Source organism: Microbispora sp. ATCC PTA-5024 (assembly GCF_000511135.2).
GTDB lineage: Bacteria > Actinomycetota > Actinomycetes > Streptosporangiales > Streptosporangiaceae > Microbispora > Microbispora corallina.
The window spans coordinates 1,254,858-1,355,085 of record NZ_KI866523.1; the positions used below are offsets into that span (position 1 = coordinate 1,254,858).

102 protein-coding genes and 1 pseudogene are annotated in these 100,228 nt (G+C 72.5%); 65 read left to right on the forward strand and 38 right to left on the reverse strand.

What is annotated here, in order from left to right; translation table 11 throughout:
• Window positions 1-121: 121 nt before the first annotated feature.
• The 4 genes from MPTA5024_RS41000 (at window position 122) to MPTA5024_RS18310 (ending at window position 2,548) form a co-directional block, all read left to right on the forward strand.
• Window positions 122-274 carry a DUF4177 domain-containing protein gene (locus MPTA5024_RS41000; RefSeq protein WP_157099537.1) on the forward strand — a complete coding sequence of 51 codons (153 nt, stop codon included), beginning with the start codon at window positions 122-124 and terminating at the stop codon, window positions 272-274.
• Window positions 274-735: a RidA family protein gene (locus MPTA5024_RS18300; RefSeq protein WP_036325245.1), complete on the forward strand. Its 462-nt coding sequence runs from the start codon at window positions 274-276 to the stop codon at window positions 733-735. The genes MPTA5024_RS41000 and MPTA5024_RS18300 overlap by 1 nt, the downstream gene beginning before the upstream one ends.
• A 161-nt stretch (window positions 736-896) precedes the next feature.
• Window positions 897-1,760, forward strand: coding sequence for an NUDIX hydrolase (locus MPTA5024_RS18305; RefSeq protein ID WP_051458320.1), 864 nt, complete (start codon window positions 897-899; stop codon window positions 1,758-1,760).
• On the forward strand, window positions 1,757-2,548 hold the full coding sequence (locus MPTA5024_RS18310; RefSeq protein ID WP_036325246.1) for an MBL fold metallo-hydrolase: 792 nt from the start codon (window positions 1,757-1,759) through the stop codon (window positions 2,546-2,548). The genes MPTA5024_RS18305 and MPTA5024_RS18310 overlap by 4 nt, the downstream gene beginning before the upstream one ends.
• On the opposite strand, the gene MPTA5024_RS18315 is transcribed toward MPTA5024_RS18310, so the two are convergent.
• Window positions 2,545-3,225, reverse strand: a complete 681-nt coding sequence (locus MPTA5024_RS18315; RefSeq protein WP_036325247.1) for a Crp/Fnr family transcriptional regulator — start codon at window positions 3,223-3,225, stop codon at window positions 2,545-2,547. The genes MPTA5024_RS18310 and MPTA5024_RS18315 overlap by 4 nt on opposite strands.
• Window positions 3,226-3,557: 332 nt before the next feature.
• Between MPTA5024_RS18315 and nth the strand changes: the two genes are divergently transcribed.
• Window positions 3,558-4,298 carry an endonuclease III gene (nth, locus tag MPTA5024_RS18320; protein ID WP_036325248.1) on the forward strand — a complete coding sequence of 247 codons (741 nt, stop codon included), beginning with the start codon at window positions 3,558-3,560 and terminating at the stop codon, window positions 4,296-4,298.
• Window positions 4,299-4,369: 71 nt separating this feature from the next.
• Window positions 4,370-5,017, forward strand: a complete 648-nt coding sequence (locus tag MPTA5024_RS18325; protein WP_036325249.1) for an NUDIX hydrolase — start codon at window positions 4,370-4,372, stop codon at window positions 5,015-5,017.
• Here the strand turns inward: MPTA5024_RS18325 and MPTA5024_RS18330 are convergent.
• On the reverse strand, window positions 4,964-5,767 hold the full coding sequence (locus MPTA5024_RS18330; protein WP_084369785.1) for a HEAT repeat domain-containing protein: 804 nt from the start codon (window positions 5,765-5,767) through the stop codon (window positions 4,964-4,966). The genes MPTA5024_RS18325 and MPTA5024_RS18330 overlap by 54 nt on opposite strands.
• A gap of 70 nt (window positions 5,768-5,837) precedes the next feature.
• On the opposite strand from MPTA5024_RS18330, the gene MPTA5024_RS18335 reads away from it, so the two are divergent.
• Window positions 5,838-7,022: a MarP family serine protease gene (locus tag MPTA5024_RS18335; RefSeq protein WP_036325250.1), complete on the forward strand. Its 1,185-nt coding sequence runs from the start codon at window positions 5,838-5,840 to the stop codon at window positions 7,020-7,022.
• Between the two features lie 18 nt (window positions 7,023-7,040).
• Here the strand turns inward: MPTA5024_RS18335 and MPTA5024_RS18340 are convergent, their stop codons facing one another.
• From MPTA5024_RS18340 to acs, 4 genes are all read right to left on the reverse strand, one after another.
• Window positions 7,041-7,520, reverse strand: a complete 480-nt coding sequence (locus MPTA5024_RS18340) for a DUF309 domain-containing protein (RefSeq protein WP_051458321.1) — start codon at window positions 7,518-7,520, stop codon at window positions 7,041-7,043.
• A 292-nt stretch (window positions 7,521-7,812) separates the two neighbouring features.
• Complete coding sequence (locus tag MPTA5024_RS18345) at window positions 7,813-8,733, reverse strand: alpha/beta fold hydrolase (RefSeq protein WP_036325251.1); 921 nt, start codon at window positions 8,731-8,733, stop codon at window positions 7,813-7,815.
• Window positions 8,723-9,217: a phage holin family protein gene (locus tag MPTA5024_RS18350; RefSeq protein ID WP_036325252.1), complete on the reverse strand. Its 495-nt coding sequence runs from the start codon at window positions 9,215-9,217 to the stop codon at window positions 8,723-8,725. The genes MPTA5024_RS18345 and MPTA5024_RS18350 overlap by 11 nt, the downstream gene beginning before the upstream one ends.
• Window positions 9,218-9,435: 218 nt before the next feature.
• Window positions 9,436-11,412, reverse strand: a complete 1,977-nt coding sequence (acs, locus tag MPTA5024_RS18355; protein ID WP_036325253.1) for an acetate--CoA ligase — start codon at window positions 11,410-11,412, stop codon at window positions 9,436-9,438.
• A 261-nt stretch (window positions 11,413-11,673) separates the two neighbouring features.
• Between acs and MPTA5024_RS18360 the strand changes: the two genes are divergently transcribed.
• The 9 genes and pseudogenes from MPTA5024_RS18360 to MPTA5024_RS18395 all read left to right on the forward strand — a co-directional run bounded on the left by MPTA5024_RS18360 (window position 11,674) and on the right by MPTA5024_RS18395 (window position 21,365).
• A complete protein-coding gene (locus MPTA5024_RS18360) occupies window positions 11,674-12,447 on the forward strand; it encodes a hypothetical protein (protein WP_036325254.1) in 774 nt (257 codons plus the stop codon).
• A 737-nt stretch (window positions 12,448-13,184) separates the two neighbouring features.
• Window positions 13,185-14,225, forward strand: coding sequence for a septum site-determining protein Ssd (gene ssd / locus MPTA5024_RS18365; RefSeq protein ID WP_036325255.1), 1,041 nt, complete (start codon window positions 13,185-13,187; stop codon window positions 14,223-14,225).
• A gap of 253 nt (window positions 14,226-14,478) precedes the next feature.
• The gene (locus MPTA5024_RS18370) at window positions 14,479-15,723 is read left to right on the forward strand and encodes a TadA family conjugal transfer-associated ATPase (RefSeq protein WP_232326520.1); all 1,245 of its coding nucleotides are present in this window, start codon (window positions 14,479-14,481) and stop codon (window positions 15,721-15,723) included.
• Window positions 15,723-16,454: a type II secretion system F family protein gene (locus tag MPTA5024_RS18375; RefSeq protein ID WP_036325256.1), complete on the forward strand. Its 732-nt coding sequence runs from the start codon at window positions 15,723-15,725 to the stop codon at window positions 16,452-16,454. The genes MPTA5024_RS18370 and MPTA5024_RS18375 overlap by 1 nt, the downstream gene beginning before the upstream one ends.
• Before the next feature lie 335 nt (window positions 16,455-16,789).
• Window positions 16,790-17,194 (forward strand): type II secretion system F family protein, encoded by a 405-nt coding sequence (locus MPTA5024_RS43605; RefSeq protein WP_232326573.1) that lies wholly within the window; start codon window positions 16,790-16,792, stop codon window positions 17,192-17,194.
• A 235-nt stretch (window positions 17,195-17,429) separates the two neighbouring features.
• Window positions 17,430-18,038, forward strand: a complete 609-nt coding sequence (locus tag MPTA5024_RS44525) for a DUF4244 domain-containing protein (RefSeq protein WP_332310621.1) — start codon at window positions 17,430-17,432, stop codon at window positions 18,036-18,038.
• Between the two features lie 5 nt (window positions 18,039-18,043).
• Window positions 18,044-18,496: pseudogene (locus MPTA5024_RS44300) on the forward strand (TadE family type IV pilus minor pilin); the annotation flags it as partial.
• A 372-nt stretch (window positions 18,497-18,868) separates the two neighbouring features.
• Entirely contained in the window at window positions 18,869-19,225 is a 357-nt protein-coding gene (locus MPTA5024_RS42330; RefSeq protein ID WP_036325257.1) for an Rv3654c family TadE-like protein, read from the forward strand.
• A 310-nt stretch (window positions 19,226-19,535) separates the two neighbouring features.
• A complete protein-coding gene (locus MPTA5024_RS18395; protein ID WP_157099539.1) occupies window positions 19,536-21,365 on the forward strand; it encodes a hypothetical protein in 1,830 nt (609 codons plus the stop codon).
• Between the two features lie 194 nt (window positions 21,366-21,559).
• On the opposite strand, the gene MPTA5024_RS43620 is transcribed toward MPTA5024_RS18395, so the two are convergent.
• Complete coding sequence (locus tag MPTA5024_RS43620; protein ID WP_442922054.1) at window positions 21,560-23,935, reverse strand: DEAD/DEAH box helicase; 2,376 nt, start codon at window positions 23,933-23,935, stop codon at window positions 21,560-21,562.
• A 405-nt stretch (window positions 23,936-24,340) separates the two neighbouring features.
• Between MPTA5024_RS43620 and MPTA5024_RS18405 the strand changes: the two genes are divergently transcribed.
• The 5 genes from MPTA5024_RS18405 to MPTA5024_RS18425 all read left to right on the forward strand — a co-directional run bounded on the left by MPTA5024_RS18405 (window position 24,341) and on the right by MPTA5024_RS18425 (window position 30,988).
• Window positions 24,341-24,691 (forward strand): STAS domain-containing protein, encoded by a 351-nt coding sequence (locus MPTA5024_RS18405; protein WP_030506779.1) that lies wholly within the window; start codon window positions 24,341-24,343, stop codon window positions 24,689-24,691.
• Between the two features lie 19 nt (window positions 24,692-24,710).
• Window positions 24,711-25,139, forward strand: a complete 429-nt coding sequence (locus MPTA5024_RS18410) for an ATP-binding protein (RefSeq protein WP_036325260.1) — start codon at window positions 24,711-24,713, stop codon at window positions 25,137-25,139.
• A gap of 703 nt (window positions 25,140-25,842) precedes the next feature.
• Window positions 25,843-28,170 carry a sodium-translocating pyrophosphatase gene (locus MPTA5024_RS18415; RefSeq protein ID WP_036325261.1) on the forward strand — a complete coding sequence of 776 codons (2,328 nt, stop codon included), beginning with the start codon at window positions 25,843-25,845 and terminating at the stop codon, window positions 28,168-28,170.
• Window positions 28,171-28,380: 210 nt separating this feature from the next.
• Window positions 28,381-28,848 (forward strand): SixA phosphatase family protein, encoded by a 468-nt coding sequence (locus MPTA5024_RS18420; protein WP_036326708.1) that lies wholly within the window; start codon window positions 28,381-28,383, stop codon window positions 28,846-28,848.
• A 52-nt stretch (window positions 28,849-28,900) separates the two neighbouring features.
• Window positions 28,901-30,988 (forward strand): FUSC family protein, encoded by a 2,088-nt coding sequence (locus tag MPTA5024_RS18425; protein WP_036325262.1) that lies wholly within the window; start codon window positions 28,901-28,903, stop codon window positions 30,986-30,988.
• 15 nt (window positions 30,989-31,003) lie between these two features.
• Here the strand turns inward: MPTA5024_RS18425 and serB are convergent, their stop codons facing one another.
• A complete protein-coding gene (gene serB, locus MPTA5024_RS18430) occupies window positions 31,004-32,227 on the reverse strand; it encodes a phosphoserine phosphatase SerB (RefSeq protein WP_198167223.1) in 1,224 nt (407 codons plus the stop codon).
• Between the two features lie 176 nt (window positions 32,228-32,403).
• Here serB and MPTA5024_RS18435 point away from each other — a divergent pair, with 176 nt between their 5' ends.
• The 3 genes from MPTA5024_RS18435 (at window position 32,404) to MPTA5024_RS18445 (ending at window position 35,162) form a co-directional block, all read left to right on the forward strand.
• Window positions 32,404-33,120 carry a GNAT family N-acetyltransferase gene (locus MPTA5024_RS18435; protein WP_036326713.1) on the forward strand — a complete coding sequence of 239 codons (717 nt, stop codon included), beginning with the start codon at window positions 32,404-32,406 and terminating at the stop codon, window positions 33,118-33,120.
• Complete coding sequence (locus MPTA5024_RS18440; protein WP_051458323.1) at window positions 33,117-34,019, forward strand: lysophospholipid acyltransferase family protein; 903 nt, start codon at window positions 33,117-33,119, stop codon at window positions 34,017-34,019. Before MPTA5024_RS18435 ends, MPTA5024_RS18440 begins: the two co-directional genes overlap by 4 nt.
• A gap of 105 nt (window positions 34,020-34,124) precedes the next feature.
• Window positions 34,125-35,162: a LacI family DNA-binding transcriptional regulator gene (locus MPTA5024_RS18445; protein ID WP_232326521.1), complete on the forward strand. Its 1,038-nt coding sequence runs from the start codon at window positions 34,125-34,127 to the stop codon at window positions 35,160-35,162.
• Between the two features lie 138 nt (window positions 35,163-35,300).
• Here the strand turns inward: MPTA5024_RS18445 and MPTA5024_RS18450 are convergent, their stop codons facing one another.
• The 4 genes from MPTA5024_RS18450 to MPTA5024_RS18465 all read right to left on the reverse strand — a co-directional run bounded on the left by MPTA5024_RS18450 (window position 35,301) and on the right by MPTA5024_RS18465 (window position 38,383).
• Window positions 35,301-35,855: a DUF11 domain-containing protein gene (locus MPTA5024_RS18450; protein ID WP_036325263.1), complete on the reverse strand. Its 555-nt coding sequence runs from the start codon at window positions 35,853-35,855 to the stop codon at window positions 35,301-35,303.
• 126 nt (window positions 35,856-35,981) lie between these two features.
• Window positions 35,982-36,527 carry a hypothetical protein gene (locus tag MPTA5024_RS18455; RefSeq protein WP_036325264.1) on the reverse strand — a complete coding sequence of 182 codons (546 nt, stop codon included), beginning with the start codon at window positions 36,525-36,527 and terminating at the stop codon, window positions 35,982-35,984.
• A gap of 48 nt (window positions 36,528-36,575) precedes the next feature.
• Window positions 36,576-37,724 (reverse strand): S-adenosylmethionine:tRNA ribosyltransferase-isomerase, encoded by a 1,149-nt coding sequence (locus tag MPTA5024_RS18460; RefSeq protein ID WP_084369787.1) that lies wholly within the window; start codon window positions 37,722-37,724, stop codon window positions 36,576-36,578.
• Entirely contained in the window at window positions 37,721-38,383 is a 663-nt protein-coding gene (locus MPTA5024_RS18465; RefSeq protein WP_036325265.1) for an SDR family NAD(P)-dependent oxidoreductase, read from the reverse strand. The genes MPTA5024_RS18460 and MPTA5024_RS18465 overlap by 4 nt, the downstream gene beginning before the upstream one ends.
• A 147-nt stretch (window positions 38,384-38,530) precedes the next feature.
• On the opposite strand from MPTA5024_RS18465, the gene MPTA5024_RS18470 reads away from it, so the two are divergent.
• From MPTA5024_RS18470 to MPTA5024_RS18485, 4 genes are all read left to right on the forward strand, one after another.
• Window positions 38,531-39,676, forward strand: coding sequence for a GAF domain-containing sensor histidine kinase (locus tag MPTA5024_RS18470; RefSeq protein ID WP_232326522.1), 1,146 nt, complete (start codon window positions 38,531-38,533; stop codon window positions 39,674-39,676).
• Entirely contained in the window at window positions 39,673-40,296 is a 624-nt protein-coding gene (locus MPTA5024_RS18475; protein WP_036325266.1) for a response regulator, read from the forward strand. The genes MPTA5024_RS18470 and MPTA5024_RS18475 overlap by 4 nt, the downstream gene beginning before the upstream one ends.
• A 41-nt stretch (window positions 40,297-40,337) precedes the next feature.
• Entirely contained in the window at window positions 40,338-40,802 is a 465-nt protein-coding gene (locus tag MPTA5024_RS18480; protein WP_198167225.1) for a MarR family winged helix-turn-helix transcriptional regulator, read from the forward strand.
• 81 nt (window positions 40,803-40,883) lie between these two features.
• Window positions 40,884-41,792 (forward strand): LLM class flavin-dependent oxidoreductase, encoded by a 909-nt coding sequence (locus tag MPTA5024_RS18485; protein WP_036325267.1) that lies wholly within the window; start codon window positions 40,884-40,886, stop codon window positions 41,790-41,792.
• Window positions 41,793-41,811: 19 nt separating this feature from the next.
• Here the strand turns inward: MPTA5024_RS18485 and MPTA5024_RS18490 are convergent, their stop codons facing one another.
• Entirely contained in the window at window positions 41,812-42,534 is a 723-nt protein-coding gene (locus MPTA5024_RS18490; RefSeq protein WP_036325268.1) for a hypothetical protein, read from the reverse strand.
• A 66-nt stretch (window positions 42,535-42,600) separates the two neighbouring features.
• Here MPTA5024_RS18490 and MPTA5024_RS18495 point away from each other — a divergent pair, with 66 nt between their 5' ends.
• From MPTA5024_RS18495 to MPTA5024_RS18505, 3 genes are all read left to right on the forward strand, one after another.
• A complete protein-coding gene (locus MPTA5024_RS18495; RefSeq protein WP_036325269.1) occupies window positions 42,601-43,389 on the forward strand; it encodes an ABC transporter ATP-binding protein in 789 nt (262 codons plus the stop codon).
• Window positions 43,390-43,459: 70 nt separating this feature from the next.
• Window positions 43,460-44,209: a sulfite exporter TauE/SafE family protein gene (locus MPTA5024_RS18500; protein ID WP_036325270.1), complete on the forward strand. Its 750-nt coding sequence runs from the start codon at window positions 43,460-43,462 to the stop codon at window positions 44,207-44,209.
• Between the two features lie 6 nt (window positions 44,210-44,215).
• Entirely contained in the window at window positions 44,216-44,461 is a 246-nt protein-coding gene (locus tag MPTA5024_RS18505; protein WP_232326523.1) for a hypothetical protein, read from the forward strand.
• Between the two features lie 45 nt (window positions 44,462-44,506).
• On the opposite strand, the gene MPTA5024_RS18510 is transcribed toward MPTA5024_RS18505, so the two are convergent.
• The 4 genes from MPTA5024_RS18510 to MPTA5024_RS18525 all read right to left on the reverse strand — a co-directional run bounded on the left by MPTA5024_RS18510 (window position 44,507) and on the right by MPTA5024_RS18525 (window position 48,630).
• Entirely contained in the window at window positions 44,507-45,373 is an 867-nt protein-coding gene (locus tag MPTA5024_RS18510) for a Rieske 2Fe-2S domain-containing protein (protein WP_232326524.1), read from the reverse strand.
• A gap of 123 nt (window positions 45,374-45,496) precedes the next feature.
• A complete protein-coding gene (locus MPTA5024_RS18515; protein ID WP_084369874.1) occupies window positions 45,497-46,048 on the reverse strand; it encodes an HD domain-containing protein in 552 nt (183 codons plus the stop codon).
• 130 nt (window positions 46,049-46,178) lie between these two features.
• Window positions 46,179-48,344, reverse strand: coding sequence for a molybdopterin-dependent oxidoreductase (locus tag MPTA5024_RS18520; protein WP_036325274.1), 2,166 nt, complete (start codon window positions 48,342-48,344; stop codon window positions 46,179-46,181).
• A 79-nt stretch (window positions 48,345-48,423) separates the two neighbouring features.
• A complete protein-coding gene (locus tag MPTA5024_RS18525; RefSeq protein ID WP_036325275.1) occupies window positions 48,424-48,630 on the reverse strand; it encodes a hypothetical protein in 207 nt (68 codons plus the stop codon).
• Window positions 48,631-48,908: 278 nt separating this feature from the next.
• Between MPTA5024_RS18525 and MPTA5024_RS18530 the strand changes: the two genes are divergently transcribed.
• Both MPTA5024_RS18530 and MPTA5024_RS18535 read left to right on the forward strand, forming a co-directional pair.
• Window positions 48,909-49,766, forward strand: coding sequence for a helix-turn-helix domain-containing protein (locus MPTA5024_RS18530; protein ID WP_036325276.1), 858 nt, complete (start codon window positions 48,909-48,911; stop codon window positions 49,764-49,766).
• Window positions 49,767-49,826: 60 nt separating this feature from the next.
• Window positions 49,827-50,033, forward strand: a complete 207-nt coding sequence (locus MPTA5024_RS18535) for a DUF397 domain-containing protein (RefSeq protein ID WP_036325277.1) — start codon at window positions 49,827-49,829, stop codon at window positions 50,031-50,033.
• 68 nt (window positions 50,034-50,101) lie between these two features.
• Here MPTA5024_RS18535 and MPTA5024_RS18540 read toward each other — a convergent pair whose 3' ends face one another.
• Complete coding sequence (locus MPTA5024_RS18540) at window positions 50,102-51,550, reverse strand: catalase (protein ID WP_036325278.1); 1,449 nt, start codon at window positions 51,548-51,550, stop codon at window positions 50,102-50,104.
• Window positions 51,547-52,047 carry a Fur family transcriptional regulator gene (locus MPTA5024_RS18545; protein WP_084369788.1) on the reverse strand — a complete coding sequence of 167 codons (501 nt, stop codon included), beginning with the start codon at window positions 52,045-52,047 and terminating at the stop codon, window positions 51,547-51,549. Before MPTA5024_RS18545 ends, MPTA5024_RS18540 begins: the two co-directional genes overlap by 4 nt.
• Before the next feature lie 143 nt (window positions 52,048-52,190).
• Between MPTA5024_RS18545 and MPTA5024_RS18550 the strand changes: the two genes are divergently transcribed.
• Entirely contained in the window at window positions 52,191-53,273 is a 1,083-nt protein-coding gene (locus MPTA5024_RS18550) for a CapA family protein (protein WP_036325279.1), read from the forward strand.
• A gap of 126 nt (window positions 53,274-53,399) precedes the next feature.
• Window positions 53,400-54,101 (forward strand): TetR family transcriptional regulator, encoded by a 702-nt coding sequence (locus MPTA5024_RS18555; RefSeq protein ID WP_051458325.1) that lies wholly within the window; start codon window positions 53,400-53,402, stop codon window positions 54,099-54,101.
• Here MPTA5024_RS18555 and MPTA5024_RS18560 read toward each other — a convergent pair.
• The gene (locus MPTA5024_RS18560; RefSeq protein ID WP_157099540.1) at window positions 54,094-54,480 is read right to left on the reverse strand and encodes a hypothetical protein; all 387 of its coding nucleotides are present in this window, start codon (window positions 54,478-54,480) and stop codon (window positions 54,094-54,096) included. The two genes, MPTA5024_RS18555 and MPTA5024_RS18560, sit on opposite strands and share 8 nt — an antisense overlap.
• 173 nt (window positions 54,481-54,653) lie before the next feature.
• Here MPTA5024_RS18560 and MPTA5024_RS18565 point away from each other — a divergent pair, with 173 nt between their 5' ends.
• The gene (locus MPTA5024_RS18565) at window positions 54,654-55,190 is read left to right on the forward strand and encodes a hypothetical protein (protein ID WP_036325281.1); all 537 of its coding nucleotides are present in this window, start codon (window positions 54,654-54,656) and stop codon (window positions 55,188-55,190) included.
• Window positions 55,191-55,624: 434 nt separating this feature from the next.
• Here MPTA5024_RS18565 and MPTA5024_RS18570 read toward each other — a convergent pair whose 3' ends face one another.
• The 8 genes from MPTA5024_RS18570 to MPTA5024_RS41010 form a co-directional block, all read right to left on the reverse strand.
• A complete protein-coding gene (locus MPTA5024_RS18570) occupies window positions 55,625-56,812 on the reverse strand; it encodes a hypothetical protein (protein WP_157099541.1) in 1,188 nt (395 codons plus the stop codon).
• A 97-nt stretch (window positions 56,813-56,909) separates the two neighbouring features.
• Window positions 56,910-59,501 carry an ATP-dependent chaperone ClpB gene (gene clpB / locus MPTA5024_RS18575; RefSeq protein ID WP_036325283.1) on the reverse strand — a complete coding sequence of 864 codons (2,592 nt, stop codon included), beginning with the start codon at window positions 59,499-59,501 and terminating at the stop codon, window positions 56,910-56,912.
• Window positions 59,502-59,528: 27 nt separating this feature from the next.
• A complete protein-coding gene (locus MPTA5024_RS18580; RefSeq protein WP_269750602.1) occupies window positions 59,529-59,831 on the reverse strand; it encodes a heat shock protein transcriptional repressor HspR in 303 nt (100 codons plus the stop codon).
• 49 nt (window positions 59,832-59,880) lie between these two features.
• Window positions 59,881-61,059: a molecular chaperone DnaJ gene (gene dnaJ / locus MPTA5024_RS18585; protein WP_036325285.1), complete on the reverse strand. Its 1,179-nt coding sequence runs from the start codon at window positions 61,057-61,059 to the stop codon at window positions 59,881-59,883.
• Between the two features lie 78 nt (window positions 61,060-61,137).
• Entirely contained in the window at window positions 61,138-61,800 is a 663-nt protein-coding gene (grpE, locus tag MPTA5024_RS18590; RefSeq protein WP_051458327.1) for a nucleotide exchange factor GrpE, read from the reverse strand.
• Window positions 61,797-63,671 (reverse strand): molecular chaperone DnaK, encoded by a 1,875-nt coding sequence (gene dnaK / locus MPTA5024_RS18595; RefSeq protein WP_036325286.1) that lies wholly within the window; start codon window positions 63,669-63,671, stop codon window positions 61,797-61,799. The genes grpE and dnaK overlap by 4 nt, the downstream gene beginning before the upstream one ends.
• Before the next feature lie 180 nt (window positions 63,672-63,851).
• Window positions 63,852-64,352, reverse strand: a complete 501-nt coding sequence (locus MPTA5024_RS18600) for a hypothetical protein (RefSeq protein ID WP_051458328.1) — start codon at window positions 64,350-64,352, stop codon at window positions 63,852-63,854.
• Between the two features lie 31 nt (window positions 64,353-64,383).
• Window positions 64,384-64,842 carry a hypothetical protein gene (locus MPTA5024_RS41010; RefSeq protein WP_157099542.1) on the reverse strand — a complete coding sequence of 153 codons (459 nt, stop codon included), beginning with the start codon at window positions 64,840-64,842 and terminating at the stop codon, window positions 64,384-64,386.
• 80 nt (window positions 64,843-64,922) lie between these two features.
• On the opposite strand from MPTA5024_RS41010, the gene MPTA5024_RS18615 reads away from it, so the two are divergent.
• Both MPTA5024_RS18615 and MPTA5024_RS18620 read left to right on the forward strand, forming a co-directional pair.
• Window positions 64,923-65,651 (forward strand): ABC transporter ATP-binding protein, encoded by a 729-nt coding sequence (locus tag MPTA5024_RS18615; RefSeq protein WP_036325287.1) that lies wholly within the window; start codon window positions 64,923-64,925, stop codon window positions 65,649-65,651.
• Complete coding sequence (locus MPTA5024_RS18620) at window positions 65,648-66,382, forward strand: ABC transporter permease (RefSeq protein ID WP_036325288.1); 735 nt, start codon at window positions 65,648-65,650, stop codon at window positions 66,380-66,382. The genes MPTA5024_RS18615 and MPTA5024_RS18620 overlap by 4 nt, the downstream gene beginning before the upstream one ends.
• A 67-nt stretch (window positions 66,383-66,449) precedes the next feature.
• Here the strand turns inward: MPTA5024_RS18620 and MPTA5024_RS18625 are convergent, their stop codons facing one another.
• Window positions 66,450-68,021: an alpha/beta hydrolase gene (locus MPTA5024_RS18625; RefSeq protein ID WP_051458331.1), complete on the reverse strand. Its 1,572-nt coding sequence runs from the start codon at window positions 68,019-68,021 to the stop codon at window positions 66,450-66,452.
• Window positions 68,022-68,245: 224 nt separating this feature from the next.
• Between MPTA5024_RS18625 and proC the strand changes: the two genes are divergently transcribed.
• The 10 genes from proC (at window position 68,246) to MPTA5024_RS18670 (ending at window position 77,538) form a co-directional block, all read left to right on the forward strand.
• Window positions 68,246-69,040 (forward strand): pyrroline-5-carboxylate reductase, encoded by a 795-nt coding sequence (proC, locus tag MPTA5024_RS18630; RefSeq protein ID WP_036325289.1) that lies wholly within the window; start codon window positions 68,246-68,248, stop codon window positions 69,038-69,040.
• Window positions 69,041-69,197: 157 nt separating this feature from the next.
• Window positions 69,198-70,589: an efflux RND transporter periplasmic adaptor subunit gene (locus MPTA5024_RS18635; protein WP_036325290.1), complete on the forward strand. Its 1,392-nt coding sequence runs from the start codon at window positions 69,198-69,200 to the stop codon at window positions 70,587-70,589.
• The gene (locus MPTA5024_RS18640; protein ID WP_036325291.1) at window positions 70,586-71,296 is read left to right on the forward strand and encodes an ABC transporter ATP-binding protein; all 711 of its coding nucleotides are present in this window, start codon (window positions 70,586-70,588) and stop codon (window positions 71,294-71,296) included. Before MPTA5024_RS18635 ends, MPTA5024_RS18640 begins: the two co-directional genes overlap by 4 nt.
• Complete coding sequence (locus MPTA5024_RS18645; RefSeq protein ID WP_036325292.1) at window positions 71,293-72,477, forward strand: ABC transporter permease; 1,185 nt, start codon at window positions 71,293-71,295, stop codon at window positions 72,475-72,477. The genes MPTA5024_RS18640 and MPTA5024_RS18645 overlap by 4 nt, the downstream gene beginning before the upstream one ends.
• Window positions 72,478-72,579: 102 nt before the next feature.
• Window positions 72,580-73,743, forward strand: coding sequence for an acetoin utilization protein AcuC (locus MPTA5024_RS18650; RefSeq protein ID WP_036325293.1), 1,164 nt, complete (start codon window positions 72,580-72,582; stop codon window positions 73,741-73,743).
• A gap of 55 nt (window positions 73,744-73,798) precedes the next feature.
• The gene (locus MPTA5024_RS18655) at window positions 73,799-74,578 is read left to right on the forward strand and encodes a phosphatase (RefSeq protein ID WP_036325294.1); all 780 of its coding nucleotides are present in this window, start codon (window positions 73,799-73,801) and stop codon (window positions 74,576-74,578) included.
• Between the two features lie 311 nt (window positions 74,579-74,889).
• Window positions 74,890-75,093 carry a helix-turn-helix domain-containing protein gene (locus MPTA5024_RS18660; RefSeq protein WP_030456159.1) on the forward strand — a complete coding sequence of 68 codons (204 nt, stop codon included), beginning with the start codon at window positions 74,890-74,892 and terminating at the stop codon, window positions 75,091-75,093.
• A gap of 207 nt (window positions 75,094-75,300) precedes the next feature.
• Window positions 75,301-75,399, forward strand: coding sequence for a 30S ribosomal protein bS22 (locus MPTA5024_RS39780; protein WP_018654693.1), 99 nt, complete (start codon window positions 75,301-75,303; stop codon window positions 75,397-75,399).
• Window positions 75,400-75,470: 71 nt separating this feature from the next.
• Window positions 75,471-76,502, forward strand: a complete 1,032-nt coding sequence (locus MPTA5024_RS18665; protein WP_036326742.1) for an NAD-dependent epimerase/dehydratase family protein — start codon at window positions 75,471-75,473, stop codon at window positions 76,500-76,502.
• Window positions 76,503-76,599: 97 nt separating this feature from the next.
• Complete coding sequence (locus MPTA5024_RS18670) at window positions 76,600-77,538, forward strand: lysophospholipid acyltransferase family protein (RefSeq protein WP_442922055.1); 939 nt, start codon at window positions 76,600-76,602, stop codon at window positions 77,536-77,538.
• A 186-nt stretch (window positions 77,539-77,724) separates the two neighbouring features.
• On the opposite strand, the gene MPTA5024_RS18675 is transcribed toward MPTA5024_RS18670, so the two are convergent.
• The 3 genes from MPTA5024_RS18675 to MPTA5024_RS18685 form a co-directional block, all read right to left on the reverse strand.
• Complete coding sequence (locus MPTA5024_RS18675) at window positions 77,725-78,594, reverse strand: HAD family hydrolase (protein ID WP_036325295.1); 870 nt, start codon at window positions 78,592-78,594, stop codon at window positions 77,725-77,727.
• A 65-nt stretch (window positions 78,595-78,659) separates the two neighbouring features.
• Entirely contained in the window at window positions 78,660-79,361 is a 702-nt protein-coding gene (locus MPTA5024_RS18680; RefSeq protein WP_036325296.1) for a DUF5667 domain-containing protein, read from the reverse strand.
• A gap of 102 nt (window positions 79,362-79,463) precedes the next feature.
• Window positions 79,464-80,165 (reverse strand): sigma-70 family RNA polymerase sigma factor, encoded by a 702-nt coding sequence (locus MPTA5024_RS18685; protein ID WP_232326525.1) that lies wholly within the window; start codon window positions 80,163-80,165, stop codon window positions 79,464-79,466.
• Window positions 80,166-80,312: 147 nt separating this feature from the next.
• Between MPTA5024_RS18685 and MPTA5024_RS18690 the strand changes: the two genes are divergently transcribed.
• Window positions 80,313-81,839, forward strand: coding sequence for a putative quinol monooxygenase (locus MPTA5024_RS18690; protein ID WP_157099543.1), 1,527 nt, complete (start codon window positions 80,313-80,315; stop codon window positions 81,837-81,839).
• 9 nt (window positions 81,840-81,848) lie between these two features.
• Here MPTA5024_RS18690 and MPTA5024_RS18695 read toward each other — a convergent pair whose 3' ends face one another.
• Window positions 81,849-82,097, reverse strand: a complete 249-nt coding sequence (locus MPTA5024_RS18695) for a glutaredoxin family protein (protein WP_036325298.1) — start codon at window positions 82,095-82,097, stop codon at window positions 81,849-81,851.
• Window positions 82,098-82,278: 181 nt separating this feature from the next.
• Between MPTA5024_RS18695 and MPTA5024_RS18700 the strand changes: the two genes are divergently transcribed.
• The 7 genes from MPTA5024_RS18700 to hemL all read left to right on the forward strand — a co-directional run bounded on the left by MPTA5024_RS18700 (window position 82,279) and on the right by hemL (window position 90,070).
• Window positions 82,279-82,977, forward strand: a complete 699-nt coding sequence (locus MPTA5024_RS18700) for a redox-sensing transcriptional repressor Rex (RefSeq protein ID WP_036325299.1) — start codon at window positions 82,279-82,281, stop codon at window positions 82,975-82,977.
• A 25-nt stretch (window positions 82,978-83,002) separates the two neighbouring features.
• Window positions 83,003-84,313 carry a glutamyl-tRNA reductase gene (locus MPTA5024_RS18705; RefSeq protein WP_036325300.1) on the forward strand — a complete coding sequence of 437 codons (1,311 nt, stop codon included), beginning with the start codon at window positions 83,003-83,005 and terminating at the stop codon, window positions 84,311-84,313.
• Window positions 84,310-85,221: a hydroxymethylbilane synthase gene (gene hemC, locus MPTA5024_RS18710; RefSeq protein ID WP_036325301.1), complete on the forward strand. Its 912-nt coding sequence runs from the start codon at window positions 84,310-84,312 to the stop codon at window positions 85,219-85,221. The genes MPTA5024_RS18705 and hemC overlap by 4 nt, the downstream gene beginning before the upstream one ends.
• Complete coding sequence (locus MPTA5024_RS18715; RefSeq protein ID WP_036325302.1) at window positions 85,218-86,807, forward strand: uroporphyrinogen-III synthase; 1,590 nt, start codon at window positions 85,218-85,220, stop codon at window positions 86,805-86,807. Before hemC ends, MPTA5024_RS18715 begins: the two co-directional genes overlap by 4 nt.
• A 99-nt stretch (window positions 86,808-86,906) precedes the next feature.
• Window positions 86,907-87,929, forward strand: coding sequence for a porphobilinogen synthase (gene hemB, locus MPTA5024_RS18720; protein ID WP_036326749.1), 1,023 nt, complete (start codon window positions 86,907-86,909; stop codon window positions 87,927-87,929).
• Window positions 87,930-88,066: 137 nt separating this feature from the next.
• Window positions 88,067-88,711, forward strand: a complete 645-nt coding sequence (locus MPTA5024_RS18725) for a bifunctional DNA primase/polymerase (protein WP_036325303.1) — start codon at window positions 88,067-88,069, stop codon at window positions 88,709-88,711.
• A gap of 63 nt (window positions 88,712-88,774) precedes the next feature.
• Window positions 88,775-90,070 (forward strand): glutamate-1-semialdehyde 2,1-aminomutase, encoded by a 1,296-nt coding sequence (hemL, locus tag MPTA5024_RS18730; RefSeq protein ID WP_036325304.1) that lies wholly within the window; start codon window positions 88,775-88,777, stop codon window positions 90,068-90,070.
• Here the strand turns inward: hemL and MPTA5024_RS39785 are convergent.
• From MPTA5024_RS39785 to MPTA5024_RS44305, 3 genes are read right to left on the reverse strand one after another with little or no spacing between them, the layout of a single operon-like run.
• A complete protein-coding gene (locus MPTA5024_RS39785) occupies window positions 90,006-90,533 on the reverse strand; it encodes a Uma2 family endonuclease (protein ID WP_332310624.1) in 528 nt (175 codons plus the stop codon). The two genes, hemL and MPTA5024_RS39785, sit on opposite strands and share 65 nt — an antisense overlap.
• A 33-nt stretch (window positions 90,534-90,566) precedes the next feature.
• Window positions 90,567-91,544, reverse strand: coding sequence for an EamA family transporter (locus tag MPTA5024_RS18740; RefSeq protein WP_157099544.1), 978 nt, complete (start codon window positions 91,542-91,544; stop codon window positions 90,567-90,569).
• A 2-nt stretch (window positions 91,545-91,546) separates the two neighbouring features.
• Entirely contained in the window at window positions 91,547-91,669 is a 123-nt protein-coding gene (locus MPTA5024_RS44305) for a hypothetical protein (RefSeq protein ID WP_269750603.1), read from the reverse strand.
• Window positions 91,670-91,742: 73 nt separating this feature from the next.
• Here MPTA5024_RS44305 and MPTA5024_RS18745 point away from each other — a divergent pair, with 73 nt between their 5' ends.
• From MPTA5024_RS18745 to ccsB, 6 genes are all read left to right on the forward strand, one after another.
• Window positions 91,743-92,651 (forward strand): LysR family transcriptional regulator, encoded by a 909-nt coding sequence (locus MPTA5024_RS18745; protein WP_036325306.1) that lies wholly within the window; start codon window positions 91,743-91,745, stop codon window positions 92,649-92,651.
• Between the two features lie 12 nt (window positions 92,652-92,663).
• Window positions 92,664-93,368, forward strand: a complete 705-nt coding sequence (locus MPTA5024_RS18750; protein WP_063794711.1) for a histidine phosphatase family protein — start codon at window positions 92,664-92,666, stop codon at window positions 93,366-93,368.
• A 96-nt stretch (window positions 93,369-93,464) separates the two neighbouring features.
• On the forward strand, window positions 93,465-94,031 hold the full coding sequence (locus MPTA5024_RS18755; RefSeq protein ID WP_036325307.1) for a TlpA family protein disulfide reductase: 567 nt from the start codon (window positions 93,465-93,467) through the stop codon (window positions 94,029-94,031).
• Window positions 94,024-94,758 (forward strand): cytochrome c biogenesis CcdA family protein, encoded by a 735-nt coding sequence (locus MPTA5024_RS18760; RefSeq protein WP_036325308.1) that lies wholly within the window; start codon window positions 94,024-94,026, stop codon window positions 94,756-94,758. Before MPTA5024_RS18755 ends, MPTA5024_RS18760 begins: the two co-directional genes overlap by 8 nt.
• Window positions 94,758-96,536 carry a cytochrome c biogenesis protein ResB gene (locus tag MPTA5024_RS18765; protein ID WP_084369790.1) on the forward strand — a complete coding sequence of 593 codons (1,779 nt, stop codon included), beginning with the start codon at window positions 94,758-94,760 and terminating at the stop codon, window positions 96,534-96,536. The genes MPTA5024_RS18760 and MPTA5024_RS18765 overlap by 1 nt, the downstream gene beginning before the upstream one ends.
• Window positions 96,537-96,538: 2 nt before the next feature.
• Complete coding sequence (gene ccsB / locus MPTA5024_RS18770) at window positions 96,539-97,507, forward strand: c-type cytochrome biogenesis protein CcsB (RefSeq protein WP_036325309.1); 969 nt, start codon at window positions 96,539-96,541, stop codon at window positions 97,505-97,507.
• A gap of 21 nt (window positions 97,508-97,528) precedes the next feature.
• On the opposite strand, the gene MPTA5024_RS18775 is transcribed toward ccsB, so the two are convergent.
• A complete protein-coding gene (locus MPTA5024_RS18775) occupies window positions 97,529-97,846 on the reverse strand; it encodes a PLDc N-terminal domain-containing protein (protein ID WP_036326758.1) in 318 nt (105 codons plus the stop codon).
• A gap of 169 nt (window positions 97,847-98,015) precedes the next feature.
• On the opposite strand from MPTA5024_RS18775, the gene MPTA5024_RS18780 reads away from it, so the two are divergent.
• Together MPTA5024_RS18780 and MPTA5024_RS18785 are read left to right on the forward strand one after the other, a co-directional pair.
• Window positions 98,016-98,975, forward strand: a complete 960-nt coding sequence (locus MPTA5024_RS18780; RefSeq protein ID WP_036325310.1) for a hypothetical protein — start codon at window positions 98,016-98,018, stop codon at window positions 98,973-98,975.
• Between the two features lie 9 nt (window positions 98,976-98,984).
• Window positions 98,985-99,221, forward strand: a complete 237-nt coding sequence (locus tag MPTA5024_RS18785) for a hypothetical protein (protein WP_036325311.1) — start codon at window positions 98,985-98,987, stop codon at window positions 99,219-99,221.
• A gap of 161 nt (window positions 99,222-99,382) precedes the next feature.
• Here the strand turns inward: MPTA5024_RS18785 and MPTA5024_RS39790 are convergent, their stop codons facing one another.
• A complete protein-coding gene (locus MPTA5024_RS39790) occupies window positions 99,383-99,604 on the reverse strand; it encodes a BldC family transcriptional regulator (RefSeq protein WP_036325312.1) in 222 nt (73 codons plus the stop codon).
• Window positions 99,605-99,863: 259 nt separating this feature from the next.
• On the opposite strand from MPTA5024_RS39790, the gene MPTA5024_RS18790 reads away from it, so the two are divergent.
• A complete protein-coding gene (locus tag MPTA5024_RS18790) occupies window positions 99,864-100,073 on the forward strand; it encodes a DUF4229 domain-containing protein (protein WP_036325313.1) in 210 nt (69 codons plus the stop codon).
• Window positions 100,074-100,228: the final 155 nt, after the last annotated feature.

Consider the following 100,228-nt stretch of genomic DNA (forward strand, 5'->3'; position numbering starts at 1 on the left):
GATCCCGCCGTGCCCCCGGCCGTGGCCCCCGCCGACGTCCCGCTCCGCGCGCCGGACGCGTCGCCCGCGGCGAACCGCCCGGCGGGCGGCGCCGAGGGGTAGGGGTCGATAGCCTTTGCCCATGACCAAGTGGGAATACGTCACCGTGCCGCTGCTCACGCACGCGACGAAGCAGATCCTGGACAACTGGGGTGAGGACGGCTGGGAGCTCGTCTCCGTCGTGCCGGGGCCCAACCCCGAGCAGCTCGTCGCCTACATGAAGCGGGCCAAGTGATGGCCACGCCGGAGGAGCGCATCGCGGACCTCGGGCTGACGCTGCCCGAGGTCGTCCCCCCGCTGGCCGCCTACGTCCCCGCCCTCAGGACCGGCGACCACGTGTACACCTCGGGCCAGCTCCCGATGGTGGACGGCAAGCTTCTGGTCACGGGCAAGGTCGGCGCGGCCGTCTCCCCCGAGGAGGCGAAGGAGCAGGCGCGCGTCTGCGCGCTCAACGCGATCGCCGCCATCAGGTCGGTGGCGGGCGACCTGTCGCGCGTCGTGCGGATCGTCAAGGTCGTCGGCTTCGTCGCCAGCGCCCCCGACTTCACCGGCCAGCCCCAGGTCGTGAACGGCGCCAGTGAGCTGCTCGGCGAGGTGTTCGGGGAGGCGGGCCGGCACGCCAGGAGCGCGGTCGGCGTGGCCGTCCTCCCCCTGGACGCCCCCGTCGAGGTGGAAGTCGTCGCCGAGGTCCGATGACCGTGGCGCTGGGGAGCGGGGGCGCGACGGCCTCCGCTCCCCGGCAGCGGGGGGCGCGACGGCCTCCGCTCCCCGGCCGCGCCGCCGGGATGTTTGCCGCACCCGGTCGGGTGGGGGACCATGAGGCTCGAAACCGATTCTTGTTCTGGTTGGAGGGCCGCATGGGGGTTCCGTTGCCGGGCGACTTCGGCAGGCGAGCGCGGGAGATCCTCGCCGGCCGCCTCGCGCCCGTCCCCGCCCGCGACGCCGCGACCGTGGTGCTGCTGCGCGACGACCCGGCGGGGCTGGAGGTCTACCTCCTGAAGCGCAAGCCGACGATGGCCTTCGCGGCGGGCGCCCACGTCTTCCCCGGCGGCTCGGTCGATCCCCGCGACACCGACCACGCGGTCGCCTGGGCCGGCCCCTCCCCGGCCGAGTGGGGGGAGGTCCTGCACGCCGACGAGGGCACCGCGCGCGGCCTGGTCTGCGCCGCCGTACGGGAGACCTTCGAGGAGTCGGGCGTGCTCCTGGCCGGGCGCGACGACGACACCGTGGTGGACGACACGACCGGCGACGACTGGGAGGCCGACCGGCTCGCGCTGATCGCCCGTACGCTCTCGTTCGCCGAGTTCCTCGACCGGCGGGGCCTCGTCCTGCGCTCCGACCTGCTGAAGGCCTGGGCCCACTGGATCACCCCGGTCGTGGAGACGAGGCGCTTCGACACCCGGTTCTTCGTGGCGGCGCTGCCGCCGGGTCAGCGGACCCGCGACGTCGGCGGCGAGGCCGACCGGGTCGCCTGGCTGAGGCCCGCAGACGCCATCACCCGGGCGCGGGCCAGGGAGGTCGTGCTGATGCCGCCGACGTTCCACACGTTGACCGAGATGGCGACGTTCGAGACGATCGGCGACGTGTTCGCCTCCGACCGCGAGATCACCGCAGTCCTGCCCGCGCCCGTCGAGGTCGACGGGCAGATCGTCCTCATGGTCCCGGGCCTCGACTACCGTCGCACGCTCGGCGGCCTCGCGACGCGGGAGGCGACGCCGTGAGCGGTCTGCGCATCCCCGTGGACGGGCCGGACGGCTCGGGCACGGCCTCGGCGGTCGCCGTCCTGGCCCCGAACCCCTCCCCGATGACGCTCGACGGCACCAACACCTGGATCCTCGGCACCTCCGAGGACGTGATCGTGGTGGACCCCGGCCCGGACGACGACGGGCACCTCAAGCGGGTCGCCGAGCGGGTGTCCGACCGCCGGGTGACGGCCGTGCTGCTGACCCACGGGCATCCCGACCACAGCGAGGGCGCCGCGTCGTTCGCCGCCATGACCGGTGCGCCGGTCCGGGCGCTCGACCCGCGCCACCGCCTGGGCGAGGAGGGCCTCGCCGACGGGGACATCCTGACGGCGGGCGGCACCGAGGTACGGGTGATGGCCACGCCCGGGCACTCGTCCGACTCGCTGTGCTTCTGGCTGCCCGGGGACCGGGCCATGCTCACCGGCGACACCGTGCTCGGCCGGGGCACCACGGTGATCGCCCCCGACGGCGACCTTGGCGACTACCTGCGCAGCCTCGACCGGCTGCGGCAGGGCGCCGAGATCCTGGAGGCCGAGGCGCTGCTGCCCGGCCACGGGCCGGTCCTGCCCGACCCGATCGGCGTCCTCGACGCCTACATCGCGCACCGGCGCGAGCGGCTGGACCAGATCCGCGAGGCCATCCGGCAGGGCGCCCGGGACGCGCGGGAGATCGTCGAGATGGTCTACGCCGAGGTCGACAGGTCGCTGTGGCCGGCGGCCGAGATGTCCGTCGCGGCCCAGCTCAACTACCTGAAGACGCTCTAGCGGGAGCGGTTGTAGAGCCGCTCCCTGTCCATGATCACGACGGCCTTGGCCTCGATGCGCAGCCAGCCGCGCTGGGCGAAGTCGGCGAGCGCCTTGTTGACCGTCTCCCGCGACGCGCCCACGAGCTGGGCCAGCTCCTCCTGGGTCAGGTCGTGGTGGACGCGGATGCCGTCGTCGGTCTTCTGGCCGAACCGGTCGGCCAGGTCGAGCAGCTGCTTGGCCACGCGGCCCGGCACGTCGGTGAAGACCAGGTCAGCCAGCACGTCGTTGGTGCGGCGCAGCCGCTGGGCCAGCGCGCGCAGCAGGTGGAGGGCGACCTCCGGGCGTCCGGTCAGCCACGGCCGCAGGTCGTCGTGGCCGAGCCCGGCCAGCCGCACGTCGGTCAGCGCGATCGCGGAGGCCGTACGGGGGCGCGGGTCGAACAGCGAGAGCTCGCCGAACATCTCGCCGGGGCCGAGCACGCTCAGCAGGTTCTCCCGGCCGTCGGGCGCCGTCCGGGCCAGCTTGATCTTGCCTTCGAGCACCACGTAGAGCCGGTCGCCCGTCTCGTTCTCACTGAAGAGGGTGCGGCCCTTGGGGAGCTCGACCTCGGTGATGCTGGTTCGCAGGGCCGCGGCGCTCTCGCGGTCGAGCGCGGAGAACAGGGGCGCCTTGCTCAGTACGTCTTCGGTGCTCACGGTGCCTCCCTCATGGTCGCGCTCGGTCGCCGGCTCCGTGCAGCCATTGTGACCCACGCCATCCTCGGAGCCTCACGCGGTCTCGTCGGATGCGGGTCCCGGCTGGCGCCCGTCGGCCGTGCCCGGCGGATCTCCACAATCCTGGCGAAAACCTATCCGAGCCCTTTCACAGACTCGACGGGGAGTCGCCGGTCATGGGATCCCCCGGCCGAATTGTACGGACAAAAAGGTCTATCCGTGGACGTCATCGCATTTCACGGAGTATCGGACAGGAGACCATATCCCCACCGGTTCCGCGGGAGGCAGGCCGTGCGAGGCCCTACGCTTGCGGCATGGCGACGAACACGGCTGCACCCGGGCCGGCCCGTCGGCGCGCGCCGGAGACCCGCCTGGGTCTGGTCCGGCGGGCGCGGCGGATCAACCGGATCCTCGCCGAGACCTACCCCGACGCCCACTGCGAGCTCGACTTCGGCACCCCGCTGGAGTTGCTCGTCGCCACGATCCTGTCGGCGCAGTGCACCGACAAGCGGGTGAACATGGTGACGCCGGTGCTGTTCGCGAAGTACCGCACGGCCGCCGACTACGCCGCCGCCGACCGCGCCGAGCTGGAAGAGATCATCAAGTCGACGGGGTTCTTCCGGGCCAAGGCCAACAGCATCATGGGAATGGCGCAGGCCCTGTGCGAGCGGCACAAGGGTGAGGTGCCGGGCAGGCTGGCCGACCTCGTCAAGCTCCCCGGCGTCGGGCGCAAGACCGCCAACGTCGTGCTCGGCAACGCCTTCGACGTCCCCGGCATCACGGTCGACACCCACTTCCAGCGGCTGACGAGGCGGTTCGGCTGGACCACGGAGACCGACCCGGTGAAGATCGAGCACGAGGTCGGCGAGCTCATCCCGAAGTCCGAGTGGACGATGCTCTCCCACCGCCTGATCTGGCACGGCCGCCGCATCTGCCACGCCCGCAGGCCCGCGTGCGGCGTGTGCCCGCTCGCCGCCCTCTGCCCGTCGTACGGCACCGGGCCCACCGACCCGGACGAGGCCGCCAAGCTGGTCAGGCCGGGCCCGTTCTCCTGATCGGGAAGCCCCCGCGGGTTCCCGTGGTTGTACGCCACGCGTGACCGCCGTTTTACCCATGGAGGTGGAGGTTGGCTCCCGCCTGGTTGACGGAGCTGGCGGCGAAGGCCGCCCACAGCCCGGTGCCGACGGCCCTGCGCCCTCCCGCGGACGGCACCGGCCGTCAGGCGGCGGTGCTCCTGCTGTTCGGCGAAGGGCCGGAGGGCCCCGACATCCTGCTGATCCAGCGCAGCTCGAAGGGGCGGGTGCACGCAGGCCAGCCCGCGTTCCCCGGCGGAGGGGTCGACCCCGACGACGCCGGCCCGGTGGCGGCGGCGCTGCGGGAGGCCAAGGAGGAGACCGGGCTCGACCCGAGCGGCGTCGAGGTCGTCGGCACGATGCCGGAGCTGTACGTCTGGCGCAGCGACAACCGGGTGACGCCCGTGCTCGCCTGGTGGCACACGCCGTGCACGGTCCACGCCGCCTCGCCGGACGAGGTCGAGACCGTCGAGCGGATCCCGGTCGCCGAGCTGGTGGACCCGGCCAACCGGCTCCGGCTGCGGCACCCCCGGGGGATCGCCCCGTCCGTCGCGTTCCGCGTGCGCGGGCTGCTGGTGTGGGGGTTCACGGCCGGGGTGCTCGACGGCGTGCTGACGGCCGCCGGGTTCGAGCGGCCCTGGGACCGCTCACGAATCGAGGACCTCCCCCCCGAGGTCATCGATCTCGCCGCTCGCGGCTGAGCCGGTCGCCTCGACGCGCGACGGCCGATCGGACGTCAGGCCGCTCAGCGACAGGCCGAGGGACGCCCAGTCGGCGACGTCCTCGTCCTCGTCGGCCGCGAGGCGGCGCAGGGCGGCCAGCCCGGACGGGTCGGGCGGGCGCCCGAGAACGTGGGGCAGCGCGTAGGCCACGCCGTACCGGACGGTGGGATGCTCGTGCGCGGCCAGCTCGATGACCGACGGCAGGGCCCGCCGGTCGCGCAGGTGGCCGAAGGCGATCAGCACCGAGTAGAGCACCCGGGGGTCGTCCTCGCTGGCCGCCAGGTAGCGGAGCACGGGCAGCGTACGGTCGGCGAAGGGGCGGTCGCGGCCCAGCTCGCCGAGGATGTCGGCGCCCAGGATGCGCTCCGCCGCCGCGTCGCTCGCGCACAGCCGCCGGGCCACCATGAACGTCTCCAGGTCGCCGCGCCCCTGCAGCGTGGTGATCGCCTGCCACCGGCGGGGCCCGTCGGGGTCCGTGTCGGCCAGGGCGGCGGCGATCAGCTCGCCGGCCGGCCGGTCGTCCGGCCCGCGCTCGTCACCGCCAGCCGAGTGACCGGCGGTCGTATGCCCGGCCGCGACCTGCTCGGCCGCGACCTGCTCGGCCGCGACCTGCTCGGCCGGTGCGTTCTCGGCCGCCGCGTTCTCGGCCGCTGCGCGGCCGCTCGCGGGTGCGCCCCCGTCCGCGCCGGCGCCGTCCGCGGCTCCGGACGGCCCTTCCGATACCCCCATGACGTCACGATATCGACGAGACCTGGGAGACGCGCGCACGACAGATGGCGTGGCTGGATACGGTTGAATCGTGCGCGGCGATCTCTTGGATCTCATCCTGATCGGTCTGGTCGTGGCGTTCGCCGTGTCCGGATACCGGCAGGGCTTCATCATCGGGGCCTTCAGCTTCATCGGATTCGTCGGCGGAGCCGTCCTGGGCATGTTCGTGGCCCCGCCGATCGCGGGCGCGATCGTCAGCGGCGACACGGAGAGGGCGCTGTTAGCCATCGTGATCGTCTTCCTGGCGGCCACGGTCGGGCAGTTCGCGTCCTCCACGATCGGGGCCGTGGTGCGCAGCCACGTGACCTGGGAGCCCGCGCGGATGGTCGACGCCCTGGGCGGCTCGGTCGCCAGCGGCCTGTCCGTCCTGCTCATCGCGTGGCTGCTCGGCTCGCTGATCGTCTCCATGAGCTTCGCCGTGCTCAAGGAGCAGGTCGACGGCTCCGTCGTGTGGCAGACGGTCGACGAGGCCATCCCCAACGGCGTCCGGTCGTTGCAGAAGCCGTTCAGGGACTTCGTCGACTCCTCGGAATGGCCCCAGGTCATCACGTCCATCGGCGGCCAGAACGTCGCGCCGCCCGACGAGGGCGTGCTGACCGGCAGCCCCGGGCTCACCCGGGCCCGCAGGGCCATCGTCAAGGTGCAGGGCACCGCCCCGAGCTGCCGCAAGCGCATCGAGGGGACGGGCTTCGTCTACGCCGAGCACCGGGTGATGACGAACGCCCACGTCGTCGCCGGCGTCACCGAGGGCCTGCGGGTGACCGACTCCGACGGCACGCAGCACGACGCCCGCGTCGTGCTCTACAACCCCGACCGCGACATCGCCGTCCTGTTCGTGCCCGACCTGCCGGCCGGGGCGCTGCGCTTCGACTTCACCGCCAAGAAGGGCGACAGCGCGATCATCGCCGGCTACCCCAAGGGGCACGGCTTCACCCCGCTCGCCGCGCGGATCCGGGTCAAGCAGCCGGCCGAGTCGTACGACATCTACAACCAGCGCAAGGTCAACCGCGAGGTCTACGCGGTCCGCGGGAAGGTGCAGCCCGGCAACTCGGGCGGCCCGCTGCTCAGCCCCGACGGCAGGGTCTACGGGGTGATCTTCGCCGCCGCGACCGACCAGCCGGAGACGGGCTACGCCCTGACCGCGGAGGAGGTCCTGCCGGACGCCGACGACGGCAGCGGCGCCGTGGCCAGGGTGAACACCCAGGAGTGCGACTGACGGGCTGCCCCGGGGCGTTCAGCCCTCGTGCAGGTGCTCCAGGACGGTCGTGATGGCGTCCGACGCGTCCACCTCGCCCGCGTCGACGTCCGCCGTGAGCCGGTCGGTCGCCAGGGCCAGGGCCCGCAGGTCCAGCCCGTACGGCTGCCGCGAGCCGTACGCGCCGAGGCGGGCGGAGCCGCGCGTCAGCAGGGCGGCCGCGCCGGGGAGGTTGCCGCGCTGCACGTGGGTGAGGCCGACGCAGATCTGGGCGAGGCCCTGCCACAGCTCGCGCTCGTCGGACGGGCCGGTCTTCCACCGTGCCTCGAGCACCTCGTGCGCGTGGAACGGCCGTTCGGCGGCGAGCAGCCGCCTGGCCTCGTCGAGCGCCTGCCGCGCCCCCGGCGCGTAGTCGTCCGGGACCCGCGGGACGCCGGCGGCGCCGCGCGGCAGCGGCCTGCCGTACTCGTCCCGGGGACGCGCGTTGCGGGGACGGCCCGCTTTGTCACGGTCACGCATGATCTCTCCGTTGTGGGAGTCCTCTCCCGCCAGGGGAGGTGCGACCGGTGCCGGTCCGGCACGGGCGGCCGCGGATGCTCACGATCGAGTGGAGGATCTCCGGGGGAGACCCTCCGGCGTCGCCGGCGGAGTCGGGGCACTCCAGGGCACATTCTTACAAGGTTTCACGAGATCACGCCGACGGTTCGCCCAGGTGGGCGGTTCCGCCAGGCGACCCGGACGGCGACGGTCAGGTGGCCGGCGGCGGGGTGAAGCCTGCGAGCGGGCCGGCGGACCGGCCGCCGTGCCGTCGTCAGCGGTCCGGCTCGGGGTCGGCCAGCCACGCGATCAGCTCGGCGTCGAACTGCTCGGGCCGCTCCTCGTGCGGGAAGTGCCCGGCGCCCTCGATCAGCCGCCAGCGGTACGGCGCCGCCACGAACCGGCTCGACCCCTGCGCCGTACGGGGGAGAACGCACGGGTCGAGCGCGCCGTGGAGCTGCAGGGTGGGGGCCTCGATCTCGGCCCGCATCTGACGGGCGTAGCGGAGGCCGTCCGGCCGGAGCTGCGAGCGGGCGAACCAGCGGTAGTACTCCAGGGCGGAGTGCGCCACCGCCGGGATGCGCAGCGCGTCCTGGTAGGTGCGGGTCAGGCCCTCGGACGGCCACGCCGGCCCGGCCCAGCGCTCGATCAGCCGTCCGGCGAGGGCGCCGCCCCGCGCGGTCAGCCGCCGCTCCGGCAGCAGCGGGACCTGGAACCCCAGGGCGTACCGGCTCGCCTTGAGCTGGCCGAAGGGGTCGGTGTACAGCGCGGCCCGCAGGCGGAGCGGGTGCGGCGCGGACACCGCCACGAGCCGGCGGACCACCTTGGGATCGACCACGCTCATAGTCCAGGCGAGCAGGCCGCCCCAGTCGTGCCCGACCACGACGGCGCCCGTCTCGCCCAGAGCGCGGACGAGCCCGGCCGCGTCGGCGGCCAGGGTGGGCAGGTCGTAGCCCCGCGGCGGCTTGTCGCTCGCGCCGTACCCCCGGAGGTCGGCGGCGACGGCCCGGTAGCCCGCCTCGGCGAGCGACACGAGCTGGTGACGCCAGGTCCACCAGAACTGCGGGAACCCGTGAAGCAGCAGCACGAGCGGGCCCTCACCGGCCTCCACCACGTGGAACCGGGTGCCTCCGGCGTGGACGGCCCGGTGGGTCCACGGCCCCTCGACCTGGACCAGGCTCTCGTCAGGTGGCATCGATCACGGACTCCCGATGGGACCCCACCTGACCGGCCGTCGGACCGGTGTACGGCGGGGGCGCGGGCGGGCCGGGGCGGCGCGCGGGCACGGCCGTCTCCTCGGCGAGCTCCTCCTCCTCGGGACCCTTGAGGCTCTTGAGGCTGCGCACGGTGCGCTTCATGCCGGTCAGGCCCTTGAGGCGCCGGTAGCCGACGAAGACCAGCACCGCGGCCATCAGGAGGTAGAACACGGTCACGATGGCGAACGCCAGCCAGGCGGACAGCCCGAGGGCCACGAGGCCGTACGCGATGGCGAACGAGGCCAGGATCAGGCACAGGTGCCCGATGAAGGCGGCCGCGCCGAACAGCCCGGCGGCCGTGCCGACCCTCTTCGCGTCGAACTTCAGCTCGGCCTTGGCCAGCTCGATCTCCGAGCGGACGAGGGTCGAGATGTGATGGCTCGCCTGGGCGACCAGCGCGCCGAGCGATTCGTCCTCGGGCATCAGGGATCTCCTATCTGCGACTATCAAACATCATCTCGTGCCGGCGCGCGCACGCGCACGTGATGCCTCTCGCACCTCGCGGAGCGCTCTGTTCCCCGGCGTCGTCGCCGCCTGGGAATCTGCCCGCCGCGGCCCGGATTATGACGGCCTGCCCCCATAAGCACAGGGCGTGGACGCCGGGTTCGGCGTCCACGCCCTTGATGCCGGAGCGGCGACCGTCAGTCGTCGCTCTTGGCGCTGGGGAGCTTCTCGGCGATCAGGTTCATGACGGAGCTGTCGGTGAGCGTGGTGACGTCGCCGAGCGACCGGTTCTCCGCCACGTCGCGCAGCAGGCGTCGCATGATCTTGCCGGAGCGGGTCTTGGGCAGCTCGGGGACCACCATGATCTGACGCGGCTTGGCGATCGGGCCGAGCGTCTTGGCGACGTGGGCCCGCAGTTCGGCCGCGATGTCGTCGCTCTCCTCGGCCCCGCCGCGCAGGATCACGAACGACACGATCGCCTGGCCGGTGACCGGGTCGGTCGCGCCGACGACGGCGGCCTCGGCCACCTTCGGGTGGCTGACCAGCGCGCTCTCGACCTCGGTCGTGGAGATGTTGTGCCCGGAGACGAGCATGACGTCGTCGACCCGGCCCAGCAGCCACAGGTCGCCGTCCTCGTCGCGCTTGGCGCCGTCGCCGGGGAAGTACATCCCCTCGAAGCGCGACCAGTAGGTGTCGATGTACCGCTGGTCGTCGCCCCAGATCGTGCGGAGCATGGACGGCCAGGGCTCCCGGATCACGAGGAAGCCGCCCCCGCCGTTCGGCACCGACTTCGCCTGGTCGTCGACCACGTCGGCGACGATGCCCGGCAGCGGCTGCATGGCGGCGCCGGGCTTGGCGGCCGTGACGCCGGGGAGCGGACTGATCATGATGCCGCCGGTCTCGGTCTGCCACCACGTGTCCACCACCGGGCAGCGGTTGGCGCCGATGTGCTCGCGGTACCAGACGTACGCCTCGGGGTTGATGGGCTCGCCGACAGAGCCGAGCACGCGCAGGGACGACATGTCGAACTTGGCCGGGATGTCGTCGCCCCACTTCATGAACGTCCGGATGGCCGTCGGGGCGGTGTAGAGGATCGTGACCTTGTACTTCTGCACGATCTCCCAGAACCGGCCCCGGTGCGGGGTGTCGGGGGTGCCCTCGTAGATGACGCTGGTCGCGCCGTTGGCCAGCGGGCCGTACACGATGTAGGAGTGCCCGGTCACCCAGCCGATGTCGGCGGTGCACCAGTAGATGTCGGTCTCCGGCTTGAGGTCGAAGACCGCGTGGTGGGTCCAGGCGACCTGGGTCAGGTAACCGCCGGTGGTGTGCAGGATGCCCTTGGGCCTGCCGGTCGTGCCGCTGGTGTAGAGGATGTACAGCGGGTCCTCGGCGTCGTGGGGGACCGGCTCGTGCTCGGCCGGCTGACGGTCGACCAGGTCGTGCCACCAGACGTCCTTGTCGCCGAACGCCACGTCCTGTCCGGTCCTGCGCACCACCAGCACGTGCTCGACGCCCGGGCACTCGGCCACGGCCTCGTCGACCGTGGGCTTGAGCGCGCTCGGCGCGCCCCGGCGGTAGCCGCCGTCCGCGGTGATCACGACCTTCGCGTCGGCGTCGTCGATGCGGCTCTTCAGGGCCGTCGCGGAGAACCCGCCGAACACCACCGAGTGGATGGCCCCGATCCGGGCGCAGGCCAGCAGCGCGATCGGCAGCTCGGGGATCATGGGCATGTAGACGGCGACCCGGTCGCCCTTGCGCACGCCCAGCTCCTCCAGCGCGTTGGCCGCCTTCGCGACCTCCTTCGCCAGGTCGGCGTAGGTGATCGTACGGCTGTCGCCCTCGGGCTCGCCCTCCCAGTAGTAGGCGACCTTGTCGCCCCGGCCCTCCTCGACGTGGCGGTCGACGCAGTTGTACGCGACGTTCAACCGGCCGCCGATGAACCACTTCGCGAACGGCGCCTTCCACTCCAGCGTGGTGTCCCAGCGCCGCGCCCAGGTGAGCCGCTCCGCCGCGCGCTCCCAGAACGCGAGCCTGTCCTGCGCGGCCTCCTCGTAGGCGTCCGCCGTGACGTTGGCGTCCGCCGCGAGGTCGGCCGGCGGGTCGAACCGCCGCGTCTCGCTCAGCAGGTTCGACAGCGTCTCCTGCGATTCCTGACCGGGGGTATCGGTGGCCACTGCGTGCTCCTTACAGCGTCTTCTGCTTCTCTTACGTTCGGCCGCCTCGGCCAAGCTGGGGTATGTCGTTCCCACTTCACCAGGCCAGGGCCGTCAAGTACAAGTAATCGAGGGCCCTCCCTCACGTCGCGCCACAGGACCTCGTTATCAGAGATGCCTGGGGAATTTACGGTGATATGAGGGGATCTGGGCGTTGGGGTGCGCCCAACGGCCGCACCTTCTCGCCGAACGACGTGCTACCCGCCGGTAAGGTCGGTGCCTGTGAACGACCCGCTCGCCGCCGTCGCGGAGCTGCCAGGAGTCCCGGAGGCCGTTCAGGAGGCCAGGGAGGCCGTCGACCGCCTCTACCGCCACCGGGTGCTGCGGCGGCGCAGTCCCGAGGTGTCGGCGGAGTCGGCCCTGCGCGGGGCCCGCGCGTCGGCCGCGCTCGAGGGCGTCCACGTGGCCCTGGAGCAGCTGCGGCGCGGCGAGGCGACCGATCCCGTCGTGCAGGGCGCGCTGCGGGCGTCCGCCGAGCTGGGACGCCTCGGGCCGACGTGGCGATCGGCGCCCCGGCAGGTCCTCGCCCGGCTGCACACGCTCGCCGCGGCCGGGCTCACGGCCGACCCCGGCCGTCCCAGGACCGGGGACACGTCCGCCGACCCGCTCGGGCTCGGTCCCGCCCCCGGCGCGGCGGAGACGGCCGCCCGGATGGCGGCCCTGGCCGACCTCGTGTCGGGGACGAACGCGCCGGCCCTCGTGCTGGGCGCGATCGTCCACGCGGAGCTCGCCGTGCTGCGGCCGTTCGGCGTCGCGGACGGCCTGGTGGCCAGGGCGGCGGAGCGGCTCACACTGGTGGAGCTGGGCCTGGACCCCAAGTCGCTCACCGTGGTCGAGGTGGGGCACGCCGACCTCGGCGAGGCGTACGCCGAGGGGCTGCGGTCGTACCTGAAGGGGACGGCGGAGGGAGTCGCCGCCTGGGTGCGGCACTGCGCCGAGTCGGTCGTGCTGGGCGCCCGCGAGAGCACGGCCGTGTGCGAGGCCCTGTCGCGCTGACCGGTGCCGGCGGTCACCGTTCCCCCAACAAAGCGGACGGCGTCCCTGGTATGGAACGCCGTCGCCTGGTACGTCTCACCGGGTTACCAAGCGTGAATCGAATTTGTCGGAGCGGGTCAAGCCCGTCTCGACACGCCTCCCGCGGCTGGTCGCGCGTGGGTGCCCGGTGGCCGTACGCGGACTCAAAGAGTCCGTAACCCCTTTCTACGTCCGATTCCCGGGGTTGGAAACCCCTTGGAGCAAGACCTTTACCAGGCACGATGGACTACCCGATACGCCCTGTTTTGTGCCCGTCGCCGCTAATTACGGCCGGTCTGTCGGGCGCTTCGATCGAGCCGGTTGTCACGGGGAGTGAGAGGCCGCCGTACCCGTTGCGACGGCGCATGTCCACATGTAAAACTGACTCAGAGAAAAAAACTTACTCAGATTGGGGATGGCGCTCGACGAACCTCTCGTCGATCAGGCAGCATACGGTGTGTCTCCCCAGGAGGGACGACCGTGGAGAGGGCGGAAGTTTACAGAGCCCTTGCCACGCCCCTACTCGGTGAATAAAGCTTTCTTCCAAACGGGACCGGCTCTACCCCCCCAGAGCCGGACCACTCGGCGACCCCCGCTCTCCCCCCCGGCGGGGGTCGCCCTTTTCCTTGATGCGGTCTGTCCACAGAACCTGGTTCGGCCGGACGGGCCCGGCCCGCGATCTCGCACGGTGGTCTCCCCACGACGACAGGGAGACACCGATGCACCGCCCCTTGGCCATCACCGACGATCAGGACCTGCTCGACGACCTGCTCCGCATCGCCGCCGCGGCGGGCGTCGAGATCGATGTCGCCCACGTGGCGGCGCACGCCCGGCCGTACTGGGGGCGCGCCCCGCTGGTCGTGGTCGGCGGCGATCTCGCGGACGACCTGGCGGCGACCGGCCCACCGCCCCGGCAGAACGTGGTCATCGTCACCCGGACGGCCGGCGACCCGGACATGTGGCGACGGTGCGTGGCGATCGGAGCCCAGGCCGTCCTCGAACTGCCGGACGCGGAGCGCGTCCTCGTGGAGGAGCTGGGGGAGGCCGTCGAGCCCGCGACCCGCGCGGGCACGGTCGTGTGCGTCGTCGGCGGCAGGGGAGGCGCCGGCGCGACGGTGCTGTCCGCGTCCCTGGCCCTGACCGCGTCCCGCCGCGGCCTGCGGACGCTGCTGGTCGACGCCGACCCGCTGGGCGGCGGCATCGACGTCGTCCTGGGCCAGGAGCAGGCGCTGGGGGCGCGCTGGCCGGACATCGTCGGCCGGGAGGGCAGGGTGAGCTTCTCGGCTCTGCACGAGGCGCTGCCGACGTTCGGCGAGCTCACCGTGCTGTCGTGGCATCGGGGGCGTCCGGCGGCGATCCCTCGCGAGGCGATGCGGGCCGTGCTCGACGCCGCCCGCCGCGGTTGCGACCTGGTGGTCGTCGACCTGCCGCGGCACGTGGACGAGGGGGAGTCCGAGGCCCTGGCGCGGGCGAGCGCCACCCTGGTCGTCGTGCCGGCGGATCTGCGGGGAGCCCTGGCCGCCGCCCAGACGGTCGCCGTCCTGCGCCGGCACACAGGAGATCTGCGGGCGGTGCTCCGCACGGGCACCGTCGACCCTGACGTGGTCTCCACCTCCCTCGACGTCCCGTGCGCGGGAGTCGTGCCCGACGTGCGCAACCTCGTGGAGACGCTCGACCGGGGCGATCCGCCGCCTCTCGGCCGCACGCCCCTGGGCCGGTTCTGCTCCGGCCTCCTCGCGACCCTGGTCGACACCCCATGACCCGCCCCAGCCCTCCTCATGTCGATCGCCACCGTCCGCCGGCGCTGACACGTCGCCTGCCCGAGGTGGCGTTGCCGCGTGCCGGGACGGTGCGCTCGCGGGTATCGCGGGGTCTTCTCGCGGTGTGTTTCCGCGCGGTCGCTGGCCGCCTGCCGGCGGCGTGGCTTCATGCGGAGGCGGTGCGCTCGCGGGGGTCGTCGTCTCCGTGGGGCGTCTCCCGCTTGGCCGCTGGAGGCCGTTCTCGGGAGGCGTCGTGACCAGGGCCGTGTCTCCCGCGGAGATCCCGGGGGTCCCGCCGGAGCTGGTCGAGGCCGTACGGGTGCGGCTGTCGCGGGCCGGCGCCCCGCCGACCGCCGCGCAGGTCGCGGCCGCCCTGCGCGCCGAGCGCGCCGTGCTGGGCGACGCCGAGGTGCTCGCCGTCGCGCGGACCCTGCGCGCCCACCTGATCGGCGCCGGGCCGCTCGAATCGCTGCTGGCCGAGCCGGGCGTCACGGACGTCCTGGTGAACGGGCCGCGAGACGTGTGGGTCGACGACGGCCGCGGCCTGCGCCGCACAGGCGTGACCTTCGCGGGCGACGACGACGTGCGGCGCCTGGCCCAGCGCCTCGCGGCGGCCGCCGGTCGCCGCCTCGACGACGCCAGTCCTTACGTCGACGCCCGGTTGGCGGGCGGGGTGCGGCTGCACGCCGTGCTGCCCCCGGTCGCGCCCGAGGGCACGTGCCTGTCCCTGCGCCTGCCGCCACGCCGCACGTTCACGATCGAGGAGCTCGTCCCTTCGGCTGGTGCGACGGTGCTGCATGCGATCATGGCGGCGCGTCTGGCGTTCCTCGTCACGGGAGGCACGGGCACGGGCAAGACGACCCTCCTGTCCGCGATGCTCTCCCGGGCCGATCAGGGCGAGCGCCTGCTGCTCGTGGAGGACTCGGCGGAGCTGCATCCCCAGCACCCCCACGTCGTCCGTCTGGAGGCCCGCCCGCCCAACCTTGAAGGCGCGGGCGGCGTCACCCTGCGCGATCTCGTACGGCAGGCCCTCCGCATGCGCCCGGACCGCGTCGTCGTGGGCGAGGTGCGCGGCTCCGAGGTCGTCGACCTCCTGGCCGCGCTCAACACGGGGCACGAGGGCGGCTGTGGCACCCTGCACGCCAACAACGCGGCCGACGTGCCGGCGCGGCTTGAGGCCCTCGCGTGCGCGGCCGGGCTCTCCCGGGAGGCCGTCCACAGCCAGATCGCCGCCGCCCTCGACGTGGTCGTCCACCTCGTGCGGGAGCCCGGCGGCGGTCCCCGGCGCGTGTCGGAGATCTGCCTGCTCGACCGCCTGCCCTCCGGGCTCGTCACCGCCGTGCCGGCGCTGACCCTCGACGCCCGTGGCGCGGTCGCTCGCGGACCGGCCGCCGAGGCGCTGGCCTCCCGATGCCCGGCGACCGCCATGGCCTTCGCGCCCGCGCCGTCCGCCGATGTGACGCCCGACGCCTCGAGGTCCTGCCGGGGAGGGGCGTGATGGTCCTGATCGCCGTACTGGCCGCGGCGACGGCCGGCTGGGTCGCCGCGGGTCCGGACGCCGTCACGGCGCGGCTCGTCCTCCTCACCCGCACCTCCCGCGCGGGAGCCCTCCGCGGCCTGTGGACGGCGGCGCTGCGCAGGCGGAGGCCGGCGGCGGACGCCGCCGCCTGGCGGCAGATCTCGATCGAGCTGTGCCAGAGCCTCGCGGCCGAACTCACCGCGGGCCGGACGCCCGGCGACGCTCTCGCACGAGCCGTGGCCTCGGCCCACCCACCCGACCCGGCCGCGCTGTCACCGGTGGCGGCGGCCGCGCGCGACGGCGGCGACGTCGCCGCCGCGCTGCGGAGGTCCGCCCCTGCCGCGGGTGGTGAGGGGCTGCTGCGGCTGGCGGCCTGCTGGCGGGTGGGCGTCACCGCCGGCGCCGGACTGACCGCCCTGGTCGAACGCCTGACCTCCTCCCTCCGGGAGGCCGAGGCCCACCGCCAGGAGGTGGCGGCGCAGCTCGCCGGGCCTCGTGCGACGGCGCGGATGCTCGCCGTCCTGCCCGTGCTCGGGCTGCTCATGGGCGCCGGCCTCGGGATGAGCCCCCTGGCCTTCCTGCTGGGCGGGCCCGCCGGGCTGGCCTGCCTGGCCGTGGGGCTTGGACTCGACGCCGCCGGGGTCTGGTGGACCGGACGCCTGGTCGCCCGCGCGGAGGAGACGCCGGGATCGGGAGGGCGGTTCTCGTGATCGCTCTCGTGGCGGGGATCGCGCTCGCGGTCTCCTTGTGGATCTGGCCGGCCAGGCGCTCACCGATCGATCGCCTCCGCGCCCTGGCGTACGAGCAGGGCGGCGGCACGGCCGCCACGACCGGAGAGGCTCGCCGGCCCGGCCGAAGAGTCGGCGCGCTCGTCGCTGCACCGTTGGCTTTCGTGGGGTTCCTTCTGGTGGGCGGAGTCCCCGGCCTCCTCGCGGGAGCCCTGCTGGCGGCGGGTGCGCTCGTGGTCGTCCACAGGCGTGAGTCGCCCGAGGCCCGACGCCGTCGGGAGCGGATAGCGGCAGATCTTCCGTTCGCCGCGGATCTGATGGTCGCGTGTCTTCGGGCGGGCCGCCCACTTGGCGGGGCTGTGGAAACCGCCGCACAGGCTATCGGGGGTCCGCTGGGCGATCGCCTGGAGTGGGTGGGCGCCCAGATCCGGCTCGGCGCCGATCCGGAGGCGGCCTGGGCCGCGCTCACCGGTGATCCGCCGCTGGCCCCGCTCTCCCGCACGATGATCAGAGCCGCTCAGAGCGGCGCACCGGTCGCCGACGTCCTCACCCGGCTCGCCGACGACGCCCGGCAGACGGCCAGGGCGGCGGCGTCCGCGGCCGCCCGTCGCGTCGGCGTACAGGCCGTGGCGCCTCTTGGGCTCTGCTTCCTGCCGGCCTTCGTGCTCCTGGGCATCGTCCCGGTGGTCGCCGGTCTGGCCACGCAGATCCTGCTGCCGTGATCCACCTGTGGACGCCCGTTATTCACAGCTGGGGACGACGCTGTCCACAGCTGTGGAAATCCGTGAGGTGCAGAAGCGGACGTAGCCGCCTTTCCCGGCTCAGCTGTTCGGGCCTCTGGCGCTCCTTCTCACCGCTTGTCCACAGAACCCGATTCGCCTTCCTGAAGGTCCCGTCAGAGCGCGCAGCCTGTGGTCGGCACGGGCGGACGGTCCGCCCCGACCTGCAGGAGGACCTATGAGCCACACGACGGCCGAGCAACTGCCGCAGCCAATCCCGGCGCTGACGGAGAGCGTGGGGCGCGCCCGGCACCGCAAGCCCGGCCTCCTGGCCCGGCTCCGGCGATCCCTGGGCCTCACCCGGGCCCCACGCGGCGTCCGCAGGACGAGCCGCCACCGATCGGTGGCCGCCCCGGCGGTCGCCGGCCTGTGGATGACCGTCGGGCGCGCCCTTCCTCTCGGCGCCTGCGTCGCGTCCATGTCGGCCGGGGTGTCGGCCGGGGTGTCGGCCGGGGTGTCGGCCGGGGTGTCGGCCGGGGTGCGGGCCGGGGTGCGGGCCGGGGCGGTGCGGACGGCTCTCCGAGAGCCGGTCATCGCTTTCCGGCGACTGGTCACCGCGAGGCGGGAGTTGGTCACCGCGACACGTGCGCGGGCTCGATCCGTGGGCGTGCAGTGGACCCTGCTCCTGCGAGACAGGGCCGAGGCGGGGATGTCGACAGCGGAGTACGCCGTGGGGACGATCGCCGCCTGCGGCTTCGCGGCCTTGTTGTGGAAGGTCGTGACGAGCGCCGAGGTGCGTTCGATGCTCGCCGCGCTCATCCAGAAGGCCCTCAAGCTGGCGGGCTGAGAACGATGACTCGGAGCGACGACCTGGAGAGGGACGACCTGGAGAGGACGGACGGCCCGCACCCGTCGGAGCGGCGGCACGGGCCGGATCGCGAACCGGACGGTGCACGGCGTCCGCCCGGCCGCCACGCCCGCGCCGCGATCGCCGCCGGAGACCCTCCCACAAGGGCGCTGCCGGAAGGACGGCCGGAGCGAGGGTCGGTGACGGCGGAGACGGCGGTGGCGCTTCCGGCTCTCGTGGTCGTCCTGGCGGCCGCACTGTGGGCGGTGACTGTTGTCGGTGCTCATCTGCAGTGCGTGGACGCGGCTCGGGCGGGAGCCCGGGCCGCGGCCCGCGGAGAGGCGGTGGACGCGGTTCGGGCCGCGGTGTCCCGGGCGGCCCCGCCGGGAGCACGAGTCGAGGTCGTGCTCGGAGTGGTCACGACCAGGGTTGAGGTCGTCGCCTCCGTCCGGCCCTTGTGGCGGACCATGGTGCCACCCATGCGGGTGGAGGCGTTCGCCGTCGCCGCCACCGAGCCCGGCGTCATCGTCGAAGACGGCGCGAGCGGACCCTCTGCTCAGGCAGCCTCCGGAAGTCTGCCCTCGGTCGCACCCGCAGACCCGCCTCCCGCGCCGGGGTCTATTCCTGCGCTTGGGCTCGCCTCCGCACCGGCGCCCGCGTCGGCGTGGGGCGTTCGCCACAAGGAGCGGTCGCCGGCGGGTTCCGAAGGGCCGGCTGGCCGAGCGGGGTGGCCTCTCACGGTGGCGGCGGCCGTCGTCGCGTTACCGCCCGCCACGGGCCTCCCGACGCCGGGATCGCGACGTCGTCCGCGGCGCGGGGCTTTCCCGTGCATGCAGGACCCCGATCGAGGGGCGGCCACGATCTGGATGGTCGCGCTCATGGCGATGATCTGGATGTCGGCCATGGTCGTCGTTCACGTGGGTGTGGCCCGGGTCGCCCGGCATCGGGCGCAGAACGCCGCCGATCTCTCCGCCCTCGCGGCGGCCTCCTGGGCCATCGCCAGGCCGGAGGATGCGTGCGAGCACGCCGGCGACATCGCCGCGGCGAACGGTGCCGAGGTCGTCTCCTGCGCTGTGTCGGGCGGCGTCGCCGACGTCTCCACGACAGTGCCGTTCACCGCTCCGACGCTGGGGAGGCGCGTCGCGACGGGCGTCGCGAGGGCGGGTCCGGTCGGGGCCGAGAGGTGACCACCCCAAGCGCATCTCGTGACGAGGCGCCCCGCAACGGGCCGTCGGCAGTCGCTGAGCAGCGCGGCTGGACATGGGCCGAAGAGTGCGGCGGGGAGCGAGGCTTCCAATGCGTATGGAGCCGTACGTCTGGGACTGCTGTGGCGCTAACGTCGGACCGGGTCAGAAGGTGAAGTGTCGCAATAGAATCACGACTTCTTGGACATCACGTCCAAGAGGTGACGTCTGGAATAAGGTTCCGCTTACCCTCCGTCGCCGACCGCATGCGGGGAGGCGGGGTGGCCGGCGTTTGTCGACGAAGGGGTGCGTCGTGACCAGTGTCCGCAGGTTGGCCGCCGCGGCGGTGCTCATGCCGCTGACGGTGGTGTCCGCGCTGATCGTGAGCGTGGCCCCCGCGAGCGCGGCCGACGGCGAGATCCTCTCTCCCGGCGACGGCCAGACGATCCGGACACCGGGGCCCGTGGCGATCTCCGCCAAGACCGACTGGTACCAGGTCAGCATGGCCCTGTACGTAGAGGGCCCATCGGTGTCCCGCCAGAAGATCGCTTCCGGTGGGGCGAACCAGACGATCAGCGGCTCCTTCGACCCCGGTGACGCTCCGAACGGCACGTTCACGGTCACCCTCTACGGGGAGATCACGAACAAGACCTACAAGACGTCGACGTTCGTCCTCAGCCGGCCTCCGCAGACGCCGTCGGGCGTCGAGGCACGGCTCAAGAACGCGTCCACAGTTGTTGTCACCTGGGCGAAGGGCGCCGAGCCCGACCTGAGGTCGTACGAGATCTCATCGAGGAAGACCGGCGCCTCGGGATCGGTGTCGGCCGACGAGGCGTGTTCGGGTTCCACCTGCCAGGCGAGCGTGGCGGTGCCGGCGAAGGCGGCGGGCCAGAAGGTGGACCTGGCCGTGCGGGCGTTCCGTTCCGACGGTCAAGGGGGCGCCATCGGGTCGCCCGGAGCCGCCACTGCCTCTGTGAGCATCCCCGCGCCCAAGCCGTCGGCGACCACGTCCCAGAAGCCCGCGTCGGAGAAACCGCAGGCGAGCAAGACCGGCGACAGGCGCCTGCCCACGACCACCCTGCCGAACCCGCTGCCCACGGTCCCCAAGGAGCACGGGAACACCAAGCTGAAGCTGCCCGCCGTGAACGGCACCGGTGACCCGGCCGGGCCGGAGGTCGCCCCCGCCAAGAGCGACGCCCCCGACGTGTCGGCCCAGTCGTCCTTCGCGCCCCTGGGTGGCCTGAGCTACGGGATCTACGCGGCCATCGCCGTGGTCCTGCTCCTCATCGGAGCTCACCTGGGCGCGCTCGTACGCCGTAGGAGCGGATCGGGGGCCGGCCCCGCTCGTCCGGTGGCCACGACCGGGCCCATCGGTCCCTCCCCGACGGCCGGGACGACCACGGGAGCCTCCGCGCGGACCAAGCCGTCTGCCACGCGCCGCCCGACCGTGATCCTCGCCAATTCGAAGCCGCGTGCTGCCGGCGACACGGACGCGGGCATCGGCTCGGGCACCGGCACCGCTGCTGGGGATCGGGAGGCCAGGAACGGTTTCCCGGAGCCGGTGGACTTCCCGGTGGGGGCCGACGACGCCACCGCGGTCACCGGTCCTGGAGGAACGGGCTCGGGGACGGCGGCATCCGGAGCCGGAGGGGTCTCTACCGGGTCGGGGCAGGACATCGGATCGGACGACCGGGACGGCTCGTCCTCCACAAAAGGCGGCTCTACCGGAAAGCTCGACGGACCGGCTCCGGCCCACTCCACGGGCTCCTCGGGACCGCGTCTCCCCGCGGACATCCTGTCCGACGACGCGGCCGACCCCGGCGCTCGCGGTCGTGTCCCGGGCTCTAAGTCCGCTGCCGCCCCTGTGCCTGCCTCCGCCCCCACTCGTGGTTCGGACGCATCGGCGCTCGATGCCGGCACGGCCGAGGATGGGTCCGCGTCCTGCACCTCGGTCAGCGCCTCGTCCACGGCCCCTCAGCCCCGGCTGGACGACGACCTCATGCCTCACCGGCGTCCCGATGGGAACGACCTCCCACGACCCCGGCTTGACGACGGCCTCTGGGACCGTCCCAGGCAGCCGCAGCACGACGTCTGGACAGAGGAGGACGACGACGCCGTTCCCAGCGGCACCCGCGATCTCTGACCCACGGCCCAACCGGCGACACCGGGCGGCCCGGCGCGTCCGGGCTTGATCGTTCGCTCACCCGCGCTCCGGCCAGGCGCGCGGGCCAGGCCGCTCCAAGCCAGGCCGCTCCAAGCCAGGCCGCCCCAACGCGCCCAGGCGCCCCCGCGTCACGCCGGTCACGTCCTCCATGCCGTGCTGCTCGCGCGTTGGTCTCAGCGGGGCAGGAGCACGTCGAGGAGGCGGATGGCTCCCGCTTTGTCGAGAGGCTCGTTGCCGTTGCCGCACTTGGGCGACTGGATGCAAGACGGGCAGCCCCGTTCGCACTCACAGGAGGCGATGGCCTCCCGGGTCGCGGTGAGCCACTCCGTGGCCCTGGCGTACCCGCGTTCGGCGAAGCCGGCCCCGCCGTCGTGGCCGTCGTACACGAAGACCGTGAGCAGGCCCGTGTCGGGGTGGAGCTCGGTCGACACGCCTCCGATGTCCCAGCGGTCGCAGGTCGCGAACAGTGGCAGCAGGCCGATCGAGGCGTGCTCGGCGGCGTGGGCGGAGCCGCCGAGGTCGACGGTCCCGTCACCGGAGTCGGACACCAGGGGGACGAGAGCGTCGGCGGGGAGCGTCCACCAGACGGCGCGCGTGCAGAGCGTCCGGGGCGGCAGGTCGAGCGGCTCTTCGCCGAGGATCTCACCGCTCTGCGTGCGCCGCTTCAGGTAGGAGACGACCTGCCGGGTGACCTCCACCGACCCGAAGTGCAGTTCGCCCGGCCCGAACGGCCGTGACCGGGACGACTCCATCACCCGGATGTCGGTCACGTCCCGGGCGAAGGTCGAGTAGTCGGGACTGGCCGCCGTCACCAGCGCGACCCCCGCCTCGAGGTCGAGCACGTCGACGACGAACGTCTCGCCCTGATGCAGGTAGACGGCTCCGGCGTGGACGGACGTATGGGCCGACGACTCGTCCACGGTGCCCAGCAGGCGTCCGGTCGACGCCTCGACGACCTGTACGGGGGCCCCGCCCGTCCCCCGGATGTCGGCGAGATCGGCGGCCCGCTCCTTGCTGGTCCAGAACCACCCCGAGGCCCGCTTGCGGAGCAGCCCGCGCTCCACGAGGTCGTCCAGAGCGGCGGGCGCGGCCGGACCGAAGATCTCCAGATCGTCCTCGGTCAGCGGGATCTCCGCCGCGGCGGCGCACAGATGGGGCGCCAGCACGTAGGGGTTGTCCGGGTCGAGCACGATCGTCTCGACGGGCTGGCCGAACACCGCCTCAGGGTGGTGGACGATGTAGGTGTCCAGCGGGTCGTCGCGGGCGATCAGCACGGCCAGCGCGTCCTGCCCCGCCCGGCCGGCCCGGCCCGCCTGCTGCCACAGCGACGCCCGGGTCCCCGGCCAGCCGGCGATGAGGACGGCGTCGAGGCCCGAGACGTCCACGCCGAGTTCGAGGGCGTTCGTGGTGGCCAGGCCGGTCAGCTCGCCCGACCGCAGGGCCTTCTCCAGCATGCGCCGGTCGTCGGCCAGGTAGCCGGCGCGGTACGCCGCGACCCGGTCGGCCAGCCGTCCCGGCCCGAGAAGATCGGGCCCGCCGTCACCGGGGTGGTGTCCGCCCTCCTCCGGACGGGAGAGATCCCTCCCGTCGACGCCTACGTCCGCAGGGAGGCCCGCCGCCATGTCCGCCGGGAGGTCCGCCGCGACGTCCGCCGCGGCATCTGCCCCGACGTCTGACGCGAGGTCCCCTCGGCCCCCGCCGCCCCGCCCGCCGTGTCCGTGCAGGTGGGCCGGGCCGTACGGGGACAGCTCGCCGTACTCGTCGACGTCCTCGAACGCCGAGGCCGGCTGGCCGTGGGGTCCGGCGCGGAGGAGGTCCTCGACCTCGTCGAGATTGCGGCGGGCGGTGAGGGCGACGGTCTCGGCCGCGCGGCGGGACCGGACGAAGGCGAGGGTCCGGACGTCCTCGATCACGAGGTCGGCCAGCAGATCCGCGGCCTCCGCCGTGGCCGTACGGCGGACGGGTGCCCCTCCCTCGCCCCGCAGATCGGTCAGAGGGGGCTCCCACAGGGCGAAGGTGGTCGAACCCCGGGGAGAGGCGTCCCGGGTCACCTCGGCCATCTCAAGGCCGGTCAGGCGCATCGCGGCGACCGCGGGGTCGCTGGCGGTGGCCGACGCGAGCAGGAACACGGGCCGGGAGCCGTACTTCGCGCACACCCGGCGGAGCCGCCGCAGGATCTGGGCGACGTGCGACCCGAAGACACCGCGGTAACCGTGGCACTCGTCCACCACCACCAGCCGCAGGCGCCGCCAGAAGGAGGACCAGGAGGCGTGCCTCGGCAGGATGGACCGATGTAACATATCCGGATTTGTTAGGACATAATTGGCATTCTGGCGTATCCAGCGGCGCTCCTCGGCCGGGGTGTCGCCGTCGAAGGTCGCCGCCCGGATCTGGGTCAGGTGCAGCCGGCGCAGGGCCCTGAGCTGGTCGGCGGCGAGAGCCTTCGTGGGGGTGAGGTAGAGGACGGACCCGCCCTGGAAGATCTCCGTCGCGGCCGGAAGCAGGTAGGCCAGGGATTTTCCAGACGCGGTGCCTGTGGCAATGATCACGTTTTGGCCACGCCGGACAAGCTCGGCCGCCTCGAGCTGATGGTGCCAAAGGCCTGATATGCCCTGGTTCTCCAGCCGGGAGAGCAGGAGCTCCGGGGCCCAATCCGGCCACTGGGCTTGACCCGCCTGACGTGCTGGAACATGCTCCACATGGGTGACCCGCCGCTGGCGTGCGGGAACCGCGAGCAGGCGGGCGAGGAGGGTGCCTGTTCGATGCGAGGACGAAGAAGTCGGAGTCACTGGTTTCCAGTTTGGCATCTGCGGGGAGAGTCGCCCGGAGTCGTGATTTCGTATAGACACGGAGTCGCAGCGTGGTTGAATGCCGCGCGTCAGGGTCGTCGTTCTGGGACTACCAGGATGCTCGATCCGCATGGAGACCTACGCAAGTAAGGCGCTGGAGGATCTGTGGATCTGAAGTTGGACCACCATTCCGAGGACAATCTCACCATCGTCGATGTCGAGGGTGAGATCGACGTCTACACCGCGCCCAGACTGCGTGAGCTGCTGATCGACCTGGTCAACAAGGGCAACTTCCACCTGCTCGTGAACATGGAGAAGGTGGACTTCCTGGACTCGACTGGCCTTGGTGTGCTGGTCGGCGGCCTCAAGCGGGTGCGGGCGCATGACGGTTCCCTGGAGCTCGTCTGCACACAGGAGCGGATTCTGAAGATTTTCCGCATCACCGGTCTGACGAAGGTCTTCGGGATCTACGCCTCGGTCGAGGAGGCCAAGGAAGCCCACGGCCGGGACAAGTGACGGCCGAGGAACAAGCACCATGGCCACCGTCGAGCTGACGTTCAGCGCTCTGCCCGCCCACGTGCGCACCGCACGGCTGGTCGCCACGGCGATCGCCCGGCGCACCGGCGTCGCGGAGGCGCTCCTGGACGAGGTGCGGCTCGCCGTCGGAGAGGCGTGCTCACGGGCTGTGGAGGCGCACCGCCTCCACTGCCCGGGGGAGCCGGTACGCATCGAGTTACGCGACGACGCGGGGCGTTTCGAGGTCACCGTGACCGACGTCGCCCCGAGCGAGGACGTGCGTCCGCACGTCCTGGAGGCCAACGGCAGCGCAATGCCGGAGATGGCCGGTCTCGGCATCGCGGTGATCGCCGGGCTCGCCGACGACGTCGAGGTGTCGCCCGGGCCCAAGGGCATGCGCATCCGCATGAGCTGGCCCGCGTCCCCGCACGGCATCGCCGCCGTCTGATCCGCCGGTCGGAAGCCTCCGGCCACGTAGAGCGTCCCCCGGTCGAGTCGTGCTCCGGCCGGGAAGCTTTCTCCTGCCGGGCTTCCGCCCCGCCCCCTCTCCGTACGGCCTCCGGCCCGGCGTCGCGGCCTTAAGGCCCATGCCCGGAACCTCGTACGCCGGGAAGCCGCGTCCACCCGGAACGCCCATCCCGCCTGGGAACCCGCATCCATCCGGAACGCCCGCGGGCCGAGTTCCGGCGCCCTCACGCCGCCCCTCCAGGCGCTTCCCCATGCCCCCCGCGCCGCCTCCGGCGGGCACCCCTCGCTGACGCTGCGTGTCCGTGCGATCGCGCGTCATCCGGACCCCGCAGGCAGACGGCGGGCACGGTCATGCGCATCCGGTCTTTGGGATGACCGAAATAATGGATACGGTTCTGCCGTAACAAGGGCGACCACATCCGCCGTCATCCTGACCCACCTGGTCAAAGCGTCTCCACGGCGGAGCAAATGTTGCGCCATTACTGGACGACGGTTCGATTACGCGGGGCAGGGGCCTTCATATCCGTGGCCTCGCTGCGTAGACTCCCCGCACCGGCCAAGGTATTGCGGATGCAACCGGAAGCGGCATTGCCAACCGCCCGGGAGTGCGCCGCGGGGCCACCAGGATCGTCAGCAGCGCCGTCCGGGCAGGAACCGAAACCCCGTCTGGCCGAGGAGGACGGATGTCTGCCTACCAAGCCGCTGGCAACGACGCAGCGGTGGCTCTAACCGGGTCCCATCTCACTCTTGTCGTAGTCGTCGCCGTGGTGGCCCTTTTGGCCCTGGCCGTCGCCGGCGGACTCGTACGAGAGGTGCTCGCCGCAGGGCATGGCACCGAACGAATGCAGAACATCGCACGTGCCGTGCAACAGGGCGCCGCCGCTTATCTCACGCGGCAGTTCCGGACGCTGGCCGTGTTCGTCATCATCATTCCCTTCCTGCTCCTGCTGTTGCCCGCCGATTCGACCGGGGAGAGGGTCGGCCGTTCGGTCTTCTTCGTGGTCGGGGCGCTGTTCTCGGCGTTGACGGGCTTCACGGGCATGTGGCTGGCCGTACGCGGGAACGTCCGCGTCGCGGCGGCCGCCCGGGAGTCGGGCGAGAAGATCGCGATGCGGATCGCGTTCCGTACGGGCGGCGTGGCCGGCATGTTCACGGTGGGCCTCGGCCTGCTGGGCGCCGCGCTCGTCGTGATCATCTTCAAGGGCGACGCGCCGAACGTCCTGGAGGGCTTCGGCTTCGGCGCCGCGCTGCTCGCCATGTTCATGCGAGTCGGCGGCGGCATCTTCACCAAGGCGGCCGACGTCGGCGCCGACCTGGTGGGCAAGGTCGAGCAGGGCATCCCCGAGGACGACCCGCGCAACGCGGCCACCATCGCCGACAACGTCGGCGACAACGTCGGCGACTGCGCCGGCATGGCGGCCGACCTGTTCGAGTCGTACGCCGTCACGCTCGTCGCGAGCCTGATCCTGGGCAAGGCCGCCTTCGGCACCGAGGGCCTGGTCTTCCCGCTGATCGTCCCGATGATCGGCGTGATCACCGCGGTGATCGGCATCTTCACCACCGCGCCGCGCAGCGGCGACCGGTCGGGCATGGCGGCCATCAACCGCGGCTTCTTCATCTCCGCCGCGATCTCCGCCGTGCTCGTGGCCGTCGCCGCGTTCGCGTACCTGCCGTCGAGCTTCGGCGCCCTCAACGGGGTCAGCGCGCAGATCGCGTCGCTCTCGGGCGACCCGCGCCTGATCGCGATCGGCGCCGTGCTCATCGGCCTGGTCCTGGCCAGCGCGATCCAGATCCTCACCGGCTACTTCACCGAGACGAACCGGCGTCCCGTGAAGGAGATCGGCGAGAGCTCGCTCACCGGCCCGGCCACCGTCATCCTGTCCGGCATCTCGGTGGGCCTGGAGTCCGCGGTCTACTCGGCGCTGCTGATCGGCGCCGCGGTGTACGGCGCGTTCCTGCTGGGCTTCGGCAACGTCACGATCGCCCTGTTCGCGGTCGCGCTCGCCGGCACCGGCCTGCTGACCACGGTCGGCGTGATCGTGTCCATGGACACCTTCGGCCCGGTCTCCGACAACGCCCAGGGCATCGCCGAGATGTCCGGCGACGTCGAGGGCGAGGGCGCGCGCGTCCTCACCTCGCTCGACGCCGTGGGCAACACGACGAAGGCCATCACGAAGGGCATCGCGATCGCGACGGCCGTGCTCGCCGCGACCGCGCTGTTCGGCTCGTTCCGTACGGCGGTCGAAGGCGAGCTGGCCAAGGCCACACAGGGCGTGAAGGACGCGCTGGGCTCGTTCGCCAACTTCAGCCTCTCGGTGGACTCCCCGAACGCCCTGGTCGGCCTCATCGTCGGCGCGGCTGTGGTGTTCCTGTTCTCCGGGCTGGCGATCAGCGCCGTCGGCCGGGCCGCCGGCCGGGTCGTCTACGAGGTGCGCGAGCAGTTCCGGACCAAGCCCGGGATCATGGACGGCAGCGAGCTGCCCGACTACAGCCGGGTGGTCGACATCTGCACCCGCGACTCGCTGCGCGAGCTGGCCACGCCCGGCTTGCTCGCCGTGCTGACGCCGATCGCGGTCGGCTTCGCGCTCGGGTACGCGCCGCTCGGCGCCTACCTGGCCGGCGCCATCGCGGCCGGCACGCTCATGGCGGTGTTCCTCGCCAACTCCGGCGGCGCCTGGGACAACGCCAAGAAGCTGGTCGAGGACGGCCACCACGGCGGCAAGGGCTCCGAGGCCCACGCCGCCACGGTGATCGGCGACACCGTCGGCGACCCGTTCAAGGACACCGCCGGCCCCGCGATCAACCCGCTGATCAAGGTGATGAACCTGGTCGCGCTGCTGATCGCGCCGGCCGTCGTGACCTACGCCGACAACGTGGGCGTCCGCATCGGCGCGACCGTCGTCGCGGTGGCGGTCGTCGTGGGCGCCGTGGTCGTCTCCAAGCGCCGGACGACGAGCATCGCGCCCTCGGAGAACCACGAGGAGCGCGCCTCGGAGCCCGTCGCGCACTGATCGTGTCCGTCGCGCCCCGGCACCCGCCGGGGCGCGCGGCCGTTCGGAGAATCACCCGTACGGAAGGTCCCCCGCTCCGAAGCGGGGGACCTTCTTCATACACTGAGTCGCTATGGACAAGCCGAACGGCGGCCGGACACTGGCCCTGATCCTGCTGGCCATGGCCGCGATGTTCGCCGTCATCATCGGCCTCGCCATGTGGGCCGCCGGATGAGCCCCTCCACGCGCACCCTCGTCGTCGTACGGCACGCCAAGGCCGGGCACGAGCCGGGGCTGTCCGACCCGGAGCGGCCGCTGACGGGCCGCGGGGAGCGCGACGCCCGTGAGGCCGGCGAGCACATCCGGAAGCTGCGCCCCGCCCTGGTCCTCGCCTCACCCTCGGTCCGCACCCGGCGCACCGCCGAGCTCCTCGGCCTCGACGCGCCCGTCGAGATCGAGCGGGACATCTACGAGGCCTTCCCCGACGACCTTCTCGGCCTGCTCCGCCGTACCGACCCCGGCGTGGGGTCGCTCGTGCTCGTGGGCCACAACCCGGGCGTCCACGAGCTGGTGGCGTCCCTCACCGGGGAGCGGGTCGACGGCTTCCCGCCCGGCGCGTTCGCCGTGATCGAGCTCGCCGGCCCGTGGGAGGAGGCGGGCGCCGGCTCCGGCCGCCTGGTCCGTACGTATCACCCCTGATTCCGGGTAGGGGGACGCCCTGCGCCTGAGAGACATCACCTCCGCCGGGGCGTTGAGGCTGGACGATCCCCGCCTCGCGCTCGGCTTCGGGCTGTCCGGAGCCGCCTGCCTCGTGATCCCCCTGCTCGCCGGGATGCTCACCGGCCATGCGGCGGGCGGGGCGACCGTGGGCCTCGGCGCGTGGCTGGTGGCGGCCCGGGCCAACGCCGACCCGGCCGGGGTCAGGACGCCGTACCTGCTGGGCGCCGTCGTCTCCGTGGGCGTCGGCACGTCGCTGGGCGTCCTGCTGGCCGGCCACAGCTGGGTCATGGTGGTGGTCGCCTCGGTCCTCGCCGGCGTCGGCGGGCTGATCCGCCCGGTGGGCGTCACCCCGGCGCTGACGCTGCTGCTCACGGCCTCGAACGCGCTGCCCCTCGACCCGGTGCCGCACACGGCTCTCCAGCTTCTCGGGGGCCTGCTGTCGAGCGTGCTGCTCACGCTGCCGTGGCCGTGGCGGCGGACCAGGCCGCTGGTCACCACGCTGTCGGAGGCGGCCGACAGGCTGGCCGACCTGGTCGAGGCCGCGGCCGACCCCGACCTCGCCCCCGAGGAGTGGGACCGGCTGCGGCGCCGGGCCGTTGGCGCCCTGAACGAGGTGCGCACGGCCCGCACCCGCCGCCGCTGGCAGCGCTCGGCGGCGGCGGACGAGGTCGCGACCGCGCTGCGCCGGGTGTTCCACGAGATCGTGGCCCTGCGCGGGCTCATGGCCACGCTGCACCGCCGCGCCCCCGAGGCCTGCGGCGCGATCGGCCTGCGCGACCTGGTGGACTCCATCGCCCGCGCCCTGCGCGCGTACCTGGCGCAGTGCCCGCCGGCCGGGCAGGAGCGGATCGTGGACTTCGCGGGGCGGGTCGACGCCCTGCGCGAGGAGGCCGGCGGCGGGGAACGGACGATGGTCGTGCTCGTCCTGCTCCGCCAGATCGCCCACGCCTCCGGCCGCGTCCGGGAGGCCCTGGACGGCTCGGGGGACGCCGCCCGGCTGCTGTGCTCGCGCGGGCTGACCCTGCCGCCCCTGCCCCCGCTGCCGGGCACCGAGGCCGCCTCGGGAGTGGGATTCGACGACCCCCGGGTGCGGCACGCCCTGCGCGTCGTGCTCGGCACGGCCTTCGCCTCACTGGTGATCGTGCTCTACCGCCCGGCCTTCCCGCACTGGCTGGTCATCGCGGTGCTGGTCACCATCCAGCCGACGTACGGCGAGACCCGGGCCAAGGTGTGGGCCCGGGTCGGGGGCAGCACGGTAGGCGGCGTCGTGTCGGCCGTGATCTTGCACATGGCCCCGGGGCACTGGCCGCTGCTGGTGCTGATCGGGGTGTCGGCGGCGCTGGCGTTCGGGCTGGCCTCGACCCACCACGCCTACTGGGCGACGTTCATGACGATGTGCGTGCTGCTGCTGCTCGACTTCCAGGTGCCGCAGACGGCCGGCGTCGCCGAGTCGCGGGTGGTGCTGACGATCCTCGGCGGGCTCATCGCGATCGCCTGCACGCGCCTGCTGTGGCCGAGGGGCGAGACCGTGCGCCTGGCCGACCGGACGGCCCGGCTGCTCACGTCGCACGCCGCGGCGGCCAGGGCGCTGGCCCAGCTCAGCCGGGGGAAGACCACGGCGGCCAGGGCGGAGGAGAGGATCAGCAAGGCCGGCGTGGACGCCGAGATGCTGTCGGGCTCGCTGCGCTACGTGGCCCAGGAGCCCGGTGGGGCGGCCCACGGCGACCTGGAGCGCGCCGTGGACGCGGCCCAGCGGGTGCGCGACGACCTGCTCACGCTGACGTCGGTGCTGCGGGACGAGCCGGGTCGGTGCGGGCCGGTGGCCGAGGTGCTCGACGCCGTCGGGGAGCGCCTGGAGGCCGCCGGAGAGGCCGTCGAGGGCGGGGAGCCGTTCGACGTCACGGGCGAGGTGGACCGCCGCCTGGCCGACGACGCGGCGTGGCTGGGGGAGCTGGCCGAGCGGCACCTGGCGGACCTGGACGACGACCGGGGCGCCACCCGGACGAAGGTGCGCCGGTCGCTGCTCCAGACGGCCGCCGTGGACCAGGCGCTGCGCTCGCTGCACGACCACGCCCTTGGGCTGGCCCGCGCCGCCACGACCGCCTTCGGCCGCACCTGAGTCGCGAGGGGGCGGTCAGCGGGCGGCGGGCGGGACGCCGTCCTCGGCGTCGGCGGCCTCGACCTCCTCGCGGGAGATGCCGAGCAAGTAGAGGATCGAGTCGAGGTACGGCACGTTGAGCGCGGTGTCGGCGGCCTGCCGCACGACGGGCTTGGCGTTGAACGCGATGCCCAGCCCGGCGAGGGCCAGCATGTCGAGGTCGTTGGCGCCGTCGCCGATCGCCACGGTCTGGCTGAGCGGGATGCCCGCCTGGGCCGCGAAGCGCTCCAGCGCCCGGGCCTTGCCCGGCCGGTCGACGATCTCTCCGATCACCCGCCCGGTGAGGCGGCCGTCGACCACCTCCAGCGTGTTGGCCGCCGAGTAGTCGATCCCGAGGTCGGCCACCAGGGCGTCGGTGATCTGGGTGAAGCCGCCGCTCACGATGGCGAAGCGGTAGTCGAGCCGCTTCAGCGTCCGTACGAGGGTGCGGGCGCCGGGGGTGAGCACGACCTCCTTGGTGACCTTCTCGAAGACCTCCTCCGACAGGCCCCGCAGCAGCGCCACCCGCCTGACCAGCGACTCGGCGAAGTCGAGCTCGCCGCGCATGGCCTCGTCGGTCACCCGGGCCACCTCGTCCAGGCAGCCGCCGTGCCGGGCCAGCAGCTCGATGACCTCGTTCTGGATCAGCGTCGAGTCGACGTCCATCACGATCAGCCGCTTGGCCCTGCGGTGCAGGCCGCTGCGCTGGACGGCGACGTCCACCTGCTGCGCGGCCGCCTCGGCGGCCAGCTCGGCGCGCATGGCCTGGGAGTCGGCCCCGGAGACGGCCATCTCGATGCACGTGACCGGGTAGCTCGACAGCCGCTCGATACGGTCGATGTTGGCGCCGCTCGCCGCTATCCGGCCGGCGATCCCGGCCATGGCCGCCGGCGTCAGGGGCGAGCCGAGGACGGTGACGTGCAGCCGTCCGCGCCGCCGTTTCTCCTTGGAGACCGTGCCCGTCGCGATCTCGAGGTCCATGTCCAGGTCGGCCGCCACCTGCTCGACGGCCGTCCACAGGCCGCCGATGGTGCCGCCGGTGCCGGTGGGCGGCCCGCCCGCGTACGCGACGAGCACGCCGAGGGTCAGCCTGCCCCGGATGACGACCTGCTCCACGTCGGCGACGGTCACGGGGAACCCCGACAACACGGTGAACAGCCGTGAGGTGACCCCCGGCCGATCCGGACCGGTCAGCGTGATCAGGAGCGTGCGCTGGTTCACGTTGTTTGAGGTTACTGGGCGATGCGTCACGCACGTGCATGAGGTTCACGATGCGGACGCCTACGTGCCCCCGATGTGAGGGGGAGCGGTCATTTCGCCATGTCGTCATGGTCAGCAGCCGCGGAAGCAGGCCCGCCTGCCGTCGGCGATACCTCCACGAGGAAGGACGCGTGGTCATGACGATTTCCCTTGACACCGGCCGGTACACGGTGGGCCTGGCCGAGAGCGCCGCCGACGTCCGCGCCGCCCAGCGACTCCGTCACCAGGTGTTCGCCGAGGAGATGGGCGCCCGGCTCGACTCCCCGGTGAACGGGTACGACGTCGACGGCCTCGACGCGTACTGCGACCACCTGCTGGTGCGGGAGGGCGACGCGGTGGTGGGCACCTACCGCCTGCTGCCGCCGGGACGGGCCGACCGGCTGTACTCCGACGGCGAGTTCCACCTGGGCGCGCTGGACGGGCTGCGCGGCGGCATGGTCGAGGCGGGGCGTACGTGCGTCCACCGGGACCACCGGCGTGGGGCGGTCGTCGGCCTCATGTGGGCGGGGATCGCCCAGTACATGCTGGACGGCGGGTACGCCTGGCTCGGCGGCTGCTGCTCGGTCCCCCTCGACGACGGAGGCGCCGTCGCCGCCGGCGTGGTGGACCGGGTGCCCCTGGGCCCCGAGGAGTACCGCGTCACCCCGCGCGTGCCGTGGAAGGACGCGGGGGTGCGGCGGCCCGACCGGTTCGTGCTGCCGTCGTTGCTGCGCGGCTACCTGCGGCTCGGCTCCTGGGTGTGCGGGGCGCCGGCGCACGACGCCGACTTCGGCACCGCCGACTTCTTCGTCCTGCTCTCCGTGGCCAACGTCGACGCCCGCTACCTGCGGCACTTCCTCGGAGGAATGGTGTGAACAGCCTCGTCCACCTTCCGCTCGCCCCGTCAGCCTGGACGCCGACGTCGCCGTGCACGCCCGAGGAGTGCCTGCGGGAGCCCTCGGCCACGGCCGGCCCGGTCCGCCGTACGGCGCGCATCGTGGGGGCCGTCCTGGTGATCCTGCTCGGCGTGCCGCTCGTGCTCGGCACGCGCCGGTTCGACTCGGCGAGGCGGGCCCGGATCACCATGGTCTGGTCGCGGCTGCTGCTACGGGCCCTCGGCATCCGGATCGAGACCCATCGCGGGTTCGCGTTCGTGAGCGGTTCCGTGGAGGTGCGTACCGAGCCCGCCGAGACCGGTCCCGCGCTGCTCGTGTGCAACCACGTGTCGTGGCTCGACCCGCTGGTCGTCGCCGCGAGCACCCCCTGCCGCCCGCTGGCCAAGAGCGAGATCTCCCAATGGCCGCTGATCCGTACGTTGGCCGCCGGCGGCGGCGCCATGTTCATCGACCGGGACCGCCTCGCGGGCCTTCCCGAGGTCGTCGCCGGCATGGCCGCCGCGCTGCGCGCCGGGGACAGCGTCGCCGCCTTCCCCGAGGGCACCACGTGGTGCGGGCGGGAGATGGGCCCGTTCCGCCCGGCCGTCTTCCAGGCCGCCCTGGACGCGGGCGTCCCCGTACGGCCGCTGGCGCTGCGGTTCCTGCAGGGCGGCGCCCTGGCCACCGGGGCCGGCTACGTGGGCGACGACACGCTCCTGGCGTCCATCCTGCGCGTGGTGTCCATCAGGGGCCTGGTGGCCGAGGTCACGGTCTTCCCCGGCGTACGGCTCCCGCGCCCCAGGCGCAGGTGCGAGGCGCGCAAGGCGCTCGCCAGGGTCACCGAGGCGCAGGTGCGGACCGCCCTGGTGGGCGGCGAGCGCGAGCCCGTGGCGGCGTAGCCGTGCCGGCCCGGCCCCCGCGTACGGCCGTCGGTGGAACCGCCTGTGGGGCGGGGTGCCGGACCGGCGCTGGTGACCCACCCGGACGGCACCTAGACTGACGCCGTGATCTCGACCGGTTCGGACCCCGGCGGCGATTCCACCGAGCGGACGGGGCTGACCGTCGCCAGGATCGCCCGCCTGGCCGGAGTGTCGGCGCCGACGGTGTCCCGGGTGATCAACGGGCAGGCCGGGGTGGCCCTGAGCACCCGGCAGCGGGTCGAGGCCGTCCTGCGCGAGCACGGGTACCGGCGGGACAACCCGGCGCCCGCCGCCATCATCGAGCTGGTCTTCCACGCCCTGGAGAGCCTCTGGGCCCTGGAGATCATCCGTGGCGTGGAGCAGGTCGCGCGGGAGCACGACCTCGCCGTGGTGCTCACCGAGATGCAGGGGCGGCTCACCCCCGGCAAGGCGTGGACCGAGCAGGTCCTCGCCCGGCGGCCGACCGGCGTGATCGCGGTCTTCTCCGAGCTGACCGGGCACCAGCAGAGCCAGCTCGCCACGCGCGGCATCCCCCTGGTCGTGCTCGACCCGACCGGGGAGCCGCTGCACCTGACGCCCTCGGTGGGCGCCACCAACTGGAGCGGCGGGATGGCCGCCACCCGGCATCTCCTGGAGCTGGGGCACCGCCGCATCGCCATGCTGAGCGGACCGGTCGAGTGGCCCTGCTGCCGGGCCCGGCTCGACGGCTACCGGGCCGCGATGGACGCGGCGGGCGTGCCCGTGGACCCCGAGCTCGTGAAGGTCAGCACGCTGTACGTCGAGGGCGGCCTGCGCGACGGCGCCGCCCTGCTGGGCCTGCCCGACCCCCCGACGGCGGTCTTCACGGCCAACGACCTGCAGGCGTTCGGGGTGTACGAGGCCGCCCGGCGGGCCGGGGTGCGCATCCCCGAGGACCTCAGCGTCGTCGGGTTCGACGACCTGTCGTTCACCGCCTGGGCCGGGCCGCCGATGACGACCGTGAGGCAGCCGCTCGTGCAGATGGGGGCGGCGGCGGCCCGGATGGTGGTCGCCCTGGCCCGCCAGGAGCTCCTCGAACAGCACCGCGTGGAGCTCGCCACCACCCTCGTCGTACGGGAGAGCACCGCCCCTCCCCGCGGTTAGAGGACGGCCGCCGGCGCGAAGGTTTCAGCGCGGCCGCCTCGTCCACGCCGGACGGCGCCCGCTGCGCCGCCGGGCCGACCCCCGGAGACGGGAAACGCCCGCCTGGTCCGCCAGGCGGGCGTCCGCGTCGCGAGGGCGCTACTTGGTGATACGGGTCGTGGCGGCCTTGCTGTAGAACCAGCTCTTGTACCCGAGCTCCTTCAGGGCGCGGCGGTCGAGGTCCTCGGCGCCGGTCGGCACGTCGAACACGATGGCGCCGAGCCGGGCGCTGGCCTTGCCGGTGTAGCCCTTCTTGAACTGGACCGTGATGTCCACGAAGTCGGAGTCGTCGACCTCGAGGATGTACGGGTTCCAGCAGATGATCGAGCGGCCGGACCAGTCGCACTGCGTGCCCTTGGAGCCGGTGTACCAGACCTTCTTGACGCCCTTGGGCAGCGTGCCGCCCAGCCAGTAGTAGTTGGCGTCGTACGGCCCGCTGTTGACCACGTCGAGCTTGTACGTGATCTTACGGTTGACCTTCGCCTTGGTCGGGTAGCGCAGCTTGACCTTGAACACGGAGTACGGGTCGTCCGCCTTGGTCGTCGCGGACTTCACCGTCGCCGGCGCGGCCGAGGCCGGGGCGGCGGCGAAGAACGTGGCGCCCGCGAGCGGAGCGACCAGCGCGAGGCCGGCCAGCTTGGAGAGGTGGCGCATGAGAACAGGTCTCCCTGAGGACGAGGGGGAAACGGTTAAACCCCCGTTAATTCGTGGGATTTTTTACCACTTCTGTACCTCACAGGGAAAGATCTTTTTTATGAAGATCTCATGCAGGTCTACATATCATCTATAGATAGTGCTCTTTGTCTTGATCCAGTTGATGTCGTCGCCGAACTCGCTCAGCAGCTCGCGCGGATCGGTGTCGAGCGAGGTGTTGGTGACGACGCCGCCGATGTATCCGTAGAGCTTGCCGCGGGCCGAGCCGCTGACCCATGCCTTCGCCCAGACCGTGTACGTGTGGGCCCTGCTGAGGCCGGGGAAGACGCACAGCGCCCGGGTCTGCTCTCGCGAGCAGCGCTCGTGGTAGTTGGAGCCCTTCGGGACATAGATCCGGACTTTCGAGACGCCCTTGGGGAACTTGGTCGCCAGGAAGATCTCGTGTGTCTTGCTCTTGGTGTTGTTGACCAGCCGGACCTTGAAGGAGACCACGCGTCCCGCGCGCACGCGGTACGGGTAGTTCACCAGGATCCGGACGGGGGCGGAGGCCGCCTTGGCGGCGGTCGACGACGTGGTGGAGGCGGAGGCCGCGGCGGCCGGGCCGGCGGTAAGGGCGGCCGCGGTGAGCGGAACCGCCAGAAGCGTCGTTATTTTGACGATGAGGGTTCGCATGCGGGCAAGCCTTGACGATCGACATCACGGTTGGATCACGCCGGACGGTCAGACGATGAGGTGCGCGTCCCCGAACTCGTGCCACAGATAGCCCTCGTCGAGCGCGACCTGGTACGAGAGGGCGACGAGCCCCGGGCCGCCCACGGCCGACAACATCATCAGATGGGTCGAGCGCGGCTCATGGAGTCCCGTGATGAGCCCGTCGACCGCGCGGACCCCCACCTCGGGCGTGACGATGTGCGAGGTCCACCCCGAGGCCGCCCTGACCACCGCGCCGCCCACGCCGCTCGCGTCGTCCGCTCCGCTCGCGCCGCCCGTGCCGACGGCGCCGGCGGGTTCGTCGCCGTCCGAGGGCCGGGGAGCGTCGAGGGCGGCCGTCTCCAGGGCCCGCACCACGGTCGTCCCGACCGCGACGACCCTGCCGCCGCCCGCACGGGTGAGGTTCACCAGCCGGGCCGTCGACGCCGGCACCGAGAACCACTCCGGGTACGGCGGCTCGTCCTTCTCCGGCGAGGCGACCCCGGTGTGCAGGGTGACCGGCGCGATCGCGATCCCCCGGCTCACCAGCTCCGCGACCAGCCGCGCCGTGAAGGGCCGGCCCGCGCTCGGCATCTCCGCGCTGCCCGGCTCCACCCCGAAGACCGTCTGGTAGGCCGAGATCGGCCAGTCGCGGGGGACGTAGCCGTACCTGATCGGCACGCCGTGCTCGGCCAGGTACTCCGGCACGTCGCGGTCGAGCACGGCCCGCCACATCCGCGGCGTGACCTGGCCGGCCAGTCTGAGCGTGGCCCCGCCGGGCAGCGGCAGCCACTCGCCGGGCGCGGCGCCGGAGTAGGGCTCGGTCGCCGTCGCCGTGCGGCGCCGCAGCTCGACCAGCCACTCGCCCGACGGGAGCCGGCCCGAGAAGTGCACGGCCAGCCGGTCGAGCCGTACGGCGGCCGGAAGCGTGGCCGAGTTGTTGACCACGAGCAGGTCGCCGGGGGACAGCAGCGCGGGCAGGTCATGGAAGGTGTGGTGAGTGATCTCGCCGGTGCCCCGGCGGGAGACCATGAGCCGCACCCCGTCGCGCCGCAGTCCCCGCGCCTCCGGCGGCTGCCGCGCCTCCAGCGCCTCCGGCAGCGCGAAGTCGAGCGAGCCGGGCGCGGTGGCGGAGGGCGTTCCTCGCGGTCCGGGGCTCGTGGACAGGCCGCCGGTCATCCCAGCTCTCCCCGGGTGAACCGGCCGCTCGCCGGGCGCGAGGCGACCAGCCGGAGCAGCGCGGCCGCGACGCTCTCCGGCGGCGGGGCCTCGCCGGCCTCCTGCTCGCCGATCGCGGCGGCCAGCATGCGGGTGTTCATCTCGCCCGGGTCGACCCACCAGACGGCGACGTCGGGCTCCTCGGCGGCCAGCACGTTCGAGATCTGGTCGAGCGCGGCCTTCGTCGCGCCGTACCCGCCCCAGCCCTCGTACGCCTCCACGGCGGCGTCCGACGAGACGTTCAGGATCGCGCCGCGCCGCTTGCGCAGGGCGGGCAGGGTGGCCTGGACGAGCCCGAGCGGGCCGACGACGTTGGCCTCGACCAGGGCCCGCAGCTCGTCGAGCGGGTAGTCGGCCAGGCGCGGCATCGGCGTCGGGCCGAGCCCGCTCGCGTTGTTGACGAGGAGGTCCAGCTCCGGCGCGGCCTCGGCGAGCCGGGCGACGTGGGCCGGGTCGGCGACGTCCCCGGCGATCGCCCGGGCGTCCAGGTCGAAGGCCGCGGAGAAGAGGTCCTCCTCGCCCCTCGCCGTCAGGAGCAGCGACCAGCCGTCGGCGGCGAGCGCCCTGGCGAGGGCCAGCCCGAGCCCCCGCGACGCTCCGGTGATGAGTGCCTGTTTCATGCGGCTCACGCTAGGAACGCGTCCCGGCGCGCACATCGGGCCGCCGACCGGGCCGGGGCTCGGCAGTTGGCCCTAGGTCCACCGGCCGAGGCCCTTCCGGTCTCCCGCCCGACCGCGAGGGCGCGGCGACGACCTAGTCTGTGGGGCGTGTCCCAGGTGAGCGAGGTCGCCGGCGCGCGCGACCGCGACGAGGTGCTGCACGCGGTCAGCTCCGCCGTGCTGGCGGTCACCCGGCACCTGTCGGTCCGCGAGGTGCTGCAGGTGATCGTCCGCTCGGCCGGGCGCCTGCTCGACGCCCGCTACGCGGCCCTCGGGGTGCCCGACGACGACGGGTCGTTCGCCGAGTTCGTCGCCGAGGGCATCTCCGGTGAGCAGTGGGCGGCCATCGGGCCGACCCCGCGCCAGCACGGGATGCTCGGCGCGATGCTGCGGGACGCGGCGCCCGTCCGGCTTCCCGACATCCGCAAGGACCCCAGGTTCGAGTGGTGGCCCCGGGCCCATCCCGTGCTCAAGGACTTCCTCGGCGTGCCGATCATGGACGGCGACCAGGTCCTCGGCATCATCTTCCTGTCCAACAAGAGGACGCCCGGCGGCTTCACCCAGGCCGACCAGGAGCTGCTGACGCTGTTCGCGGCGCACGCCGCCATCGCGATCACCAACGCCCGGCTGTACGAGCGTGGCCGCGAGCTCACGGTGATCGAGGAACGGACGCGGATGGCCCGCGAGCTCCACGACGCCGTCAGCCAGAAGCTGTTCTCCCTGCGGCTGACCGCCCAGGCCGCCGCGGCGCTCGCCCGCCGGGATCCGGACCGTGCCGTACGGGAGATCGAGCGGGTCGAACGGCTGGCCGGCGAGGCGCTCGCCGAGCTGCGCGCCGTGATCGTAGAGCTGCGGCCGCCCGAGCTCGACCGGCACGGCCTGGTGGAGTGCGTGCGCAAGCAGGCGGAGCTGCTGGACCGGCTGCACCCGGCCGAGGTCGTCTTCGCCTTCGAGGGCGAGCCGCCCGGGGGCCTCCCGCCCGAGATCGAGGTCGCCGTGCTCCGGGTCGCCCAGGAGGCGCTGCACAACGCCCTGCGCCACGCCTCGGCGTCCCGCGTCGCCGTACGGCTCGCGCACCGGGGACCGGCGCTCACGCTGGAGGTGGCCGACGACGGCGCCGGCTTCGACGAGGAGGGCGTCCACGGCCTCGGCCTGCCGTCCATGCGCGACCGGGCCCAAGGGGTCGGCGGCTCCCTGACCGTCGTCTCCGCCGTGGGGAAGGGCACGACCGTCCGCCTCGAGGTGCCCGCGTGATCCGGGTGCTGCTCGCCGACGACCATCCCGTGGTGCGGCGGGGCCTGCGGACGTTCCTGGAGATCCAGGACGACATCGCCGTCGTGGGGGAGGCCGGCGACGGCGCGGAGGCCGTCGAGCTGACCCGGTCCCTCGCCCCCGACGTCCTGCTGCTCGACCTGAAGATGCCCGTGCTCGACGGCCTCGCCGCGCTCGCCGAGATCGGCGGCCGGGACGTCCGGGTGATCGTGCTGACCTCGGCCGCCGACGCGGGCGACGTGGTCCCGGCGATGCGCGCGGGCGCGGCGGGCTTCCTCTACAAGGACGTGGACCCGGAGGCGCTGGTGCGGGCCATCCGGGCGGTCCACGGCGGCCAGGTGCTGCTCGCGCCCGAGGCGGCCGAGGCGGTCCTGGCCGCTCCCGCGCCGCCGTCCGCGGACGCGCCGGTCGCGGGGCTGACCGACCGGGAGCGCGAGGTTCTCCGGCTCATCGCGGCCGGCCGCTCCAACCGGGAGATCGCCCGCGAGCTCGTCGTCGCCGAGAAGACCGTGAAGACCCACGTCTCCAACGTGCTCATGAAGCTCGGCGTGCAGGACCGCACCCAGGCCGCCCTCTACGCCGTACGCCACGACCTGGCCTGACGAAACGATAGTTCGTCTCACGAATTGGTTACCCTGGACCTGTGAGTGAGAATGCCGGCGGCCGGATCGGGACGGTGGCCGCACTGGTGCGGTCCACGTTCCTGGTGAACGCCGTGTACGCGAATTCCGCCCGCGGGCACGGCCTCACCCAGCAGCAGGGCCAGTTGTTGTGCGTCCTGATGGCGCAGCCCTATGGCATGAGCGAGCTGGGCGCGGTGCTCGGCCTGGCGAAGGCGAGCCTGACCGGCCTGGTGGACCGCAGCGAGCGCAACGGGCTGGTGCGACGCACACCCGACCCCGAGGATCTCCGGGCGGTGCGGGTGTCCCTCACCAGGCAGGGCGCCAAGCTGGCCGACGAGTTCTACGCCGAGACCTGCCGCCGCGTCGAGGAGCTGACCTCTGGGCTGGCGCCGTCGGAGCGCGACACGCTCGCCGCCCTGCTCGGCCGTGTCGTGACGGACAACAAGGTCCCCACCGTCTTCCAGGAGCCGGACGCCACGCGCTGAACCCTTGCGGGGCCGTTGTAGTTCGTGCCGCGAACCAATATGGTTCGTAGTGCGAACTAAGCTTCCTGGAAAGGCAGAACAGTGCCGGTAGATGACGTCGTCTTCGGGTTCGGTGCGCACTCCGGCATCGACGACATACCAGAGCTGTTGCGCATGGCTCAGCAGGCCGACCGGGACGGGCTCGACATCTTCACCTTGTCCGACCATCCCTACCTCGGCGGACGTGTGGACGCCTACGCCGCGCTCGGCTTCCTCCTCGGCCGTACGCGGAACATCGCCGGTCTCGCCAACGTCACCAATCTGCCGACCCGGCCCGCTCCTCTGCTGGCCAGGCTGGTGACGTCGTTGTCGGCGCTGTCGGGCGGCCGGATCGTGCTCGGCATGGGCGCGGGCGGGCTGTGGGATCGCATCGCCGACATGGGGGTGCCGCCGCTGACCCCCGGCGAGGCCGTGGACGCGTTCGAGGAGGCGATCGTCCTGGTCAAGCTGCTGTCGGGCGGCGGCCCACCGGTCACCTACCAGGGCAGGCACTACAGGGTGAACCAGATCGAGCCGGCCCCCGTGCCCGCGCCGCCCGTGTGGACCGGATCGGTCGGCCGTAGATCCCTGGCCGCCACCGGCCGGGTGGCCGACGGCTGGATCCCCGGCCACGCGGCCGACTGGCTCAGCGATCGATACCGCACGTCGCGCCCGGTCGTCGACGAGGCGGCGGCTTCCGCCGGCCGCGATCCGCGCGAGATCCGCACGGTCTTCAACCTCCCCGGGCGCATCACCGACCGGCCGCTGACCGCCACCCGCGACTCCGACGGCCGCTGGATCGGCGGTTCCGCCGGCCAGTGGGTCGAGGAACTGACCGGAGCCGTCCTGGAACACGGCGCGTCGGGCTTCACGCTCTTCTCCGCCGGCCACGGCGCCCCCGACCCCACCATCCTGGCCCGCTGGGCCCAGGAGGTCGTGCCCGCCGTCCGCGAGGCGATCGCCAAGCCGTGAGCCCGGTCCGGGCGCGCCGTCAGACCTGGGATTCGACGATGGCGTGGTGGGCGGCCACCCTGGCCCGCCGTACGGCGCGGTCGAGGTCGCGCAGTGCCTGGCCCCGGACGGAGACCTGGCCGGAGGTGAGGCCCCGCTCGTCGGCTAGGCGCAGGGCGAGGGCCAGACGGGAGGCGAGGGCGCCCACGCGATGGGCCCGCCCCGGGTAGCCGGGGGCGAGCGTGTACTCCCCGTCGCCGATGGAGGGGAAGCCCTGGGCCGGGCCGTCCACGTTCGCCAGCGCGTCCGTCGCCGCGCGCATCGCGGCCGCGAGGTCCCGCTCGGCCTCGGCCAGCGACGGGACGTCGGGCGGCGTGGGGGACGCCTCCGCCGCCGTCCACAGGATGCCGCTGTACGACGAGCCCCGCCGGTCGACGGCCGGCAGCAGCCCGGTGCACCGTCCGGGCAGGACGGCGACAGCGGCCTGCCCGGCGTCGATGGCGGCGCCGTTGAACGCGGGGGGACCGGTCAGCCCGAGCGGGTCGCCGGGCACCGGCAGGGACAGCCGGAAGGCGGACAGGCCCTCGCGTCGCAGGTCCATCAGGAAGACCCGCAGTGTGATCTCGGCCACGCCGTCCGTCACCACTTGCGGGCCCGCGTCGCGCTCCACGCGGTCGAGGGCGTCGTCGAGTCCGACGTGCCCGGCCAGCCAGGCGTTGCCCCAGGCGACGAGCGTGGCGGAGATCGGTGAATCAGTGCGCACCCGATCCACGATATGTGCTCGGGCTGCCATAGTTTTATCTCAGCGAACCACGGGAGGGGGACCACGATGGGCGGTCAGGTGCTACTGCTTCAGGATGTGGCCGTCCGCAGGGACGGCGCCGTCCTGCTGCGCGGCATCGACTGGAGCGTCCGCGAGGACGAGCGGTGGGTCGTCATCGGTCCCAACGGCGCGGGGAAGACGACGCTGCTGCAGGTGGCCGCCTCGCTGCTCTACCCGTCCGAGGGCGTCGTGGAGATCCTGGGGGAGCGGCTCGGCCAGACGGACGTGTTCGACCTGCGACCCAGGATCGGGCTGGCGAGCGCCGCCCTCGCCGAGCGCATCCCCCCGGACGAGAAGGTCATCGACCTCGTGCTCACCGCGTCGTACGCGATCCTCGGCCGGTGGACCGAGGAGTACGACTCGCACGACGTGACGCGGGCCGTGGAGCTGATCGACCAGCTCGGGTGCGCCCACCTGATCCGGCGGCGGTTCGCCACGCTGTCGGAGGGCGAGCGCAAGCGGGTGCAGATCGCCCGTGCCCTGATGCCCGACCCCGAACTGCTGCTCCTCGACGAGCCCGCGGCCGGCCTCGACGTCGCCGGCCGGGAGGACCTCGTCCGCCGCCTGGGCGCGCTCGCCCAGGACCCGAAGTCGCCCACGATGGTGCTGGTCACCCACCACGTGGAGGAGATCCCGGCCGGGTTCACCCACGTGCTGATGCTGCGCCACGGGTCGGTCGTCGCCCAGGGGCCGGTCGACTCGGTGATGACCCCGGAGAACCTCTCCCAGACCTTCGGCGTCCCCCTCGTCCTCGACCGTGGCCAGCAGGGCCGCTGGTACGCCCGTCCCGCGTGAGGGCGGTGCCGGACGCTCCGGCGCGTCCCCCTACCATCGGGCGACAGCCGTACCGGAGGGGTGACGACAGGTGACGCCGTTGGAGGCGGCCGCGGTGTTCGCGGCCGGGGTGGGTGCCGGGGCCATCAACGCGGTCGTGGGCTCCGGATCGCTCATCACGTTCCCGACCCTGCTGGCGATCGGGCTTCCCCCGATCACGGCGAACGTCTCCAACAACATCGGCCTCGTGCCCGGCGGCGTGACCGGGGTGCTCGGCTACCGTCCGGAGCTGCGCGGCCAGCGCGACCGCCTGCTCCGCCTCGGCCTCGCGTCGGTCGCCGGCTCCCTCATCGGCGGCGTGCTGCTGCTGCGCCTGCCCGCCGACGCGTTCAACGTGATCGTGCCGGTGCTCATCGGGATCGCCTGCGTCCTGGTCGTGGCGCAGCCCCGGCTCAACTCCTGGCTCGCCGTACGGCGCCGGCCGCACGCGCACGGCGGCCCGTGGCTGTGGCTGGGGGTGCTGCTGGCCGGCGTGTACGGCGGCTACTTCGGGGCGGCCCAGGGCATCGTGCTCATCGGCCTGCTCGGCAGCTTCCTCGACGAGGACATCCAGCGGGTGAACGCGGCCAAGAACCTGCTGTCGCTGCTGGTCAACGCGACCGCCGCGATCCTCTTCACGTTGATCGCGCCGGTCGACTGGACGGCGGCGCTGATGGTCGCCCTCGGCTCGGCGGCCGGAGGATTCCTCGGCGCCCGGGTGGGCCGCCGGCTGCCCGCCCCGCTCCTGCGCGGGTTCATCGTCGCGGTTGGGATCGTGGCGATAGTGAAGCTGCTGTCCTGAAAGGGTATGTGTGCCCTTATGAAGGGCGACCGGGTGGAGATCGTCATCGACGCGGGCGGCACGCCCCGCACCTACGAAGTGGTGGCGACCCGCGCGGGACGCCGCATCGAGATCACAACCGGGCGGGGGGTGGTGGAGGTCACCGAGGTGACCCGGAACGGAACCCCCGTGCGCACCGCCCGGTTCATGTCCAACCGGATCCTCGCCCTGGTCGAGCACCCGGCCGACGACCGGGGCCCGGACGAGGGGTGACCCCGTCCACGGCACCGGACGCCTGAGATCGGGACGCCACGGGCGTCAGTCGGCCGGGCGCACCTGGACGACGCCGTCGTGCCGCAGCCGCGTCTGGAAGGCGGGCTGGCGGGCGGTGGCGGGGCCGTGGACGACCGAGCCGTCCGCGACGCGGAACACGCTGCCGTGCCACGGGCACACGACGCAGGTCTCGCCGTCCTCCGCCGTGACCCTGCCCTGGTGCAGCGGGCCGGCCAGATGGGAGCAGCTGTCGGCGAGCACGCTCACCCCGTCGCCGAGGCGGAGCACGAACAGGTCGATGTACCCCAGGCGCCGCCGGACCGGCCGGCCGTTCGGCAGGTCCTTCAAAGCGCACAGGTCGTGCCATCCCAGCGGGACCAGATGGCTGACCGACTCGGCGTGGTTGGCCCCGGCCGCCTGACGGTAGGCCATGTGGCCGCCGAGGTAGCCGCCCGCGCTCGCCGCGCCGAGCCCGGCGTACGCGAGCGCCCGGCCGGCGCGCTCACGACCCGCCAGCCGCATGAGCAGCGAGCCCGTGTACAGGGCGGCCGCGGCGGCGTTGGTCAGCGCGTGCACGACGCCCACCCGCTGCTGCTCGCGGTGGAGGGTCGACCAGTCGGTGATACCGGCCGCCGCGGTCGGCAGCGCGCTCCCGAGCCCCGCCGTGATGAGGGTGCGGGCGGCGCGGGGGTCGGCCTTCGTGGCGTCCAGGACGGCCGTGGACAGCCAGCAGCCGAACGTCACCATCGCCATCGCGGGATGCAACGGGTGCCCGATGGGCACCCCGTGCAGGAAGTCGCGTAACTTTCCCGGACCGAGCTTGCGACGCACGGTCTTCGTGAGAGCCCCGATCGGCTTGTCGAACGCGGTGCTGCGCTCCAGCCCGTCGAGGAGGTCCGGCGATGGAATCATCCGTGGCAGCCGGCCCGTGCGTCGCGACCTGGTGGTCTCTTCCATCTCTCGCCCCCTAACACAGAGCCCGTACCCATGCGGCACGCCCATGAACATCGGCGCGGCGAGGCGGGGGGCGGGCCGTCAGGGCGCGAGGTGCCCCCGGGCGACCGACGACTCGACGAGCCCGACCGCGTACGCGCCGAGCTCCGGGGAGCCCTCGCTGATGATCTGCACCTTCTCCAGCACCTGGCGCGCGGTCACCTTGTACAGCGCCCAGGTGCCGCCGTCGTTGTGGTGGTTGACGATGATGGGGGCGAGCCGGTCGAGGGCCTTGGCGAAGCGCGCCTCGGGCGTGGTGCGCTCCTCGAACTCGTCCCACAGCGCGCGCAGCCGCTTGGCCTGGTCCTCCGGGAGCAGCCCGAAGATCCGGTCGGCCGCCGCCTGCTCCAGCGCGCTCTGACGCTCGACCGCCCGCTGGTCGTAGATGAACGTGTCCCCGGCGTCGATCTCCACGATGTCGTGGACGAGCAGCATGGCGAGGACCCGGTCGAGATCGACGCCCGGCGGGGCGTGCTCCGCCATGACCATGGCCATCATGCCGATGTGCCAGGAGTGCTCGGCGTCGTTCTCCCGGCGGGAGCCGTCGATCAGCGTGTTGCGCCGGATGACGCGCTTCAGCTTGTCGATCTCCATGGCGAACGTGATCTGGGCCTGGAGCCGTTCCTGGGAGAGCGCGGTCGTCACCTGCGCAAGCCTAACCGCTCGCGATCAAAGCGCGCCCGATGACCCGGCCCCCGCGTGCCGCGCACGGCTCCGGCGGCGGTCATGAGGCCGCGATCGTCACCGGGACGCCGTTGAAGACCGCGTTGCCGGACAGCGCGTCGACCACGGTCTCGTCGGTCAGGACGTTGACGTTGACCCCGGCGTTCCGCGCGGCCACGGCCTGCGGGCTGCCCTCGTGTCCCCAGCCGTGCGGCAGGCTCACGACGCCCGGCATGATCGTCTCGGTGGGTTCGAGCGGGACGGACAGCTCGCCCGCCGCCGAGCGGACCACCGCCGTGCCGTCCAGCCCGAGCCGGGCCACGTCGGCGGGGTTGATCTGCAGGGTGCAGCGGTTGGTGCCGCCGACGAGCGGGCCGACGTTGTGCAGCCAGCTGTTGTTCGACCGCAGGTGCCGCCTGCCGATGAGCACGAACTCCGGGGCCGCCCTGCCGAGGCTCGCCCGGAGCCGGGCCAGGTCGTCGAGGATGGGCCGCGGGGCCAGCTCCACCACCCCGGAGGCCGTGCGCAGGTTGCCCGGGATGCGGGGCTCCAGCGGCCCGAGGTCGAGCCCGTGGGGGGCGTCCAGCAGCGTACGCAGCGAGAGGTCGCCGCCGTTCCACTCGCCGTACGGGCCGAGGCGCAGCATGGCGTCGAGCCGTCTTTCCGCGCCGTCGGCCCCGGTGAGGGCCTCCCGCAGCTCGGCGGGGTCGCGGCCGTGCAGCGGGCCCTCGGCGTCGACCGCCGCCCGGAGCATCTGGCCGAGGACGAGCTCGTCGAGCGCGGCGGGGTCGGCGTCGGCGCCCTGCCCTGAGGCGATCATGGCGAGCCGGGCGAGGATCTCGGCCTCCGACGGCCGGCCGTCCTGTGGGAGGGCCGGAGGCGAGTAGCGGGCGTAGTTGCGCACCGCGAACTGGAGCAGCGCGAAGTCGTAGTGCCCCGACCCCAGCATCCGGGGCGGCGGCAGGACGACGTCGGCGTGCCGCGTCGTCTCGTTGAGGTAGGGGTCGACGCTGACCATGAACTCCAGCCCGGCGAGCGCCCGGCCCAGACGCGCGCCGTTCGGCGCGGACAGCACCGGGTTGCCCGCCACCGTGACCAGTGCCCTGATCCGGCCCTCGCCGGGGGTCTCGATCTCGTCGGCCAGGGTCGCGACCGGCAGCTCGCCGTTCGTCTCCGGCAGGCCGCGCACCCGGCTGTGCCAGCGCCCCGTCCGGTACGGCCTGCGCCGTCCCGGCGCCTCGGTCGCGGGCCGGGCGAACATCGCGCCGCCGGGCCGGTCGAGGTTCCCGGTCAGCGCGTTGACCACCTCCACGAGCCACTGGGCGATCGTGCCGAACTCGGCCGTGCAGGTGCCGATGCGCGCGTAGACGGCTGCGGACGGCGCGGCGGCCAGCTCCCGCGCCAGCCGTACGACGACGTCGGCCGGCACCCCGCAGGCGGCGGCGCAGGCCTCCGGGGTGAGGTCGCGCAGCGCCCCGGCCACCTCGGCCAGGCCGTTCGCGGAGACCCGGACCGTCACGAGGTCCTCGGCGATCAGCGTGTGCGCGATCCCGGCGAGCAGGTACGCGTCGGTCCCCGGGCGGACGAAGACGTGCTCGTCGGCCAGTGCGGCCGTGCGGGTGCGGCGCGGGTCGACGACCACGAGCCGGCCGCCGCGCCCGCGCAGCGCCTTGAGCCGGCCGGGGAAGTCGGGGGCCGTGCACAGCGAGCCGTTCGACTCCAGCGGGTTGGCCCCCAGCATGAGGAGGTAGGAGGTGCGGTCGAGGTCGGGCACCGGGATCGCCATCGGGTCGCCGAACATCAGGCCGGACGCGACGTGCTTGGGCATCTGGTCGGCCGTGCTGGCGGAGAAGACGTTGCGCGTGCCGAGCGCCCGCACGAGCGGCGAGCCGTACAGGGCGCCGGCCATGGTGTGGGCGTTCGGGTTGCCGAGGTAGACGGCCCGCGCCGGCCCGGGGACGCGCGCCAGGCCCTCCTCGACCGCGGCGAACGCCTCCTCCCAGGAGACCTCGCGCCACTCGCCGCCCTTGCGGACCAGCGGCGCGGCGAGGCGGTCGGGGTCCTCGTCGAGACGGCCGAGGGAGGCCCCCTTCGGGCAGATGTAGCCCCTGCTGAACGGGTCGTCCCGGTCTCCGCGCACGTCGGCGACCCGTCCCGAGTCGTCGAGGGTGATCCGCAGGCCGCAGACGGCCTCGCACAACGGGCAGGTCCGGTGCACGGTCTCCACGTACGGCCTCCTGACGCTCGGTCTGCTCGCCGAACTCATCTTGTCCCGCGGAGGCCGGGCGGGGAAGCCCCGGGCCGGGTCAGGCGGAGAACAGGCGGCCGACCTCTTCGAGCTCCTGCACGAGGTCGAAGCGCGGGTCGCGGTACTGGCGGGCGCCGAATCCCGTGCGGTTCACCGTCCACTTGAGCTGGCGGGCCCATCGGTCCTGGTCGGCGCACAGGGCCAGGTCCGCCATGGTCATCCGGGTCCTGAAGAGGGACAGCCAGTTCGTACCGTAGGGATGCAAGGAAACTCCTTCTTTCGGCGGAGTCCACACGGGCAGGTCCGCGGAGCGACGCGCCGCATCCCCACCGGCGCCTCCCCGACCTCCGGGAGTCCTCCCCGGCTCGATCGTGACCCAGGAGCGATATCCCTGCAATACTTGCCGAAAGGAAATCCGCAACAATCTTGCGTGTATGCGGCGAATCTTGCCGTGCAAGTTGCACGGGGGGCGGCGAGGTAGCCTTCCGGAAAGGGCGTCCCATCTCGTACGCCCTCGTGGCGCGGCGAAGGAGGTCCGCCGGGATGCCGGACCATGGCAGCCCAACCGTCCGCCGGAGGCGGCTGGGACAGGAGCTCCGAAGGTTACGCGAGCGCGCCGACCTGACCGGCGACCAGGTGGCCGCGCGTCTGGGCTGGTCCGCGGCGAAGGTGAGCCGCATCGAGACCGCGCGGACGTCGCCACGCAGGGCCGACGTGGAGGCCCTTCTCTTGATCTACATGGTAGATTCCAGCCAGCGCCACGAGCTGCTCGCCCTGCACCGGGACGCCGCGCGCAGGGGCTGGTGGGAGGAGTATCGCGACTCCCTCCCCAAGGAATACACGACGTTCCTGGGGTTGGAGGCCGAGGCCACGGCGGCACGCAACTGGGAACCCCAAGTTGTGCCGGGCCTGTTCCAGACCGAGGCGTACGTCCGAGCCATGATGGAGAGCGGTCAGCGGAGCACGCTGGAGGCGCCAGGCAACGTCCGGAGCCGGATCGAGGTCCGGATGGCGCGCCAGGAGGCCGTCCTTGAGGCGGAGAGCCCGCTGAACCTGTCGGTCGTCATGGAGGAGTCCGTCCTGCTGCGCCGCTTCGGTGACGACGAGGTGATGCGGGAGCAGATCGGGCGCCTGGTCGAGGCGACGGAGCTGCCCCATGTGACGATCCGGGTCCTGCCCCTGGAGGCGGAGCACCCGATCAACACCGGGGCGTTCTGCCACCTCAAGGTGCCGGAGTTCCATGACGTCGTGTACCTGGAGGCTCTCCTGGGCGGGCGTCTTGTCGAGGACGAGACCATCGTCTACCGCTACGAGGTCGCCTTCGACTACCTGGAGACCAAGGCGCTCGACGCTGAGGCCTCCCGGCACCTCATCGAGAAGAGTTCCAGTCGATGGCGATGAGCCCATAGCCGCCCCGCGGTCCCCGGGAAGGGACGAACCGCGGGGGAAAGAGACCAATAGATGAACGCAACTGACCTGCCCGGCGTCTCCTGGTGGAAGAGCAGCCGCAGCGCCAACAACTGCGCCTGCGTCGAGATCGCCGTCCTGCCCGGAGGCGACGTCGGCGTTCGGGACAGCAAGAACCAGGACGGTCCCGTCCTCGTCTTCACCCCACAGGAGTGGGACGCGTTCATCGGCGGCGTCAAGGACGGCGAGTTCGACGTCTGAGCGTCCCCGGACATGGCTACGGCTTGCGCCGCCGGGGCTGCGCAAGCCGTAGCACGGGGGAACGGGGGTCAGGACAGACCCAGGCCCTGGGCGACGCCTTGGCCGAGGTCCTTGTGCACGTTGGTCCAGTAGTCGACCACGCGCTTCCTCATGTCGGCCGTCACCTCGGGAGCCGAGGCGTGGCCGACGATGTTGCCCACCAGGTGTTCCCGGTCGGTCTCGGACAGCACGTTCTCCCACAGGGCCCGCGGCTGGACGAAGTCGTCGTCCTCGCGGTGCCGCGCGTACGCGCTGCGGATGATCTCACCGGCGATCTGGTAGTTCTCGCCCGCGAAGAGCGAGGCGTCGGCCGCCGGGCCGCCGGCGCTGTTCGGCGCGTACAGCGGGTCGGCCGGGTTCGCGAACGTCATCGCGCCGTCCTTGTTGTAGCTGTGGACGGGCGACTTCGGCCGGTTCACCGGCAGCTGGAGGTAGTTCGGGCCGATGCGGTGGCGGTGGGTGTCCGGGTAGGAGAACAGCCGGCCCTGCAGCATCTTGTCCGGCGAGGCCCCGATGCCCGGCACCAGGTTGGCCGGTTCGAACGCGGCCTGCTCGACCTCGGCGAAGTAGTTCTCCGGGTTGCGGTTGAGGACGAACCTGCCGACCGTGATCTCGGGGTAGTCGCCGTGGGGCCAGACCTTCGTCAGGTCGAACGGGTTGAAGCGGTAGTCGGCCGCCTCCTCGAACGGCATGATCTGCACGTTGACCGTCCACGAGGGGTGGTCGCCGTTCCTGATCGCCGTGCTCAGGTCGCGGAGGTGGTGGTCGGCGTCCTGCGCGACGACCGCCGCCGCCTCGGCGTCGGTGAAGTTCTCGATGCCCTGGTCGGTCTTGAAGTGGTACTTCACCCAGAACTTCTCGCCGGCCGCGTTGTACCAGAGGAACGTGTGCGAGCCGAAGCCGTGCATGTGCCGCCAGCTCTTCGGCGTGCCGCGGTCGGTCATCAGGAACGTCACCTGGTGGGCCGACTCCGGCGACAGCGTCCAGAAGTCCCACTGCATGTTGTGGTCGCGCAGGTTGGTGTCCGCGCGGCGCTTCTGGGAGTGGATGAAGTCGGAGAACTTCTGCGGGTCGCGGATGAAGAAGATCGGCGTGTTGTTGCCGACGAGGTCGTAGTTGCCCTCGTCGGTGTAGAACTTGATCGCGAAGCCGCGGGGGTCGCGCTGGGTGTCCGCGCTGCCCAGCTCGCCGGCGACCGTCGAGAACCGGAGGAAGAGGTCGGTCTCCTGGCCCTTCTGGAAGAGCTTCGCCTTGGTGAACTGGCTCACGTCCTCGGTGATCCGCAGCACGCCGTACGCGCCGCCGCCCTTGGCGTGGACCACGCGCTCGGGGACCCGCTCCCGGTTGAAGTGGGCCATCTTCTGGATCAGGTAGTGGTCCTGCAGCAGCAGGGGGCCGTTCGGGCCGACGGACAGCGAGAACTCGTCGCTCGGCGCGGGGATCCCGGCATCGGTGGTGGTGATCGGCCTGTCGGTCATGGGGCGGTCCTCCCGGGTTCCTCGTCGCGGGAAACGGATTCGGGCGCGGTCGCGGTGGAGGGGTGGTCGCCGGCCGTGAGACTCGGGTCGCCGGCGTGGCACTCGGGGCAGACGCCCCAGTAGATGACGTCCGCCTCGTCGACCAGGAACCCGGCGTCGGACACCGGGTCGAGGCAGGGGGCGTGCCCCACGGCGCAGTCGACGTCCGTGACCCTCCCGCAGCGGCGGCAGACGAGGTGGTGGTGGTTGTCCCCCACCCGCGTCTCGTACCGCGTCGGGCTGCCCGCGGGCTCGATGCGGCGGAGCAGCCCGCCGCGGTGCAACGCGTTCAGCGAGTCGTAGACGGCTTGGAGGGAGACCTGGCCGACGCGTTCGCACACACCGTGGTGGATCGCGTCCACGTCGAGGTGGTCCCCGTCCCTGACGGTCTGCAAGATCGCCAGACGGGCCGCGGTCACCCGCAGTCCTGCCTGGCGGAGTCGGCTGGTGTCCTGCACACAGCCACGCTATCCACTAAACCTGAATGATTCAAGTAAAGGAATCGTTCAGCCTGTAGGGACGGGGTATCCGGCTTCCGCGTTCGCCGCCTCCGGATGTCGGACTCCCCAGATCCGGGCGCGAGATGGCATGCTCAGGTGCCGTGAGACGTCCCCCGGCCCTGTCCCTCATCGCGGCCGCCGTCGCCCTCCTCGCCGTCGGGTGCACCGCAGCCGAGGGAGAGCCGATCCCCTCGGCCTCCTCGCAGCAGCGGAACGACGCGTCCGCCACGGCGTCGCCGAAGCCCGCGCGCAAGCCGTACACCATCTCGTTCGCGGGCGATGTGCACTTCGAGGGCGTGCTGCGCACCCGCCTCGACAGCGACCCGCGCACGGCCCTCGGGCCCATCGCCAGCGTCCTGCGCAGGTCGGACCTCACGGCCCTCAACCTGGAGACCGCCGTCACCACCGGCGGCACCCCCGCGCCGGGCAAGCAGTTCACCTTCCGGGCCCCGCCGGCGGCGTTCACCGCGCTCAAGGCCGCCGGGGTGGACGTCGTGACCATGGCCAACAACCACGGCATGGACTACATGGAGGGCGGCCTGCGCGACACGCTCGCGGCGATCAAAAAGAGCCGCTTCCCGGTGGTCGGGATCGGCAAGGACGCCGCCGAGGCGTACCGGCCGTTCCGCGCGACCGTCAACGGCAACCGCGTCGCGGTCATCGGGGCCACCCAGGTTCTCGACTCGCAGTTCATCCAGTCCTGGACGGCCACCGACGACAAGGGCGGCCTCGCCTCCGCCAAGAACGAGCCGCGCCTCGTCCAGGCCGTACGGCAGGCCCGCACGACCTCGGACACGGTCATCGTCTTCCTTCACTGGGGCACCGAGCTCGTCAAGTGCCCCACCCCGGCGCAGCGGAGCCTGGCCGCCACGCTCGTGAAGGCCGGCGCCGACGTCGTGGTCGGGTCCCACGCCCACATCCTGCTGGGCGCCGGCTACTCGGGCCGGGCGTACGTCGCCTACGGCCTGGGCAACTTCGCCTTCTACAACTGGGGGCCGGACACCGGCACCACGGGCGTGCTCACGCTGACGATCAACGGCCGCCGCGTGCTCAAGGACCAGTGGACCCCCGCCCGGATCAGCGGCGGCGTCCCGATCCCGGTCACGGGCGGGGCCAAGGACCAGGCCCTGTCGGCGTTCGAGGGCCTGCGCGGCTGCACCGGCCTGTCCGGCGACCCGGCCTGACGAGCGGGGGGGCTTCGGATCGGCCGGGAAAGGCCCGGCGAACAAGGCGAGTGCCCGGTAAGGCCTGACCGCACGCCCTCCAGCGGGCAAGATGGTGGTGTGTCCATGCGGCCGGTAAGTGAGCACATGACGGAACGCGAGCGGCCACCGGTGGAGGGGGACCCCGAGGCGTCCCCCTCGCCAGACCAGGGCGAGCCGCTGCGGCGGCGGCCCATCCAGCGGCGCAGCGCCCGCAGGGTCGAGCGGATGCTGGACGCCTGCGCCGAGCTGCTGGACGAGGGCGGCTACGAGAGCCTGTCCACCACCCGGGTCGCCGAGCGCGCCGGGGTCGCGATCGGTTCGGTCTACCAATTCTTCCCGGACAAGCGCGCGCTGACCCAGGCCCTCACCCGGCGCAACGTCGAGCGGTTCGTGGCCAGGGTCGGGCGCCGCTTCATCTGTGAGGACTACGGCGGCTGGTGGGACGCGGTCGACGCCATCATCGACGAGTACGTCGAGATGCACCGGACCGTGCCCGGCTTCCGCTCGCTGCACTTCGGCGACGTGTTCGACCTCAACCTGCTCGACTCGGTGGCCGACAACAACACGGTCATCGCCGGACGCCTCCGGGCGCTGCTGCTGGCCGAGTTCGGGCTCGTCGACAGCGAAGACCTGGATCGTGCCATCCTCGTCGCGGTCGAGGCGGGCGACGCGGTCCTGAAGCTCGCCTTCCGCCACGACCCGCACGGCGCGCCCGAGATCGTGACCGAGGCCAAGCAACTGGTCCGCGGCTACCTGTCCCGTCAGCTGCGCGCCGTCCAGAGGGACGGCGAGACCTCCGTCAGTTGAGCCGGCGCGGCGCACCGGGCTCCGGCCCGGAGATCGTGTTCGGCACGGACAGCGAGGTGAACAGGGTGGGCGTGAGCACGCGTCCGGAGGTCGCGTTGTTCCACGGCCTCGTGTGCGTCCGCGGCGGGATGGTCAGCTCCCTGTCGTCGTCGAGCGCCGTCTCCGTGCCCGAGTGGCCGCGACCGGAGGGGCCGCAGGGCACGGCGGCCGCCGGCTCCACGGTCAGCTCCATCATCTGCAGCTGGGCCTGCAGCCGGGCCAGCTCCTTGCGCGCCTGGTCGAGCGCCTGGAACTGCGCCGTCGCGTAACCGGCGACGCCGGGGACGAGGGCGGACAGCACAGCAGCGGAAGCCAGAGTCAGAATGACCCGCTTGGACATGGCGTATCGCTCCTCCGCCGAGCTGGGATAAGCACAGCGTGGGCAATATGCCCGGGTACCTGAGGAGAAAAGCGGTAAGTAGCCAAACGTGCACGAATTGTGGCATTGGTAATGCCTGCCGATGTCCCGGGGATGTCCTGCGAAAACACGCGGACGTCGGTAGCCTCGGCTCTGTGTCACATGTGACAAATGAGCAGCTGGACCGACTGCTCGAGCAGGCCCTGCTGCTCGACGACCACGGCGCCCTCGCCCGCCGGCTCGACGCGCTGGCGCGGGGATACGAATCGGGGGAGATGTCGCGGGCCGCGATCCTCGTGCTCGCGGCCGAGGAATGGCGTCAGGCGGGCCAGCCCGCGACCGCTCTGGACCGTTTCCAGAGCGCGGTCGAGGACGGCGGCGAGGTGCCGGTCGATCCCCGGGCCGGGATCGCCGACACGCTGTTCGAGCTCGACCGGTCGGAGGAGGCCCGGGACGTCGTCGCCGCCATCGAGGCGGACGGCTGGAACCCGGCCACCGCCCTCACCGTGGCAGAGACGCTGGCGGCCTACGGCGACCCGGACGGCGCGCTGGAGTGGGCCACCCGGGGCGTGCGCGCCTGCCCGCCCGGTTCGCCCATCAGGGACTCGCTGCTGCGCACCCGCTACCGCATCCGGGTCGACCTCGGGCTGCCCGAGGACGACCTCGACGCCCTGCTCGACATCTCCCGGTAGGGACACGACCCGGGCCGCTCCCGGTAGGGACACGACCCGGAAGACGTCCGCGCACACGAAAAGGGGCCGTGGATCACGGCCCCTTTCGCTGCCGTCCCCGCGGCCGGTCCGGCCCCTCCAGCCTGCCCGACGCGTGCGGACGGGGGATGTACGACGAGGAAAGGGGCTGTGACAGCCCCGGCCCGGTTTCCCTCTTGTGCACAGCAGGCCGCTTCGTGCAGAGAAGGCCGCTTCGTACAGAGAAGGCCGCTTCGTACAGAGTAGGGCCGCTTCATGCGAAGAAGGGCCGCGACCCTCCGGCCGTCCGCGCTGGGCGGTGCGGCAGGGTCGCGACCCTGGGACCCGCCTCCGGCGGGCCGGCGGGGCGTGTGCCCCTTTTCTATCGGTCTCCGTTTCCGGACCGTGCGGGCTCCCAGCCGGAGCCCGCACCCCGGTCACGGCAGGATCGTCCTCCCGGCGTCGGCGAGGTCGCCCACGCCCGCCGCCTGGTCAAGGGCGGGAGCAGTGATGTCGGCGCTCTGCGGCTGGACCGCCGCCTTCGGATACACGCGGCCCTCACGCTCCGGACGGGAATCCTGCGCGCCGGTCTGGCCGGTCGCGGCGCCGTCCGCCTCGTGGCGGCGGTGGTGCTTGCGGTGCCTGTGGTGCCTGCGCTGGTGCGCTGCGGCGTCCTGCGGCGCGGTGGCCGCGGTGTCCTGGCCGGTCGCGCCCTGCTGCTGAACTGGCTGCTGGCCTGGCTGCTGGACTGACTGCTGTATTGGGAGCGCCGCCTGGCTCACGTCGCCGGCGGCGTTCTGACCGGCCGCCTGGGCGCCCTGCTTGTGGTGACGGTGGCGGTGCAGCCTGCGCTGCTGGCGGCTCTGGTCGGAGCTGGAGGCCTGGAAGCTGCCGGAGCTCTGGTCCGCGGTACCCGTGGCGGCGCCGGCGGCGTCCTGCCGTGCCTTCCTGTCCTGCTCGGCGGGCGTGTTCTGCTGGTTGCCGTTCTGCTGGGCCTCCGGCTTGGGGTGGCGCCGGTGGGCCTTGGGGTGCGCCTCGCTGATCGGGTGAACCCGGGCGTCCGTGCGCGGCCGGTCCAGCGGCGTGGTGAGCGGCGCGGCCATCGGAGCGGCCGCCGGCGCGCAGACCTCGTCGGAGGTGTCCGGGCGGGACGGCGCCGCGGCGAGGAGGGGCATCCTGGTCTGCGGGAGCGCGGTCTTCGACGGCACCTGGGAGGCGGCCCCGGAGACGGCGCCCGTGCTGGGGATCTTGGGAGGGGTGATGGCCGGCAGGCCGGCCCGGGGAGCCGCGGACAGCGGTGCGGGAAGGGTCTTGGTCCCGGGCGCGGCCGGCAGGGCGGGCAGCCCCACCCGGGTGGGAACGGCGCCGGAGACGGTCCTGCCCGGAAGCGACGGCCGGCCCTGGGCGGCCGCCGCACCGGCGGCGTCGGCGATGCTCAGCACGCCCGTGGCGGGGGCCAGGTTGGCCAGCCCGCCCGAAACGTTCTGGTTCTGCGCCTCGCAGGCGCCGGCGGCGTTGGTCCCGTCCTCCGCCATGGCGTGGCCCCCCGTGAGCCAGCTGACCCCGACGGTGACGGCCGCCAGCACGACGCACCGCCCTCGAATACTTCGTGACGTCCTGGACATCCACGTCCCCCTGATCGCGTACGTAGTCCGACGAACGCCGAACGTAGCGATCAGGGGGAAAGCCCGGGAGCGGCTTGCCGCAATGGTGGCGAAGACCTTACCGAGAGGCCCGGATGCTGAGCGTGTCCCCTGCTTCGTCAAAGTCGACGATTACCTCGTCGCCGTCGTGGACGGCACCGGACAGCAGCTCCTTGGCCAGCTTGTCGCCGATGGCCGACTGGATCAGCCGGCGCAGCGGGCGGGCGCCGTACAGCGGGTCGTAACCGGTCAGCGCCAGCCAGTCGCGGGCGGCGGGGGTGACCGTCAGGCGCAGCCGCCGGTCGGACAGCCGCCGGGCGAGCCGGGAGACCTGCAGGTCGACGATCTGCGACAGCTCCTCGGTCCCGAGCGCGTCGAACACGATGATGTCGTCGAGCCGGTTGAGGAACTCCGGCTTGAACGACGCGCGCACCGCGTTGAGCACGGCGTCGCGCTTGGCCTGGGTCTCCATCGTCGGATCCACGAGGAACTGCGAGCCGATGTTGGAGGTCAGGATCAGGATCGTGTTGCGGAAGTCGACAGTGCGGCCCTGCCCGTCGGTCAGACGGCCGTCGTCGAGCACCTGGAGCAGGATGTCGAAGACCTCGGGATGGGCCTTCTCGATCTCGTCGAGGAGCACGACCGTATACGGCCGGCGGCGGACGGCCTCGGTGAGCTGGCCGCCCTCCTCGTAGCCGACGTAGCCGGGCGGTGCGCCGACGAGCCGGGCGACGCTGTGCTTCTCGCCGTACTCGCTCATGTCGATGCGGGTCATCGCGCGCTCGTCGTCGAACAGGAACTCCGCGAGGGCCTTGGCCAGCTCGGTCTTGCCGACGCCCGTCGGGCCGAGGAACAGGAAGGAGCCGGTGGGCCGGTCAGGGTCGGAGATGCCGGCCCGCGCCCGTCGCACGGCGTCCGACACGGCCTGGACGGCATCCTTCTGCCCGATCAGGCGCTTGCCCAGCTCGTCTTCCATGCGGAGCAGCTTGGCCGTCTCGCCCTCGAGCAGCCGCCCGGCCGGGATCCCGGTCCAGGACGAGATGACCTCGGCGATGTCGTCGGGGCCGACCTCCTCCTTGACCATCGGCTCGGACTCGGCCTCGGCCTTCTCGGCGGCCCTGGTCGCCTCCGCGAGCTCCTTCTCCAGCCGCGGCACGTCGCCGTACATCAGCCGGGACGCGGCCTCGAAGTCGCCGTCGCGCTGGGCCCGCTCGGCCGCGCCGCGCGCCTCGTCGAGCTGCTTCTTCAGCTCGCCGACCTTGTTGAGGCCGGCCTTCTCCCGCTCCCAGCGGCCGATGAGCGCGCTCAGCTCCTCCTGCCGGTTGGCCAGCTCCTCGCGGAGCTTGGCCAGCCGCTGGCGGCTCGCCTCGTCGGTCTCCTTGGCCAGCGCGAGCTCCTCCATCTTGAGCCGGTCGACGTTGCGCTGGAGCTGGTCGATCTCCACGGGCCGCGAGTCGATCTCCATGCGCAGCCGGGACATCGACTCGTCGACCAGGTCGATGGCCTTGTCCGGGAGGAACCGGGCGGTGATGTAGCGGTCGGAGAGCGTCGCCGCGGCGACCAGGGCGCTGTCGGAGATCTGCACCTGGTGGTGCGCTTCGTAGCGGCCCTTCAGCCCGCGCAGGATCGCGATCGTGTCCTCGACCGTCGGCTCGCCGACGTAGACCTGCTGGAACCGCCGCTCGAGCGCGGGGTCCTTCTCGATGCGCTCGCGGTACTCGTCGAGCGTGGTGGCGCCGATCATGCGCAGCTCGCCGCGGGCCAGCATGGGCTTGAGCATGTTGCCGGCGTCCATCGCGCCCTCGGCCGCCCCGGCGCCGACCATCGTGTGCAGCTCGTCGATGAACGTGACGATCTGGCCGTTGCTCTCCTTGATCTCGTTGAGCACGGACTTGAGGCGCTCCTCGAACTCGCCGCGGTACTTGGCGCCGGCGACCATCGCGCCCAGGTCGAGCGCGACGAGGCGCTTGTTGCGCAGGCTCTCCGGCACGTCGCCGGCCACGATGCGCTGGGCGAGGCCCTCGACGACGGCCGTCTTGCCGACGCCGGGCTCGCCGATCAGCACGGGGTTGTTCTTGGTGCGGCGCGACAGCACCTGGACCACGCGGCGGATCTCGCCGTCCCGGCCGATGACCGGGTCGAGCTTGCCGGACCGGGCCCGCTCGGTGAGGTCGACGCCGTACTTCTCCAGCGCCTGGTAGGTGTCCTCGGGCGTCTCGCTCGTGACCCGGGCGTGCCCGCGGACCTTCTCGAACGCCTCCAGCAGGGCGTTGGGGGTGGCGCCCTCGGCCTTGAGCAGGTCGGCCACCTGGCCGCCGTCCGCGGCGAGCCCGACCAGCAGGTGCTCGGTCGAGACGTACTCGTCCTCGAGCTGCTTGGCACGCTGGGCGGCCGTGTTGAGCACGGTGAGGAGCTGCCGGGAGCTGGACGGCGCGCTCACCGTGGAGCCCTGCGCCTTGGGCAGGCGGTCGAGCAGCTCCTCGGTCTGGACGCGCAGCCGCTTCCAGTCGGCGCCGACCGCCTCAAGGAGCGGTACGGCGATGCCGCCGGTCTGGGTCAGCATGGTCGCGAACAGGTGGGCGGGCGCGACCTCGGGATTGCCCTCGGCGGCCGCGCGGCGGACCGCCCCCGACAGAGCCTCCTGGCTCTTCTGCGTGAGTTTGTAGTCCATATGTGTTCGATGCCTCGATTCGCGACGTTACGCGGGCGGCAGTTCGTAGCGGACCAGCGCCCTCATCATGGTGAGCTCGCCCCTGAGCCGGGCGACCTCCTCCCGCAGACGCATGTTCTCGGTCTCGAGCTCGAGGATGCGCTTGATTCCGGCGAGGTTGATGCCGTGCTCCTGGGACAGCCGCTGGACCTCGCGCAGCAGCACGATGTCCCGCGTTGAGTAGAGCCGCCCGCGGCCCGCCGTACGGCCGGGGCTGACGAGGCCGAGCCGGTCGTACTGGCGGAGGGTCTGCGGGTGCAGCCCGGAGAGCTGGGCGGCCACCGAGATCACGTATACGGGTGTGTCATCGGAAAGATCGAAAAAGTTCGCATCCATCGGCTCACTCGCTTCTGGCCTGCTTGATCAGCTCTTCGCGTAGGTCGGGGCCCTCGGTGGCGTCCCTGAACTCCTCCAGAGCGGCCCGGGCCTTGTCGTCGAGGTTCTGGGGCACCGCCACCTGCACGGTGACCAGCAGGTCGCCCTTCGTCCCGTCCTTGCGCGCGGCGCCGCGGCCGCGGACCCGGAACGTGCGCCCGTTGGGGGTGCCCTCGGGAATCCGCAGGGTCACCGGCATGCCCTTGAGCGTCGGCACCTTGATCTCGGCGCCGAGCGCCGCCTCCGGGAAGGCGACCGGCACGGTCACGGTGAGGTTCTCCCCGCTGCGGCCGAACACCGGGTGCGGCTTCACGTGGACCAGCACGTAGAGGTCGCCGGCCGGGCCGCCGTTCTCGCCGGGCGCCCCCTTGGCCTTGATCCGGATGCGCTGCCCGTCGCCCACCCCGGCCGGGATGCGGGCCTGGATCGTGCGGGTGCTCTTGCCCCGGCCGCTGCCCTCGCAGACCGGGCAGGGGTCGTCGACCACGAGGCCGCGGCCGCGGCAGTCGCGGCAGGGCTCGGAGAAGGCGAAGTTGCCGAGGTTGCGGCTGGCCGCGCCCGTGCCCTCGCAGGTCGGGCAGACCCGCGGCGTGGTGCCGGCCTTGGCGCCGGTGCCGCCGCAGGCGGCGCAGGCCGACGAGCTCGTCAGCCTGAGGGACACCGTGGTGCCGTCGACCGCCTCGCCGAAGCCGAGCGTGACCTCGGACTCGATGTCCTGGCCGCGCCGCGGCCGCGAGGTGGTCGTGGTGCGCGTCCCGCCGCCCCGGTTGAACAGCCCGCCGAACAGGTCGCCGATGCGCTCACCGCCGCCGGTCCCGCCGCCGCTGCCGCCGAACAGGTCGCCGAAGTCGAAGTTGAAGCCGCCGCCGCGCTGTGCGCCCGTGCCGGCGTAGCCGCCGAGGCCCGACCCGAAGAGCGTGCGGGCCTCGTCGTACTCCTTGCGGCGCTTGGTGTCGGACAGCACGTCGTAGGCCTCGGAGACCTCCTTGAACTTCTCCTCGGTCTCCTTGTTGCCCGGGTTGGCGTCCGGGTGGTACTGCCGGGCCAGCTTCCGGTAGGCCTTCTTGATCTCCTCGGCGGTCGCGGTCTTGGGCACACCAAGGACGGCGTAGTAGTCCTTTTCTAGGTAGTCCTTGGTGCTCATCTATCGCTTCCCTCACAGAGAAAAGGGGTCATTGGTCGTCTCTCCCGATCCTTCCCGATCGGGAGAGACTCCGGGTGATCAGCTCTCGTCCGGCTCGCCGGACGCGTCCGGGCCGTCGGAGCCCGTCGCGCCGCCGGCCTGCGCGATCGCCTCGTCGGCCGCCGCGCTCTCGTCCGGCTCGGCGACGGCCACCCGGGCCGGGCGCAGGATCCGGTCGCCGATGCGGTAGCCCGGCTGGAGGATCTCGACGCACGTGGGCTCGGTCACCTCCGCCGAATAGCTGTGCAGCAGGGCCTCGTGCACCGTCGGGTCGAAGGGGTCGCCCTTCGTGCCGTAGGTGCTCAGGCCCAGCTTGGCGACGGCCGACTCCAGCGACTCGCTCACCTTGGCGAAACCGCCGGTGAGCTCGCCGTGGTCGCGGGCGCGGCCGATGTCGTCGAGCACCGGGAGCAGCTCGCCCAGCACGCTGGCGACGGCCTGCTCCCTCACGGTGATCCTGTCCCGCTCGACCCTCTTGCGGTAGTTGCTGTACTCCGCCTGCAGCCGCTGCAGGTCGGCGGTGCGTTCCGCGAGGAGGTCGGAGGCGGCGGCCTCGGTGGCCGCCGTCCCCTCCTGCCTGCCGGCGCCGGCCTCCGCGGCCTGCTCTCCGGCGCCCTCGCGCGCCCGCCCCGTCTCGGGGTCGATCTTGCGGTTGTCGCGGATCACCGGCTCCTCCTCGAAGCCGTTCTCGCGCGGGGTCACTTGCTGCCGCCCTCCTGCTTCGGCTCGTCATCGACGATCTCCGCCTCGACCACGTCGTCGTCGGCCTTGGCCTGCTGGGCCCCGGCGTCGGCGCCGCCCTCGGCGCCGCCGGCCTGCGCGCCCTGCGACTGGGCGTAGATGGCCGAGCCCATCTTCTGGCTCACGGTCGCGAGCTTCTCCGCGGAGGCCCGGATGGCGGCCGTGTCGGTGCCCTCCAGCTCCTTCTTCAGCTCGGCCAGCGAGTCGTTGACCTCGGTCTTGACGTCGGCCGGGATCTTCTCGTCGTTCTCGCGGAGGAACTTCTCCGTCTGGTAGGCCAGCGAGTCGGCGTTGTTGCGGACCTCGGCGTCCTCGCGGCGGCGCTTGTCCTCCTCCGCGTAGCTCTCGGCCTCGCGCATCATGCGCTCGATGTCGTCCTTGCCGAGCGCGGAGCCGCCGGTGATGGTCATCGACTGCTCCTTCCCGGTGCCGAGGTCCTTCGCCGAGACGTTGACGATGCCGTTGGCGTCGATGTCGAAGGTGACCTCGATCTGCGGGATGCCGCGCGGCGCCGGAGCGATGCCGGTCAGCTCGAAGGTGGCCAGCTTCTTGTTGTACGCCGCGATCTCGCGCTCGCCCTGGTAGACCTGGATCTGCACCGACGGCTGGTTGTCCTCCGCCGTGGTGAAGACCTCGGAGCGCTTGGTCGGGATCGTCGTGTTGCGCTCGATGATCTTGGTGAAGATGCCGCCCTTGGTCTCGATGCCGAGGCTGAGCGGGGTGACGTCGAGCAGCAGGACGTCCTTGACCTCGCCCTTCAGGACACCCGCCTGGAGCGCGGCGCCGATCGCGACGACCTCGTCCGGGTTGACGCCCTTGTTGGGCTCCTTGCCGCCGGTCAGCTCCTTGACCAGGTCGCTCACGGCCGGCATGCGGGTCGAGCCGCCGACCAGCACCACGTGGGCGATGTCGGAGACCTTGATCCCGGCGTCCTTGATGACCTGGTGGAACGGACCCTTGCAGCGCTCGAGCAGGTCGGCGGTGATCCGCTGGAACTCGGCGCGGGTCAGCTTCTCCTCGAGGTGCAGCGGGCCCTCGGAGGAGGCGGTGATGTAGGGCAGGTTGATCGTGGTCTCGGTCTGGCTGGACAGCTCGATCTTCGCCTTCTCCGCGGCCTCACGGAGGCGCTGGAGGGCCATCTTGTCCTTCGACAGGTCCACGCCGTGGGCGTTCTTGAACCGGGTGACCAGCTCGTCGACGACCCGCTGGTCCCAGTCGTCGCCGCCCAGGTGGTTGTCGCCGCTGGTCGCCTTGACCTCGACGAAGCCGTGGCCGTCCTCCTGGCCGACGTCGAGCAGGGACACGTCGAAGGTGCCGCCGCCGAGGTCGAAGACCAGGATCGTCTGGTCCTTCTCCTTGTCGAGGCCGTACGCGAGGGCCGCCGAGGTGGGCTCGTTGATGATCCGCAGCACGTTGAGGCCCGCGATCTGGCCGGCCTCCTTGGTGGCCTGCCGCTGGGCGTCGTTGAAGTACGCCGGGACGGTGATCACCGCGTCGGTGATCTTCTCGCCCAGGTAGGCCTCCGCGTCCTGCTTGAGCTTCTGCAGGACGAAGGCGCTGATCTGCTGCGGCGTGAACTTCTTGCCGTCGATCTCGACGGTCCAGTTCGTGCCCATCTGGCGCTTGACCGAGCGGATGGTCCTGTCGACGTTGGTCACCGCCTGCCGCTTGGCGACCTCGCCGACGAGGACCTCACCGTTCTTGGCGAACGCGACCACGGACGGAGTCGTCCGCGAGCCCTGGGCGTTCGCGATGACGGTGGGCTCGCCGCCCTCGAGGATCGAGACGACGGAGTTGGTCGTCCCCAGGTCGATACCTACCGCACGTGCCATGAGTACGTCCTTGTAGTCAAAGTTGAGTCGGTTGGACTCATGCTTAACCGACTCCCGGGTCCTTGTCAAACGTCTTGAGTCTATGGGGCTCAACCCGGGAGTGCGCGAAATTCATCCCGCCTCCGAGGGACATTTCGGGCGGAAGTGGGAGAGGCGCGGACGTGCGGAGGTTCGCCCAGGTCAGCGGGCGCCGTCGGCCAGTCTCCTGGACCCCAGCCTCTTCTTGAGGGCGACGGTGGCCGTCTTCCGGACGGCGATGGCGGGGCAGACCGCGTGATCGGCGGAGGGCTTGGCGCCCTCCCAGATCGTCACGATCACCTTCCCGGCCGTCTCCCTGACGGACACGTGGTCGAGCACGGTGCAGGGGGCGACGCCGGACCACCAGGTGAGGCGCACCTTGCGGCCGTGTGCGACCGGCGTGGCCGAGGACCAGCGGACCTTGTGCGCGCCGACCGTGCGCGGATGGCGGCCCGCGCCGGAGGGTGCCGCCGCGAACGCGGTGGCCGGGGCCGCGAAGGCGGTGACGGCGGCGGTGGCCGGGGCGGTGAAGGCGGAGGCGAAGGCGGAGGCGGTGACAGCCGAGGCGGCCGCCGCCGGGGAGCCGAGGGCCGGTGTGAGAGGGGCGGCCGTGACAGCAAAGACCGTCAGAACCGCTGTGGTGGCGCCGCGAAGGGTCCGCATGCTCCTTGGACGGCTCGCGCGCCCGGCCGGTTCACGAGGCGGCGCCGTCGACCACCTTCCGGGCGCCGAGCGGCGACTTCAGCGTCACCGTCGTCGTCTTCTGAATGGCGATCTCGATGCAGGCCGCGTCCGGGGAGCGGCGGTCCTGGCCCTCGTACAGGGTCACGACGACCTCGTCCGCGCTCTCCTTCACCTCCACCCGGTCGAGGACCGAGCAGGGCTCGACGCCGGACCACCAGACGAGCCGCAGGCGCGCGCCGTCGTCCACCGGGGTCGCGCTGAGCCATTTGACCTTGTGCGTCCGCAGCGTGTGCCCGACGGGCGTCACGGGCGACGGCGAGGGCGTCACGGCCGGCGCGGCCGAGCTCGCGGGGACGCCAACGGGCTCCCCGGACGGGGTGGTCGGGACGGAGGACGCGGTCGTCGTCGAGGGGGTCTCCCCGCAGGCGACCGCCATGGACAGGAGTGCCACGAGCCAGAGCTTCCTCATGTTCTGTAGACGGGCCACGGGCCCGCGGGGTTCAGCGGAGACACGTTGACGTCACCCTCGCGGGGAGCTAAATTCAACGCATGATGAATTCGGTCGGGCCCGCGATAGCCGTACGGGATCTGCGGGTGTCGAGGGGTGGCGTCGAGGTGCTGCACGGGCTGACCTTCGACGTGCCCCGAGGTGAGGTGACGGGCCTGCTGGGCCCGAGCGGCTGCGGGAAGACCACGCTCATGCGCGCGATCGTGGGCGTCCAGATCGTCGCCGGAGGCGAGGTGGCCGTCCTCGGCGAGCCGGCGGGCAGTCCCCGGCTGCGGCGGCTGATCGGCTACTCGACGCAGAACCCGGCGGTCTACCGGGACCTGTCGGTGCGGGAGAACCTGCGCTACTTCGCCGCCGTGCTCGGCGCGCCCAAGGACGACGTCGAGCGCGTCCTGGAGGAGGTCGGCCTCACCGGGGCGGCCCACCAGCTCGGCGGTTCGCTGTCGGGCGGCCAGCTCAGCCGGGCGAGCCTCGCGGTCGCCCTGCTCGGCTCCCCGGAGCTGGTCGTGCTCGACGAGCCCACGGTCGGGCTCGACCCGGTCCTGCGGCAGGAGCTGTGGCGGCTGTTCCACGGCCTCGCCGATCGCGGGGTGACGCTGCTCGTGTCGAGCCACGTCATGGACGAGGCCGCCCGCTGTGGGCGGCTCCTCGTGCTGCGCCAGGGGGAGATCCTCGCGGACGGCACACCGGACGGGCTGCGCGAGCGCACCCGGACCACGGATCTGGAGGAGGCGTTCCTGCGCCTCGTCGAGGAGAGGGCGGCGGCATGAACCCGGCGATCACGATCGCGACGGCGCGCCGGATCATGAACCAGCTGCGCCATGACCACCGCACGGTCGCGCTCATGGTGCTCGTGCCGACGCTGGTGATGATCCTTCTCTACTACGTGATGGACGACGAGAGGTCGTTCGCCATGTGGGCCCCGATCCTGCTGTGCGTGTTCCCGTTCCTGGTGATGTTCCTGGTCACCTCGATCGCCACGCTGCGGGAGCGGACGTCGGGCACGCTGGAGCGGCTGATGGCCTCGCCGCTCGGCAAGCTCGACCTGCTGCTCGGCTACGGCATCGCGTTCGGGCTGATGGCCTGCGTCCAGGTGGCGCTGGCGCTGACCGTCTCGCTGACCTGGCTCGGGCTCGACCTGCCCGGCGACCTGTGGCCGCTGGTGCTCGTGGCGCTGCTCAACGCGCTGCTCGGCACCGCGCTCGGCCTGCTGTGCAGCGCGTTCGCCCGCACCGAGTTCCAGGCCGTGCAGTTCATGCCGATCGTCATGATCCCCCAGATCCTCCTGGGCGGGATCCTGGTGCCCCGCGCCCAGATGGCGGCGCCGCTGGAGTGGATCTCCGACGTCCTGCCCATGTCGTACGCCATCGAGGCGATGAGGGACGCGGTCGTCGGCGGAGACATCGGCGGGGAGTTCTGGCGCGACCTGCTGATCGTGGCCGGGGCCGCGCTGCTGGCCCTCGTCCTCGGCGCCGCCACCCTGCGCCGGCGCACGCCGTAGGCGCTCCGCGCACGGGAGAGCCCCCGGTCCTCGACGGACCGGGGGCTCTTTCGCACGAGCGGGGGCGTCAGCGCTCGCCGGGCACCCAGTCGTCGTCCTGCGCGGCCGACGACTTCATCAGCGTCGTCGCGGAGGCCGGCGGGACCGGGTCGGCGAACGGCGCGCAGTGCACGTCCGGCCCCGGCATGCTCGCCGGCAGCGTGCCGTCGGACAGGTACGCCTTCCAGATGTCGTCGATGCACGCGTTGCCCCGGCCGGTCAGGCCGTGGTTGCCGCCGCCGTCCATGACGACCAGCCGGGAGTTCGGGAACCGCTTGTGCATCTCGACGCCGCCCTGGTATGGAGTGGCGGCGTCCTTGGTGTCCTGGAAGAACAGGGCGTTCTTGACCTGCCGGCCGTCGATGCGCTGCTCGCGGGCCGCCCGTACGGGCCAGTAGGCGCACTGGGCGTTGAACCAGGCGTTGCCCCACGTCAGGAAGGGGGCGGTCCGATACGACTGCCACCAGTCGCGGTGCCAGGTGGCCCAGTTGCGCGGCCACTTGGCGTCCGAGCACTCGACGGCCGAGTAGACGGCGAAGGAGTTGTCGTCGCCGCTGCTGTCGCCGTACGTGGCGTACGCCGCGAGCAGGGGCGCGGTCTCGGAGGCGGTGACGTACTTCGACAGCGCGTCGGCCAGCAGCGGCCAGCGGCTCTTGAGGTAGCCGCCCGCCAGGTAGGTGTCGTCGAACTCGTCCGGCCCGACCCGGCCCTCGGCCGGCGCGGCCTTCAGCTTGGCGCGGGCCGCGTAGTACGCCTTCTCGACATCGGCGCCGGTGGTGCCGAGGTGGTACGTCGCGTCGTATTTGGCGATCCAGGCGAAGAAGTCCGTGGCCCGGGCCTCGAAGGCGTGGTTCTGGTCGATGTTGGCGTCGTACCACACCCGCTCGGGGTTGACGATGCTGTCCAGGACCAGGCGGCGGACCTTGGTCGGGAACAGGGTGGCGTAGGTGGCGCCCAGGTAGGTGCCGTAGGAGTACCCGACGTAGCTGATCTGGCTCTGGCCCAGGGCCTTGCGGATCTGGTCCATGTCCGTGGCCGCGTCGACCGTCGTCATGTGGTCGAGCAGGCTGCCGTACGTCTTGCCGCACGCCTCGGCGTAGCCCTTCGACCGCTTGACCCAGGCCAGCTCCTCCGCGAGGTTGGACGGCACGTAGTCGGGCCGCACCGGGTCGAAGAAGTGGACGTCGCAGCGGAGCGCGGGCTCGCTGGAGCCGACGCCGCGGGGGTCGAATCCGATCAGGTCGTACTTCGCCGCGAGGGCGGCGCCCAGCCGCGTGGTCATGACGGCCGGGTAGGCGAGGCCGCTGCCGCCCGGTCCGCCGGGGTTGAACAGCACGGCGCCCTGGTAGTTCGCGGTGTCGGTCGCCTTCTTGCGGGAGACCGCGATCTTGATCTTCTGACCCCGGGGGTTGCCGTAGTCGAGGGGGACCTCGACCATCGCGCACTCGATTCCGGCGGGAAGCCCCTCGCACTGGGACCACTGAGGAGCGGGAGGAGTGTAGTCGGGGGCATGCTGGGCACTGGCGGTCGCGGGTCCCGCGACCAGCAGTCCGGTGAGCCCCAGGCCGGCGGTGGCCAGCGCTGTGAGGATTCTCTTCACGTAAACCCCTTCGACGCCGGCGGTTCCTCCGTTGGAACCGGCTTATGGCACCATCCGGTAGATCCTCCGTATAAAGCCGGTATAAGGCGACGGATGTCCTCGGTTGGTTGTGAAACCGCAACATTCAGTTCGGTGATCGTGTGAAGTCCGCGTTCCCGCGCACGGGCGCGCCCTCGGTAAGCTGCGAGGAAGATCCCCGGAGGCCACGTCGGTGAGGTGCAGCCATGATCGCGATACTCGGGACCGGCAAGATGGGCGAGGCCCTGATGTCCGGGCTGCTGCGCGCCGGGCTCGGGCCGTCCGAGGTCATCGCCACCGCACGGCGCCCCGAGCGGGCCGAGGCGCTGCGCGAGCGGTACGGCGTGCGGGTGGCCGGCAACGCCGAGGCGGCCGAGGAGGCCGACACCCTGATCCTCGCGGTCAAGCCGCAGGACATGCACACGCTGCTCGCCGAGATCGCCCCGCACGTCCCCGGCGGACGGCTGGTCATCTCGGTCGCGGCCGGCATCACGACCGCCTTCGTCGAGGCGCGGCTCGGGGAGCAGGTGCCCGTCGTCCGCGTCATGTCGAACACGCCGGTGCTCGTCGACGAGGCCATGAGCGTGATCTCGGCCGGCGCCCACGCGGGCGAGGAGCACCTCAAGCGCACCGAGGAGTTGCTCAGCCCGGTCGGCAAGGTCCTGCGCATCCCGGAGTCCCAGCAGGACGCGGCGACCGCGCTGTCCGGCAGCGGCCCGGCGTACTTCTTCTATCTGGTCGAGGCCATGGTCGACGCCGGGATCCTGCTGGGCATGCCGCGCGCCGCCGCCCTCGACATGGTCGTCCAGTCGATCGTGGGAGCCGCGACCATGCTGCGCGACTCCGGTGAGCACCCGGTGATCCTCCGCGAGGCCGTGACCTCCCCCGGCGGGACCACGATCTCCGCCATCGCGGAGCTGGAGCGCCACCGGGTCCGCGCCGCGTTCCTCGACGCCATCGAGGCGGCCCGCGACCGCAGCCGCCAGCTCGCCTCCGGCTGACCCTCGGCTCCACCCCGCCCGCCGGTCCCGGCTCGAAGCCGCCCGCCGGTCCCGGCTCGAAGCCGCCGGCCTCCGGCACGAGGCCGGCTGACCTCGCACGACGCGCGCCGGCCGTGCCGCGCCAGGGACCGGTTTACCCCGGCTTTACGATTGCCGGGTGGCGTTACGTCGCGGGATCCTCCCGCTTGTCATCGTCCTGCTGGCCGCCGGCTGCACCTCCTCGGAGCCGCCCAAGACGCAGCTCGGAACCGTCACCCGCACCGCCGTCAGCGAGGTCGTCGAGGCGCCGGCCACGGTCGCCGCGCGGGCCACGGCGACGCTGACCGCCCCCGCGTCCGGGACGATCGTGAAGTTGTACGTCCAGGACGGCGACACCGTGAAGAAGGGCCAGATCCTGGCCAGGATCGGCTCCCCGCAGGCGAAGGAGCAGCTCGCGGCGGCGAGGAAGGCCGACAGACAGGCGTCCCGGCCCGTCTCCGCCGTCCCGGTGGCCGCGTCGGTCAGCCTGCCGCGGCTGCGCCTGCCGGGCGCGCTCGACGCCCGGGTGGCCCGCTGCTTCGCCCAGGCGAGGAAGGCGGCGCGCTCGATCGGGGACAAGGCGACCAGGGCCCGGCTGCTGTCCGCGATCGACGCGGCCGAGGCCCAGCAGCGCGCCCAGCAGCGGGCGCTGAGCCAGGTCGTGGACGGCCTGAGCCGCTCGATCGACCAGGTGCTCGCCCAGGTGACCGGTCAGGTGGGGGCCGGGCTCAGCGGACTGACCGCCTCCATGACGTCGCTCCAGGCCGCGTCGCGGGCGCAGACCAGGACCGCCGTACGGGCGGCGCAGCGAACGGTGGACGCCCTCACGATCAAGGCGCCGTTCGGGGGCGTGGTCACGCTCGGCGGCGCGTCGTCCTCGACCGGCGGAGCGGCCGGGCTGAGCGCGCTGATCGGCCAGCTGCCCGCCGGAGCCGGCGAGCAGGCCGCGTCGGCCGTGGCCGCGCCCAGCGGCCGGTCGGCCGGGGTGATCGCGACCGGCGTCCCGGTCACGGCGGGGGACCCGGTCGCCACCGTCACCGACGTCTCCGCGCTCTCGCTGTCGGCCGACGTGGACGAGACCGACGTCCTGCTGGTCAGGCGCGGGACGCGGGCGACGGTCGAGCTCGACGCGGTGACCGGCGGGACGTACACGGCCACGGTGACCGGTGTCGGCGTGACGCCCAAGGAGGGCGCGACGGGCGGGGTCAGCTACCCGGTGCGCCTGCGGCTCGGGACGGGCGCCTACGACGACGGCGGCCCGGCCCCGGCCCCCAAACCCGGCATGAGCGCCGTGGTCCACCTCGCCGTGCGCGAGTCGCCCGACGCGACCGCCGTTCCGGCCTCGGCGATCGTGACCAGCGGCAGGGAGACGATCGTCTGGGCCGTCAGGGATGGCAGGGCCGAGCGGCGGGTGGTCAAGCTCGGCGCCCAGGGCGACGCGGTCGTCGAGATCCTGAACGGGCTGTCGCCGGGCGAGCGGGTGGTCGTGAAGGGCGCCGACACGGTCCGGCCCGGGCAGTCCCTGACGTGACCGCCCCCGAGCCGGCCGCCGCGTTCGAGGCGGTGGACCTGCGGCGCTCCTACCAGCTCGACGGCGTCTCCGTGGAGGCCCTCCGGGGGGTCGACCTGAGGATCGGCCAGGGAGAGTTCGTGGCGATCGTCGGCCCCTCGGGGTCGGGGAAGTCGACGCTCATGCACCTGCTCGGCTGTCTCGACCGGCCGACGTCCGGCGTGCTCCGGGTTGGCGGCGTGGATGTCGCGACGCTCGACGACACCCGGCTGGCCGAGCTCCGCAACCGGACGATCGGCTTCGTCTTCCAGTCGTTCCACCTGCTGGCGCGCACGCCTGCGCTGGACAACGTGGCGCTCCCGCTCGTCTACCGGGGCGTCCCGAAGGCGGAGCGGCGGGCCAGGGCGACGGCGGCGCTGCGGGCGGTCGGGCTCGGCCACCGGCTGGGTCACCGGCCGTCCCAGATGTCGGGCGGCGAGCAGCAGCGGGTCGCGATCGCGCGGGCCCTGGTGGGCGACCCGAAGGTGGTGCTCGCCGACGAGCCCACCGGCAACCTCGACACCCGGAACGGCGAGGAGGTGATGGGCCTGCTGGAACGGCTCAACGCGGACAGCGGGGTGGCCGTCGTCCTGGTCACCCACGAGGCGGAGGTGGCGGCCCGGGCCCGCCGGCGGATCCACGTGCGCGACGGCCTGGTGGAGGCCGACAGCGGCGGTGCGGGCCGATGAGGACGGCCGAGGCCCTGCGGATGGCGCTGGAGGCCCTCCGGGTCAACCGGCTGCGCAGCACGCTCACCATGCTGGGCGTGGTGATCGGCGTCCTCGCCGTGGTGATCCTCGTGGCCATCGGCACCGGGGCGAAGAACGCGGTGGAAAAGGAGATCGCGGGGCTGGGCAGCAATATCATCCTCGTGGTCCCCGGTCAGGTCGGGCTGGGCGCGGCCCCCACGCAGAGCCGCCTCGACCTGTCGGACGTCGCGTACGTCCGCCGGGTCGTCGGCGACCCCGCGAAGGTCACGGTGGCCGTGAACTCCGGGGAGCCGGTGCGCGCGGGCCGGACCGAGGTGTTCGCCACGCTGACCGGGACGGACCAGAACCTGCCGAACATCTTCGACCGCCCGCTGCGCCGCGGCCGCTACCTCAGCGCCACCGACGTCGACACCCGCAGGAGGGTGGCGATCCTCGGCGCCGAGGTGGCGGCCAAGCTGTTCGGCGACGTCGACCCCGTCGGGCGGCAGGTGACGATCGCGGGCGTGCGCTTCCGGGTGATCGGCGTGTACGAGACCGTGGGGTCCACCTTCGGGGTGGCCCGCGACCAGGAGGTGCACGTCCCGGTCACCACGGCCCAGCGGCTCATCGGGCTGCCGAGGATCAACGGCATCGCCATCGGCGCGTCCGGCCCGGACGAGATCGAGCCGCTGCAGCGCCGCGTCGTGGCGGCGCTGGACGCCCGCTATCCGGATGAGAAGTTCTCCGCCGTGACGCAGACGCAGCTGCTCGGCACGATCGGGACCGTCCTCACCATGCTGACCGGCGTGCTCGCGGCGATCGCGGGCATCTCGCTGCTGGTGGGCGGGGTCGGGGTGTCCAACATCATGCTCGTCAGCGTCCGGGAGCGGACCAAGGAGATCGGCCTGCGCAAGGCCCTCGGCGCCCGGCAGCGCGACATCCTCGGGCAGTTCCTCATCGAGGCCGTGCTGCTGACCACGATCGGCGGCCTGGTCGGCATCCTGCTCGGCGTCGGGGGCGCGCTGCTCATCCAGGCGCTGTCTCCGGTGCCGGCCGCGATCACCTGGTGGTCGGTCGCGCTCGCGTTCGGGGTGTCGGCCGGCGTCGGGGTGTTCTTCGGCGTCGCCCCGGCCCGCCGCGCCGGCCGTCTGGACCCCGTTGTGGCCCTGCGCGCCGAGTGACCGTCCACGTCCGAACGCCGTCCCCGCAGGCGGGAGGCGGTGTTTCCGCGGCGTGTCGGGCGGATGAACGGCGGCCGCGGGCGGTGCTGTACCGTCGCGGTCATGAGTCAGGCGGTGCGGGTCGTCTGGGACGACAGGCTGGTTTCGTACGACTTCGGCCCCGGCCACCCGCTGGCGCCCGTGCGCGTCGAGCTGACCATGGAGCTCGCCCGCGACCTCGGCGTGCTCGACGGGGCCGACGTGATCGGATGCGCGCCCGCCACCGACGACGAGCTGGCCCTCGTCCACAGCCGGGACTACATCGCGTCGGTGAAGGAGGTCTCCCGGACCGGCCGGCCGGACCTGCGGCACGGGCTCGGCACCGAGGACAACCCGGCGTTCGCGGGCGTCCACGAGGCCTCGGCGCTGGTCGCCGGCGCGACGCTGGCCGCCGCCCGGGCCGTCTGGTCGGGCGAGGCCGAGCACGCCGTCAACGTCGCCGGAGGGCTGCACCACGCGATGCCGGCCGCCGCGAGCGGCTTCTGCGTCTACAACGACCCCGCGGTCGCCATCGCCTGGCTGCTGTCCCAGGGCGCGTCCCGGGTGGCGTACGTGGACGTGGACGTCCACCACGGCGACGGGGTGCAGGCCATGTTCCTGGACGACCCCCGGGTGCTCACGATCAGCCTGCACGAGAGCCCGCGGACCCTCTTCCCCGGCACCGGCTTCCCCCATGAGACGGGCGCCGAGGGCACGGCGGTCAACGTGGCCCTGCCGGCGGGCTGCGGCGACACCGGCTGGCTGCGGGCCTTCCACGCCGTCGTGCCGCCGCTGCTGCGGCACTTCGCGCCGGAGGTGCTCGTCACCCAGCAGGGATGCGACAGCCACGCCCTCGACCCGCTCGCCCACCTCATGCTGAGCCTGGACGGCCAGCGGACGGCGTACGCGGCGCTGCACCGGCTGGCCCACGAGACGGCCGGCGGCCGGTGGATCGCCGTCGGCGGCGGGGGCTACGAGCTGGTCCGGGTCGTGCCGAGGGCGTGGACCCACCTGATCGCCGAGGCCCTCGGACGGCCGGTGGACCCGGCCACGCCCACCCCGGCGAGCTGGCGGGCCCTGGTCGAGGGGCGGACGCGTGACGTCCCCCCGCTCACCATGACCGACGGGCGGGACCCTCAATGGCGTGACATTTCGGAAGGGTACGATCCAGCCGACGCCGTGGACAGGGCTGTGATCGCGACGAGGAACGCCGTGTTCCCCTTCCACGGCCTGGACCCGATGCCGTGAGCCTCGTCGCCTGAGGCGGCGGAATCACGCCGAGACGAGGAGCGCTGAACCTGACGTGACCCCTCCCACCCGCGCCGAACTCCGCGAGCACCTCGTCAGGACCGCCATCGCCGGCGACGTCGCCACCAGCCGCGAGAACAACCTCGACCACTACCGGTCGCTCGCGCTGCGCGACCCGCACTACATGTTCGGGCTCAGCTTCGAGGGCGAGTGGTCGTTCCGTCAGATCCTGGAGTTGATGTCCGAAAAGGCGGGGGTGGTCGCCGATCCGGCGCACCGCGAGGGCCAGGACGTGATCGACCCGGACCGGACGATCGACGCGGCCGAGGAGATGGCCGACCGGATCGCGAAGGTGCTGCGCCGTGGCGCGCCCAGGGTCGCCGTGGCCACCGGGCACCCCACCGGCCTGCTCACGGTCCACCTCGCGCTCGCGCGGTTCGCCGCCGCCAACGGCGCGGTCCTGGTGACCCCGGCCGAGGGGTGGACGTACATGGGCGGGGGGCTCGGCCGCCGCAGGCGCATCCGCTACCTGGACGGCGTCGCCATGGTGGAGGACCGGGGCAGCTTCGTCCACACGCACGACCCGCACCCGATGCGGGCGATGCTGGCCGAGGAGCGGCCCGACTTCGTGATCGCCGACCACGGCTGGGCCGGGGCGGCGGGCGAGGCGGGAGTCGAGACGGTCGGCTTCGCCGACAGCAACGACCCGGCGCTGTTCGTCGGCGAGGCCGAGGGCAAGATCGCCGTGACCGTCCCGCTCGACGACAACGTGCCGCCGCGCCTGTACGGGCCGCTGACCGCCTACCTTCTGGACCGTGCCGCCCGGAGCCTCTGAACAGGATCCGGACCTCCCAAATCGGGCGTTTCGCGCCCACTTTTCCACCCATGTGTCCACCGTTTGCCAACTTTTTTGTGATCCTGGGCGACTCTTATGTGAGAGATGTTGGTCCGTTCCAAGGTTGAGGCGAGGGGCACGGCCCGGCTGCTGCCAGCGATTTTCTCGATTTTGACAGCACATGGCTCCGGAGACTGATGAAATGGGGGGTTTGCCTACACGGAGTCCGGACTTACGCTGACGGCAGTACACGTGCGTGAGCGATGGCACCAGTGGGGATAACCCGGAAACACGTGCGGAAGAGGCGTCCGATGGGTGCAGGCGAAAGACCTCTCAGCGAGGTGAAGTTCTTGACGGTGGCCGAGGTGGCGACCGTCATGCGGGTGTCCAAGATGACGGTGTACCGGCTCGTGCACTCGGGCGAGTTACCGGCCATCCGGGTCGGCCGTTCCTTCAGAGTGCCCGAGCAGGCGGTACACGACTACCTGAGAGACGCGTTCATCGAAGCAGGGTGACGCGTATCCAGAGCCGCGGCGGAGGAAGCCCGCCTCGCCGGAGGCGAGGCAGAGGGCGCAGGGCCATGCCGTGACGGGCGCATGGCCGACTCGCTGCCACGCGGGGTCCCCCGGGAGGAGCGATCTACCGTGGATCGCCGGTAGGCTGTTGAGCCGGTGTGCGCGTGCGCGCCGGTAAGACATCCATCACCGTCACCTGGGGGTCCCGTGGGCTCTGTGATCAAGAAGCGCCGCAAGCGCATGGCCAAGAAGAAGCACCGCAAGCTGCTGAAGAAGACCCGCATCCAGCGGCGTAACAAGAAGTAGTCGAGACGGCGCGCGCACCGGTCCCGAGGGACCGGGCGACCGTGCCCTCGCGCACCCCCAGCGAGGCGACGATGGCTCGTACCGTTCTCGTCACCGGGGTCTCCCGTCACATCGGCGCCCGTGTGGCGAGCGCCCTTGCGGCGGATCCGGAGATCCACCGGGTCATCGGAGTGGACACGGCGCCGCCGCCGTCCGCGACCCTGGACGACGGCGCGCTGCTCGGCCGTACGGAGTTCGTCCGGGTCGATCTGCGAAGTCCCGACGTCGCCCGGGTCATCAGGGCGGCGGACATCGACACCGTGGTGCACCTCAGCCTGGTCAGCGGCCCTTCACACAGCCGCACGGCCATGAAGGAGCACAACGTCATCGGCGCCATGCAGCTGCTGGCGGCGTGTCAGCGGTCGGACACGGTGCGCCGGGTGGTGATCCGCTCGACCACGGCCGTGTACGGCTCCTCGCCGCACGCCCCGGCCGTGTTCACCGAGGACACCGAGCCCGTCGACGGCGCGCGGTCCGGCTACGAGAAGGACGCGTTCGAGATCGAGGGGTACGTCCGCGGCTTCGCCCGGCGGCGTCCGGACGTCAGCACGACCGTCCTGCGGTTCGCCAACTTCATGGGCCCGGGGGTCGACTCGCCGCTGACGCGGTACTTCTCCCAGCCCGTGCTGCCCACGGTGCTGGGCTTCGACCCGCGGCTGCAGTTCGTCCACGAGGACGACGCGGTCGAGGTGCTCCACCGGCTCGCCGGGGAGGACCACCAGGGCGTGTTCAACGTGGCCGGAGACGGCGTGCTGCTGCTGTCGCAGTGCGCGCGGCGCGCCGGCCGGCCGGTCGTGCCATTGCCGTCCCCGGCGTTCGGGCTCCTCGGCGGGCTCGCGCGCGGCGCCGGGCTGGTGGACTTCTCCCCGGAGCAGATCGCCCTGATGAGCCACGGCCGGGCGGTGGACACCGGCCGGATCGCGGCGGAGCTGGGGTGGCGGCCGAAGTACACGACCGCGGCCGCGTTCGACGACTTCCTGGCGTCGCGCGGGGCGTCGCCGGCCCTGCCGCCGACGCCGGCCGACGTGCTCGGCGTGCTCGGCGGCCTGCTGCGCAGGCGATGACGCCCCGGGACCTCCGGGGACCTCAGGTGCCCGCGGGCGCTTCCCGGCCCGGGAGGCGGCCCGCGGGCGGAAGCGATGGTGAGGACGTGAGCACACCGTGAGCGCGACGACGGCCCCGGGCGGGCCGTCCGAGGACGGCGCCCGGATCATCCCCCTGCGCACGGCCACCGGGCGGGAGGACGGGCCGCCGGGCGACCGGAACGCGGACGACCGGCTGGCCGAGATGCTCGCCTTCCTCCGGCGCAGGCTCGCCGGGGAGTACGAGATCGACGAGTTCGGCTTCGACCCCGACCTGAACGACACGGTGCTGCTGGAACTGCTGCGGCCGCTCTACCGGCACTGGTTCCGGGTGGAGGCCGTCGGGCTGGAGAACGTCCCGGCCGACTCGGGCGCCCTCGTGGTGGCCAACCACTCCGGCACGCTCCCGATGGACGCGTTGATGCTGCAGGTCGCGCTGCACGACGAGGCGCACCGCCCGCTCCGCCTGCTCGGGGCCCACCTGGTCTACCAGCTTCCCGTGCTCGGGCACCTGGCCCGCAAGTCCGGGCACACGCTCGCCTGCCGGGAGGACGCCGACCGGCTGCTGCGCAAGGGCGAGCTGGTCGGGGTCTTCCCCGAGGGCTTCAAGGGCATCGGCAAGCCGTTCTCCGAGCGGTACCGCCTGCAGCGGTTCGGCCGCGGCGGCTTCGTGGCCTCCGCCATCCACGCCGGTGTGCCGATCATCCCCTGCGCCATCGTGGGGGCCGAGGAGATCTACCCCAAGATCGGCGACTTCCCTTCGCTCGCCCGGCTGCTCGGCCTGCCGTACCTGCCGATCACCCCGTTCTTCCCCTGGCTCGGCCCGTTGGGGCTGGTCCCGCTGCCGTCGAAGTGGATGATCTCGTTCGGGGAGCCGATCCGCACCGACGAGTACGGCCCGGACGACGCCGACGACCCCATGCTCGTCTTCGATCTGACCGACCATGTGCGGGAGACGATCCAGGGACAGCTCGACGCCCTGCGCCTGCGCCGCGGCCCGGCCTTCCCCGTGGTGTGACGGGACCGTGACCTATTGGCCGCGGTGTCCAACAAAGCGACCTACTGGTCGGTACGGTGTGCTCACCACGTCCCCCGAGGAGAGCGACCATGGCCGATCGGCGTACGCCTGTTTCACCCGGGGGCCTGTTTCACCCGCGGCCGTAATCGGGCCGCGCCCGGACCCGTACGGCCCCGGGAGTGGTGGTCAGAGGACCGAGCGGTAGTGGCGGCGCAGCGCGATGCCCGCGGCGATGCCGCCCGCCACCGCGCCCGCGGTCGCGGCGATCGGCAGGCCGATCAGGGTGGCCTTGCGGCCGGTGCGGAAGTCGCGGACCTCCCACTCGCGCTCCCGGGCGAACTCGCGCAGCTCGCTGTCGGGGTTCACGGCGTACGGGTGGCCGACGAGGGAGAGCATCGGCAGGTCGTTGGCCGAGTCGCTGTAGGCCGAGCAGCGGGACAGGTCGAGCCCCTCCCGCCGGGCCAGGGCCCGGACGGCCTCGGCCTTGGCCGGACCGTGGAGGAGGTCGCCGACCAGGCGTCCGGTGTAGGCGCCGTCGGCGGTCTCGGCGACCGTGCCGAGCGCCCCGGTGAGGCCGAGCCGCTGGGCGATCACCCGGGCGAGCTCGACGGGGGTGGCGGTGACGAGCCACACGCGCTGCCCGGCGTCGAGGTGGGCCTGGGCGAGGGCGCGGGTGCCGGCCCACACGCGGTCGGCCATCACCTCGTCGTAGATCTCCTCGCCGAGCCGGACGACCTCGTCGACCTTGAGTCCGGCGACGAACGCGAGGGCCATCTCCTTGGCCCTCGCGATGTGCTCGGGGTTCTCGCTGCCCCTGACCCGGAACCACGCCTGCCCGAGGGCGAACTTCATCAGGTCCTGCGTGGTGAACAGACCGCGCGCGGCGAGGCCGCGGGCGAAGTGGTAGATCGAGGCGCCCCGCATCATCGTGTTGTCGACGTCGAAGAACGCCGCCGCGGTCAGGTCGGGCACCACCGCGGGCGCCGAGACGGCCGCGGCGGCCGCCACCTCACCGGCGATCTCCGCCGCGACCCGCCGTCGCAATAGCCGCCTCATGGGTCATCAGCTTAACGGCCGGCCCTTGCCGCAGAAGGGAGCAGGCGTGAGCGGGGCATGTCGTGTCAACGTCCGGAAGCCGTCATCGTATCGATGTAACTCAGGTATTGATTGGCCTTGTCGCGATTTTCCCTGTCGAGCTTGGGGAGCAGCGGCTCCACCGTCGTGTGCTGCTCGCGGGCGAACCGACGGGCCTCGCCGGAGGCCTCGCCCCTGCGCTCGACCCGGCTCAGCGCCGCCCGGGTGGTGCTCTCCATGTCGTCGAGCGTCTGGGTGATCAGGTCGTGCCGGCCGGGGCTGCCGGCCGTCAGCAGCGACGCGGTCTCCTCGGCCCGCTGGCGCGCCGCGTCCATCTCCCGCTGGGCCCGCTCCTCGTCGTCGTACGCCAGGGACAGCACGGTCGACTCGGCGGCCCGCTTGAGCGGGTAGAGCACGTCGCCCGGCAGCGCGTGGTGCGTGCGCACGCCGAGGCCGAACATCGTGACCAGCAGCGCGGCGAACACCAGCGCGGGCCGCGTCCGCACGAGCAGGGACGGCCGCCGGCGACGGGGGGCGTGGGCCGCGGGAGTCGGGGGAGCGGCGGCCGCGGCGGCGGCCCGCTCGGCGGCGTGCGTGCGCAGCAGCTCCTCGCGCAGGCCGGCGCGGAACTCGGGACGGGGACCTGGGCCGAGCAGCGAGCGGAGCCCGGCGAGGCGCGCCACCACCCGTGCGCCGGTGCGCGTCGCCCACCCGCCGCGCCACCAGCGTGAGGGTCGCCACCAGCCCATGAACCGCTCCCGCCATCCCCCGCTTGGTGAACCGGAGATCTGTGAAGATCCACCCCTGCCACATGCCCAACGACGGCACGCCGGAAATGGTTACGGCAGGAGTCAGCCCAGATCCTTCGGCAGGGCCCGGGCGAGGGCCTTGATCGCCCGGAACTGGAGCGCCTTGATCGCTCCGCTCTTCTTGCCCATGATCATCGCGGTCTCGGCCAGCGACATGCCGTGCAGGAACCGCAGGATCACGCACTCCTGCTGCTCGGCGCCCAGTTGCTTGATCGCCTGCATGACGTGCTCGTTGACCATGTTGGTCACGACCGCGTTCTCCGGGATGTGCGGCCCGTCGAGCGGCGTGTCGAGCACCTCGGCGGTCGTCACCTCCAGGCGGTTGCGGCCGGACTTGAAGTGGTCGGTCACGAGGTTGCGCGCGATGGTCACCAGCCAGGCGCCGAAGTCGCGGCCCTGCCAGGTGAAGTCGGTGATCCCGCGCAGGGCGCGCAGGAAGGTCTCGCTCGTCAGGTCCTCGGCCAGCACGTGCCCGCCCACCCGGAAGTAGACGTAGCGGTAGACGAGGTCGACGTAGTGGTCGTAGAGCATGCCGAACGCCTCGCTGTCGCCCGTCTTCGCGCGCAGCACCAGCGTCCGCATCTCGTCGTCGTGTTCGCGCTCGCGCGCGGCGGGCTCGGCGGAACGAACGGTCCGCGCTGCCTCGGCGGCTGGAGGGGACAGTCCGGCCAACGGCCACGTGTTCGGCATCCGGTATCCCATGGGGGAAGGGGAGTCGGCGTGCTCGAACACTCTAGAAATCAACGGGAGATAACACAATCCGTCTGAGCACAGTAATAACGTGCTGTAACGGGACTCGCACGGATGTGGCCCGCGAACGTCACGCGAAGGGCAGGTCAGGGGGCACCGGCTACCCGTGCGATGGCAATGTCCGGCAGCATGGGGTCCACCATGGACGTCCTTGTCGCCATCCTCGCGTTCGCCGGCGCGGTGCTCGCCGGCATCACCACCGGCGTGCTCATCGGCCGCCTCCGTGACGAGGCCGCCGGCTGGCTGATCGCGTGGAGCATCGCGACGGGCGCGCTGGCCCTGTCGCTGGCCGCGGTCGCCGTCGGGCATCTGGCCGGGTTCGGAGGCGTGACCTTCCGGGCCTTCCAGATCACCGGCTCGCTGCTCGCGCCCCTCTGGCTCACCGTCGGCGTGCTGCAGTTACTCGCGGAGAAGGCCACCGCGCGGTTCACGTCGTGGCTGCTGGGGATCGCCCTCACGATCGTCGGTGCGGTGATCATGCTGCTCGACCCGATCGTCGGCGGATTCACCAAGGACCTTCCCGCCGGCCCGCCCCATTGGGACATCTGGCCCGAGTGGCTGCTGCGCGGCGTGCACATCCTGGTGATCTTCCTTCTCCTGGTGGCGCTGGCCATCGCGCTGCTCAGCTGGCGCGACGGCGACGACTTCGACGTCGACAACATGAACGCGACCGTGGTGCTCGCCCCGGCGGGCATGGCGCTGTCCGCGTCGCTCGAGCTCACGCTCCCCGGCTTCGTGGTGGTCGCGCTGATGGGCGTGGCGGCCGGGGGCGTCTGGTACGCCGTCGCCCGGCCCCTCGCGCCGTACGACGACGAGGACGACGAGGACGGGGAGGAGGACGACGACTGGCGGGCGCGCCAGGGCCGGGGCCGCCGCGGCGCGGACGGCGGCGACGGCGGGGCGACGGCCGCCTCCCCGATGCCGGCCGGGTCGTCCGCCGGGTCGCCCCGCCGCTCGGGGCTGGGCGACCTGGTGGCGGAGTACCGGGCCGGCGAGCAGGGCGAGGTCGACTACGCGGCCCGCATGCAGCCCGGCGACCGCTCGTTCGCCGCCCGCGCCAACCCGGCGGACGGCTACCAGGCCCGCATCCCGCAGGCCGACGACTTCGGCGGGCCCGCCACCGGACAGCTCCTCCCGGCCGACCCCTTCGGCCAGGGCCGCCCGGCCGAGTACGGCATGCCGGCAGCGCGTCCCGACCAGGAACGGGGGATGCCGGCCACGGGCGCGGTCTACCCCGGGGCCGAGGCGCCGCCTCCGGCCGACCTGGCCGCCAGCTTCGGGGTGGGCTTCAGCAGGTCGGCCGCCAAGCCCCGGCCGGCCGGCGGCTCGGTCAAGCCGTCCCCCTCCATCTACGGCCTGCTCACGGTCTTCACGTTGCTCGACGGATCGGGCGACGCGTTCGACAAGCTGGCCGAGGAGACGGTCGAGGCCGTCCAGCGCAGCGAGCCCGACACACTGATCTTCGTCTGCCACGGCGTGAAGTCCGCCCCGCTCCAGCGGATCGTGTACGAGCTCTACCGCGACGAGGTCGGCTTCGCCGAGCACCAGCGCCAGCCCCACATGGAGCGCTTCGCCACCGAGCGTGTGCCCTTCGTCCTGGCCGCCAACGTCATCGAGCTCACAGTCAACGCCGCCAAGGTCGTCCCGCTCCCCACGGCCCTTCTCTAGGGGTGGCGATCAGGCCGTGAGCGCGGCCCGGAGGCGGGTCTCGTTCACGCGCCAGTAGTCGTGCTGGACGCCGTCCACGAGGACCACGGGGATCATCTCGCCGTACTCGGCCATGTCCTCGGCTGAGGCGGTGATGTCGCGCTCCTCCCATGGGACGCCGAGCTCGGCGGCCACCCGCGTGACCACGGCCCTGGCGTCGTCGCACAGGTGGCAGCCGGGCTTTCCGAGCAGCGTGACACGGTGATCGCGAGGACTCATGACGTCACATTATTCCCCCGGAGGCGGGCCGGATTCGCGACTGAGCCCCGATCCTGGGACAGTGGACGTACGCCCGACTTTGTGCGTGGGTTCACAAAGGCACTAACCTGTTGTACATCCGTCGCATCCGCTCGTGCGGCCGGGGGGGCACCGGCCGCCCGTCCCCCTGGAGCACCGGCCAGTGATCCGCCGTATCCCGCAGGCACGCGACCGCGGCATTCCCGACGCGACCGTCGCGAGGCTGCCGCTCTACTTGCGCGCCCTCAACGGGCTCGCGGAGCGGGGCACGCCCACCGTCAGCTCCGAGGATCTGGCGCTGGCGGCCGGGGTCAACTCGGCCAAGCTCCGCAAGGACCTGTCGCACCTCGGGTCGTACGGGACGAGGGGCGTCGGCTACGACGTGCAGTATTTGATCTACCAGATCTCACGTGAGCTTGGTCTCACTCAGGACTGGGCCGTGGCCATCGTGGGCGTCGGTAACCTCGGGCGTGCGCTCGCCAACTACGGCGGGTTCGTGTCCAGGGGGTTCCGGATCGCGGGGCTGCTCGACGCCGATCCGCGCGTGGTGGGCGACCGCATCGCCGGTCTCGTCGTGGAGCACACCGACGAGCTGGAGGCCGTGATCAAGAAGCGCGGGGTCTCGATCGTGGTCATCGCCACACCGGCGACGGCCGCCCAGCAGGTCTGCGACCGGGTCATCGCGTCCGGCGTCACGAGTATTTTGAACTTCGCCCCCGTCGTCCTGGCTGTGCCGGACGGCGTGGATGTACGTAAAGTCGATTTATCCATCGAACTGCAGATACTTGCGTTCCACGAGCAGCGCAAGGCTAACGGAGGGCCCATCATGGCCGAGGAGTGGCCGGACGGGGTGGTCATGTGAGTGAGCTGTCCACCGGAGCGCGCTCATGAGCATCCTCGTCGTCGGCCTCAGTCACCGGACCACACCGGTCGCGCTGCTCGAACGCGTCACGGTCAGCGGCGACGCGCTCGTCAAGCTGCTGCACGACGTCCAGCAGGACGAGAACGTGGCCGAGTCGCTCGTGATCTCCACGTGCAACCGGGTCGAGATCTACGCGGACGTCGACCGCTTCCACGGCGGCGTCACCGCGGTGATCGGCCTGCTCAGCGCGCACTCCGGCCTGCCGCAGGAGCAGCTGGCCCGCCACCTGTACGTGCACTACCAGGACCGGGCCGTCCAGCACCTGTTCACGGTGGCCTGCGGCCTCGACTCGATGGTGGTCGGCGAGGGTCAGATCCTCGGCCAGATCCGGGCCGCGCTGCGGCTCGCCCAGAACGAGGGCACGGCAGGCACGGCCCTCAACGAGCTCACCCAGCACGCCCTGCGGGCGGGCAAGCGGGCGCACGCCGACACCGGCATCGACCGGGCCGGCGCCTCACTGGTCGGGGTGGGCCTCACCCTGGCCGAGCGGGTGCTCGGGCCGGTCGCCGGCCGGCGGGCCCTGGTCGTCGGGGCCGGGTCGATGAGCTCGCTGTCGGCGGCCACGCTGGCCCGCGCCGGCGTCACCGACATCGTGATCGCCAACCGCACCCACGAGCGGGCCGTACGGCTGGCCGAGTCGGTCGGCGGCCGGGCCGTCGAGCTGAGCGAGGTCCCGGCGGAGCTCGCGGGGGCCGACCTCGTCGTGTCCTGCGTCGGCGCCGGCGTCCGCACGATCACCCCCGAGATGGTCGAGGCGGCCACCCGCGACCGCGAGGCGCCGCTGTTCCTCCTCGACCTCGCGCTGCCCCACGACATCGAGCCGTCCGTCCGCGTCCTGCCGGGCGTCACGCTGGTCGACCTGGAGTCGATGCAGCAGGCCGGGCTGGGCGCCGACGTCGAGGACGGCGGCCGCGCCGAGGCGATCGAGCAGGTCAGGCGGATCGTCGCCGAGGAGGTCACGGCCTACCTGGAGGCCGAGCGGGCCGCCCTGGTCACGCCGACCGTGATCGCGCTGCGCAGCAAGGCCGCCGGCGTGGTCGAGGCCGAGATGGGCCGGCTCATGTCGCGCCTCCCCGAGCTGGACGGCCGGATGCGCGACGAGATCACCCAGACCGTCCGGCGGGTCGTCGACAAGCTGCTGCACGAGCCGACCGTGCGGGTGAAGCGCCTGGCGGCGGCGCCCGGCGGCGACCAGTACGCCGAGGCGCTGCGCGAACTGTTCGGACTCGATCCGAAGGCGCCCGACGCCGTGTCCCGGCTGGAGGTGGAGGGATGACCGCGGCCCTGCGGCTCGGCACCCGCAAGAGCCTCATGGCGACCACGCAGTCGCAGATGGTCGCCGACCGGCTGACGGCCCTGACCGGGCGGGAGGTCGTGCTCGTCGGCGTGACCACGCTCGGCGACGTCTCCCGGGCCCACCTCACCCAGCTTGGCGGGACCGGTGTGTTCGTCAACGAGCTGCGGGCCCGGCTGATCGCCGGCGAGATCGACTTCGCGGTCCACTCGCTCAAGGACCTGCCGACGAAGCAGGACGAGCGGGTCGTCGTGGCCGCCACGCCGCCGCGCGATGACCCCCGTGACGCCCTGGTCGGCTCCGGCAAGCTGTCCGACCTTCCGGCGGGAGCGCGGATCGGGACGGGATCACCCCGCAGGGTGGCCCAGCTCCGCGCGCTCCGTCAGGATCTCGAGTACGTCCCCATCAGGGGAAACGCGGACACCCGCATCGGCAAGATCGCCTCGGGGGAGCTCGACGGGGTCGTACTGGCCGCCGCCGGGCTGGGGCGGATCCGCCGTGAAGCGGAGATCTCCCAGGTGTTCGAGGTGGACGAGATGCTCCCCGCCCCTGGGCAGGGGTCGCTCGCCGTCGAGTGCCTGGCCGTCCGCGACGATCTCATCGAGCTGCTGAGCGTGATCGACGACCCGGCCACCCGGGCCGCCGTGACCGCGGAGCGCTCGGTGCTCGCCGCCCTCGAGGCCGGTTGCGCGGCGCCGGTAGGTGCGTTCGCGTCCGGTGACGGGCACATTCTCAGTCTGACCGCAGCCGTCGTCGCGATCGACGGCGTCCGGTCGGTGCGCAAGTCCGCCTCCGGACCTCTTCCGGCGGCCATGGATCTGGGCCGTGAGCTGGCGGCCGCCATGATCGCCGAAGGGGCCGGCACGTTGATGGGGGAGCAGGCCCATTGAGCCCCGCGAATGACAGCACACAGGCCCGATCCGGGTTCGTCGCCTTCGTCGGCGCCGGCCCCGGCGACGAGAACCTGCTCACGTTGCGCGGTGCCGATCTGCTGAGCAGGGCCGACGTCGTGGTCATGGACCTCAAGGCGTACGGCGCGCTGGCGCGCCACTGCCGCGAGGACGTGGAGATCGTCGACATCTCCGCCGACGCCGCGGAGAACTCGGTGTCGCTGCGGACGATCCAGGAGGCCAAGGCGGGGCGCACGGTTGTGCGGCTGTGCCCGGGCGACCCCTCGTTCTTCTCCTCGGTCACCGACGAGGTCGCGGCCTGTTCGAAGGCCGACGTCGACTTCGAGATCGTCCCGGGCGTGCCGCCCGCGACGGCCGTCCTCACGTACGCGGGCATCCCGCCGGCGGTGTCGGTGCCGGAGTTCCGCATCGTCGACGCGGCCCAGGTGGACGACTGGTCCGTCCACGCCGGCTGCCAGGGGACGCTCGTCATCTACAACGGCGTGACGGAGGCCGTGCCGATCAGCAAGGCGCTGATCGCGGGCGGCAAGCCGGACACCACGCCGGTGGCCGTGACCAGCGACGGCACGACGACCGAGCAGTACACCGTGGTCTCCACGCTGGGCCGCCTCGGTCCCGACCTGAAGCACGCCGGCATGACCGAGCCCGCCCTGATCGTGGTCGGGGAGGCCGTCGGCCTGCGCGACCGGCTGTCGTGGTTCGAGACCAAGCCGCTGTTCGGCTGGCGGGTCCTCGTGCCGCGGACGAAGGAGCAGTCCAAGGGCCTGTCGGAGCAGCTCCGCTCGTACGGCGCGGTGCCCGAGGAGGTGCCGACCATCTCCGTCGAGCCGCCGCGCACGCCGCAGCAGATGGACCGCGCCATCAAGGGCCTGGTCACCGGCCGCTACGAGTGGGTGGCCTTCACCAGCGCCAACGCGGTCAAGGCGGTCCGGGAGAAGTTCGAGGAGTACGGGCTGGACGCGCGGGCGTTCGCCGGCCTCAAGGTCGCCGCCGTCGGTGAGGCGACCGCCCGGTCCCTGGTGGAGTTCGGGGTGAAGCCCGACCTCATGCCGACGGGCGAGCAGTCGTCCGAGGGCCTGCTGGCCGAGTGGCCGCCGTACGACTCGATGCTGGACCCGATCAACCGCGTGCTGCTGCCGCGGGCCGACATCGCGACCGAGTCGCTGGTCGCCGGCCTCGTCCAGCTGGGGTGGGAGTGCGACGACGTCACGGCGTACCGCACGGTCCGGGCCGCGCCCCCGCCCGCGCCCATCCGCGAGGCGATCAAGGGCGGCGGGTTCGACGCGGTGCTGTTCACCTCGTCGTCCACCGTGCGGAACCTCGTGGGCATCGCCGGCAAGCCGCACAACGTGACGGTGATCGCGGTCATCGGCCCGCAGACGGCCAAGACGGCCGAGGAGTTCGGCCTGCGGGTCGACGTGATGGCTGACAAACCGTCGGCTTCCGCCCTCGCGGCCGCCCTGGCGGACTATGGTGCCAAGACGCGCCACGCCGCCATCTCGGCCGGGGAGGTGCCCCGGAGGCCGTCCCAGACGCGCCGCGGCGCCCGCCGACGGGTGAAGTGACCGGAGCGCGTCAGCACGATCCGAGATGAAGCCGGGGAAATCGCCGATCGGCCCCGGCGTGTTGACCCTTGCATGAGGGTCACCCGAGTGGAGAGCACAGTGACTGCCACGCCCCGCACTCCCGCGCAGGCCGCCGGCCTCGCGCAGTTCCCGGTCGCGCGCCCGCGGCGGCTGCGCCGTACGGCGTCGCTGCGGCGGATGGTCGCGGGGACGCGGCTGCACCCGGCCGAGCTGGTCCTGCCGATGTTCGTCAAGGAGGGCATCGCCGAGCCGCAGCCGGTCGGCTCGATGCCGGGCGTCGTCCAGCACACCCGCGACTCGCTGCGCAAGGCCGCCCACGAGGCGGCCGAGGCGGGCGTGGGCGGCCTCATCCTGTTCGGTGTGCCCGAGCACAAGGACGCCCGGGGCTCGGCGGCCGACGACCCGGAGGGCATCGTCCAGGTCGCCCTGCGCGAGCTCGCGGCCGACCTCGGCGACGCCCTCGTCCTGATGTCGGACACCTGCCTCGACGAGTACACCGACCACGGCCACTGCGGGCTGCTGACCGAGGACGGCGAGGTGGACAACGACGCCACGCTGGAGCGGTACGCGTCGGCCGCCGTCGCCCAGGCCGCGGCGGGCTCGCAGGTGATCGCGCCCAGCGGGATGATGGACGGCCAGGTGGCCGCCATCCGGGCGGGGCTCGACGCGGCCGGCTTCGAGCAGACCCCGATCCTCGCCTACTCGGCCAAGTACGCCTCGGCCTTCTACGGGCCGTTCAGGGACGCCGCCGAGTGCGCGCCGCAGTTCGGCGACCGCAGCGCCTACCAGCAGGACCCGGCGGGCCCGGTGGGCGAGGCGCTGCGCGAGGTGCGGCTCGACCTGGCCGAGGGCGCGGACGCCGTCATGGTCAAGCCCGCCCTGGCGTACCTGGACATCCTGCGCCAGGTCCGCGACCTGGTCGAGGTGCCGGTCGCGGCCTACCAGGTCAGCGGCGAGTACGCGATGGTGGAGGCCGCCGCGGCCAACGGCTGGATCGACCGCGACCGGGTGATCATGGAGTCGCTGGTGGCGATCCGGCGCGCCGGGGCCGACCTGATCCTGACCTACTGGGCGACCGAGGTCGCGCGCCGACTATCCTGACTGCTCATCCCGGGGGTCGCGCCGCGAGGGGGGCGACCAGGGGTGCATCATCGGGAGCATGGTCCGGCGATCCCGGGCCGGATCTGCCGACCGTCCCGGCCGACCGCCGGGCGGGTCGGCTTGTGGGGAGGAGCGCCATGGTGGGGGTACCGCTGGCTCGCCGCACGAAACGGCGTGCGCACCGGGCACCGCGGAAGATCACTTCGGTGCTCGAGTACGCCCAGCTGGGCTGGGCTAGCTGCCAGGGGGCTCATCCGCTGGCAGAGGGCGGCAGGGCCTGTTCCTGCGACCGGGTGGGCTGTCCCGACCCGGGGATGCATCCGCTGTCGCCCGCCTGGCAGATGCAGGCCACGACCGACACGGCCCTGCTGACCCGGTGGTGGGAGCAGGAGCCGGACGCCAATGTGATTCTGCCCACCGGCAGGGTGTTCGACGTGTTCGACGTACCCGCGGCGGCGGGGGTACCCGCGCTCGCCGCGATGGACGCCGCCGGATTCGAGACGGGCCCGGTCGCCGAGAACGGCGACCGGGTGCTTTTTTTCGTGGCCACCCGCGGCGCCCCCGAGGACGAGGACGAGTGGTGGTCCTGCCACCTCGACGCCGGCCCGGAGACCATCGACGCGACGCCCGGCCTGCGCTGGCACTGCCGGGAGAGCTACGTCCTGGCGCCGCCGTCCACGCTGCCCACGGGCGGCGCGATCGAGTGGATCAGGCCTCCGGACGGGCGGCCGCTGCCCGACCCCCTGCGCGTTCTCGACCTGCTCGCCGACTTCTGCGAGTAGGGTCCTCCGCTCCGAGGGGCCGCGTGCCGCGCCCGTGCGGCGTGTCCCCGTAATCTGGGGGGCGTGACGCGAACGCAGACCTCCGAGGACCTGTTCGACCGTGCCCGCCGGATCGTTCCCGGCGGCGTCAACTCGCCGGTGCGCGCCTTCGGCGCCGTGGGCGGCACCCCCCGGTTCATGGCCTCGGGCGAGGGTCCGTACATCACCGACGTGGACGGCAACCGCTACGTCGACCTCGTGTGCTCCTGGGGCCCGATGATCCTGGGTCACCGCCACCCCGCGGTCGTGGCCGCGATCGAGGAGGCGCTCGGGCGGGGCCTGTCGTTCGGCACGGCCACCGAGGGCGAGGTCCTGCTGGCCGAGGAGATCGTCTCCCGTGTGGCGCCCGTGGAACGGGTCCGGCTCGTCAGCTCCGGCACCGAGGCCACCATGTCCGCCGTACGGCTGGCCCGGGGCTTCACCGGGCGTTCCAAGGTCGTGAAGTTCGCCGGCTGCTACCACGGCCACGTGGACGCGCTGCTCGCCTCGGCGGGCTCGGGCGTCGTCACGTTCGGCCTCCCCGACACCCCCGGCGTCACCGGGGCGTCCGCGGCCGACACGATCGTCCTGCCGTACAACGCGCTCGACGCGGTCGAGGAGGCGTTCCGCACGTTCGAGATCGCCTGCGTCATCACCGAGGCCTGCCCGGCCAACATGGGCGTCGTCCCGCCCGCGGAGGGCTTCAACCGGCGGCTGCGCGAGCTGTGCACCGAGCACGGCGCGCTGCTCATCGTCGACGAGGTGCTGACCGGGTTCCGCGTCTCCGCGGCCGGCTGGTACGGGCTCGACCCGGTCGAGGCCGACCTCATGACGTTCGGCAAGGTCATGGGCGGCGGGCTGCCCGCGGCGGCGTTCGGCGGGCGGGCCGACGTCATGGCCGCCCTCGCCCCGGAGGGACCCGTCTACCAGGCCGGCACGCTGTCCGGGAACCCCCTGGCCTGCGCCGCCGGGCTCGCCACCCTGCGGGCCTGCGACGACGACGTGTACGACCGGGTGGACGCCTCGGCCCTGGTCATCGGCCGGGCGGCCTCCGGCGCCCTCGCCGCGGCCGGCGTGCCTCACCGGCTCCAGCGGGCCGGAAACCTTTTCTCGATCTTCTTCACCGACCGGCCGGTGACCGACTTCGACTCGGCGAGGACCCAGAACGCCGCCGCCTACCGGGCGTTCTTCCACAGCATGCTCGACCAGGGGGTCTACCTGCCGCCCTCGGCCTACGAGGCCTGGTTCCTGTCGGCCGCCCACGACGACGAGGCCCTCACGCGGATCGCCGAGGCCCTTCCCATCGCCGCCAAGGCCGCCGCCCAGGCCGGGGAGTCCTGACCCTCACTTCACGAGTACGGCGAGGTCCACGTCGATCGGGAAGGGCACGGACACGGCCGGCCGTTCGTGGTGGATGCCCGTGAGGCCGTAGGCGCCGCCCGCGGGATCCCGCTCGTCGCTCGTAGTCCGTGGCGGCCTCGGCGTCGATCACCATCACGTCGGGACACGGACGCGTGCGCCGGCTCAGCTTCACGTCCATGCGCTGCACGACTTCCAGGTGGCTCGGCGCCTGGAGGTCGAGCCTCTCGGTGAGGGCCAGAGCGAGACGCTGGTGAAACCGACGCCGGGGGGACCTGACGACGAGCACTCCGTCGGCCAGCTCGGCGCGCGTGTAGAAGTCCGGCTCGCCGTCCGGGCCTTCGGAAGGCAGGTGATCGAGGTCGTCCGCCGTCCACCCACAGCAGGGCCGGACAGGCGGGTGCTGTCCGTCGCGCACGACGGTCACGTTAGCAGCGACGGGCACGATGGGTAGGCGTCCGGATCCTGGCTGTGAGAGTCAGCGGGTGGGGCGGTCGGTGGGGGCGGAGAGCGGCGGCAGGCGGACGGCGTCGGGGGCGGCGCGGCGGGCGCGGGCCTGGACGGCGAGCGCGCGGAGGTAGCCGTGCTCCGGCGGCGTGGGGACGACCCGCGGCCGGGAGTTGGCGTACAGCAGCCCGGCGAGGATGAGGCCGCCCGCCGCAACCGTGACCGGCGAGACGGGCTCGCCCGTGACCAGGGCGGCGGAGGCCAGCCCGAACACCGGGACGAGCAGGCTGTACGGCGCCACCACGGAGGCGTTGTAGCGGGCCAGCAGCCATCCCCACACGCCGAACCCGCCCAGCGTGGAGAGGAAGGCGGTGTACATGACCGCCCCGACGCCCTCGGCCGTGAACGAGGTGAGGGACGACGCCCCCTCCGTGACCAGCGCCAGCAGCAGGAGCGGCCCGGCCGACACCGCGCTCACCCAGACCATGAACCGCAGGGAGTCGGGCGGCGCGGCCCGGCGGGTCGCGACGTTGCCGGCGCCCCACCCGGCGGCGGCGCCTACGCACAGCAGGAAGGCCCCGAACGGGATCGCCCCCGACCGCGCCACCACGCCGGCCGCGATCAGGCCGAGGCCGGCGAAGGCGACGGCCATCCCGATCACCCGTCGCCGTCCCAGCCGCTCGCGCAGCAGCACGGTCGCGAACAGCGCGGTGAACACCGCCTGCACCTGGAGCACCAGCGACGTCAGCCCCGCCGGCATCCCGGCCCGCATGCCCAGCAGGAGCAGGCCGTACTGGGCGACGCCGAGCGTGGCGCCGGTGGCGAGGACCCACCGCCACGGGACCCGGGGCCCGCCGACGACGAGCACGGCCGGGAAGGCGGCCAGCAGGAACCGCAGCGCCGCGTACATCAGCGGCGGGTAGTGCCGCAGCCCGGCCTCCATGACGACGAAGTTGAACCCCCAGACCGCGGCGAGGCCCACCGCGAGGGCGAGGTGGCGGGGGCGCACGATCAGCGGGCGGAGGGGGAGGGACGGCGCGTCCGGCTCTGACGCGCGTGGACGGCGAGGGTCTCCAGGTAGGAGATCTCGTCGCGACGGGCGGTCTTTGTGAAGAGCTTGTTGAAGATTCTCATGTCGACATCTTCGCATCGCTTAACTGTTGAGTACAAGCAAGTTTTTCTAAGGCCGACGGTTTAGACTGTCTACATGTTGGATCTGAACCGGCTGAAGGCCCTGCACGCGGTCGCGGTGTACGGCTCGATCGGCGCGGCGGCCGAGGCGCTGCTGGTCACTCCTTCCGCGATCTCGCAGCAGCTGGCAAAGCTCGAGCGCGAGACCGGGGCCGTCCTCATCGAGCGCAACGGCCGCGGCGTGCGGCTCACCGACGCCGCCGGGCTGCTCGCCGAGCACGCCGAGCGCATCCTCGCCCTGGTGGAGACCGCCGAGGCCGACTTCGAGGCGTTGCGCGGCGAGGTGGTCGGCAGGCTCACCGTCGCGGCGTTCCCCACGGCCGCGCGCGGGATCCTGCCCCGGGCGCTGTCCCTGATGAAGGCCCGCCACCCCGACCTCGGCGCCGTCCTGTACGAACGGGAGCCGGAGCGGCAGATCCGCGAGGTGGCGCGGGGCGAGATCGACCTCGCCGTGGTGCAGGACTGGCTGAACCGGCCGATGGCGCTGCCCGAGGGCCTGTCCCGCACGGCCCTGCTCGACGACGTGGCCGACGTCGTGGTGCCGTCCGGTCATCCGCTGGCGCGCAAGCCCGGCGTGCGGATGTCCGACCTCGCCGGGGACTGCTGGATCAGCTCGACGCCGGGCACGGTCTGCCACGACTTCCTGATCTTCCTGCTCCGCTCCGAGGAGCACGAGCCGCAGATCGTCTGCATGGCCGACGAGTACCCGACGCAGCTCGCGCTCGTCGCGGCCGGCCACGGCTGCGCGCTGATCCCGCGGCTGGGCCGGGGGGCGCTTCCCGAGGGGGTCGAGGTGCTGTCGATCCAGCCGCCGCCGACACGCCGGATCTACGCCGTCTGGCGCAGCGACGCGGCCCGCCGCCCCGCGATCCGCGCCGCCGTCGACGCGCTGGCCTCCACCTGCTCGGAGCTCCCCGCCGGGTAGGCTGTCCAGGTCATGACAGAAATGACCATCATCCACCTCCTCCGGCACGGAGAGGTCCACAACCCGGCGGGCGTCCTGTACGGCCGGCTCCCGGGCTACCACCTGTCCGAGACCGGCCGCCGGATGGCCGAGACGGTCGCCAAGGCCGTCGCCGGCCGGGACATCGTCGCCGTGTGGAGCTCGCCCATGGAGCGAGCCCAGGAGACCGCGGCCCCCTCCGCCGAGGCCCTGGGCCTCCAGGTGCGGACCGACGAGCGGCTGACCGAGGCGGGCAACGTCTTCGAGGGCCTGCGGGTGGCCGGGGGCGGCGGCGTGTTCCGCGACCCCCGCTCCTACCGCCACTTCCGCAACCCGTTCCGCCCGTCCTGGGGCGAGCCGTACGTCGACGTGGTGGCGCGCATGAAGGCGGTCATCGACGACGCGCGCGGTGAGGTGCGGGGCCACGAGGCGCTGCTCGTCAGCCACCAGCTGCCCATCTGGATCACGCGCCTGGCCGCGGAGGGCAGGCGGCTGTGGCACGACCCCCGCCGCCGCCAGTGCTCGCTGGCGAGCCTCACCAGCTTCACGTTCGAGGGCGGACGGCTCATCAGCGTCGGCTACAGCGAGCCCGCCGGGGCCCTGCTGCGGCAGGTCGCGGAGCCGCAGGGCGAGGCCGCGCTGTTCGAGCACGCCGACCCGCCGCTGCCGGAGGCCGTGCGCGGCGAGCCGGAAGACTGAGCGTCCCGGGCCCGATCCCGACCCTCTGGGCGGGGCACCCGCGGGCGTCGGTAGGCTTACAGCTCTACCGGTCGTAGTACAAGGAGTCGTCCTCCCGTGTCCGCCAAGAGCCTGACCGTGATCGCCGCTCTGGCCGTGACGGCCCTCGCCGGCTGCGCGGGCGGCCAGACGTCCCAGCCCCGATCCGGGGACACGCGCTTCGTGGCCGGGGACGGCCACGTCCAGTTCTTCGCCGCCGCCGACCGCCAGAAGGCCCCCGCCATCGAGGGCGCCACCCTCGACGGCGGCACCGCCACGCTGGGCTCCGGCAAGGTGTACGTGCTCAACTTCTGGGCGTCCTGGTGCGCCCCCTGCCGCGCCGAGGCGCCCGTGCTCAAGGACATCGCGTCCCGGATGAAGCCGAAGGGCGTGGAGTTCCTCGGGGTCAACTTCAAGGACCTCCAGGCCTCCGCCCAGGCGTACGACCGGACGGTGCGGCCGGGGTATCCGAGCATCTTCGACCAGAGCGGCAAGGTCCTGCTCGAGTTCCACGACACCGTGCCGCCGGCGGCCATCCCGTCCACGCTGATCATCGACCAGCAGGGCCGCATCGCCGCCCGCGCCCTCGGGGCGGTCAAGTACGACGACCTCCTCGGGGCCGTCACCAAGGTCAGCGATGAGTGACCTGGGCGCCACCGTCGCGAGCGGTTCGATCCTGCTGGCCCTGCCCATCGCGGTGCTGGCCGGGCTGGTGTCGTTCGTCTCGCCGTGCGTGCTCCCGCTCGTGCCCGGCTACCTGTCGTACGTCACAGGCATGAGCGGCGACCCCAAACGGGGACGCATGGTGCTGGGCAGCGCGCTGTTCGTGCTCGGGTTCGCCGCGGTGTTCGTGCTCGGGGGAGCGCTGTTCGGGGGCCTCGGCGGCGCGCTGCTGGGCAACGCCGGCGTGATCACCCGGGTGCTCGGCGCCGTGACGATCGTGCTCGGGCTGGCCTTCCTCGGGCTGGTCCCCGGCCTCCAGCGCGAGATGCGGCTCCACCGGCTCCGGCCGGCGGCCGGGCTCGCGGGCGCCCCGCTGCTCGGGGTCGTCTTCGGCCTCGGCTGGACGCCCTGCATCGGGCCGACCCTGGCCGTCGTGCTCACGCTCTCGGTCGACCAGGGGAGCGCCGCCCGGGGCGCGGCACTCGCCTTCGCGTACGCGCTGGGCCTCGGGGTGCCGTTCGTGCTCGCCGGGCTGGCCTATCGCAGGGCGCTGCACGCGTTCAGGGCGGTGCGCCGCCACACGCCGCTCATCACCCGGATCGGGGGCGCCATGCTCGTGCTCGTGGGCGTGCTGCTCGTGACCGGCTGGTGGGGCGGCCTCATCGCCGGCCTGCAGGGCTGGGTGGGCGGATTCGAGCCGGTGATCTGATGAGCGCTCCCCACGACCACCTCGAGCGCGCCGCGACCGACGCCGAGACCCCGGTCGCCATCGAGAGCGCGCCCCCGGAGCCGGGGCGCCCCGTCGGCCTGGGCCTTCGAGGCTGGCTGCGCTGGTCCTGGCGCACGCTCACCTCGATGCGCACGGCGCTGATCCTGCTGTTCCTGCTGGCGCTCGGCTCGGTGCCCGGGTCGCTCTACCCGCAGCGCGGGGTCGACCCGGCCAGGGTCGCGCAGTACTTCACCGACAACCCCACCGAGGCGAAGTGGCTGGACAGGTTCTGGCTGTTCGACGTCTTCACCTCGCCCTGGTTCTCGGCCGTCTACCTGCTGCTGTTCGTCTCGCTCGCCGGCTGCGTCCTGCCCCGGGCGCTGGCGCACCTCAAGGAGCTCCGCAGGAAGCCGCCCGCCGCGCCGCGCAACCTCCTGCGCCTGCCGCACGCCGAGGCGTTCGAGGGCGAGCTGACGGTGGAGCGGGCGGCCGCCGTGCTGCGCCGCAGGCGCTTCCGGGTCGTCACCGGCCCCGACTGGGTCGCCGCGGAGAAGGGCTACCTGCGGGAGACCGGGAACCTGCTCTTCCACCTGGCGTTGCTCGTCCTGCTGTTCGCGGTCGGCGCCGGCGGCCTGTACGGCTACCGCGGCAACGTGCTGGTGGTGGAGGGCGACGGCTTCTCCAACACGGTGGCCGCCTACGACCGGTTCATGCCGGGCCAGCGGGTGACGGCCGAGTCGCTGACGCCGTTCTCGTTCACGCTCAAGGACTTCCAGGCCAGCTACGTGGCCGCCGGGCCGAAGGCGGGCCAGCCGCTCGACTACTCCGCCCGCCTGACGGTCCAGGACTCGCCCACCTCGGCGCCCCGCGACGTGGACCTCAAGGTCAACGACCCGGTCGACGTGAACGGCACCCTGACCTACCTCATCGGCCACGGGTACGCCCCCACGTTCAAGGTGACGGACGGCAAGGGGCAGGTGGCCTACGACGGGCCGGTGCCCTGCCTCGCCGACGACCAGGCCACGTACACGTCCGAGTGCGTCATCAAGGTCCCCGACGCCCAGCCGACCCAGCTCGGCTTCCTCGCGCGGTTCCTGCCCACGACCGTCCCGAACGGCGGCGCCTGGGTGTCGATCTTCCCCGGCGCGGCCAACCCCACGGTCCAGGTCTTCCCGTTCGGGGGCGACCTCGGCATGAAATCGGGGCGGCCGCAGTCGGTGTACCAGCTCGACACCGACCACCTGAAGCCGCTCGGCGCGATGTCGGCCCAGCCGGCCCCGCTCAACGTCGGCGACACCAAGGAGCTCGCCGACGGCGCCGGGAAGATCCAGTTCACCGGCGTCAAGGAGTGGATCAGCCTCCAGGTCACGTACGACCCGGGGCGCATGCCCGCGCTGCTGGCCGCCGCGGCCGCCGTCATCGGGCTCGTGCTGTCGCTGACCATCCGCCGGCGCCGCCTGTGGGTGCGGATCGGGGACCGCGAGGTCACGGTGGGAGGATTGACCCGCACAGAAGGCGGCGGCGCGACCTTCGCCGAGGAACTGAACGAGATCGTCACCGCGCTCCGCGGCGGCGCGCCCGCGCCCGCCCCCGACGACGTGGCCCCTTCGCCTGACACCCGCGCGCAGGAAGCCGGGGACGCTCCGCGCCCGGAGGAGCCCGAACAGGCTGGTCAGACCCCTGAGGGCCCGTCCGGCCGCGACAGCCGAGACGGCGCCCACGGCGCCCATGACGCCGACGAACACGCTGCGCCGGGCGCCCGCCCGGACGAGGAGTAGACATGCCCGCCCAGGTCAACGAGGGACTTGCCACGGTGAGCGACCAGCTCATCCTGGCGACCGTCCTGCTCTATCTCGCCGCCATGATCTGCTTCGCGCTGGAGCTCGCCTTCGGCCGGGTCCGCACGGCCACGGCCGCGGCCGCGGCGCGACGCCGGCCGGTCGCGGTCGGCGCGGGAGCACCGGCGTCCCCGCCCGAGGAGGCCGCCGCGGATGCCCGTACCGGGCCTGCGCCGGCCGCCTGGGCCGTCAGGGCCGGGACGGTCGCCGTCGTCCTCAGCTGGATCGCCTGGGCCGGGAACCTCGCCGGCATCCTCACCCGCGGCCTCGCGGTCGACCGGTGGCCGTGGGGCAACATGTACGAGTTCGTGGTGGCGATCTGCTTCGCCGCCGTGAGCGCGTTCCTCGTGCTGCTGACCCGTCAGCCGATCCGGTTCCTCGGGGCGTTCGTCACCGTGACGGCGGCGCTCGGGCTCGGCTTCGCCGTGCTGTTCCTGCACGTCCAGGCAGGCCCGGTGATGCCGGCCCTGCACTCGTACTGGATCGCCATCCACGTGACCGCGGCGATCGTCGCGAGCGGGCTGTTCATCCTGGCCGGCGTGTGCGCGATCCTCTACCTGATCCGCAAGGACGGGCAGGCGTCGGCGCTGCCGACCCGCGACGTGCTGGAGCGCGTGACCCACCGGGCCATCGTGATCTCCTTCCCCATCTGGACGTTCGCCGTGATCGCGGGCGCCATGTGGGCCGACCGCGCCTGGGGCCGCTACTGGGGCTGGGACCCCAAGGAGGTCTGGGCGTTCGTCACGTGGATCGTGTACGCGGCGTACCTGCACGCGCGGGCCACGGCGGGCTGGCGCGGCACGGCCGCCATCGTCGTGTCGCTGGTGGCCTTCGGCTGCCTGCTGTTCAACCTCGTCGGGGTGAACATCTTCATCTCCGGCCTCCACTCCTACGCCGACGTGCCGAAGTAGGACCGGCCGGAGCGGGGCCGATCAGTCGTCGTCGCGGAGACGGCGGTCGAGCTGGCGGAGGAACTCGGGGTCGTCGTCGGGCCCACGGGGCACGTCGTGCTGCGGCCGCCGCCGTACGCCCGCCGCCATGCCGGCCGGGCCGTGCACGGCCTCACGGGCGTGCTGGGGACGCCCCAGGAGCAGCCAGATCAGGGCCCCGAAGGGAAGGAGGAGCACCACGATGAGGATCCACAGCGCCTTGGGAACGGCGCGCACCTCGGTCCCGGGGGTCGTGATCACGTCGAACAGGCAGTAGAGCCAGAAGGCAAGCAGCGCCAGGCCGATAATCACGCTAGGCATGTCCACACGGTAAGCCATGTCTGCATGTGATCGTGTTTGTGCTCCTCATTCGGGGTGACGGCATTCGGGGTGACGGCGCGAGATCCGCATCGTACGGTGGACCGGTACATGCGCGAGGGCCGTCCCGGGTGACGGCGCGGGCGTGACGGCACGTGGCGAGTGAGGTGCGATGGCGGAGCCGGGCGACAGGGGCCGCCACCGGCGGGGGTCGCGGTGGTGGCAGCGCGGGCCGTACGTGTCCTCGCACCGCCGGGCGGACGCGCCGGAGCACGCCGCCGAGAGGGCTCCCGAGCGTGGCGCCGAGCGCGCTCCCGACGCCCCCACGGACTGGTTCCGCCAGCGACGGCCCGTCGAGCGGCCGGTGGAACGGCCACGGGAATGGCCGGGAGAGTGGGAGCGGCCCCCCGCCGAACGGGTCGCCGTGACCGCCCCCGTGGTGGACGACCGCCCCCAGTACACCTGGCGGGACTTCGAACTCGACGATTTGCCGCTGCGGGCCGCGCCGCACGCCCCCGACGCCCCCGACCTCAGGGACGGCAGGCGGCACTGCGGGCCGCTGGAGCGCATCCTGTACCGCCAGTGGGACGCCATGGAGGGCCCGCCCCCCGCCGACGCCGTACGGGCCGTGGACAGCCTGGCGCGGCTCCCCGACCGCATCAAGACCGCGCTCGCCATCGGACTCGAGGGCATCTACGTGGGCCGCGGCGGCGTGCCGGACCTCGACGACATGGGCTACCTGCGCGGCGCGCCGCTGCCCTCCGGCCGCGCCACCTGGGACGTCTGCGCCGGCGCGTACGGCGACCGCAAGATCGTGGTGGGGGACCGGCCGTCGCCCACGCCGGACGTCATGATGCACGAAGTCGGGCATGCGCTGGACGACGTGGACGCCGGTCCGGGAGAGTGGGTCTCGGACTCCCCCGAGTTCGCCGCGCTCTACGAGGAGTGCCTGCCGCTGTTCGCCTCGTCGTTCCACCGGCAGCCGGGGGGCCTCGGGCGTAAGGAGTTCTTCGCCGACGCGTTCGCCGCGATCGCGTCCCGGCAGCGTCCGGCCCTCGTCGACATGCTCGGCGGGGACACCCGAGCGGCGCTCAACGTGATGTTGTTCTTCAACAGGCGCTTTGGGATCTAGGTGATTCGGATGTACGTGATCCGGCTCGGCGACGGGACGTTGCGCGTGCCGCAATCCCTCACCACCGGCGACGGGCGTCTGATCGGCAACGCGTACGTCGAGGTGGTGCCCGGCGACCCCGGCTACGACGCCTGGCTGGCCGAGTCCATCACCGAGGAGGAGGAGGCCGAGCGCCGCCGCCGATGGCGCGAGGGCGACGAGGAGCTCGAACGGGCCTTCCTCGCGTTCAAGGCCGAGCAGGACTGAGGGGCGTCACTCGGGCCGCGGGCGCGGCGAAGGCGGGGCCTGGCCGGCAGGGGTGCAGGACGAGCCGGGGGCCGGGTTCGAGGGGCGGTGCGGGAGGGCTGACTCCGGTGACCCTGCGGCGTCCGGGTAGCGCGCAGGATCACCCGGTGCTGGTACGTGCGTCAGACTCGCGGTGAGTCGCCGTTCGGCCGGTCGGCCGTCAGTACGTCCTCACCGCGAAGGAGGGCGTGCACTTCCGATTCGCGGAACCGCCTGTGCCCTCCGGGGGTACGGATGCTGCTGATTCGCCCAGCCGCGGCCCAGCGTGTCACGGTCTTCGGGTCGACCCTGAAGAGGGCGGCAACCTCTCCTGGGGTCAGCAGTCGCTCGCTGCTACTCTCCACAATCTCTCCCCCTCGCGTCCCGCGTCCTGCAGCGGGCGGACAGGTAACCAGTGTGCCGAGCGAAGCCTGATTTATCCGTGGTTTTCGCAGAAGATCACGGGTTGTTACCGGCTCAGTGCCCGATTGTTATATGATAGAGCCTCTTTGGGGCGCTCATGGGTGTTTCTTTACAAAAGCGCCTTGTTGTGAACACTAGCAGTGCCCACGGCAGATGCGAAGAGAGACCAACGTCTCGGGAGAGTGACGTAGCCTCGACGCTGTGCACCCGGTAGTCGTTTACACGCTTTCGCGTCTGGGCCTGTTCGCCGTCGCCCTCGGCGTCCTCTATCTCGTCGGCCTGCGCACGTTCCCTCTGCTCGTGATCGCGTTCCTGGTCAGCGGCGTGGCCAGCTACGTGCTGCTGTCCAAACAGCGGGACGCGGTGAGCGCGCGCATCGCCAGGAATCGCGGGGGAGCGGGGAGAGACTAGGTCGTCGCGAACATGCCGACCCGGGCATGGTACTCATGCCCGGCCTCAGGCGTGTCGCTTCCCACCAAAAGCCCCCTGTTAACTGTCAGGAACGGCTTTACCCCGTTTCCCCTTTCTCCCCACTGGACGCGTGCCGCGCGCCGGCCGCGCCACGG

What these genes read in the sequence shown, in the direction of transcription:
- MPTA5024_RS41000 (WP_157099537.1), top strand. Translation starts at nt 122, where the DNA reads ATGACCAAGTGGGAATACGTCACCGTGCCGCTGCTCACGCACGCGACG.
- MPTA5024_RS18300 (WP_036325245.1), top strand. Translation starts at nt 274, where the DNA reads ATGGCCACGCCGGAGGAGCGCATCGCGGACCTCGGGCTGACGCTGCCC.
- MPTA5024_RS18305 (WP_051458320.1), top strand. Translation starts at nt 897, where the DNA reads ATGGGGGTTCCGTTGCCGGGCGACTTCGGCAGGCGAGCGCGGGAGATC.
- nth (WP_036325248.1), top strand. Translation starts at nt 3,558, where the DNA reads ATGGCGACGAACACGGCTGCACCCGGGCCGGCCCGTCGGCGCGCGCCG.
- MPTA5024_RS18330 (WP_084369785.1), bottom strand. Translation starts at nt 5,767, where the DNA reads ATGGGGGTATCGGAAGGGCCGTCCGGAGCCGCGGACGGCGCCGGCGCG.
- MPTA5024_RS18340 (WP_051458321.1), bottom strand. Translation starts at nt 7,520, where the DNA reads ATGCGTGACCGTGACAAAGCGGGCCGTCCCCGCAACGCGCGTCCCCGG.
- MPTA5024_RS18345 (WP_036325251.1), bottom strand. Translation starts at nt 8,733, where the DNA reads ATGCCACCTGACGAGAGCCTGGTCCAGGTCGAGGGGCCGTGGACCCAC.
- MPTA5024_RS18350 (WP_036325252.1), bottom strand. Translation starts at nt 9,217, where the DNA reads ATGCCCGAGGACGAATCGCTCGGCGCGCTGGTCGCCCAGGCGAGCCAT.
- ssd (WP_036325255.1), top strand. Translation starts at nt 13,185, where the DNA reads ATGCACCGCCCCTTGGCCATCACCGACGATCAGGACCTGCTCGACGAC.
- MPTA5024_RS18375 (WP_036325256.1), top strand. Translation starts at nt 15,723, where the DNA reads ATGGTCCTGATCGCCGTACTGGCCGCGGCGACGGCCGGCTGGGTCGCC.
- MPTA5024_RS43605 (WP_232326573.1), top strand. Translation starts at nt 16,790, where the DNA reads ATGGTCGCGTGTCTTCGGGCGGGCCGCCCACTTGGCGGGGCTGTGGAA.
- MPTA5024_RS44525 (WP_332310621.1), top strand. Translation starts at nt 17,430, where the DNA reads ATGAGCCACACGACGGCCGAGCAACTGCCGCAGCCAATCCCGGCGCTG.
- MPTA5024_RS42330 (WP_036325257.1), top strand. Translation starts at nt 18,869, where the DNA reads ATGCAGGACCCCGATCGAGGGGCGGCCACGATCTGGATGGTCGCGCTC.
- MPTA5024_RS18410 (WP_036325260.1), top strand. Translation starts at nt 24,711, where the DNA reads ATGGCCACCGTCGAGCTGACGTTCAGCGCTCTGCCCGCCCACGTGCGC.
- MPTA5024_RS18415 (WP_036325261.1), top strand. Translation starts at nt 25,843, where the DNA reads ATGTCTGCCTACCAAGCCGCTGGCAACGACGCAGCGGTGGCTCTAACC.
- MPTA5024_RS18420 (WP_036326708.1), top strand. Translation starts at nt 28,381, where the DNA reads ATGAGCCCCTCCACGCGCACCCTCGTCGTCGTACGGCACGCCAAGGCC.
- MPTA5024_RS18435 (WP_036326713.1), top strand. Translation starts at nt 32,404, where the DNA reads ATGACGATTTCCCTTGACACCGGCCGGTACACGGTGGGCCTGGCCGAG.
- MPTA5024_RS18450 (WP_036325263.1), bottom strand. Translation starts at nt 35,855, where the DNA reads ATGCGCCACCTCTCCAAGCTGGCCGGCCTCGCGCTGGTCGCTCCGCTC.
- MPTA5024_RS18455 (WP_036325264.1), bottom strand. Translation starts at nt 36,527, where the DNA reads ATGCGAACCCTCATCGTCAAAATAACGACGCTTCTGGCGGTTCCGCTC.
- MPTA5024_RS18460 (WP_084369787.1), bottom strand. Translation starts at nt 37,724, where the DNA reads ATGACCGGCGGCCTGTCCACGAGCCCCGGACCGCGAGGAACGCCCTCC.
- MPTA5024_RS18465 (WP_036325265.1), bottom strand. Translation starts at nt 38,383, where the DNA reads ATGAAACAGGCACTCATCACCGGAGCGTCGCGGGGGCTCGGGCTGGCC.
- MPTA5024_RS18495 (WP_036325269.1), top strand. Translation starts at nt 42,601, where the DNA reads ATGGGCGGTCAGGTGCTACTGCTTCAGGATGTGGCCGTCCGCAGGGAC.
- MPTA5024_RS18505 (WP_232326523.1), top strand. Translation starts at nt 44,216, where the DNA reads ATGTGTGCCCTTATGAAGGGCGACCGGGTGGAGATCGTCATCGACGCG.
- MPTA5024_RS18510 (WP_232326524.1), bottom strand. Translation starts at nt 45,373, where the DNA reads ATGATTCCATCGCCGGACCTCCTCGACGGGCTGGAGCGCAGCACCGCG.
- MPTA5024_RS18515 (WP_084369874.1), bottom strand. Translation starts at nt 46,048, where the DNA reads ATGGAGATCGACAAGCTGAAGCGCGTCATCCGGCGCAACACGCTGATC.
- MPTA5024_RS18530 (WP_036325276.1), top strand. Translation starts at nt 48,909, where the DNA reads ATGCCGGACCATGGCAGCCCAACCGTCCGCCGGAGGCGGCTGGGACAG.
- MPTA5024_RS18535 (WP_036325277.1), top strand. Translation starts at nt 49,827, where the DNA reads ATGAACGCAACTGACCTGCCCGGCGTCTCCTGGTGGAAGAGCAGCCGC.
- MPTA5024_RS18540 (WP_036325278.1), bottom strand. Translation starts at nt 51,550, where the DNA reads ATGACCGACAGGCCGATCACCACCACCGATGCCGGGATCCCCGCGCCG.
- MPTA5024_RS18555 (WP_051458325.1), top strand. Translation starts at nt 53,400, where the DNA reads ATGACGGAACGCGAGCGGCCACCGGTGGAGGGGGACCCCGAGGCGTCC.
- MPTA5024_RS18560 (WP_157099540.1), bottom strand. Translation starts at nt 54,480, where the DNA reads ATGTCCAAGCGGGTCATTCTGACTCTGGCTTCCGCTGCTGTGCTGTCC.
- MPTA5024_RS18570 (WP_157099541.1), bottom strand. Translation starts at nt 56,812, where the DNA reads ATGTCCAGGACGTCACGAAGTATTCGAGGGCGGTGCGTCGTGCTGGCG.
- clpB (WP_036325283.1), bottom strand. Translation starts at nt 59,501, where the DNA reads ATGGACTACAAACTCACGCAGAAGAGCCAGGAGGCTCTGTCGGGGGCG.
- dnaJ (WP_036325285.1), bottom strand. Translation starts at nt 61,059, where the DNA reads ATGAGCACCAAGGACTACCTAGAAAAGGACTACTACGCCGTCCTTGGT.
- dnaK (WP_036325286.1), bottom strand. Translation starts at nt 63,671, where the DNA reads ATGGCACGTGCGGTAGGTATCGACCTGGGGACGACCAACTCCGTCGTC.
- MPTA5024_RS18600 (WP_051458328.1), bottom strand. Translation starts at nt 64,352, where the DNA reads ATGCGGACCCTTCGCGGCGCCACCACAGCGGTTCTGACGGTCTTTGCT.
- MPTA5024_RS41010 (WP_157099542.1), bottom strand. Translation starts at nt 64,842, where the DNA reads ATGAGGAAGCTCTGGCTCGTGGCACTCCTGTCCATGGCGGTCGCCTGC.
- MPTA5024_RS18615 (WP_036325287.1), top strand. Translation starts at nt 64,923, where the DNA reads ATGATGAATTCGGTCGGGCCCGCGATAGCCGTACGGGATCTGCGGGTG.
- MPTA5024_RS18620 (WP_036325288.1), top strand. Translation starts at nt 65,648, where the DNA reads ATGAACCCGGCGATCACGATCGCGACGGCGCGCCGGATCATGAACCAG.
- proC (WP_036325289.1), top strand. Translation starts at nt 68,246, where the DNA reads ATGATCGCGATACTCGGGACCGGCAAGATGGGCGAGGCCCTGATGTCC.
- MPTA5024_RS18645 (WP_036325292.1), top strand. Translation starts at nt 71,293, where the DNA reads ATGAGGACGGCCGAGGCCCTGCGGATGGCGCTGGAGGCCCTCCGGGTC.
- MPTA5024_RS18650 (WP_036325293.1), top strand. Translation starts at nt 72,580, where the DNA reads ATGAGTCAGGCGGTGCGGGTCGTCTGGGACGACAGGCTGGTTTCGTAC.
- MPTA5024_RS18660 (WP_030456159.1), top strand. Translation starts at nt 74,890, where the DNA reads ATGGGTGCAGGCGAAAGACCTCTCAGCGAGGTGAAGTTCTTGACGGTG.
- MPTA5024_RS18665 (WP_036326742.1), top strand. Translation starts at nt 75,471, where the DNA reads ATGGCTCGTACCGTTCTCGTCACCGGGGTCTCCCGTCACATCGGCGCC.
- MPTA5024_RS18675 (WP_036325295.1), bottom strand. Translation starts at nt 78,594, where the DNA reads ATGAGGCGGCTATTGCGACGGCGGGTCGCGGCGGAGATCGCCGGTGAG.
- MPTA5024_RS18680 (WP_036325296.1), bottom strand. Translation starts at nt 79,361, where the DNA reads ATGGGCTGGTGGCGACCCTCACGCTGGTGGCGCGGCGGGTGGGCGACG.
- MPTA5024_RS18690 (WP_157099543.1), top strand. Translation starts at nt 80,313, where the DNA reads ATGGACGTCCTTGTCGCCATCCTCGCGTTCGCCGGCGCGGTGCTCGCC.
- MPTA5024_RS18695 (WP_036325298.1), bottom strand. Translation starts at nt 82,097, where the DNA reads ATGAGTCCTCGCGATCACCGTGTCACGCTGCTCGGAAAGCCCGGCTGC.
- MPTA5024_RS18705 (WP_036325300.1), top strand. Translation starts at nt 83,003, where the DNA reads ATGAGCATCCTCGTCGTCGGCCTCAGTCACCGGACCACACCGGTCGCG.
- hemC (WP_036325301.1), top strand. Translation starts at nt 84,310, where the DNA reads ATGACCGCGGCCCTGCGGCTCGGCACCCGCAAGAGCCTCATGGCGACC.
- MPTA5024_RS18725 (WP_036325303.1), top strand. Translation starts at nt 88,067, where the DNA reads ATGGTGGGGGTACCGCTGGCTCGCCGCACGAAACGGCGTGCGCACCGG.
- MPTA5024_RS44305 (WP_269750603.1), bottom strand. Translation starts at nt 91,669, where the DNA reads ATGAGAATCTTCAACAAGCTCTTCACAAAGACCGCCCGTCGCGACGAG.
- MPTA5024_RS18745 (WP_036325306.1), top strand. Translation starts at nt 91,743, where the DNA reads ATGTTGGATCTGAACCGGCTGAAGGCCCTGCACGCGGTCGCGGTGTAC.
- MPTA5024_RS18750 (WP_063794711.1), top strand. Translation starts at nt 92,664, where the DNA reads ATGACAGAAATGACCATCATCCACCTCCTCCGGCACGGAGAGGTCCAC.
- MPTA5024_RS18760 (WP_036325308.1), top strand. Translation starts at nt 94,024, where the DNA reads ATGAGTGACCTGGGCGCCACCGTCGCGAGCGGTTCGATCCTGCTGGCC.
- MPTA5024_RS18765 (WP_084369790.1), top strand. Translation starts at nt 94,758, where the DNA reads ATGAGCGCTCCCCACGACCACCTCGAGCGCGCCGCGACCGACGCCGAG.
- ccsB (WP_036325309.1), top strand. Translation starts at nt 96,539, where the DNA reads ATGCCCGCCCAGGTCAACGAGGGACTTGCCACGGTGAGCGACCAGCTC.
- MPTA5024_RS18775 (WP_036326758.1), bottom strand. Translation starts at nt 97,846, where the DNA reads ATGCCTAGCGTGATTATCGGCCTGGCGCTGCTTGCCTTCTGGCTCTAC.
- MPTA5024_RS18780 (WP_036325310.1), top strand. Translation starts at nt 98,016, where the DNA reads ATGGCGGAGCCGGGCGACAGGGGCCGCCACCGGCGGGGGTCGCGGTGG.
- MPTA5024_RS18785 (WP_036325311.1), top strand. Translation starts at nt 98,985, where the DNA reads ATGTACGTGATCCGGCTCGGCGACGGGACGTTGCGCGTGCCGCAATCC.